Genomic DNA, 112,609 nt, shown 5'->3' on the forward strand with positions numbered 1-112,609 from the left:
TGGACGAGCCGGAACGGCTGGATACCTTTCTGGACAGCCGGATCCAGTGCGTGACCGGCGAGATCACGGAACCCTGCTTTGGCATGACCCGCGCCCGCTTCCAGGAGCTGGCAGCGGAAACCGACGGGGTCATCAATGTGGCCGCGAGCGTGGATTTCCGGGAACCGCTGGACCGGGCCCTGGCGATCAACGCTCTGAGCCTGCGCAATGTCACCGAGTTTGTGCAGGAGGCGGGGGATATCCCACTGGTGCAGGTCTCCACCTGCTACGTGAACGGCTACAACCGCGGCCACCGCCACGAGGAGCTGGTCACGCCCGCTGGTCGGGAAATTACCCGGGACCCGGATGGGACCTGCCGTGTCGAGGATCTGATCGTCACTCTCCAGGACCGTATTGCGGATCTGCGCAGCCGCTACAGCGGTCAGAAACTGCAGGAGGAGCTGGTCAATCTCGGGATCCGGGAGGCCAACCGTCTCGGCTGGAACGACACCTATACCCTGACCAAGTGGATCGGCGAACAGCTCCTGGCCCGCAACCTGCGCGGCGGCTCCCTGACCATACTGCGCCCCTCGATTGTTGAGAGCACACTGGAGGAACCGGTGCCCGGCTGGGTTGAGGGCGTGAAGGTGGCGGATGCCGTCATCATGGCCTATGCCCGGGGCAACGTCATGTTCTTCCCGGGGCGCCGCCGGGGCGTGATTGACGTCATCCCGGCGGATCTTGTGGCCAATGGCATCATCCTCTCGCTGACGGAACAGCTGCAGTCCCCGGGCAGGCAGCGCATCTACCAGTGCTGCAGTGGCTCATCCAACCCGCTGCGCCTGGATGAGTTCATCAACCATGTCATGACCGAAGCCAGGGAAAACCATCAGGCCTATGACCACCTGTTCTACCAGAAACCGAAGCTGCCTTTCCTGGCCGTGAACCGGCGTCTGTTCAATACCGTCAGCTGGGGTGCCGGCATTCCGGTGAATGCGGTTCGCCGGGGGCTTCAGTGGCTGGGCCGTGATGCCGAGCTCAAAACGGTGGAACATTTCCAGACGACCATGAAACTGGCAACCACCTTCGGCTTCTATTCCTGCCCGGACTACACCTTCCATAATGACCGGCTGCTGGAGATGGCGCAGCGGATGGGGGACGAGGACCGCCGCCTCTTTCCCGTGGATGCGCGGCGTATCAACTGGCGCCGCTACATCCGCAGTGTGCACCTGGCCGGCCTTAACGGGTATGCCCTGAAGGAACGCAAACTCTACCGGATGAAACAGCGCCGCAATCGCCGGCGCGTTGCCTGATTGAACGGCGCTGGTGGCAAGCGCCGTTCAGCTGTCATACAGTCATGGTATCCCCCACCGAAGGAGAACCGCCATGGCTGCGGACAGTGTCTATCCCATCAGTGATTCCATGAAGGACGCCCATATCAACAGGGAACAGTACGAAGCCATGTACCGGGAATCCATTGAGGATCCTGATGGTTTCTGGGGCAGGCATGGTAAGCGCATCGACTGGATGCGCCCCTACACGAAAGTCAAGAACACCAGCTTTGACCGCAACAACCTCAGCATCCGCTGGTTTGAGGACGGCACCCTCAACGCCTCGGTCAACTGCCTGGACCGCCATCTGGCGGACAGAGGCGATCAGACGGCGATCATCTTCGAGGGGGACGAGCCCGATGTCTCCCGTTATGTGAGCTACCGCGAACTGCACGAAAAGACCTGCCGCTTCGCCAATGCCCTGAAAGGCCTGGGCGTGAAGAAAGGGGACGTGGTGACCCTCTACATGCCCATGATCGTGGAAACCGCTGTGGCCATGCTGGCCTGTGCCCGCATCGGCGCCATCCATTCGGTGGTCTTCGCGGGTTTCTCTCCCGAGGCGCTCGCGGCACGCATCGGCAACGGTGGCTCCCGCTTCGTGATCACCGCGGACGAGGGCGTCCGGGGTGGCAGGCGTATTCCCCTCAAGAGCAATGTGGACCAGGCGCTGGAGGAGCCGGCGGCCAGTGTGGTCGAACGCGTCGTCGTGCTGGGCTATACCGGTGGAGCCATGCAGTGGCATGACAGCCGTGATGTGGATTTCAACGGTCTTATGGAAGAGGCGGAGCCCTGGTGCGAGCCCGAGGAAATGAACGCCGAGGATCCGCTGTTCATGCTCTACACCTCCGGTTCAACCGGGGCGCCCAAGGGTGTGCTCCACACCACCGGGGGCTACATGGTCTACACCAGCATCACCCACGAGTACGTGTTCGACTACCGCCCTGGGGATGTGTTCTGGTGCACTGCCGACGTGGGCTGGATTACCGGGCACAGTTACACGCTGTACGGCCCGCTGGCGAACGGCGCCACGACCCTGCTTTACGAGGGCATCCCCACCTACCCGGACGAATCCCGTCTCGGGCGGATCGTCGACAAGCACCAGGTGGCGACCCTCTATACCGCCCCCACGGGCATCCGTGCGCTCATGGCGGGCGGTGATCATGTGATGGATGGAACCTCCCGGACAAGCCTGAGACTGCTGGGAACCGCCGGTGAGCCCATCAACCCCCAGGCCTGGGAATGGTTCTACCGGGTGATCGGTAACGAGCAGGCACCGATCGTGGATACCTGGTGGCAGACCGAGACCGGCGGGGTGATGATCGGGCCATTGCCCGGGGCGATGGAACTCAAACCCGGCTCGGCCACCCGTCCCTTCTTCGGGGTTCAGCCCGCGCTCTTCGACAGCGAGGGTAATGAGCTGGAGGGCGCCACGGGCGGCAACCTGGTCATCAAGGACAGCTGGCCCGCCCAGATGCGCACTATCTTCGGCGACCATGAACGCTTCATCAAGACCTACTTCAGCACCTATGACGGCGTTTACTTCACCGGTGACGGCGCCAAGCGCGACGAGGATGGCGACTACTGGATCACCGGTCGTGTTGATGACGTGCTCAATGTCTCCGGCCACCGGCTGGGAACCGCGGAAGTGGAGAGTGCTCTGGTGGCCCATGACAAGGTGGCCGAGGCGGCGGTTGTGGGGTATCCCCATGACGTCAAGGGTGAGGGTATCTACGTCTACGTCACGCTCATGAAGGGGGAGGAACCTACCGATGCGCTGCGTGATGAGCTGGTGCAGTGGGTGCGCCAGCGGATCGGCCCCATTGCCACGCCGGATGTGATCCAGTGGGCGCCGGGGCTGCCCAAGACCCGCTCGGGTAAGATCATGCGCCGCATTCTGCGCAAGATCGCCTCCAACGAGACGGACAATCTGGGCGATACGTCGACCCTGGCCGACCCGGGGGTGGTGGATGAGCTCATGGAGTACCGGGCTTTCCGCTGAATGCTGGAGTCCATTCGATAAGCTGTGAGTACATTCTGTGCAGGGAGGACACTGATGCTCAAGCGGGCAGTTGCCATCCGCCATCTTGCTTTCGAGGATCTGGGGGGTCTGGAGAAGATCCTGCTGCGCAATGGCTACAAAGTCTCCTACCGTGAGGCGGGTAAGGACGATCTCGGGGCCATTGAGCAGGCGCAGCCGGATCTGCTGGTGGTCCTCGGAGCTCCCATTTCCGTTAATGACACCGACGCCTATCCGTTTGTGCAGCAGGAGCTGTCCCTGATCCAGCGCCTGTCCGAGCGCGGTACGGCCGTGCTTGGCATATGCCTGGGGGCTCAGCTGATTGCCCGCGCGCTTGGCGCTGGCGTGAAGGCCATGCCGCAGAAGGAGATCGGTTTCGCTCCGCTTGAACTGACGGAAAAGGGCAGAGAATCCGCGCTGGCGCCATTGGAAGGGATTCCGGTACTGCACTGGCACGGGGAAGCCTGTGGCCCGGTGTCAGGAGCGCCCCCGCTTGCCCGGACACAGGCCTGTGACAACCAGGCCTTCCAGCCATCTCCCCGTATTCTGGGGCTGCAGTTCCACCTGGAGGTGCCGCTGCAGGACTTTGAGTGCTGGCTGATCGGGCACTGCTCGGAACTGGCGGCGGCGGGGCTGTCGGTTCCGGATCTCAGACGGGATGCAGCGCAGTCCCTGCCGCAGCTTGAGTCCCTTGCCACGGATGTATTCCAGCGGTGGCTGGACGGCCTCTGAGGGTTATGTCTTCTGCTGTTGCAGCCAGCGGTCCAGCTGGTTGCCGAAGGCCTGCTTCTCACGCTGCCCAAGTGGGGGCGGACCACCGCTCTGGATGCCGCTGGCGCGCATGGTGTCCATGAAGTCGCGCATGTTCAGGCGGCTGCGGATGCTGTCACGGGTGTAGAGCTCGCCGCGGGGGTTCAGGGCGGTTGCGCCCTTCTCCATGGCCTCCGCCGCCAGCGGAATATCGGCGGTGATCAGCAGGTCGCCGGATTCGATAAGACGCACGATCTCATTATCCGCTTCGTCATAGCCGGAGCGCACCTGCATGTGTTCGATGCTGGGCAGTGGAGGAGCAGGAATCGGTTGGTTGGCCACCAGGACCAGCCGCATGCCCGTACGCTTCACCGCCCGGTAGAGAATCTCCCGTATGGGCACAGGGCAGGCGTCGGCATCCACCCAGATCGTCATACCGCCATCTCCTTTGCGCGTTTGACCGCTGCCGGGGCGCCGGCAGCCAGCAGGACACAGCCCGTGGAACAGGCTGCCATGACCAGCACGATCGGCACCAGCGAGCCGCCGCTGATGGCGGCTGAACCCGCACTGATGAGACCGGCAACGGTGAACTGGGAGGCGCCCAGCATTGCCGAGGCGGTGCCGCCCAGACGCGGGAAGAATTCCAGTGCATTCGCCATGTTGTTGGGCACCAGAGCGCCCATGCAGCCCGTGGCCACAATGATGCAGGCGGCTACCGCCCAGTAGGGGGCACCCGCCAGGGCACAGGCCACCAGGAGTGCAATGGCCGTGGCCTGGATGAACACATAGACCCGCAAAAGGATGACCCCCTGAAAGTGCAGCAGCAGCCGTCGATTGACCAGGCTGAAGACGGCCATGGCCCCGATGTTGGCGGCGAACAGCCCCGAGAAGAGCGTGCTGGAGAGGCCGAACCATTCCTGGTAGATGAAGGAGGCGTTGGTGATGAACACCAGCATAGCACTGAAAGCCAGGGCCTGGAGCGCGATGAAGCGCATGGTGGCGGGATGCCTGAGTACCAACAGGTAATTGGTGACCAGTGTATGCACGGGCGTACGGTCACGCTGCCTGGGTGTAAGCCGCCGGAAGAGCGCAAAGTGCAGCAGCAGTGCAAGGAGTACTGCGTAGCCCGCGAGCATGACGAAGATGGTTTGCCAGCCGCTGATCGTCAGAAGCAGGGTTCCGATGGACGGCGCCGCCGCCGGCGCAATGAACATGATGAGCCCGATGAGCCCGAACAGCCTCGCTGAATCCGCGCCTTCCGCTTGGTCCCGTACCAGTGCCGGTACGGAGACGGCGCAGAGCGCGCCCCCGACGCCCTGGCTGGCGCGCCAGGCGAGCATTTCCGTCAGGGAGCCGGCCTGGGCCACCATCAGGGCGGAGCCTGCGAATAACGCCAATCCACTGAACAGGATGCGCTGCCGGCCATACCGATCGGAGAGGGGGCCGCCGACCAGCTGGGCCAGCCCGAGAGTGGCAACGTAGGCGCTCAGGGTGAGTCCCACGTCCGCATTCTCAGTGCCGAACTCACGCGCGATGGTTGGAAACGCGGGCAGATAGGCATCCAGTGCCAGGGGGCCCAGGGCCACGGTCATCCCCAGCAGAATGGCCAGCTGCATCTGTGGCATGCAAAGGGTCTCCGGCTCAAAAACGGCCATTCTAGCACTGGTGGGAAAGCAGTGCTTAGGGAGCTAATTAGTAGAGGTACGGATGTCAGCCCAGGGCCACCGGGTTGAGCTGCCAGACGGTGTAGTTCAGGGCCACCGCCAGGCTGACCCAGAGCAGGTAGGGCAGCAGCATCAGGCCCGCCAATCGGTGGGCGCGCAGGAAGCTGATCAGGGTGGCCAGGATCAGCAGCCACAGCAGCACAACCGTGGCGAAGGACCAGGCTCCCAGGTGCCAGACAAAGAACAGCCAGCTCCAGAGCGCATTGGGGACCAGTTGGACCAGGAAAAGCGTCAGTGCTTCGGGCGCGCCGCGGAAACCCGAGCGACGCCAGACAAGCCAGGCCGCGAGCGCCATCAGGGTATAGAGTGTGGTCCAGGCCGGGCCGAACCAGGCAGCGGGCGGTGCCCAGGCGGGCTGGGTCAATGACTGATAGAACCCGCTGGCGTTGACGGACGCCACGGCGCCAAGGACCGCGACCGCCAGCATGAGGGCAACCCAGGCTGCCAGACCGGCCAGCTGTTTACGTGTTGAAATACGTGCCATTTAAGATCCCCGGCTGCTGGAAAGTGGACAGGTAGTGTGAATCCTATACGCTGGTCAGCGTTCTGACGCTCAACCGCCATAAGGAGACCCCGGATGTTCCACCATGAAATCGAACCCCGGTTCAACGAAACCGATGCGCTGGGCCACATCAGCAATACCGCCTTTCCGGTATGGTTCGAGCAGGCGCGCATGCCGGTTTTCCGGATTTTCCACTCCTCGCTGGATTTTGAGCACTGGCCGTTGATCATTGCGCGGCTGGAGGTCGATCTCAAAGCCCAGAGCTATTGGGGCACGCCCGTGACGATCCGTACCGGCATCGGGAAAATCGGCAATTCCTCCTTCCATGTTGTTCAGGAGGCCTGGCAGGGTGATGCTCAGGTGGCGAGGGGCGTTGCCGTCCTGATCCATTTCGATTATGAGACCGAAACTTCACTGGCCATCCCCGACGATATCCGGGAAAAGCTGAACCAGCATCTCGTGGACGCCTGATGGAGAATCTGCTGTCATCCCTGCCGCAGACGCTCGGCGCCGAGGCGTTTGAGTCCATTATCGAGGCGAGCCATGTCCGTATCGAGCGGATTGTCTCAAGAGGCCATACCTCACCGGACTACGGCTGGTACGATCAGGAAGAGCACGAATGGATCCTGGTGTTGGAGGGCGCTGGAACCGTACTGTTTGAGCAGGGCCCGGAGATCCACCTGAAGAAAGGCGACCACCTGACGATCCCCGCCCACGCAAGGCACCGGGTCAGCTGGACTGACCCGGAGACTGTGACGGTCTGGCTGGCGGTGTTCTACCGCTGAGGACGGCCAGGCGCGTATTTCGCCTGTCTGGTGAAGCGTCAGCTACCGGATCGAACGCTGTACGTCATCCCCGGAGCCGGCGGGCACGAGGACCAGTCGGCCGGGCTGGACGTCGATACGCAGGTTCATCATACCGAAGAGCCGGGCGCCGGTATCCTCTTCCTCAAGTCGATAGACCGGGCGCTCGTTGAGGAACTGCGAGGCGATGTCCGACAGGGTTCCGGTAATGGGCGAGAGGTCAAACGCGCTGCCGGCGGCTTCCACGTTGGTGGAGAGCACTTTCAGGTTGCGGATGTAGATGGCTTTTTCCTCCGCCTCATAGACCGGCGTACCCTCAATGCTGAAATTGAGGTCAATGGGAATACGCGGCGCCTGCAGCACGGCGCGCCCACCGAAATCCACCACGGCCACATCACGGTTTTCAGGACCAATGGTCACGTCGGCGCTGGTCAGTTCCAGCGTGACGGGCAGTCCCCGGTCACTGAGATCCCGGGAGAAGCTCGTGATCCGGTCGCTGAGATGGGTCTCGATCGTGGATTCGTCCACGCTGTAGGGGGAGAAGCTGGCGCAACCGCCGGCGAATGCCGGCAGCAGCACCAGAAGCAGGGTCCTTGCGATCCGTTTCATCGGTGTCCTTCTGTCTGTCACAGGTTCTGTTTCTTCATCCAGGGGATGATTCGTTCAAAGGCTTGCTCAATCCGCTCGCTCGTGGTGGAGAACGAGAACCGGATTGAGTTGGTGCAGTGCTCCCCGAAGGCATCGCCGGGAACGGTGCAGACACCGGTTTCCTTGAGCATGCGCAGACACAGGTCTGATGCATCCACATGATCCGGCAGATCCGGGAAGATGAAGAAACCACCATTCGGCTTGTAGCCGGTGAGATAAGGCGTCTGGTTCACCAGGTCAACAATCAGGTCCCGCCGTTCCCGGTAGATATCAATCATGTCCCGGACGCTCTGCTGGTCGCCCTCCAGGGCTGCCACGCCGGCAAACTGGGCCGGGGTGTTGGCCACCGAGGTGGTAAACATATGGTAGCGTCTCAGCTTCTTGATCGCGCCCTGGCTGGAGATGATCCAGCCCACTCGCAGCCCTGCCATGCTGTAGGTCTTGGAGAAGCTGGAGATGCACATCAGGTGGTCCAGATCCGTGCCGCAGCTGAGCACGCTGGAATACTCCTCGTCGTCCAGCACCAGGTGGTCGTAGACCTCATCACTGAAGACCTGGATGCCCCGGAAGGCGCATTCCTCGACGATCCGCTCAATGGTGGACTTGGGATAGACCGCCCCCGTGGGGTTGTTCGGGGAGTTCAGCACCACCGCGAAGGTGCGCATACTGATGTTCTTAATGATGTCATCCGGGTCCAGCTGATGGCCGTTCTCGGGCCGCGTCGGGATGAACTTCACCTCGCCGCCGTTCATCCGGATCAGCGGTGCGTACAGCAGGAAGGAGGGGTCCACGACCAGGAACTGGCGGCCGGGCGCGGCGGTTGCGGACAGTGCCAGGTACATGGCCTCGGTGGCACCACTGGTCACCAGGATGTTCTCCGTGGAGAGCTTGCGGCCATAGCGGTTGCCATAATAATCGCGCAGTGCCACCAGCAGCTCCGGCAGCCCGGCATCCATGGTATAGCCGGTCTGGCCCGCCTGGATGGAATCCACCATGGCGTCGGTCACGTGCTTGGGCGTGGGCAGGTCCGGCTGGCCGATGGAAAGATGGATGACGTCGTCCATCTCGGCGGCCATGTTGACCATGCGACGGATACCCGGAACCGGGATCGCCTGCATCGAGGGATGCCAGCGTGCCTTGGTCTTGCGATAGGTAAGCTTACGCTTGGGCGCGCTCTCGGGTACTGTCTTGCCTGCCGACGTAGCCATTAACCGCTCTCCCATACATCAATCAGTTCAAACAATCGGTCAGCATTCACAATGGCCAAGAAAGGGGCGGAAAGCAAGAACAGGTAAGGGTAATCCCGTAACCCGAGACTCTGGTGTGGCGCCTCCTGAGCATGGCATTCAGAGGGTTCAGCCTCTACCCTGAGAGAACGCCAACCAGCAGGAGAGCATCATGGCCAGCACCGAGACACGTCCCGTGATCACCGTTCTCACAGCACCGGATGAGGAACGCCCCCCGGGACTGGATCCGCTGTTCGACCGGGCCGAGGTCCGTTTCGCCTGGGATGCGGATACCCTGCGTGAGACACTGCCGGGTACCCGCATCATGATGGTGACTGATTTCCGCACCGATGCCCTGCGCGAAGCCTGGCCCTCGGCGGACAGCCTGGAGTGGATCCACGCGACCAGTGCCGGGGTGGATGCGCTGATGTTCCCGGAGCTGGTCAACAGTGAGGTCACCGTCACCAATGCCCAGGGCATCTTTGACCGCAGCATTGCCGAATACGTGCTCTGCACCATCCTGATGTTCGCCAAGGACTTTCCGCACTCGATCCGGCTGCAGATGGCGCACCAGTGGCAGCACCGGGATACCGAGCGGGCTCAGGGCTCACGTGTGCTGGTTGTGGGAGCTGGCTCGATTGGGCGCCAGATCGCCCGCCTGGTGACTGCTGTGGGAATGGAGGCGCACGGCATTGCCCGTCGGTCCCGCAGTGACGACCCGGATTTCGAGGCTGTCCACGACAATGCCGCGATTCCCGAGCAGCTGGGTCTGGCGGACTACGTCGTCATCGCCGCACCGTTAACGCCGGCAACGGAGAAGCTGTTTGATGCGAAAGCCTTCCAGGCCATGAAGCCCACCGCCCGGATGATCAATATCGGTCGCGGTCCCATCGTGGATACCCAGGCACTGGTGGAGGCACTGCAGAGCGGTGAAATCGCCGGCGCCGGCCTGGATGTGTTCGAAGAGGAGCCGCTGCCCTCCGATCACCCGCTCTGGGCCATGGAGAACGTGACCATGACCGCCCACATGGCGGGGGACTTCATCGGCTGGAAGAAAGCGCTGACCGAGCAGTTCTTCGATAATCTCGATAACTGGCTGGCCGGGCGTGACTTCTTCAATGTCGTGGACAAGGCCTCCGGGTACGTCCCCAACCGCTGAGTGTCCGGGCGGTCAGTGACCGCCCAGCTCCGCCAGGATGGCATCGCCCACCGCATCCGTCGTGCGCTCTTGGTGGCCGTGTTCCGCGAGGTCCGCGGCCACCGCCCCGTACAGCGCCTCACCAGCTCGGGCCAGCTCAGGGCGTTCCTCGCCCAGCCAGTCCAGCATGCGGGCTGTGGTGAACAGCATGGCGGTAGGGTCAGCCTTGTTGTCGCCGGCGATGTCGGGCGCACTGCCGTGTGTGGGCTCGAACATGGAGGGCTGGCTCCGGTCGTCCGGGTTGAGGTTGCACGAAGGCGCCACGCCCAGACCACCGGATATGACGGCGGCCAGGTCCGTGAGGATGTCGCCCTGAAGGTTGCTGGCAACCACCACATCGAAGGCCCAGGGGGCCTGGACGAACTTCATGCAGGCGGCATCCACCAGTTCGTGGTGGGTGGCCACGTCCGGGTAGTCCCTGGCGATCTCCGCGAAGACTTCGGTGTACATGTCGCCCCAGTGGCGGAGGGCATTGCGCTTGGTGATCAGACAGACCTGGCTTTCCAGCTCCTCTCCGTCCGGATTCTCAAAGGTCCGGGGATTACCGGCATCACGCCGTTCACCGGCGCGCTTGCGGGCGCGTTCGAAGCCGAAGCGGATGATCCGCTCGGTGGCGAAGCGGGTGAAAATTTCCGTCTGGGTGGCAATCTCACCAGGCCTGCCCTGGCGCAGGCGCCCGCCCTGGCCAACGTACTCGCCCTCGCTGTTCTCGCGGATGACCAGCATATCCGTATCCGCGGCGCGCGGGTCGGCCAGGTATTGCCGGGCGCCGCTGAGCTGGTGCGCGGGGCGCTCGCAGACCCACTGGTCAAAGCCCTTTCGCATCTGCAGCAGCGGGCTGAGCGAGACGCTGTCGGAGAGCACGTGGTGGTGCGGGTTCCTGCTGGGTCCCGGGTCACCCAGTGCCCCCAGGAGGATGGCGTCGTAGCCGGCCAGCGTTCTCATGGCATCCGCCGGCATCATCTCCTCGTGCTGGCGATGCCAGGCGGTAGAAGGCCACTCAAACACATCCCATTCCAGGGCCAGTCCGTGTGTCTGCCGGAGCGCTTCAAGAATCCGAAGGGACTGGTGGATAACCTCGGGCCCGACGCCATCCCCGGGCGTGACGGCGATGCGGATGGGGCGGCTGGTGTCGTTCATGGGATTGTCCTGAATTGAGGGCGGGTGACAATTTTTACTGTAGGCGCTCTTGTATCTGTGGCAAGTTCTATACTGCAATTGGTAATGGGTCGGCAATACACCGGCCGGATAACGAATTCCAATCTTGGTAGCGTATGGAACAGGAACTTTTCGATCAGTCGCACTGCGATCACTGCGCCTGTGGTGCGGGTCTGGACTTTGACTTCTCATTCGCATTCCAGCCGGTCGTGGATGCGCAGGCCGGGGGTGTGCTGGCTTACGAAGCGCTGGTGCGTGGGCTCAATGGTGAGGGCGCACTGCAGGTCCTGGACAGGGTCTCCCGCAAGAATATGTACCGCTTCGATCAGGCGTGCCGGGTCAAGGCGGTGAAGCTGGCAGCAGAGCTCGGTATGGATTCCCGTCTGTGCATCAACTTCATGCCCAACGCCGTTTACAAGGCCGAGACCTGTATCCAGACGACGCTGGCGGCCGCGAAGCAGTACGAATTCGATACCAGTCGGCTGATCTTTGAGTTCACCGAGGTGGAGAACCTGACGGATACGGATCACCTGATCGGCATCATCGACGCCTATGAGGAGATGGGGTTCTCCATTGCGCTGGATGACTACGGGGCGGGGTATTCCCGTATGAATCTGCTGACGGATACAACCCCCCAGTTCCTGAAACTGGATATGTCGCTGATCCGGGATGTGGAAAAGCATCCGAGGAAACAGGCGGTGATCGAGGGGATACTGTTGACCAATTACCGTCTGGGCATCGGAACCATCGCCGAGGGTATTGAAACCGAGGCGGAATACCAGTGGTGCCGTTCGGCAGGCATCCGCTATTTCCAGGGGTACCTGCTGGCTCGGCCAGGCTTCGAGACGCTTCCGGCCCCCTACATTCCGGACGAACAATAGTGTTCTATCGCGTGATTATCTTCGTCATCGGACTGGCCCTGGTAGGCCTGACTTTCGCGCTCATGTGGGCGGGCGCCGGATTCTTCCTCGACCGGATGGGTGAGAAGGAGCGTGTGTTCGAGCGTGCCCGCCTCATCGCCATCTGGACCTTCGCCGGTTTCGGGATCGGGCTGCTGTTCATGGGGCTGGGCGGCCCGGTACTCGGAACCGTGGCGTTCTACCGCAGTGCCCGGGCCACCGTACCGCACATCAGTGAAGCCCGGGTGCTGCTCTGGGGCTTTTCAGTGGTCCTGCTGAGCACCCTGGTGGCCGGTGGTCTGCTCTTCGGCGGTCTGGCTCTGGTCGCCTGAACCCCCGGGTGTCTTCAGGGCGTGGAGCCGTTCCCGGAACCAGTTGAGGGCCGGCTCACGTTCGTGCTGGCGGTGCCAGTAGAGATGCACATCCACCTCCGGCATGCCTTCGGGTGGCTCCAGAAGCGCGACATCCAGGTACTGGCCGATGATGTCCGCATAGGCCTCGGGCATGGTCACCAGAAGGTCCGTCTCAGCCGCCACCCGGCAGGCTGCGAAATAGTGCTGGCAGCGCAGTGCGATCCGGCGCCGATGCCCGCGTGCACTGAGTGCGAAGTCCTCCAGCCCCTGACCCTCGGCCCGGGATGAGACCAGCACATGGCCGGCGGCCAGGTAACGCTCAAGGGTCATGCCCTGCCGGGCGATGGCCGAACCCCGCCGCGCCACCACCACCAGCCGGTCCTCATGCAGCCGTTCATGGGCGGTCTGGTCGCTCACCGGCAGCAGCACATCCACCGCGAAATCCAGCTTGCCCGCCGCCAGCTGCTGCTCCATCTCCCGTCGGGGCACCCGTTGGCTGACCACCTCGATCCCCGGATACTGCGTCATCTCCTGCATCAGCGGCGGCAGAAAGGTCGCCTCGAGCACATCCCTGAGCGCGATGTTGAACACCCTGGGCTGCTGCTCGGGGGTGAATTCATGGAAGGCGTTCAGGGCGGAGTGAATCTCACTCAGGGCCGGGTGCACGGAGCTGGCCAGGCGCTGGGCCAGTGGCGTGGGCACCATGCGGTTGCCCTGGCGGCGGAACAGGGCATCATCGAACTGCTCGCGCAGCCGTGCCAGGGAGTGGCTGACGGCGGGCTGGGTCAGGTGCAGGATCTCACTGGCGCGGGTGAGGCTGCCTTCGCGGTAGATGGTGATGAAGACGGTGAGGAGGTTCAGGTCGAGGCGGTTACCGGGGATCATGAGGTGCGTCTCTCCGCATTAGCATTATGCATGACATGCAATGAGGATAATTCAGTAGTCTTATCCGGTACAGGTTTCTACACTCGGTTCATAAGGATCGGGCCGTGCGGCAGGAGGCGGGAGGGTCTTCCGGGAATCGCTATGAATCCATCCATGGACGCTGCGCGGTCGCCATCCCTGGCGACCGAGCTTCCCGGAAGACCCTCCCGCCTCCTGCCTCCCCAGACTGCAACCTCATGCAAAGGAGGTCCCCATGGACTTTGAACTCTCAGAAAAGGGCCAGGATTTCTACAACCGGGTCTGTCAGTTCATGAAAGACGAGATCGAACCCATCGAGGCGGATTATTTCCGCGAACTGCACAGCCTGGACAACCCCTGGGTGGTGCTGCCGGTGATCGAAGAGCTCAAGGCCAAGGCGAAGGCCCAGGGGCTGTGGAACATGTTCCTGCCCAAGAGTGACCTGGGCGCCGGGCTGAGCAACGCCGATTACGCGGTGATCGCGGAGCAGACCGGGCGCAGCTTCATCGCGCCGGAGATCTTCAACTGCAACGCGCCGGATACCGGCAACATGGAGGTGCTGTACTACTACGGCTCCGAGGAACAGCAGGAGCGCTGGCTCAAGCCGCTCCTGGCGGGCGAGATCCGTTCGGCGTTCTGCATGACGGAGCCGGACGTCGCCTCCTCGGATGCGACCAACATGGAGGCGACCGCGACCATCGAGGGCGATGAAGTGGTGCTGAACGGGCGCAAGTGGTGGAGTACCGGTATCGGCCACCCGAACTGCCAGGTGCTGATCTTCATGGGCCTGACCGATCCGGACGCCAACCGTCACCGGCGCCATTCCATGGTGGTGGTCCCGAAGGACACACCCGGCGTAAAGGTCGAGCGGATGCTGAAGGTGTTCGGGGACGAGGATGCCCCCCATGGCCACGGCGAAGTGAGCTTTGACAACGTCCGGCTGCCGAAGAGCGCCATCATCAAGGCACCGGGGGCCGGTTTCGAGATCGCCCAGGGGCGGCTCGGGCCGGGCCGCGTGCACCACTGCATGCGGGCCATCGGTGCCGCTGAGCGGGCACTGGAGAAGATGATCCGCCGGGCCAACTCGCGTGAAGCCTTCGGTAAGCCGCTGTCCAAGCTCGGCGGTAATCCGGACATCATCGCACGGGCACGCATGAACATCGAACAGGCGCGGCTGCTGACGCTCAAGACCGCCTGGCTGCTGGATACCAAGGGTGTCGGCGGCGCACTGAGCGAAGTGTCACAGATCAAGGCCGTGGTTCCGGAGATGCTGTGTACCATTGTGGATCAGGCCATCCAGATGCACGGTGGCGGTGGCGTCAGTGACGATCACGAGCTGGCGGCCATGTACGGCGCGGCGCGGTCACTGCGGCTGGCGGACGGGCCGGACGAGGTGCACCGGGCCATGGTGGCAAGGCTTGAGCTGGCCAAATACCGATAACAAAGGAAGACAACACATGAGCCAACGGGTATTCATCACCGGCGGGGCCAGTGGCCTCGGCCGGGCACTGGCACTGAACTACGCCCGCCAGGGCGCACGGGTGTGCATTGGCGACATCACGCCGGAACAGGGCGTGGAAACCGAAAGTGCCATTAACGAGGTCGGCGGCAAGGGACTTTTCCTCGAATGCGACGTGCGCCGGCTCAACAGTCTTGAAAAGGCAAAGGACGCCCTGGTGGAACGCTGGGGCGGCGTGGATGTGGTGGTCAACAACGCGGGCGTTGCCTCGGCCGGTTCCATCGAGGACACCACCATCGCGGACTGGGAATGGATACTGGACATCAACGTCATGGGCGTGGTCCGGGGCTGCAAGGTGTTCACACCGCTCCTCAAGGAGCAGGGCAGTGGCACCATCGTCAACATCGCCTCCATGGCGGGGCTGATGCTGGCGCCGCTGATGTGCAGCTACAACGTTTCCAAGGCCGGCGTCATCGCGCTTTCCGAGACCATGAACCATGAGTTCCTCGACACCGGTGTAAACGTCTGTGTGGTCTGCCCGGCGTTTTTCCAGACAAACCTGACCTCGAGCATGCGTTCGAGCATTCCGGGCATCCAGAACAACGTGAACAAGCTGATGCAGCGCTCCAGTGTCACCGCGGATGACGTGGCCGAGGACATCGCCCGTGCCGTGCGCAAGGGGAGTTTCTGGGTGCTGCCGCACAAGACCGAACGCCGCCTGTGGTACATCAAGCGCGCCAGCCCGAAAGCTTTTGACTTCCTGCTCGGAATGGAAAGCAAGCGCTGGATGAAAAAGATGCAGAAGAACTGAGCGAGGCGACCATGACCCTGATTGATCAGCCAACGGAAACCCGCGAGGGCGAGGCGCTGGACCCGGCCGCAGTGGATCGCTTCATGAAGCAGCAGCTGCCGGAGCTGGAAGGCGAGCCTGTGATCCGCCAGTACCCGGGCGGCGCTTCAAACCTGACCTACCAGATCGACTACGGCGAGCGCTCCTTCGTCCTGCGCCGCCCGCCGTTCGGGCACAAGGCCAAGTCGGCCCATGACATGCTGCGCGAGGCGCGCATCATGCGTGCGCTCAAGCCGGTTTATCCCTACGTGCCGGACATCATCGCCATCTGCGATGACCATGACGTGCTCGGTGATGAGTTCTACGTGATGGAACGCCTCAAGGGCATCATCCTGCGTCAGGATTTTCCCGAGGGTTTCGAGCTCAGTGAGCAGGACACCCGCAAGCTGTGCGGCAACGTCGTGGACAAGCTGGTGGACCTGCACCGCGTTGATTACCAGGCGGCTGGATTGGACCAGATCGGCAAGGGCGCGGGCTACGTGAAGCGCCAGATCGACGGCTGGAGCGACCGGTTCCGTAAGGCACGCACGGAGGATGTGAGTGACTTCGAGCCGGTCATGGAGTGGCTGCAGGAAAAGATGCCGGAGGACGTGGCCACCTGCGTTATCCACAATGATTTCCGTTTCGACAACGTGGTCCTGAACCCCGACAACCCGTTCGAGGTGATTGGCATCCTGGACTGGGAGATGGCGACCCTCGGCGATCCGCTGATGGACCTGGGCAACAGTCTGGCGTACTGGGTGCAGGCGGACGATGACCAGTTCTTCCATATGCTGCGGCGCCAGCCCACGCACCGGCCGGGGATGATGAGCCGGGATGAGGTCGTGGCCTATTACATGGAGCGCTCCGGCTTCCATGCGGACAACTTCGACTTCTATGAGGTGTACGGGCTGTTCCGGCTGGCCGGCATCGTTCAGCAGATCTATTATCGCTACTACCACGGTCAGACCCAGGACAAGCGCTTCGCCGGCTTCGGCCAGGCGGCGAATTACCTGGAGCAGCGCTGCAAACGCTTGATTGAGAAGAGCACCCTGTAGGAGCGGATCGATGGCAACACTGCACCTGATCCGTCATGGGCAGGCGAGTTTCGGCGCGTCGGATTACGACCGGCTTTCGCAGCGTGGCTGGGAGCAGGGTCGGGTTCTGGGGCGCTGGATTGGCCGGCATACCCAGCCCGAACGGCTGTTCGGCGGTGAGCTGCGCCGGCATCGCGAGACCATAGAGGCGATGGCGGAAGGCTTCGGGGATGGGCTGCCGGAGGCGGCGGTGCATCCGGGGCTGAATGAGTTCGACCATCGGGCGGTGCTGGAGGCGTACCGGCCGGGTTGGGGAAACCCGGAGGAGATGGCCCGGGAGCTGGCGAAGGAGGCGGATCCGCGCAAGGCGTTCCAGCATGCGTTCAGTGAGGCGATCCGGCGCTGGATCGGTGGCGAGAACGAGGGGGATTACCCGGAGTCCTGGCGGGCGTTCAGGGAGCGTGTGCTGCAGGGGCTTGATGAGGTGATCCGGGATGCCGGGGATGCGAGGCATGTATTCGTGGTGACCTCGGGTGGGCCGATCAGTGTGGTGGCCCAGTCGCTATTGGATCTGGATGACATGCGGGCGTTCCGGCTGAATGAGGTGCTGGCGAATGCGAGTGTGTCGCGGGTGCTGTTCAGTGGGGATCGGCGGTCGTTGGCGGTTTTTAACAGTTTCGGGCATCTGGAGGGGGAGGATCCCCAGCTGGTGACCTACCGCTGAGGCCTGTGCCACTCGGCCTGAAACCTCAAGACTGAGAGGTCGCTGCTGGCGGGGAATCGGGCACTGCCAATCGGGAAACGCCACGAGTACGTCCCTGTAGGCTGCTCTTCCGCCATCCATGGCTCCAGAGCTTCCCGCTTGGCAGTGCCCGATTCCCCGCTTCGGAGCGCCGCGTAGACGTGAATAAACATATAAGTTGGCAAGACGAGAAAAGGACTGAGAAATGAGTGATCTGTTTGACCTGACGGGCCGCATCGCCCTGGTAACCGGCGCGAGCCGGGGGATTGGTGAGGAAATCGCAAAGCTGCTGGCGAAGCAGGGGGCGCAGGTGATTGTGTCCAGCCGCAAGATTGATGGCTGTGAGGCGGTGGCGCAGGCGATCCGTGACGAGGGTGGCAAGGCTGAGGCTATTGCGTGCCATATCGGGGAGATGGAGCAGATTGAGGCCATCTTTGCGGATATTGAGGGGCGTTACGGGCGGCTGGATATCCTGGTGAACAACGCGGCGGCGAATCCGTATTTCGGGCCCATTGAGGATACCGATCTGGCGGCGTTCAATAAGACGGTGGATGTGAACATCCGGGGTTATTTCTTCATGACCAGCGCGGGTGTGAACCTCATGAAGAAGCACGGCGGCGGTTCCATTGTGAATGTCGCGTCGATCAATGGGGTTGTCCCGGGCCACTACCAGGGGATCTATTCCATCTCGAAGGCGGCGGTGATCCAGATGACGAAGTCGTTCGCCACCGAACTGGGTACGAAGGGCATTCGGGTGAACGCGCTGCTGCCGGGCCTGACGGATACCAAGTTCGCCAGTGCGCTGACGACCAATGATTCCATCAAGCAGCAGGCGCTGGCGCATATTCCGCAGAAGCGGATCGCGGAGCCCAGTGAGATGGCGGGGTCGGTGCTGTATCTGGTGTCGGATGCGGCCAGCTACACTACCGGCGCTTGCCTGAACGTGGATGGTGGCTACCTAACCGTATAACGCCCTCCAAAATCGCAGGAGCGCGCCTCGCGCGCGGTGCTCATCCCGGTATCGCGAGTGGAGCTTGCTCCTGCACTGCCTCTTGTCAAATCCGTTGAAATCAACCATCTTGCTCTGAGGATCCTGCCACTCAGGGAATGCCTTTGATGCAATTGTTTCCGCGTGCGGTTTCACTTTTCCTGCTGTTTTTCGGTGCCCTTCTGCTGACGGTTCAGGCACAGGAGGATGGTGCTTCCAGATCCGGGAGTGCGGCGGACGTTCGGGTCATGACGATCCAGGAGGCGATCGGGCCGGCTGTGTCGGACTGGTTCCTGCGGTCGCTGGCTGATGCGGAGGCGCAGGGAGCGGATCTTCTTGTGGTGGAACTGGATACGCCCGGTGGGCTGGATAAGTCGATGCGGGACATGATTCAGGGGATCCTGTCCTCGGAAGTCCCTGTAGCCACCTACGTCACGCCGCGCGGGGCCCGGGCGGCAAGTGCCGGGACCTACCTTCTCTATGCCTCTCATGTGGCCGCCATGGCGCCGGCCACCAATCTGGGCTCGGCGACGCCGGTGCAGATGGGGGGCGGTGGTAGTCAGGATGAGGGTGGTGGTTCGCCGTTCAGCCTCCAGACAGACGATGGGGCCGCTGAGGGAGATGGTGAGGGCGGTGCTTCCGAAGGGGCGTCGGAAGAGGGGGCTGACTCCTCGTCCGGGCAGGATGGCGATGCCGGTAACGCCAGTGCCATGGAGAAGAAGGTGATCAATGATGCTGTGGCCTACATCCGGGGCCTGGCGGAGCTTCGGGGGCGCAACGCGGACTGGGCGGAGCAGGCGGTGCGCGAAGCGGTGAACCTCTCCTCGAGTGCGGCGCTTGAGAAGAATGTGATCGATGTCCGTGCCGACAGTCTTGAGGACATGCTGGCCCAGGCGGACGGCATGGAAGTGGATGTGGATGGCGTGATGCAGACGCTGGCCCTGGCCGATCACCGCATCAGCCGTATCCAGAAGGACTGGCGCACCGAGTTCCTGACGGTGATCACGGATCCGAGTGTGGCGTACATTCTGATGCTGGTGGGTATCTACGGCCTGATCCTGGAGTTCTACAACCCGGGCATGGGGGTGCCCGGCGTCGTGGGCGCCATCTGTCTGCTGGTGGGGCTTTACGCATTGCAGATGCTGCCCATCAGCTATGTGGGGCTGGCACTGATGCTGCTGGGGATCGGGCTGATGGTGGTTGAGGCGGTCTCGCCGAGCTTCGGGATCCTGGGGGTGGGCGGGGCCGTGGCCTTTGTGATCGGCTCCGTCATGCTGATGGACACGGACCTGCCGGGCTACCAGATCGCCATGCCTGTGATAGCGGCATTTTCGGTGTCGACCTTCCTGATCATGGTGCTGGTGCTGCGAATGGCGCTGCAGTCAACGCGCAAAGCGGTGGTCAGCGGCTCCGAGGGTATGGAGGGCACGACGGCCGTGGCGATACGGGACTTTGACGGGCAGGGGCATGGCCGGGTGCGTGTGTTGGGCGAGATCTGGCAGGCGCACTCGGCGGATCCGGTCCGTGAAGGGGATGTTGTGGTTATCCAGAACGTGGAAGGACTTAAACTGACAGTCAGGTCGGAGGGCCAGTCGAATGATTGAATATTTCACCATAGCCATTGTACTGATCGTCATCAGTCTGCTGGTGAGCATGTTCCGGATCCTGCGGGAGTATGAGCGCGGCGTGATCTTCCTGCTGGGCCGGTTCCAGAAGGTGAAGGGGCCGGGCCTGATCATCGTGATCCCGTTCATCCAGCAGATGGTGAAAGTGGATCTGCGGACCATCGTGCTGGATGTGCCTTCCCAGGATGTGATCTCACGGGACAACGTCTCGGTGAAGGTGAACGCTGTGCTCTACTTCCGCGTCATGGACCCGCAGAACGCGGTCATCAACGTGGAGAACTTCTACGCGGCCACCAGTCAGCTTGCCCAGACCACACTGCGCTCGGTTCTGGGCAAGCATGAGCTTGACGACATGCTGGCGTCCCGCGATCAGCTCAACGAGGACATTCAGGAGATTCTGGATGCCCAGACCGATGCGTGGGGCATCAAGGTCTCCAACGTGGAGATCAAGCACGTGGATCTGGACGAGTCCATGATCCGTGTGATCGCCCGCCAGGCCGAGGCCGAGCGTTCGCGGCGGGCCAAGATCATTCATGCCGAGGGTGAGCACGAGGCGTCAAAACGCCTGCTGGAGGCGGCGCGGACGCTGTCCAGGCGTTCCGAGGCGTTGCAGCTGCGGTACCTGCAGACGCTTACCGAGATCTCGAATGACAAGACCAATACCATTGTCTTCCCGGTGGATCTGCTGCGGGACCTGAAGAAGAGCGTGGCCGGCATGGAGACACCGGAGCCGGATGATGGGGGTGGGGAGCCGGCTCATTCGTCTTCGGAGTTCCCGGATACCAGTGCGGTTCTCGGCGGCGAGGAAGGTGGAAAGGTATGACGGATGCACCGGAGAAACCCTTTGCGCCAGCCTGTGAGCGCAATCAGGAACCGATCCGGGAGGTTCTGGCCGAGGTCCTGACCCAGCCCGCGAAGGTGCTGGAACTGGGCAGCGGGACCGGCCAGCACGCCGTCTATATGGCGCGCCACCTGCCGCACCTGGAATGGCAGCCCACGGACATCGCCGAGAACCTTGACGGCATCCGGCAATGGCGGCGTGAGGCGAAGCTGCGCAATGTGCGTGACCCACTGGAGGTGGACGCGCTTGATGCGGGGGTCCGTCTGGGGGAGACCTTTGATGCGGTGTTCACGGCCAACACCGTGCATTTCGTGTCCTGGCGCATCGTCAACGGTCTGCTGGCGATCAGCGCCGCCCACCTGCGCCAGGGCGGTGACCTGCTGATCTACGGGCCCTTCAACGAGGACGGTGGCTACACCAGTGAGGGCAACGCGGAGCTGGATGCCTGGCTCCAGGAGCGGGATCCGGCCAGCGGCATCAAGGACCGGGCCGTCTTCAATGCGCTGGCGGCGGATTATGGTTTCGAGGCCGTGGAACGTTTCCGCATGCCGGCCAACAACCAGCTCCTGAGGTTTGTGCGCGGCGGCGCCTAGCAGCAGCTGCCGCTCGCCGCCTCCGTTCCGGACTCGGGGTCACCAAAGGGCAGCGCCGTGCCGCAGCCCTCGAAGATCCCGAAATGGGTGCTGAAATCGCCGATGAACCGGAAGTGCTCGGCAAAGCGGGTATCCGCCAGCATCATCCAGGTATTGCCGCAGACCGGGAAGACGCGGCCGCGCTCAATGTGGTGGTGTTTGTCCAGCCGGCATACCGCTTCCTCACCGGGAATCGTCCCCTGATAGATTACCGCCTGGCCGTAATCCTCGCAGTGGGGCTCCAGCTCCGGCAGCTTGAACAGGCGATAGGTGGCGGAGAAGAAGCGCGCCGGGGCGAGGCGTGCTTCAATGGCTTCGTTCTCGATGGTCAGCGGCCGGTCTTCCACCAGGCGCGGGTCGGTAAAGCCGGTCTTGCGGGCCAGGTTCTCGAAATCATTCCAGTAGAGGGCGCCGGAAAGGCACTCGCCGTAAAGGACCGGGTCCTCTTTCAGGTGTGCCGGTATGCGACGGTCGGCGTACACATCCGAGAAGTAGAATTCACCGCCGGGCTTGAGCACCCGCTGGACTTCCGACAGCACTTTCTCCTTGTCCGGGCTCAGGTTGATCACGCAGTTGGAGATGACGATGTCGAAGTAGTCGTCCTCGAGATCCAGCTCGTCCAGCTGCTCAATGTAACCCTCGAGGAAGCGCACGTTGGAGCGGGCGTGGCCGAAGGCCTCCCGGTGGTATTCCTGGTGGCGGCGGGCGATGGCCAGCTGTTCCGGGGTCATGTCCACACCCACGACCTCACCCTGTGCACCGACCAGCTTCGACAGCACGTAACAGTCCCGGCCACTGCCGCTGCCCAGATCCAGAATGCGCGCGCCTTCCAGAAGCTGGGGAGCGACCAGGCCACAGCCGTAGTAGTGGGACAGAACCTCGTCGTGCAGGCTGGCGAGGATGGGCTTGAGCCATCCCGGTGGCGCCTGGTCGCAGCAGGCGTTGGTCTGCAGATCCTGTGTGCCCTGGAGCTGGCGGCCGTAGTAATCCTGAACGTCTTCTCTCATAATTCGCGTCGCTGTTCCGTTCTGTGACTGATCATCCGGGAGACCCATTTAAGGCGCCCATGTTACACAAGGCCGCACCCTGTTGCCCGGTGTGTGAAAGCGGTACGACCGCGGCGTTCATGACGATTGGCGAGCGCGACTACTGGCGCTGCCATCAGTGCGAGGCCACCTTTCTCGAGCCTTCCCAGCGGCCCGGCCCGGCGACGGAGAAGGCCGAGTATGACCAGCATGACAACGACGAAAGGGACCAGGGCTACCGGCGTTTCCTGGCGCGGCTGTCGGACGAACTGATGCCGCGCCTGACGTGGGGAGACCGGGTGCTGGATTTCGGCTGTGGCCCCGGACCGGCGCTGGTGGCCATGCTGCGCGAGGCGGGATTCGCAGCCGACGGCTATGATCCCTTCTATGCCCCGGACGAGGCGCTGCTTGGGCATTCGTACCAGGCGATCACCTGCACCGAGGTGGTTGAGCATCTGCATGACCCGGCAGCCACCTTCCGGCTGCTGGACCGGCTGCTGATGCCAGGGGGCTGGCTGGGCGTAATGACCTGTTTCCAGACGGACGACGACCGGTTTGCCGGCTGGCACTACCGGCGGGATCCAACCCATGTGGTGTTCTACCGGGAAACCACGCTGCACCGGGTGGCGGCGCGGTTCGGCTGGCACTGTGAGGTGCCACGCAAGGACGTGGCACTGATGCGGAAACCGGTCTAGGCGCCGTCGCGCTCCAGGTACTGTTTCTTGCCCTTGACGCCATCCCACTGCTCGGCGTCTTCCGGCGGATCCTTCTTCTCTGTGATGTTCGGCCATTTGGCGGCCATATCCGCGTTGATCTCCAGGAACTCCTCCTGGTCATCCGGCAGTTCGTCCTCGGAGTAGATGGCCTCGGCCGGGCACTCCGGTTCACAGAGAGCACAGTCAATGCACTCGTCCGGGTCGATGGCGAGGAAGTTCGGCCCCTCGTAGAAACAGTCCACGGGGCAGACTTCCACGCAGTCGGTGTACTTGCACTTGATGCAGTTTTCAGTAACGACAAACGTCATGGTTACATCCTGGCGATGGTTCAGGCGGCTATTCTAGGGTCGGGCGACGGGGTCTGCAATGACCCGGCTCAATCGCCGCCAAGGCGTTCCCGCAGACGGGCCCGCAGCTCATACAGGGTGTTGAGCGCCTCACGCGGGGTCATGCCGTCCGGGTCGATCCCTAGGATATCACGTTCCTCCGGCGAGGGTTCCAGGCTGGCGAACATATCCGCCTGCATGGCCGAGGCCGGAGCCGGTTCGGCGCGTGTTGCGCCGGCGCTGCCCTCGAGTTCGTCCAGTTTGCGCCGGGCATTGTCGATGACGTCCACCGGTACCCCTGCAAGCCGCGCCACCTGCAGCCCGTAGCTGCGGCTTGCGGCGCCCTCATGGACACTGTGCAGGAAGACGATGCTGTCCTCGTGCTCCGTGGCGGTAAGGTGGACGTTACGGGCGCTGCCGGCCTGCTCCGGCAGGCTGGTGAGCTCAAAGTAGTGGGTGGCGAACAGGGTGTAGCTGCCGACATCCCGGGCCAGGCGCTCGGCCGCCGCCCAGGCCAGCGACAGGCCATCAAAAGTGCTGGTGCCGCGCCCCACTTCGTCCATCAGCACCAGGCTCTCGGGCGTGGCGTTGTGCAGGATGTTGGCGGTCTCGGTCATTTCCACCATGAAGGTGGAGCGGCCGCTGGCGATGTCGTCCGAGGCGCCCATGCGGGTGAAGATGCGGTCCACCGGGCCCAGGGTGGCGCTTTCGGCCGGTACGTGGCTGCCGCAGTAGGCGAGCAGGGTGATCAGGGCGGTCTGTCGCATATAGGTGGATTTACCGCCCATGTTGGGCCCGGTGATCACCAGCATGCGGTTGCGATCGTCCAGGTGCAGGTCGTTGGGCACGAAGGGGGCATCCTGGAGGTATTCCACCACCGGGTGACGGCCCTGACTGATGGCGATGCCGGGTTCGTCACTGAATGCCGGGGCATTGAAACGCAGGCTCTGGGCCCTTTCGGCGAAATTGGTCAGCACATCCAGCTCGCAGAGGGCACCCGCGGTTTCCTGGAGCTCCGAAAGATGTTCCCCCAGATGTTTCACAAGCTCGTCATAGAGATACTTCTCCCGCGCCAGGGCGCGGCTTTTCGCACTCAGGGCGCGGTCCTCGAACTCCTTGAGCTCGGGGGTGATGAACCGTTCGGCGTTCTTCAGTGTCTGCCGGCGGATGTATTCCGTGGGCGCATTGTGGGACTGGGTCCGGCTGATCTCGATGTAGTAGCCGTGAACCCGGTTGTAGCCCACCTTGAGGGTATTGATTCCGGTGCGCTCCCGTTCGCGCTCTTCCACCTGCATCAGGTAGTCGCCGGCGTTCTCGCTGAGGTTGGTGAGTTCGTCCAGTTCCCCGTCGTAGCCGGCACGCAGCACGCCACCGTCGCGTACAACCACGGGAGGGTTGTCCACAATCGCCCGTTCCAGCGTTTCCGCCAACACCGGGTAGGTTGCTATGCGTTCGGCGATTGACTGCAGGTGGGGCAGCTCCAGGCGCGCCATGTCCTGCTGGAGTTCGGGCAGGGTGATCAGGGCGTCGCGCAGCCGCGCCAGGTCCCGCGGCCGGGCGGAACCCAGACCCACCCGGGATAGAATCCGCTCAATATCACCGATACCGCGCAGGCGTTCATGAATGGCCTCATGCTGATGATCGGCCAGCAGGGCGCTGACGCTGTCGCGGCGCTGGCGCACGGTTTCGGCATCGCGCAGGGGACGATTGAGCCAGCGCCGCAGCAGCCGCCCGCCCATGGCGGTGGCTGTGCGGTCCATGACCGAGGCCAGGGTGTTCTGCTGGCCGCCGGCGAGGTTGGTGTCGATTTCCAGGTTGCGGCGGCTGGCCGCGTCCATGGAGACGCTCTCCTCACGCCGCTCGCGGCTGAGCCGGCGGATATGGGGGAGGTTGTTGCGCTGGGTGTCGCGGGCGTACTGCAGCAGGCAGCCGGCGGCCTGTATGGCCAGGGTCAGATCCTCGCAGCCAAAACCACGCAGGTCACGTACCTGCAGCTGGCGCGTCAGCAGCCGGTGGGCGGACTCCATCTCGAACAGCCAGGGCCCCTGGCGGCGGATACCGCTGAAGCCTTCCAGCAGTTCCGGGCTGGGGAAGTCCTCGCTGATCAGGATCTCGGCGGGCTGCAGGCGTTCCAGCTCAGCGCTCAGGGCCTCGTCCGAATCCAGCTCCTCAACCACGAACTGACCGGAGGAGATCTCCAGGGTGGCGATGCCGAAGGCCCCCTTGTGGGAATGTATCGCCATGAGCAGGTTGTCCCGGCGTTCCTCCAGCAGCGCCTCGTCGCTCAGGGTGCCCGGGGTGACGATGCGCACCACCTCGCGGTCCACCGGCCCCTTGCTGGTTTCCGGGTCGCCGGTCTGTTCGCAGATGGCGATGGCATGACCGCCACGGACCAGGCGCGCGATGTAGTTTTCCGCCGAATGGTAGGGCACACCGGCCATGGGCACCGGCTGACCGGCGGACTGACCGCGCGCGGTCAGGGTGATGTCCAGCATCTCGGCGGCGCGGCGTGCGTCCTCGTAGAACAGTTCGTAGAAGTCGCCCATGCGGTAGAAAAGCAGCTCATTCGGGTGCTGGGCCTTGAGCTGCAGGTACTGGCGCATCATCGGCGTATGGCTGTTGAGATCGGGTTCCGCTGCGGACATGCTGTTATTGAGCCTGCTGATCTGGTGGAATGCACGATTCTAGTCCCATGAACCCGCGAACGAAACGGAGAGCCGTATGGGAGAGCCATCGGACGCCACCCTGGCGCGCAAGGCCGCCTCACTGGGCGAATGCCTGCGTGGCCAGGGGCGCGTGATCGCAACCGCCGAATCCTGCACCGGCGGCTGGGTCGCCAAATGCCTGACGGATACATCGGGCAGTTCCGATTACTTTGAGACCGGGCTGGTCACCTACAGCAACGAGGCCAAGGAAAAGCTTCTGGGCGTGCCCGCGGGCATTCTTGCCGGGCATGGCGCTGTGTCCTCCGCCGTGGTCTCGGCCATGGTTTCCGGCACACTCGAGAAAACCGGGGCGGATGTGGCTTTGGCCGTCAGCGGTATTGCCGGGCCGGGCGGTGGCAGCGCGGAAAAACCCGTGGGGACCGTCTGGTTCGGCTGGGGGGTGGCGGGCAGCACCCCTGTTACCACCTGCAAACAGTTTGAAGGGGACCGTGATCAGGTCCGGCGCGAGGCGGTTGAGTTCGCCCTGAAGCGCCTCAAGCGCTGGCTGCAGGGATAACCGTTGAATCACTGATCAGGTCTGTGCATAATACTGTCCATACATACAGTTCAGGGCTCCTGGACAACGTCGTGACTACGGCAGGCACCAACCGACCAGAAGGCAGAAACAATGGATGACAACCGCAAAAAGGCACTGAATTCCGCGCTTTCCCAGATTGAACGCCAGTTCGGCAAGGGTGCGGTCATGAAGATGGGCGACCAGCCGCGGGAGGCCATGCCGGCGGTGTCCACCGGCTCCCTGGGGCTGGACGTCGCCCTGGGGATCGGTGGCCTGCCCCTGGGGCGGGTGGTCGAGATTTTCGGGCCGGAGTCCTCCGGTAAGACGACCCTGACGCTCCAGGTGATTGCGGAAGCCCAGCGCGAGGGCAAGACCTGCGCCTTTGTGGATGCCGAGCATGCCCTGGACCCGATCTATGCTGAAAAACTGGGCGTGGATATCAATGAGTTGCTGGTCTCCCAGCCGGATACAGGTGAGCAGGCGCTTGAGATCTGCGACATGCTGGTGCGCTCCGGCGCAGTCGATGCGGTTGTGGTGGACTCTGTGGCGGCTCTGACACCCAAGGCCGAAATTGAGGGCGAGATGGGCGACTCCCACGTCGGTCTGCAGGCGCGGCTGATGTCCCAGGCACTGCGTAAGCTCACCGCCAGCGTGAAGACATCAGGCACCATGCTGGTGTTCATCAACCAGATCCGGATGAAAATCGGCGTGATGTTCGGCTCGCCCGAGACCACAACGGGCGGTAACGCCCTCAAGTTCTACTCCTCGGTCCGCCTGGACATCCGGCGCACGGGATCGGTCAAGGAAGGCGAGGAAGTGGTCGGTAATGAGACCCGGGTGAAGGTCGTCAAGAACAAGGTGGCGCCTCCCTTCCGACAGGCCGAGTTCCAGATCATGTACGGCACCGGAATCAATCGCATGGCCGAAATCATTGATATGGGGGTCAAGGAAGGCCTGGTTGAGAAGTCCGGTGCCTGGTACAGCTACAAGGGCGACAAGATCGGCCAGGGTAAGGCGAATGCCAGCAAGTTCCTGGGTGATAACCCTGGGATCGCCAACGAGATCGAAACCCAGATCCGTGAGCGTCTGATGCCCAAACCGAGCGAGGCCGCTGGCAAGAAAGAAGAGGCATCCGGAGACGACGATGCGCTGGCCGAGGACACCAGTGAGGATCTGCTCTGAGGCATGGTGATCCCATCGGATCAGCTTTCAGGCGAGGCTCTCGAGGCATTGATCGAGGAGTACTGCCTCCGGGAAGCCGGGGGTGCGGATGTCGAGGATCCTCTGTCGGACTGCCGCGAGCAGGTGGCGCGGGCTGTTGCCCGTGGCCAGCTGGTCGTTCTGTATACCCCCTATAATCCCAACCAGGTAGCCACGCTGGTGCCGGCCGATCAACTGGACGACAATGAGGTTCCGGGCGAACAGCAGGGGGAATCGGCACCGTGAGTAAGTGGTCCACACTCGGGATAGAGCAGACCCATGATCCAGAGGCCATTGAGGCCGCTTTCGAGCATCAGCTGAGGTTCGTGGATCCGGATTCCACTCCGGAGCGTTATCAGACACTGGTGCAGGCCTACGAGGCGGCCATGCGGGAGGCGGGAGCAGCACCGCAGGCCCGGGATTTCGGAGTTGATGTCGGGAATGACGGGGCGGCATCGGGGAATGGCGTTGAATCTGTCCAGATGCCGGAGCCCGCGAGTCAGGAGGCCGAAATCCAGGCAGGCCGGGTGATGACGGAGCTGGAAACCGTGTTCTCAAATCCCGGCTGGCGGGACGATCTGCGCCGCTGGCGGGCCCAGCTTGAAAGCGAGCGGGCCCACAAGCCGGGTGTAACCGAGGTTCTGCGCTTCAGCCTGTTTGACTTCCTCTCCCGTCAGGCAAGGCCGGGTGAGCCACCCGTGACCGAGGAGGTCCTGGCCTATCTGGATGAGCGCCTTGGCTGGCACCAGCATCGGGCCCAGCTGGAACAGGCCTTCCCGCAGGAGCGGGTCAGGCTGCTTCTCGGTGGTGGCCCTCACAGCGCCGAGTCCCCCCTGGATATGGAAGGGCCTTTTCCCGAAGCGGGAGAGATGGAGGGTTCCGGGAACCCCATGCCGAACGGCTTCGGGGTTGCGCTGATTGGCTGGATCATTGTGATGATCGTTCTGACAATGCTGTTCAGCGGAATGCGCTGAACCGCCAATTCAGCGCCGGTAACGGGCCATCTGGCGGCGGCAGAACGCCTCGATCTGGGAGAGAGCGTTGTCGATGGCGCGGGAGTAATGGCCCCGCATTGAGCAGTAGGTGAACTGGATGCCGAGTCGGTATTGGCCATCCGCTTCCCGGACACAGCTTTTGACCCGGCCGTTCACATCCGACTGCGTGATGTACTCGCCGCGGAAATCCATACGCATGGAAGTGCCCTCCCGGAAGGCTTCCTCCGCCACAATGGCGACGCCGTAGCGGTTGATGTCCAGGCATTCAACGGGCCGGCTCTGGCGTTCCCAGTGCAGCAGGCGCCGTGCCCGCACGCGTACGCTGAGCCCGGGGGCGGCAAACCGGGGCTGGATCCGCTGCTCGCTTGCACTGCACTGACCGGACCAGGAGGTGGTCAGTGATGGCTCACCGCGACCCTGGTTAAGGCGTTTGTGCTCCCTGCGCAGTGCAAAGGGCACGTCCGCGAGATGCATTGTGATCCCGGAGGAGTCACTCTGAGTACTCATTGGCGGTTGCTGCCTCTTGGATCGGATCGGGGTTTTTACTTACTGGTAACATAGGATTGTCGCTCAATCGGGGACCGAGTCAAGGCGGGGGCCGGGTGCCGTGTGACGGAGATCACATTAAGGGGCCGGCCCGGCCATCTGGGAGGCACTCTGCAGGGGATGCTTTGTGAATCCTGTTGAGGCCTGTAAAGTGCGATCTCTGACCGTTCCCCAAAGATGACGGATTGACTGAGTTGAAGCCACTTCCCCAGAAACAGCTGTACAGGGCCTGCGTCCTGAAGGATCTGCCGTTCCGTAACACGGATGCGCTTGATCCCCTGAATGAGATCGTTGGCCAGGACCGTGCCCGGGAGGCGGTCCGGTTCGCCCTCGCCATGCCCCACAACGGCTACAACGTCTACGCGCTGGGCCGATCCGGGCTGGGTAAGCGCACCATGATGCTGCGTTACCTGGCGCATCGGGATGAGACCCACGCACCGGCCAGCGACTGGTGCTACGTGGCGAATTATGACGACCCGCGCAATCCCAGGGTCCTGAAGCTGCCGGCCGGCGTCGGTGAACGGCTGCGCCACGATGTGGACCGGCTGGTTTCGCGCTTGGTCAAGGTCATTCCCCAGGCGTTTGACAGCGATACCTTCCAGAGCCGCTATGAGGATCTCAAGCAGAGCTATGCCGCGCGCCAGGAAGAGGCACTGAATGCCCTGGCACGCGAGGCGCGTGAGCAGGGCGTGGACCTGTCCATGAGCACGCCGGGGGGATACCGGCTGACAGCACTCAACGGCAGTGAGCCGCATACCAACGAGTCCTTCAGCGCGCTTTCCGAGGAGGAGAAGCGGGCGTTCGAGGAAGTCATCCGTGAGCTTGAGAAGAAGCTGCGGCGTGTGATGCGCCAGATCGCGGAATGGGAAGAGGAACATGCCGAGCAGCAGCAGAAGCTGAACGAGGAGACGGTCGAGCATGTCGGGGCCCATCTGATTGATGAGCTGTCCGAGCGTTACAGTGACTATGAAGGGGTGCCCGACCATTTCCGGGCCATGAAGAAGGATATCGCGAACAATCTCGATATCTTCCTTGAGGACAGCGAAGATAAGGCCGCCTTTGCCTATGCCTCCATGGAGCAGCGCCTGCCCCGGCGCTATCGCATCAACCTGCTCGTATCGCGCCAGGATGAGTCCGTGCCGGTGGTCGTGGAGGACAATCCCACCTACCACAACCTGTTCGGATTCATCGAGACCGTGACCTATAAAGGCACGGTCTACACGGATTTCTCGCTGATCCGGCCGGGCAGCCTGCACCGGGCCAATGGCGGCTACCTGCTCATGGACGCCACCAAGGTGCTTGAGCACGGCTTCGTGTGGGACGCGCTCAAGCGCGCCATCCGTTCCCGGGAAATCAGCATCCACTCCCTGGAACGTGAGCTGACCCTGTCCGGAACCATTTCGCTGGAGCCGGAGGCGGTACCGCTGGACGTCAAGCTGGTGCTCTTCGGGGATCGCGAAACCTGGCTGCTGCTCCAGGAATATGATCCTGAGTTCGCGGAGCTGTTCCGGGTGACGGCGGATTTCGAGAATGAGATGCCGCGCACCACCGAGAGCCAGATGCTCTACGCCAAGTTCATAGCCAGTCTGTGCCAGGACAAGGGCCTGCTGCCGTGCAGCAAACAGGCTGTGGCACGGGTGATCGAATACAGCTCACGGCTGGCGGAGCACCAGAACCGGCTGTCGCTGCATGCTGTGGATATCGCCAATGTGCTGCGCGAGGCGGACTTCCACGCCCGGAGCGGAGGCGAGGACGGCATTGATCCCGAGCATGTGGACCAGGCCCTGGTCAGCGCGGACTACCGCAGCGGGCGTATCCGGGACGAGTTCCTGCAGGGCTTTGCCGACGGTTCCATGCTGCTGTCGTTCAGTGGCCGTGCCGTGGGACAGGTCAACGGGCTTTCCGTACTCTCCACTGGCGGCTACGAATTCGGGCTGCCCAACCGGATCAGCGGGACCTGCCAGTACGGGGACGGGGATGTCATCCACATTGAGCGGGATGTGAAGCTCAGTGGCTCCATCCATTCCAAGGGTGTGATGATCCTTTCCGCATGGCTGTCGGCGCATTTTGCCCGTGAACAGCCCATGCCGCTTACCGCGACGCTCACCTTCGAGCAGTCCTACGCTGAGATCGATGGGGACAGTGCGTCCCTCGGCGAGCTCTGCGCCATTGTTTCGGCTCTTGCCGAGCAGCCGGTACGCCAGGACATGGCGGTTACGGGCTCGGTCAACCAGCATGGGGATGTGCAGCCGGTCGGGGGGCTCAACGAGAAAGTCGAAGGCTTCCTGGATGCCTGTGTGGCTCGGGGGGATGCGCAGGACAAGGCGGTCATCCTGCCCGCTTCGAACGTGCAGAACCTGATGCTGGCCAGGCGCGTGCGGGACGCTGTGAAGACGAGCGGCTTCCGGGTTTACGCCGTGTCGCGGGTGGAGGAAGTGCTGGCGCTGATGCTGGAGCTGCCGGTCGGTGAGCCGGATCGCAATGGCCATTATCCGGCTGACAGCCTCTATGGGCGCATTGAGCAGCGTCTGGCCGATCTCAGGCGTCGACAAGACGACGAAAAGTCAGATTGATCCGCGGAGACACCGGTTTCCGGGTCTTCGGCAGGGCGTGGTGCCAGTGGGACTGGACGCCTGCCGGCATTACCAGGAGGCTGTTGTGGGGCAGGTCGATGCCCAGAGTATGGCCATGATCCTCTCGGTGCCGGAAACGGAAGCGCCGGGTGCCGCCCAGGCTGAGTGAAGCGATTACCGGGGCGGGTCCCAGTTCGGGTTCGTCGTCACTGTGCCAGCCCATGCTGTCATTGCCATCGCGATAATGGTTGGCCAGCACACTGTTGAAATGCTCTCCGGCGATGTCACCCACCTGGCGCGCGAGCGGCCTGAGCCAGTCCGGCCACTGGGCTGGCTCCAGTGTCTGGCCCGAGTAGCGGTAGGTCAGGCCGTCCTCGGCGATCCAGCACTGCTCTCTCGGGATCAGGTGTTCGCGGCCGAAAAGGGTGATGCGGTCCTGCTTCCAGGGAATGCGCTCAAGCAGCAGCGCCAGCAGTTCATCCGCCTCTTCCGGCGCCAGGAAGGGGTGATGGAAGGGCAGCTGGAAGGGGGGCAGTTCGTACACCGGCACGGCTCCGCGGTTGCAGTTGTTCATCAGGTTCGCTAACAATAACGGGCGTCTGCCTGCTCTCAAACCCGGAGGTTCCGCGTGTCGCGCCTTCTTTGGCTGTTCTGTCTTGTCTTTCTCCCCGCTGCGGGGATGGCTCTCGAGCTGGACGGGCCCAGAACCCAGGGGTCCCTGCTCAGGGGCAGCGTGGAGCCAGGCAGTGAGATTAGCCTCAATGGTGATGCCGTGGCGACCACGGAATCCGGGCGCTTCGCCATTGGCTTCGGGCGTGACGCGGAACTTAGCCATGAACTGGTGGTGATTGGCCCTGACGGTGAGCTCAACAGCCGAACCATCGAGCTGGAGAAGCGGGACTATGACATCCAGCGGGTTGAGGGGGTTCCCCAGGAGACCGTGACCCCCGACGAAGAGGCGCTGGAGCGGATCCGGGCGGAAGCGCGGCGGGTGAGCGCGGCCCGGAAGGACCAGTCACGCCGCCCGGACTTTGCCGGTTCCTGGATCTGGCCGGTGGCCGGAACCGTTACCGGGGTCTACGGCAGCCAGCGTTTCTACAACGGCGAACCCCGCCAGCCGCATTACGGTATTGATATAGCGGCGGAAACGGGAAGACCCGTAGCGGCGCCGGCAGGCGGGCGTGTGGTGCTGGTTGAGCCGGACCTGTATTTCTCGGGGGGGACCCTGATCCTGGACCATGGATACGGGGTCTCCTCCACCTTCCTGCACCTGAGCGAGATCCATGTGAGCGAGGGCGATGAGGTGGCCCAGGGCGAGACCCTGGGAGAAGTGGGGGCCTCGGGCCGCGCCACCGGCCCGCACCTGGACTGGCGCATGAACTGGCAGCAGGAACGGGTGGATCCGATGACGGTGGCGCCGCCACTGGTTGATGGGGCCACGACCATGCCCGGTGCGGGCGACAGTAATCAGTAAAGGAGTATGCCAATGGCGGAGACCGAGCAGACGGTCTACATCGTAGAGGATGACGAGGCGGTCCGGGATTCCCTGTCCATGCTGCTGCGCTCGGAAGGGCTGGCGGTTGCGGGATACGAGCGCGCCACCCGCTTTCTGGAAGACTGGCATGGCGGTATGCAGGGCTGCATTGTGCTGGATATCCGCATGCCCGAGATGGATGGCATGGAGCTGCAGGAGGAACTCATTGAGCGGGGCTCCCACCTGCCGATCATCTTCGTAACCGGCCACGGTGACGTGCCCCTGGCCGTGGAGGCGATGCGCAAGGGCGCCGTTGACTTCATCGAGAAACCCTATCGTGAGGATCAGCTCCTGGAGAAGATCCGGGGAGCCCTGGCCACGGATGCGGAGCAGCATCAGGGCCGTGAGGAGAAGCGGCTGATCGAGGAACGGCTGGAGCAGCTCACGCCCCGTGAACGCGAGATCATGGACCGTATGGTCGCGGGCCAGGCCAACAAGGTCATCGCCATCGAGCTCGACATCAGTCAGCGCACCGTCGAGATCCACCGCTCCCGGGTGATGCACAAGATGGGAACCCATTCACTCGCCCAGCTGGTGCGCATGGTCATGAGCGTGCGGGACGGGGACCCGGAATGAGCACGGTCAGCGAGACGCCCACCGACCCGGAGCAGGCCTGTGTCCTGCTGGTGGACGACAATCCCCAGAACCTCAAGGTGCTCTACGAAACCCTGAGGGATAAGGGCTACCAGCTGTTGATCGCCAACGACGGCGAAAAGGCGCTGCAGCTGGCGCGCCGGCATCACCCTGAGGTGATCCTGCTCGACATCATGATGCCGGGCATGGACGGTTTCGAGGTCTGCAAGCATCTGCGCGCGGACACTGACACGGCCCTGAGTGCCATCATCTTCCTGTCCGCTCTCAATGACATCGATGCCAAGGTCCGGGGCTTCAACATGGGCGGCGCGGATTACATCGCCAAGCCCTTCCAGGCCCAGGAAGTCATGGCCCGGGTGGATACCCAGATCCGGGTGATCCAGCTCGAGCGCGTCATGCAGGCGCGCAATCGCCAGCTTGAAAGCGAACAGGCCAGCCTGCTCAACGCCATCTTCGAGGGCATCTATGGGCTCGACCCCCAGGGTGTGATCACCTTCGCCAACCCGGCGGCGGCGGAAATCGCAGGGGCGGAGCAGGACGCGCTGGTGGGGCGCCGTATCGGGGATCTGCATTTCACCCATGACTCCGGCGAGGAGGCTTCCCACGCCGGGCGGGTGCTGTGCCGGGACGGCGCAGCGGTACTGCGGCGGGGCGTGACCATGACCCGTGCGGATGGCACCACCTTCCAGGCGGAGTACCGGGCAGCGCCCCGTTTCGAGAACGATGAACTGACCGGGAGCGTCCTGGTGTTCCGGGACATCACCGAGGAACTGGCGCAGGAGCGGGCGCTGGAGGAGACACGGGAGCTGGTTGCGGAGCAGCGCGAACAGCTGGCGCATGCCTCGCGCCTGTCCGTGATGGGTGAGATGGCGGCCGGCGTGGCCCATGAGGTGAACCAGCCGCTGACCGCCATTGCCAATTACGTCAGCCTGGTCTGTCGAATGATGGAGAAGGATACCCTGGACCAGGACGCGCTCTCGGAGGTGCTCGAAAAGATCACGGCCCAGTCCCACCGGGCCAGCGAGGTCATCCGCCGCATCCGCCAGTTCGTGCACCAGCCGGCTACCGGCAAGGAGACCGTGGATGTGGCCCGGCTGCTTGCGGAGAGCCGAGAGTTCGCCGAGGTGGATTCGCGCAACAACGCGATCGAGGTCAGTCTGTCGATCCCGGAGCACCTGCCCTATGCGGTAGCGGACCCCGTGCAGGTGCAGCAGGTGGTACTCAACCTGATCCGCAACGCGCTTGAAGCCTCACGCAACTGCAGCAGCGAGGAGCCGGTCGAGGTCAGTGCGGAGGCGCTGGAAGACGCGGTATGCGTGCGCGTGGCGGACCGCGGCTGCGGGCTGCCGGAAGACGCGGAGGAGCGCCTTTTTCAGCCGTTCTATTCCAACAAAGATGAGGGGATGGGGATCGGGCTGTCGCTGTGCCGCAGCCTGATCACCGGCCAGAACGGCGAGATCGGGTTCGAGCGGCGTGAGGGCGGGGGCACCGTGTTCTGGTTCTCCCTGCCCCTGGTGGACAGCAGCGCGCCCGATCCCGACTGACCCTCAATCCCGGCTGAGGCTGCCTTCCAGGTGGGGCGCGGAGGCGTCCTTGTTCAGAAGACGGAAGGGGGTTTCGGTGCTGTTGCGCTCCCAGGTGAGGATGCCGGTTCCGGGAATGAAGAACGGCTTCTTGAACTGGGTGTCCACCGTTACCGCCTCCAGTGGCCCCTCGGCCTTTTCCATCAGCGCCAGGCAGTGTGCCTTGCTCCACATGCCATGGGCGATATTGCGCGGGAAGCCGAAGGCCTTGGCCGACAGCGCGTGCAGGTGGATCGGGTTCATATCCCCGGAGACCCGGCCGTAGCGGTAACCAATGTTGCCAGGGGCCTGGACCGTGGCCTGGCCGGAGAGCATCTGCGGCGCCTCAGGGGGCTGCTTCTTCCCGTCTTTTCCGCTGCTCTCGGTAGGCTGCCGGTAGAGCAGGGTGCTGTATTCCTTCCAGATGACATGCCCCGAGGAGCTGGCCTCGGTCAGGATGTCGAACGCCAGGCCGCGTTCGGTGTCCATGGCGTTGGCGATCCGCGCCCGGAGCTCGAGGATCTCTCCCTGGCGTATCGCCCGCTGCTGTTCGATCCGGTTGCCGATGTGCACCAGCCCCATCAGGGGCAGGGGGAAAGCCGCATCGGTCATCAAGCGGATGTGCAGCGGAAAGGCCAGAATGTGCGGCCAGGTGACCGGGCACAGGCTGCTGGTCATGAAGCCGCAGACCTCGCGGTAGCGGCGCAGCTCAGCGGTATCGGTGCGCACGCCTTCAATATCGGCGCTGAGTTCGGGCATGTCCGCTGCGGCGTGGCGGCCGCCCTTGCTGCTGGCGAGCAGGGCCTTGCCGTACATGGGCAGCAGCGCGGGGCCACTGAAACGGTAATGGGCTGTCTGGTTCATAAGCGTCCGGTTTGTGTCTAGACTGAGAGTTGTGTCACAGGTGGATGTCATTTGGGCCAATCGGCCTGTATGATGTCCCGAAGAATGCACACGGGCTGTGACAGCGTCAATTGCGTAATCTCCGGCGCTGTACGGCACGCGGGTCAAAACAACAACAGGCCGGGAAACGACAGTATGCAGGAACAGCGGGATTCAGGGGTCCTGTTTCGTCTGGTCTACCAGGCGATGCAGCGGGCCGGAGTCGATACCGATGCCATCTTCCGTCGGCTGGGGGTGGACGAGAAATACCTCCAGCGGGAAAACCTGAGGACGCCGCACGCGGCTCAGGTACTGTTCTGGCAGGTGGTGGAGGATGTTACCGGGGATCCGGATATCGGCCTGCACCTGGGTCTGCATGTGCCCACCTACAAGGGGCAGGTCCTTGAATACCTGTTCCTTTCCAGTCCCACTTTCGGGGGTGGGCTGAGGCGGGCCAAGAACTACCAGCGCCTGCTCACCGACGCGGCGGACCTGGAACTCCATGAAGACGGGAGCGAGGAGTGCTACCTGGTGCTCAATGCCGCCGCCGAAGAGATCCGGCGGATCGGACATTTCTCGGAGTGCTTTGTCCAGGGTGTGCTGACCTTCTTCGATTCGGTCACGGACGGGGAGTTCCGGCCCACAGCGGTGCATTTCGAGCACGAGCGCACTCAGGGCCAGGACAGGGTTGCCGAGATCCTGGGCTGTCCGGTGAGCTTCGGGCAGAGTGATACCCGGCTGTACTTTCCGGCGAGCCTTCTCGAGCATCCCTCGCCGCACCACGAGCCGGGACTCCTGGCGCTGCACGAGCGCTTTGCCAGCGAGCAGGTCGCCGAGCTTGAGAAGCAGGATATTGTCGGGGATGTGGAGCGGCTGGTGGCCGAGCAGCTGGACTCCGGCGAGGTTACCCTGGACGCGGTAGCGACGCGCCTCAACATGAAGCCACGCACCCTGCGCACACGCCTGACCGAGGCCAACACCTCCTTCAACCAGGTGGTTTCCCAGTTCCGTTACCGGCTGGCGTGCCGGCTTCTTGCCGCCACGGATGAGTCCATTGACGAGATCGTCTATCTCACCGGCTTTTCCGAGCCCAGCACCTTCTACCGGGCGTTCAAGCGCTGGTCCGGCATGACGCCTATTGAGTACCGGCGGCGTTCCGCGGAACACGATGAGGAAATGGCCAGCTGATCCGCGCGCTCATGGGAGGTGTCACAATGCTGTCACCTCCCGCTGGCACGCTGACCGGGAAACTGAACGGTAACCGGGAGGTTGTTATGCGCGAATACGAAGAGGAACTGCTGGAGCTGGGCCTTCAGGACGATGACGCGGAGGACGCCGAATGCGACGACGGCATCGACCTCTGACTCAGCGCGCCATTCCATACCGGCGCCGGTACCGCCCGGGGCTGCACCCGTACCACCGCCGGAATGCTCCGTGGAAGGCACTGGGGTTTGCAAACCCGACCAGTGACGCGATATCCGAGAACGACAGCGGCGTGCCACGCACGTAGTCCTCGGCCAGTTCCCGCCGGGTACGATCGAGCAGGGAACGGTAGGTCATGCCTTCCTGCTCCAGAGCCCGCCTCAGTCCCCATTCCGTGGTCCCCAGAGCGAGTGCCACAGCGTGCATGCTGGGCGGCGTTGAGCCCATGCGCCGGGCAATGGCCTCACGCACCCTTTCGGTGGTGCTCTGCCCCCAGATCAGCCTCTGACGTTCCGTTTCGCAGTGCTGGCACAGCTCCTGGAACAGGGCATTCTGGGCCAGCCGGTTACGTTGTGCGGCTGTTTCCGGGTGCAGCTCAATACGGTTCTGTGGCGCATCAAACTGAATCGGGCATTGGAACCACTCGGCATGAGGCTCGCTGTTGGCTGGCCCGGCGTATTCAATGGTGACCGCGGAAGGCTGTGTTGCCGGCCCGCCGAGCTCCCGCAGCAGCGCCACCCAGCCGGCCAGGATCGAATCCACCACAAAGCAGTTGTAGCGGTTATAGGGGCTGATGGAGTAGAACACGGCATGGAGCCCGCCATCGGCCGTGTGCGTGGTGTGTGACTGGCCGCGGCTGTTGGTGCTCATCAGCCGCTCATAGCGCACCAGGGTTTCCAGGGCCTCTCCCAGCGAGGGCGCACTCGCGGCCGCCATGCCGGCCAGTCCCAGGTCCGTCATGCGGGTATGGCGCCCGAAGTCGATCCCCAGTGCCGGCTCCTCCGTCATCTGGATGGCGGCATGGCCCATACGCATGAACCGGGGGATGCTGATACGGGCTCCGGGGGTATTCAACAGGCGTCGGGAAACCCGGTAACGGGCCAGCCATGGTCCGGGGTCGTGGCCGCGACTGCGCAGGGTGCGGGCCATGACCGCCACATGGTTGACGCTGATATCGCCCAGCCGATTGGGGCGGCTACTGACCATAAAACCAACCTGAAAATAATCCAAACCAATGTGGCCGTATTGTAGCATCCGGGCCAGGCGGGTAATTTGACCGCATTCAGAACAAGGAGATCGCCATGACCCGCACCCCATCCGACAGCAACGCCTACCCCCATCTCATGGAGCCGCTGGATCTGGGCTTCACCCAGCTGCGCAACCGCGCGCTGATGGGCTCCATGCATACCGGTCTGGAGGAAGCGCCCAATGGCTTCGAGCGCCTGGGGGCGTTCTACGCGGAACGGGCGCGTAGTGTAGGGCTCATCGTCACCGGTGGTATCGGGCCCAACCCGGAAGGGGCGGTGATGAAGGGGGCTGCCAAGATGGATACCGATGAGGAAGCCCGTGAGCATCGCGTCGTGACTGATCACGTCCACCGGGCCGGCGGCAAGATCTGCATGCAGATTCTGCACACGGGCCGCTACGCTTACTCGCCGGACCTTGTGGCGCCCTCGGCCATCCAGGCACCGATCAACCCATTCACGCCCAGGGCACTGGAAACCGACGAGGTCGAGAAGCAGATCGACGATTACGCCAACTGCGCACGCCTCGCCCGCGAGGCCGGCTACGATGGCGTGGAGATCATGGGCTCCGAGGGCTACTTCATCAATCAGTTCATCGCCCGGCGTACCAACCACCGCACTGACAAGTGGGGCGGCTCCTTCGAGAACCGTATCCGGCTGCCTCTGGAGATTATCCGCCGTGTGCGTGAAGTCGTGGGCGAGGACTTCATCATCATCTACCGGCTCTCGATGATCGATCTGGTGGACGAGGGCAGCACCTGGGAAGAGGTGGTGCATCTGGCGAAGGAAGTTGAAAAGGCCGGTGCCAACATCATTAATTCCGGCATTGGCTGGCACGAATCGCGGGTGCCCACCATCGCGACCATGGTGCCGCGTGGCGCCTTCAGCAAGGTGACGGCGCGTCTCAAGGGCGAGGTCAGTATCCCGCTGGTGACCACCAACCGGATCAACATGCCGGACCTGGCCGAGAAAGTGATCGCCGAGGGAGATGCCGACATGGTTTCCATGGCGCGGCCCTTCCTGGCGGACGCGGACCTGATCGCCAAAGCGGCGGAGGACCGGGCGGACGAGATCAACACCTGCATCGCCTGCAACCAGGCCTGCCTGGACCACACCTTCCAGGGCAAGCTCACTTCCTGCCTGGTGAACCCGCGGGCCTGCCATGAGACGGAGCTGGTCTATGAGCCGGTCACCCAGGCAAGGCGCATCGCGGTTGTCGGCGCCGGTCCCGCGGGCCTGGCGGCTGCCACCGTGGCGGCCGAGCGCGGCCACCAGGTGGACCTGTTCGATTCCGCCAGCGAGATCGGTGGGCAGTTCAACATGGCCAAGAAGATCCCCGGCAAGGAGGAATTCCACGAGACGCTGCGCTACTACCGGCGCATGATTGAGAAGTACGGGGTAAACCTGCACCTGAACACCAGGGCGACGAAGGAAACGCTGGCCGGTCAGGGCTATGACGAGATCCTGATGGCGACGGGCGTCTATCCGCGCACGCCGGAGATTCCGGGCATCGATCATCCCTCCGTGCTGGGTTACATCGATGTGCTGAAAAAGGAAGCCCCTGTGGGGCGCCGTGTGGCGGTCATGGGCGCTGGCGGCATCGGCTTCGATGTGTCCGAGTTCCTGACCCATGAAGGGCCGTCGCCCTCGCTGGACCCGGACCACTTCATGAAGGAGTGGGGCGTTGACGTCAGCGTCGAGACCCCGGGTGGTGTGGAAGGCCTGCAGCCGAATCCGCCGCAGCCGCCGCGTGAGGTGGCGCTGCTCCAGCGCAAGACGTCCAAGCCCGGCAAGGGCCTGGGCAAGACCACGGGCTGGATCCATCGCAGCTCGCTGAAAATGCGCAACGTGCGCATGGTGCCCGGGGTGGAATACCACCACATCGATGACGAGGGGCTGCATGTGAGCATCAACGGGGAGCCACAGGTGCTGGCCGTGGACAACATCATCGTGTGCACCGGTCAGGAACCGCTGCGCGAACTGCAGGCGGATCTTGAGAACGCTGGCGAGACAGTGACCCTGATCGGCGGTGCCGATGTGGCCGCCGAGCTCGATGCCAAGCGAGCCATTGACCAGGGCAGCCGTGTGGCCGCCGCGCTGTAATCGGTGATTCCCGTGGTCGGGCGTGATCCGGTAGACTGTGGGTCTGTTACCCACGGGCTACCGGCGGATTAAGGCGGTTCATGGAGACCTTCAAGAACATCGGCGTGATCGGGCGCATGGGCAGTGTCAAGGTTGTCGAGACACTGCGCCGGCTCAAAACCTACCTCATCGAGAACGACTACCAGGTGGTGCTTGAGGCCGATACCGCCTCCATGCTGCCCGGGCACGGTCTGCAGGTGGCCAGCAAGAAGCTGATCGGTGAGATCTGTGATCTGGCCATCGTCGTGGGCGGAGACGGCAGCCTTCTGGGCGCTGTGCGGGACCTCGCCAAGTCGAGCATTCCCATCCTGGGGGTCAACCGGGGGCGTCTCGGCTTTCTCACCGATATCTCTCCGGATGAACTCGAAACCCGGCTGAATGCCGTCCTGGAAGGGGACTACATCCAGGAACGGCGCTTCATGCTCGACACCGAGATCAAGCGCAACGGTGAGCCTACCGGCTTCGGCACGGCGCTCAACGATGTGGTGCTGCATCCGGGTCGTTCCACCCGCATGATCGGCTTCGATCTCTATATCGAGGGTCAGTTCGTCTACAGTCAGCGTTCCGACGGGCTCATCGTCTCAACGCCCACGGGATCCACGGCCTACGCGCTGTCCGGAGGCGGGCCTATCATGCATCCGAAGCTGGATGCCATCGTGCTGGTGCCGATGTTCCCGCATACCCTGAGCAGCCGGCCGATCGTCGTGGATGGCAACAGCGAGATCAAGCTGATCATCGACGAGGCCAACGAGTCCTGGCCCCAGGTCAGCTGTGATGGCCAGAAGGAACTCTCCTGCGGTCCCGGTGATGCGATCTCCATCGCCAAACGCCCCTTCCGCCTGAACCTGATCCACCCCAGCGACCACAACTTCTACGCGACCTGCCGCGAGAAGCTGGGCTGGGCAAGCACCATCGCGGCAAGCTGAAAGGGGCAGTCATGAAGCGCTCGCAGGGCTACGACATCATCGGCGATATCCATGGCTGTGCGCTGACGCTGGAGCGGCTTCTGGAGCAGATGGGCTACCGCCAGCGTCAGGGCGTTTACGAGCATCCCTCGCGCATGGCGATCTTCCTGGGCGATATCATCGACCGAGGCCCGCGCATACGGGAGGCGCTGCACCTGGTGCGGGACATGGTGGATCGTGGGTCCGCACTGATCGTGATGGGGAACCATGAGTACAACGCCCTGGGTTATTGCACCCTGGCGCGTCCGGGCAGTGGTCGCCGGCACGTGCGTGAGCACAACGAGCGGCACAACCGCCTGATCCGCGCAACACTGGAACAGTTCGAGCACTACGATAACGAGTGGCATGATTTCCTGAACTGGTTCTACGAGCTGCCCCTGTTCCTGGAGCGGGACGGCTTCCGGGTGGTGCACGCCTGCTGGGATGAACACCTGATCCGCCAGTTTGAGCGGATGCACCCGGATGCCTGCATCAACGAGGATTTCCTGCATGCCTCGATGGCGCCGCATTCCTTCGCCGGCAGGGTGATGGACCGGCTGCTGCGGGGGACTGCCATGAAGCTGCCGGATGACCGTGTCATGACCGGTCGCGACGGCTTCCAGCGCCAGTTCTTCCGCACCAAGTTCTGGGCGGAGCAGGCCGAGACCTATGGCGACATCGTCTTCCAGCCCGATCCGCTGCCGGAGGACGTGGCCAATCGGCCACTGCATCCTGAAGACCGGGAACGGCTGCTCACCTACGACCGTAACGAACCGCCGGTCTTCGTGGGCCACTACTGGCTGGAGGGTGTGCCCGAACCGATCACGCCCAACGTTGCCTGCCTGGACTACAGCGCGGTGAAATACGGCCGCATGGTGGCCTACCGGCTGGATGATGAGCAGACCCTGGACCCGGACCATTTTGTCTGGGTTGAGGTGAACCGTTCGGAGCAGGGCGCATGATTCGCATCGCAGCGATTCCGGAACGGGTGGATCTGGCGCCTTTCAGCCGCTGGCTGGACTCCCAGGGGGTGACCCATGTGATCGAGCATGACGAGGGTCACCAGGTGCTGTTCATCGAGGGTGAACAGCTGCGCCAGCCGGTTACCGAGGCGCTTACGCGCTATCTCGATGATCCCCGCCACTCCGGCGCGCCCGAGGGGTTCACGCGGCCACGCACGCGCCGTGTCGTGGCAGGACATTGGCAGGCCGGCCCCAAGGATGCTCCCTTTACCTTCGCGCTGATCGTGGCCGCCGCCCTGATCGCCTGGATGACCGCCTTCGGGGCCCGGGAGCAGCTGATGGTGCTGCTGACCATCGTGAATCCCTACGAATGGCCGGTCTCCAGCTTTGAATACCGCCTGGAGGCTCTGACCCAGACGGTGGCGAGCCTGCAGCTCTGGCGGCTGGTAACGCCGGACCTGCTGCATTTCAGCCTGATGCACCTGATCTTCAACGGCGTCATGCTCTGGTTCCTTGGCAGTCAGATCGAGGCCATCGATGGCCGGGGCCACATGGTGGCACTGGTGCTCGTAACCTCACTGGGCGGCAACATCCCCCAGTTCCTGTTTTCCGGACCACTGTTTGGTGGTCTTTCCGGGGTGGTGTACGGCGTGCTCGGGTACGTCTGGCTCTGTAACCAGGGGCGTCCGCGCTTCCAGTTCCCCCCGGCACTGATGACAGTGGCAGTGGTCTGGTTACTGATCGGTTTCACACCGCTGACCGAAGCCCTTCTGGGGGCCAGCATGGCGAACGCGGCCCATCTGGGCGGACTGCTCAGCGGGCTGGCCTATGCCATGGTGCGGTCGGCCAATGACATGAGGAGAGGGCAATGACCTACGAGGAGCTGATCCGACAGCTTGATCCGCGCATCTATCAGCGCCTGCGTGAATCCCTGCAGCTGGGCAAGTGGCCGGACGGCACGCCCCTGAGCGAGGAGCAGAAGCGCATCTGCATGGAAGCCATCATCTGGTATGAGAACGAGCACGGTATTCCCCAGGAGGAACGGACCGGCACCATCGAACGGCCGGAATCCGGCAATGGCAATGGTGGCGTGCAGGTTCACGATACCCGCCACTGATCCGCGCTGCAGCGACAGAACCCACCAACAACAAGAGTGTCCGTCATGAGAGCAGAGCAACCCCAGGCCGTTCACCTGGCGGATTACCGGGTGCCCGCCTTCCTCATTGATCATGTCGATCTGCGTATCGAGCTGTTCGAGGACTGTGCCCTGGTGCATTCGCGCCTGAACATCCGCCGCAATCCGGCGGACGAATCGCAGGCGCGGGATCTGGTCCTGAACGGCGAGGAACTCGGGCTGGAATCGCTGATGCTCGACGGCCGCCCGGTTGAGAACCATCGTGTGGACGAGGGCTTCCTGACGGTGCCCAGTGTTCCGGAACATTTCCATCTGGATGTGACCACACGCATCCATCCCCGGGACAATACGCGGCTGGAAGGCCTCTATCAGTCCTCCGGGATGTTCTGCACCCAGTGCGAAGCGGAGGGATTCCGCCGTATCACGTATTTCCCGGACCGGCCGGACGTCATGGCCTGCTACCGCACCCGCATTGAGGCGGATCGGGAGGCCTATCCGGTTCTGCTCGCCAACGGCAATCCGGTTGACTGGGGGGAGCTGGAAGACGGCAGGCACCAGGTCACCTGGGAGGACCCCTATCCCAAGCCGAGCTATCTGTTCGCCATGGTGGCTGGCGACCTGGTGGAGAAACGCGACGAATTCGTGACCGGCTCCGGGCGTACCATTGATCTTCGCATGTACGTGGAGGCACGCAACGAGGCCAAGTGCGAACACGCCCTGGCGTCGCTGAAGAAGGCCATGGCCTGGGACGAGGAGGTCTATGGCCGGGAATACGACCTGGACATCTTCATGGTCGTGGCGGTCGACGACTTCAACATGGGCGCCATGGAGAACAAGGGCCTCAACATCTTCAATTCCTCCTGCGTGCTAGCCAGCCCCGAGACGGCCACCGATGCGGCCTATGACCGCATTGAGAGCATCGTTGCCCATGAGTACTTCCACAACTGGTCGGGCAACCGGGTGACCTGTCGCGACTGGTTCCAGCTGAGCCTCAAGGAAGGCTTCACCGTCTTCCGGGACAACCAGTTCTCCGCGGATATGGGGTCTCCGACGGTCCAGCGCATCGACCATGTGAACATGCTGCGCACGGCCCAGTTCGCTGAGGATGCCGGGCCCATGGCGCATCCGGTGCGGCCGGATTCCTACATTGAGATCGCCAACTTCTACACGCTGACGGTGTACGAGAAGGGTGCTGAAGTGGTGCGGATGATCCATACCCTGCTGGGGCCGGACATGTTCCGCGAGGGCAGTGATCTCTACTTTGCCCGCCATGACGGCCAGGCCGTCACCACCGATGATTTCGTCAGGGCCATGGAGGATGCCAGCAGCCGTGATCTCACCCAGTTCCGGCGCTGGTATGAACAGGCGGGGACGCCAGAGCTGCGCGTTACGGATGCGTTCGACGCTGAATCCGGAACCTACACGCTGACCATCCGCCAGTCATGCCCTGCCACGCCCGGGCAGAGCCACAAGGAACCGTTCCACATCCCGGTGCGCATGGGGCTTATCGCCAGTGACGGGGAAGCCCTGCCACTGGATGCTGAGCAGAATACGGAAACGGTGCTGGAGTTGACGGATACTGAGCACAGCTTCCAGTTCAGCGGGCTGGCAGAGCGCCCTGTGCCCTCTCTGCTGCGCGGGTTCTCGGCGCCGGTGAAGCTTGACTACTCCTGGACCCGGGATCAGCTCATGTTCCTGATGAGCCGGGATCCGGACGGATTCAATCGCTGGGATGCCGGGCAGAAGCTGGCGGTGGATGTGATCCTGTCCATCCAGCAGGGGCGTGATACGGAAGTGGATCCGCGACTGGTCGAGGCCTACCGGACACTGCTGACCACGCCGGGGCTGGATCGCGCCATGGTGGCCCGTATGCTGGCGCTGCCTTCAACGGCCTGGCTCATTGAGCTGACCGACGAGGCGGATGTGGCGGCCATTGATGGGGCCCGCCACCAGGTGGAGCAGACCGTTGCCAGGGCACTGCGGGATGAGCTCCTGCAGGTGCGGGCGGACCATCATCCTGGCGGGGACTATGCGTTTGAACCCGGGCAGGTGGCCGCCCGCTCACTGAGCAACAGCGCGCTGGCCCTTCTGACCCGTATCGGGGATGACCAGGGCCGGGATCAGGCGTTGGCCCAGTTTGATCAGGCGACCAACATGACGGACCGCCTGGCGGCCCTCAAGGCGCTGGTGGACTCGCCCTTCAGCCAGGAGCGCGAGGACGCGCTTGCACGGTTCCATGCGGACTGGCAGCACGATCCCCAGGTGGTCGAGCAGTGGTTTGCGGCCCAGTCCGGAAGCCCCTGGATTGGAAATGTGAATCGTGTCACAGAACTGCTGGCGCATCCCGCCTTCGATTGGAAAAACCCCAACAAGGTTCGTATGGTTATCGGCGTCTTCGCGGGCCGCAATCTGACGCACTTCCACAGCCCGGATGGCAGTGGGCACCGCTTCCTGGGTGAGCAGATCCGCAGGCTGGACGCCTTCAATCCACAGATCTCGGCACAGCTGGCTCAACCGCTGACACGGTGGCGCCAGTACGCACCGCACCTGCGTGATTCCATGGCAGGCGTCCTGCGGGAACTGCGGGATCTTCCGGATCTCTCCCGGGATCTCTACGAGGTTGTCACCAAGAGCCTGGGCGAATCCGACTGATGCGCCGCTGGATGGACAAAGCGGTGCAATCGTCTACGCTTTCGTAGAGTCGTGTCTGCAACCAGCGCCGTTTCCACGGTCGGGTGCACAACAACAACAGGACCCCAACGATGCGAATGAAAGCACCACGTCTGAACATTATGCTGATTGCCGGTGTTACCGGTGGTTTGATGCTGGGCTCTGGCAGCCTGACAGCGGAAGTCTCCCAGGCTGAGGCGCAGCGACTGGGCGGCGGAGAGATCACCCGCTTCGGTGCCCTGCGCGCGGGCAGCGATGATGGCGTGATTCCCGCCTATGACGGCGGGCTGCCGGAGCCGCCGGACAATGTGGACTACGGTGAATCGGGGGACTTCCACCCCAACCCCTTTCCGGACGATGAGATCCGCCACACGGTCACGGCGGACAACATGGAGCAGTATGAGGAGTACCTGACCAAGGGTACTCAAGCGCTCCTGCAGACCTATCCGGACACCTACGAGATCAATGTCTACCCCTCACGCCGGACCATGGCCTGGCCGGAGTGGATCCTGGGCAACATCGAGGACAACGCCACGGGCGCGGAGCTTGTGGGGGATGGCAACGGGATTGACGGCGCCTACGGCGGCATTCCGTTCCCGATTCTGCATGGCAGTAACGAGGAACAGGCAAAGCAGGCCATGTGGAACCACCTCACGAGCTGGCGTGGCGTCTTCGTCAATCGCCGCTCTGGTGAGGTGGCGGTTGAAACCGATGGCGACTACAGCCTGACCATGTCCGAGCAGGAAGTGTTCTTCAACTTCTACAACCCGGAAGGGGATGAGAGCACCCTCGACAACACGCTGTTCTACTACCTCTCCCAGACCACATCCCCGGCCCGTCTCGCCGGTGGTGCCGTGCTCATCCACGAAACCCTGAACCAGGTGAAGGAGCCGCGTCGGGCCTGGGGTTACAATGCTGGCCAGCGGCGGGTACGCCGGGCACCGAATCTGGCCTATGACTCGCCCATCGCGGCGGCGGACAACCTGCGCACCGCGGATGAAACGGACCTGTTCAATGGGGCGCTTGACAAATACAACTGGGAATACAGAGGTGTCCAACAGTTTTACATTCCGTATAACAATTATGACATCGCCCAGCGTGGACTCGAGTACGATAGGATCCTTGATACCAAGCACCTCAATCCGGATCTGCAGCGCTGGGAGCGCCACCGGGTGCATGTGGTTGAAGCCAATCTCAAGGAGGATGAACGCCACATCTTCTCGCGCCGGGTCTTCTACATTGATGCGGACAGCTGGAAGGTGGTGAGCGTGGACCAGTACGACGGCCGGGGCGAACTCTGGCGTGTGAGCCAGGCCATGGAGAAGAGCTACTACGAGGTGCCCACGGTCTGGACGGCGATCGATGTGTTCCACGATCTCCAGTCCAAGCGGTACCACGTACAGGGCCTTGATACCGAGGAAGGGCAGACCCGGGTATTCTCGGAGCGGGTGCCCAACCGACGGTATTTCTCGCCTCAGGCGCTGAGGCGTCGCGGGCGTCGCTGAGACCAGAGGCAGACCCGGCACAGGCCGGGTCTGCTGGTGTCTGGGCGGACAGAAAACCATTCCATTCAACCGTTAGGGCAGTTTGAATGATCAGTCGATCTGTAAAGTGGGCGGCGGGCGCAGGCCTTGCGCTGGCCGGTCTCGCGGGAGGCGCGGGAACCGCGTATGGGGTCGGGGATGTGCTTGAGATTCCCGCCCTGGAAACCGACCTGGCGGCGGAGTCGCTGCTGCTGGACGTTGAGCACATCGGTGATCGTCTGGTGGCCGTGGGTGAGCGCGGCCATATTGTCTATTCCGATGACGGGGGCCGGAACTGGACCCAGGCTGACGTGCCGGTATCCACAACCCTCACCGGCGTGGACTTCCCCGAGGGCAACAGTCAGCACGGCTGGGCCGTGGGGCACAGTGGTGTGATCCTGCACACCAGCGATGGCGGCGAGACCTGGAACCATCAGTATGATGGGCGTGAGGGAATCCCGGCGCTGGTGTCCCACTATGAGAAGCGGATTGAGTCCAAGGAGGCGGAGATTGAGGCCGCCGAGGACGAGGACCGGGTCGCGGATCTGGAGTGGGAGCTGGAGGACCTGGTCTATACCCGAGACATTCTCCAGGAGGACCTGGACAGCTTCGGTCCCTGGCAGCCGATGCTGGACGTCTGGTTCCGGGACGCCGAGTATGGCATCGCCATTGGCGCCTATAACCTCATCTATCGGACCCAGAACGGTGGTGAGACCTGGCAGCCCATTTCCGGGCGTATTGATAACCCAAACCGTTTCCACCTCAACGAGATCACACAGGTTGAGGGCGGAGACCTCTATATCGCCGGCGAATCCGGTTTTATCTATCGTTCCACCGATGATGGCAGCAGCTGGGAATCCATTGAACCCGGTTATCCCGGTTCCTTCTTTGGTGTGGTCGGTACTGGTGACGGTGGGGTGCTTGCTTATGGCCTTCGTGGCAACATCTACCGTTCCGGGAATGGTGAGGAATGGACGGCCGTGGATTCGGGCAGTGACCGCACCCTCAACGCAGGTGATGTGAATGACAGCGGCGAAGTGGTCATTGTGGCCAACGACGGCGCGGTGGTTTACAGCGATGACGGTGGGCAGAGCTTTTCGGAGTACGTCCGCCCGGCCCGGCATTCGTATGTGGGCGTGACACTGATTCCCGACGACAGCCTGGTGCTGGTGGGTGAGCGCGGCGCGGTCCGTACGGATCGCCGCGGCAAGGGTCAGGAAGCGGACGCGCCGACGGCCGAGCTCGAGTGAACCGCAGCAGTACCCCAGCAAAACGGTTTGAGGATTTACTGAATGTCTAACTGGAACTCCGACGGCGAGCGACGCGCCCCGTCCGCGGGCGCTGAGCCCATGATCGAGCGGCTGATCTTCAATAACAGGCCGATCATCCTGATTGTCTTTCTCGCGCTGACCCTGTTCCTGGGCTACAACGCGGTGAAGATCAAGCCCGATGCCAGCTTCGAGCGGCTCATACCGCTGGAGCACCCCTACATCGTCAATATGATGGAGCACCGGGAGGATCTGTCGAACCTCGGCAACTTCGTGCGGATCGCCGTTGAGAACGAGGACGGCACCATCTTCGAGGAAGAGTACATGGACACTCTTGAGAAGATCACGGATGAGGTCTTCTATCTCAGTGGCGTCGACCGTTCCGGCCTGAAATCCCTCTGGACGCCGAACGTCCGGTGGCAGGAGGTGACTGAAGAAGGGTTTCAGGGCGGTACCGTCATTCCGGACGACTACAACGGCTCCGAGGCGTCCCTGAATCAGCTGCGTGACAATGTCCTGCGCTCCAGCACCATCGGGTCACTGGTGGCGGATGATTTCGAGTCCTCGATCATCTACGCGCCACTGCTTGAGCGCAACCCGGAAACGGGCGAACCCATCGATTACCGGAATTTCTCACGCCAGCTGGAGGAGAAGATCCGCCAGCAGTTTGAGGAACAGAACCCCAGTGTCGACATCCACATTGTCGGCTTCGCCAAACTGGTTGGCGACCTGATTGAGGGGATCGAGTCCGTCGCCCTGTTCGCGCTGATCACCATTGTGCTGACGACGGTGTTCCTGTTCTGGTATTCGCGCTGTATCGCCGGAACCGTGGTGCCGGTGATTGTCTCGATAATCGCGGTTTTCTGGCAGATGGGCATCCTGCGCCTGCTCGGCTATGGCCTGGATCCCTATTCGGTCCTGGTGCCATTCCTGGTGTTTGCCATCGGGATCAGTCACGGGGTGCAGGTGGTCAATGCCATGGCGCTGGAGGCGGCCAAGGGCTTTGACCCGCTGACCAGTGCCCGCCTGGCATTCCGGTCCCTCTATATCCCGGGCATCGTGGCACTGGTGAGTGACGCCTTCGGCTTCCTGACGCTGCTGTTCATCGAGATTGACGTGATCCGGGATCTGGCGGTGGCAGCCGGCATCGGGGTGGCGGTTATCATCATCACCAACCTGGTCCTGCATCCGGTGATCATGTCCTACATCGGGATCACCAGGGGTGGCGTTAAGCATGTGCAGAACCACGAGGGTGGGGCGGACCGCAAGTGGCGCCTCATGTCCTACTTCGCCCATCCGGGCGTGGCGCCGGTTTCACTGTTGATCGCAGTGGTTGGCTTTGGCGTCGCCATGTACTACAAGCAGGATCTCAAGGTCGGGGACCTTGACCAGGGGGCTCCCGAACTGCGGCCTGACAGTCAGTACAATCAGGACAACCGCTTCATTGTGGACAACTACAGCCAGTCCGCGGACGTGCTGGTTGTCATGGTTGAGACACCAACCGAGACCTGTACCGAGTATCCGGTGCTGCGTTCCCTGGACAGGCTCCAGTGGCGGCTGGCGAACACCGAAGGGGTGGAGTCGACCGGCTCGCTGGCGGATGTTTCCAAGATCGTTACCCGGGCGCTCAATGAGGGCAACTGGAACTGGTACGAGATATCCCGGAACCAGACCATCATCAATGCCTCCATCCGGCAGGCGCCGAGTGGCATGATCAACACCGACTGCAGCCTGACGCCGCTGGTGGCCTATCTTGACGATCACAAGGCGGAGACCCTGCGCCGCGTGACCGACGAGGTTGAGGATTTCGCGGATGAGTACAACAACGACACACACCGCTTCCTGCTGGGTGCGGGTAATGCCGGTGTTGAGGCTGCCACCAATGAGGTGATTGCCAGTGCCAAGAACAAGATGCTGCTGGCCGTCTACGGTGTGGTCTCGCTGCTGTGCCTGATCAGCTTCCGGTCCGTGCGGGCGGTGCTCTGCGTCATCCTGCCGCTGGGGCTGACCTCGATCATCGCCGAGGCGCTCATGGCCCAGGCCGGCATTGGCATCAAGGTCGCCACGCTGCCGGTCATCGCGCTGGGCGTGGGCATTGGTGTGGACTACGGCATCTACATGTTCAGCAAGCTGGAGCGCTTCCTGAAAGCAGGCTATCCGCTTCAGGAGGCCTACTTCGAGACGCTGCGCAGTACCGGCAAGGCCGTGGCCTTCACAGGCATCACACTGGCGCTGGGTGTGTTCACCTGGATGCTGTCGCCGATCAAGTTCCAGGCGGACATGGGGCTGCTGCTGACCTTCATGTTCCTCTGGAATATGGTCGGTGCCATCTGGCTGATGCCGGCGCTGGCGCGTTTCCTGCTCAAGCCCGAGAAGATTGCAGCCAAGGCGGGCAACGGCCCGGAGTAACCGGCTGCAGACTGTGAGAGCCGCACGCGCCACCGGATTCCGGGGAATCCGGATGGCCGTGCGGCTTTTCCGTTGTTAGAATTCTCCGCTTACCAACATTCACGTGATCTTTCGTGGGGATCACCACTGACAGGAGCCTGTTTATGCCCGTGATTACCCTGCCGGACGGCAGTCAGCGCACTTTCGACCACCCCGTTACCGTCGAGGAAGTGGCCCGCAGCATCGGTACTGGTCTGGCCAAAGCCGCCGTGGTAGGCAAGGTTGATGGCCGGCTGGTGGATACCGGCTATACCATCGACGATGATGCGGAAGTGGCGATTGTGACGGACCGTGACCAGGAGGGCATTGAGGTGATCCGCCACTCCACGGCTCACCTGATGGCGCAGGCGGTTAAGGAACTCTTCCCGGACGCCCAGGTAACCATCGGTCCCGTGGTGGAAAACGGCTTCTACTACGACTTCAGGTATGACCGCCCCTTCACGCCGGACGATCTCGAAAAGATCGAAAAGCGGATGGAGGAGCTCGCGAAGCAGGACTTCCCCATTGAGCTGTCGTTCATGGACCGGGAAAGCGCGAAGGAGCTCTTTGACCGCATGGGGGAGGAGTACAAGGTCCGGATCATCGACGACATTCCGGGCGAGGAGCAGCTCTCCTTCTACAAGCAGGGCGAGTTCATCGACCTGTGCCGTGGCCCGCATGTGCCCAGCACAGGCCGTCTCGGAGCGTTCAAGCTGACCCGGGTTGCCGGGGCCTATTGGCGGGGCGATACCGACAACGAGCAGTTGCAGCGGATCTACGGCACCGCCTGGCCGGACAAGAAGCAGCTCAAGGCCTACCTCAAGCGTGTGGAGGAAGCGGAAAAGCGCGATCACCGCAAGGTGGGCAAGAAGCTATCCCTCTTCCACATGCAGGAAGAGGCACCTGGTATGGTGTTCTGGCACCCCAAGGGGTGGACGGTCTATCAGCAGATTGAGCAGTACCTCCGGGTCAAGCTGCGGAAACACGGTTACCAGGAAATCCGTACGCCGCAGATCGTATCGCGCACGCTCTGGGAGCAGTCCGGTCACTGGGAGAAGTTCCAGGACGACATGTTCACCACCGAGTCCGAGAAGTACGACTACGCGATCAAGCCCATGAACTGCCCCTGCCATGTGCAGGTGTTCAATCAGGGCCTGAAGAGCTACAAGGACCTGCCGCTGAGGCTGTCCGAGTTTGGCTCCTGTCACCGGAACGAGGCATCCGGCGCGCTTCATGGTCTGATGCGGGTGCGTGGTTTTACCCAGGATGACGCCCACATCTTCTGTGAGGAATCCCAGATCCAGAGTGAAGTGGCGGCGTTCATGGACCTGCTGCACGAGGTCTATCAGGACTTCGGTTTCCAGAAGATTCAGTATAAGCTCTCCACCCGCCCGGAAAAGCGGGTCGGTTCGGATGAAATCTGGGACAAGTCCGAGAAAGCGCTGGAGGAAGCGCTCAACAACGAAGGCGTTGAGTGGGAGCTGCTCCCCGGCGAGGGCGCCTTCTACGGGCCCAAGATCGAATTCTCACTGAAGGACTGTCTGGAGCGCGTCTGGCAGTGCGGCACCATTCAGGTGGACTTTGCCATGCCGGGCCGTCTGGGTGCCGAGTACGTGCCCAGGGACCAGGAGCAGGGGCGTCAGACGCCGGTGATGCTCCATCGAGCCATCCTCGGGTCGTTCGAGCGTTTCATCGGGATCCTGATCGAGGAATATGAGGGGGCATTCCCGCTCTGGCTGGCTCCGCTGCAGGTGGCGGTTCTGAATATCACGGACAATCAGGCCGATTACGCCAGCAATCTGGCGCTGAAGCTTGAGGAATCGGGCTTTCGCGCCCATGCTGACTTGAGAAACGAGAAAATCGGCTTTAAAATTCGCGAGCACACGATTGACAAGGTACCCTACCTGGTCGTGGTTGGCGATCAGGAAGTCGAGAAAGGCGAGGTGGCTGTCCGGACCCGCACTGGCGAGGATCTGGGTACCATGACTCTGGAGGAGCTCCAGGGCCGTCTGGAGACGGAATCCAAACGCAAGGGCAGAGTCGAAACGGAGACCTAACTATCAAAAAGTCGAACCCGCGTGGTGGGCGCAACCAGCGTCCACCGATCAACGAGAACATCGATGCATCCGAAGTTCGCCTGATCGATTCAGAAGGCAATCAAGTGGGTATCGTGCCTCTTGAAGAGGCGCTCGAAAAAGCCGCGGAGGTGGAGCTGGATCTGGTCCAGATGGCCTCAGACGCGGACCCCGTGGTCTGCAGGATCATGGATTATGGCAAGAAGCTGTTCGAGGAGAAGAAAGCCCGGGCAGCCGCCAAGAAGAAGCAGAAACAGATCCAGATCAAGGAAGTCAAATTCCGGCCTGGAACTGAAGAAGGGGATTATCAGGTCAAACTGCGCAACCTGATACGTTTCCTTGAGCAGGGGGACAAAGGCAAGGTCACCATCCGCTTCCGCGGACGTGAGATGGCCCACCAGGAAATCGGCATGCAGCTTATGCAGCGTGTGGAATCCGACATCGAGGAGCTGGCTCAGGTTGAGCAGCGGCCCAAGATGGAAGGTCGTCAGATGACCATGGTGGTTGCCCCCCGGAAGAAGAAATGACGGCCTCTCTGCGAGCCGTCATCCATCATTATCTGATACCGAATGCGGAGTAGTTGAAATGCCCAAGATGAAAACCAACAGCGGGGCGGCCAAGCGCTTCAAGAAGACGGCCAACGGCTTCAAGCGCAAGCAGTCGCATACCAGTCATATCCTGACCAAGAAGAGTCCCAAGCGGAAGCGTCAGCTTCGTGGTACGACTCAGGTGAACAAGAGCGACGAGGTTCATATCCGTCGCATGCTTCGTCAGTAAACCGTTTCAGGTCAGTAGATAAAAGGATTGGATTATGCCTCGCGTTAAACGTGGTGTGGTGGCGCGCCGTCGTCACAAAAAGGTTATGAAGCAGGCTAAGGGCTACTACGGTGCCCGGAGCCGTGTCTATCGTGTTGCGAAACAGGCGGTCATCAAGGCGAAGCAGTACGCCTATCGCGACCGCAAGCAGCGCAAGCGTCAGTTCCGTGCGCTGTGGATCGCCCGTATCAATGCCGGCGCGCGCGCCAACGGTCTGTCCTACAGCCGCCTGATCGCGGGCCTCAAGAAGGCCAACGTCGAGATTGATCGCAAGGTTCTGGCGGATCTGGCGATGAATGAAAAGCAGGCGTTTTCGGCAGTGGTGGAAAAGGCCAAGACCGCACTGGCGGCCTGAGCTCTTCATCGTCCGCTGAAAACCGGCCCGTCAGGGCCCAACCTGGATCAGTAGGGGAAGAGCACGCTCTTCCCCTATTTTTTTGGAGTCCGTTGCATGGAGAACCTGGAATCCCTGCTCAAGCAGGGGCTGAACGCGGTTGAGGCGAGTACGGACCTGAAGCAGCTTGAACAGGTCCGCGTTGACTACCTGGGCAAGAAGGGGCATCTCACGGCCCTGCTCAAGACACTGGGCCAGCTCAGCGCCGAGGAGCGCCCGGCGGCGGGTCAGCGCATCAACCAGGCCAAGGAGCAGGTCCAGAACGCTATTGCCGAAAAGAAGGAACGGCTCGAAGCGGAGGCCATGGAGGCCCGGCTTGCTTCCGAATCCATCGACGTGACCCTGCCGGGGCGCGGGCGTGATGCGGGTGGTCTGCATCCGGTGACGCGCACGCTGCGCCGTATAGAGGCCATTTTCGGTGGTGCCGGTTATGAGGTGGCGGAAGGTCCTGAGATCGAGGACGACCACCATAACTTCGAGGCTCTGAACATTCCCGAGCACCACCCGGCCAGAGCCATGCACGACACCTTCTACTTCAATCCGGGCACGGTGCTGAGAACCCATACGTCGCCGGTACAGATCCGTACCATGGAGAATGGCGAGCCGCCGTTCCGTATGATCTGCCCGGGGCGTGTCTACCGCTGTGACTCGGATCTCACCCACACGCCCATGTTCCATCAGGTGGAAGGGCTTCTGGTGGATCGCCACGCCAGTTTCGCGGATCTCAAGAGCACCATCGAGGCGTTCCTGCGGGCGTTCTTTGAAGAGGACCTGGCGGTGCGTTTCCGTCCCTCCTATTTCCCCTTCACGGAACCTTCCGCCGAGGTGGACATTGAATGGGGCCGGGAAGCGGACGGCAGCACCAAGTGGCTGGAGGTCATGGGCTGCGGTGTGGTGCATCCCAGGGTATTCGAGAACTGTGGCGTGGACCCGGAACAGTGGGCCGGATTTGCCTTTGGCCTGGGCGTGGAGCGCCTGGCGATGCTGCGCTATGGCGTGACCGATCTGCGCCAGTTCTTTGAGAACGATCTGCGCTTCCTGCGCCAGTTCCGTTGAAGCCCGATTGGAATAAACAGGATTCAGACCGATGAAGTTCAGCGAACAGTGGTTGCGGGAATGGGTCAATCCCCGCATGAGCAGCAACGAACTGGTTCAGGCCATCACCATGGCCGGCCTGGAAGTGGATGAGGTTGAGCCGGTTGCCGGCGCCTTCGAGGGGGTCGTTGTCGGGGAAGTGACGGCGGTTGAACCCCATCCAGAGGCGGACAAGCTGAGCCTCTGCCGGGTCTGGGATGGCCGGGAAACCCTGGATGTGGTCTGCGGGGCGCCCAACGTCCGGGGCGGCCTCAGGGTGCCGCTGGCGCGGCCAGGTGCCAGCCTGCCCGGGGGCATGTCGATCCAGCGTACCGAGGTGCGCGGGCAGACGTCCAACGGCATGCTCTGCGCCGAATCGGAGCTGGCGCTGTCTGATGCAGCAGAGGGCCTGATGGAGCTGCCCTCTGAAGCCGAACCCGGTGCGGATCTTCGCCAATGGCTGCAGTTGGACGATCAGAGCCTGGATGTGGATCTTACCCCGAACCGCAGCGACTGCCTTTCCATTCGTGGTGTGGCACGGGATCTCGGGGCATTGACCGAAGAGCCCTTTGAGGATCTGGTGCCCGACCCGGTTCCGGCCACGCATTCCGAGATTCCCTCCATCCGGGTGGACGCCGCCGCGGCCTGCCCGCGTTATGTCGGGCGCATCATCCGCAACGTGAATGTTGCCGTGGAAACGCCGGTCTGGATGAAGGAACGCCTGCGCCGCTCGGGGATCCGCAGCATCGACCCGGTGGTGGATGTCACCAATTACGTGATGCTTGAGCTGGGCCAGCCCATGCACGCCTTCGACCGCGCTCATGTACAGGGCGGCATCGTCGTTCGCATGGCCTCGGAAGGGGAGAAGCTGACCCTTCTGGACGGGCAGGAGTTGACCCTGCGCACGGACAACCTGGTCATCGCGGACCACAGCAGGCCCGTGGCACTGGCCGGCATCATGGGCGGTGAAGGCTCCGGTGTCTCGGAAAAGACCCGGGATATTGTGCTCGAGAGCGCCTTCTTCGATCCGGTCGGGCTTGCGGGCAAGGCGCGTGCCCATGGCCTACACACGGATTCCTCGCATCGCTTTGAGCGTGGCGTGGACTGGCGCCTGCAGCGGGCCGCCACCGAAAGGGCCACAGCGCTGCTGCTTTCCATCGTCGGTGGTGAACCGGGAGAAGTCATTGAGGTGGTGAGCGAGCAGCACCTGCCTGCCCAGCAGACCGTCCATCTGCGGGAAGAGCGGGTCAACGCGGTGCTGGGCATGACCATCGACCGCACCACCGCCGAGGAAATCCTGGCCCGGCTGGGGCTGCGGGTGGTGCATCTTTACCGCGATGGCTGGGAGGTGGAAGTCCCCAGCTTCCGTTTCGATATTGCTCTGGAAGTGGACCTGATCGAGGAGATCGGGCGCATCTATGGCTACAACCGCATGCCGGTCACCGAGCCCGAAGGACGCCTGCGTCTGCGCGCTGAGCCGGAATCCCGCCGGCCACTGGACCGGGTCCGTGATCATCTGGTGGCCCTGGGGTATCAGGAGGCCATTACCTACAGCTTCATCTCGCCGGAGCGGCAGAAGCAGGTTACCCCGAACGCGGAAGGCATTGAGCTGGCCAACCCCATTTCCGCCGACATGGCGGTCATGCGCTCCAGCCTCTGGCCCGGGCTGCTGGAGACTCTGGCGTACAACCAGAAACGCCAGCAGCACCGGGTGCGGCTGTTTGAGACCGGGCTCCGGTTTGAGCGCCAGGGGCAGGCCATTGAACAGGAGGGGATGCTGAGCGCATTGCTCAGCGGGCCAGTCGCCAGTGAGAACTGGGTCAACGGCAACCGGGAAGTGGACTTCTATGATGCCAAGGGTGATCTGGAATCCCTGGGGGCGATGCTGGGGCAGAACTTCCGTTTCGCCCGTGAGCGCCATCCAGCGCTGCATCCGGGCCAGTCGGCGCGGGTCTACAGCGAGGGTCAGCCGGTGGGCTGGATCGGCACACTGCATCCGGGAATCCAGAAATCATTGGATCTGAATGGCAACGTCTGTCTTTATGAACTAAGCTTGGAAACAGTTCTCAACGGGCATGTCCCTCATTTCAAAGCTTTTTCAAAATTTCCTGAAGTTCGCCGTGATTTGGCTATGCTTGTGGATGAGGAAACGGAATGGGCCGCCGTTGAGAATGTAGCCCGGGAAGCGGCCGGGGAGCTGCTGACCGGGCTCAGGGTGTTCGACGTTTATCAGGGCGAACACGTGAAGGAGGGCTGCCGGAGCCTGGCACTGAGCCTGTTCTGGCAGCATCCGGAACGCACCCTGGGTGACGCTGAAGTCCAGGAACTGCTGGATGGCGTGACCAACGCACTGAGCACAAGGCTGGGCGCGCAGTTGAGGAGTTAGCGAATGGCAGCACTGACCAAGGCCGACATGGCAGAACGGCTCTATGAAGAGCTGGGACTGAATAAGCGTGAAGCCAAGGAAATGGTGGAGGCGTTCTTCGGCGAAATCAGCGAGGCGCTGGGCCATAATGAGCAGGTCAAGCTCAGTGGCTTTGGCAACTTTGATTTACGGGACAAGCGTCAGCGCCCCGGCCGGAACCCCAAGACCGGGGAAGAGATCCCGATCAGCGCCCGGCGTGTCGTGACCTTCCGGCCCGGCCAGAAGCTCAAGCAGAAAGTGGAAGCTTATGCTGGAACCCAGCCACAATAACGAACTGCCGGCCATCCCGGGCAAACGCTACTTCACCATTGGTGAAGTGGCGGAGCTGTGCTATGTGAAACCGCATGTGCTGCGCTACTGGGAACAGGAGTTCCCGCAGCTCAATCCGGTCAAACGGCGGGGCAATCGGCGCTATTACCAGCGTGCGGACGTCCTGCTCATCCGCCAGATCCGGAGTCTGCTGTACGATCAGGGCTTCACCATCGGTGGCGCTAAGCAGAAGCTGAGCAGCGAAGATACCAAGGAAGAGGATACCCAGTACAAGCAGCTCATCCGCCAGATGATCACCGAGCTGGAAGACGTACTGAACGTTCTCAATACCTGAACCCTTCTCTGACTTGAATCAGCCTTCCGTTGCCTCTATTATGATTCATAATAAATGAATCTTATGGTGACTTATCCATGGAACGTCTTCTTCTCATCGCCAACAGTGCCCTGGCATTCTGTCTTTTAGCCATTGGCGTTTGCGTTCTCGTTGCCTATCCCTTTGCTGACCACATCAGCATGGTGGGCCAGATCGCCGCCCACGTATCCATGCTCATCTTCGCGCTGGGTGTGAAGGTCTCCTATATCGCGCGGCTTGTGGCGCTGAAGGAATTGGGCAGAGCCCTGAACTGACCCCTTTCATTTAACTGCCCCATCCGTTATTATTTGCGCCGCTGTTAACGCAGCACCCTTCGGTCGGGGCGTGGCGCAGCTTGGTAGCGCGCTGCTCTGGGGGAGCAGAGGCCGCAGGTTCAAATCCTGCCGCCCCGACCAATTCCTTTCGAGTTATTTCAGTGTCTTGACGCTGCCTCCAGTAGGTTCCAGCACACTCAGGCCGTACGGCCCTGACAATCTCGCGCCGATCTCCCTGCTGATCGATCCATTTTGAGTAAACCCTGAGCGTCACCGAGTGTCCTAGCTGTTTGGCCACGAACTGTGGGTTCATGAACAGGCAAGGCTCACGTTGGCCCCGGTAGCTAGTCTGGTGCTACGTGCACCTCGGAGCGCGTGATAAAGCGCTTGCCCTCTGGCGCCTCCAGTGAAAAACCGGCACCGCGTCCCTCAACAACATCGATGATGAGGTTGGTGTGCGCCCAGAGTTTGTACTGCTCACCGCCAATGTAGAAAGGCTCGCCAGCAATGTTGCCGAGGTAAACGTCGTGAACGCCGACGCGGAACTCTTCGCGCGGGTAGCACATCGGGGCGCTACCGTCACAGCAGCCGCCCGACTGGTGGAAGATAAGTGGACCATGCCGGCTGTGCAGCTCGTGAATAAGGGCCTCAGTTTCAAGGGTAGCCGTGACCCCGATCGTCGCTTCAGTCATGACTGTTCTCCATTGGTGGGCGGCCAGCGCAAGGCTGGCCGCAATGGCTACAGAGTCAGCACCCCATGTCGAGTACCATACGCCCCTCGATCTGGCCTTGGCGCATCTCATCGAAGATTGTGTTGATCTCATCAATGCTGCGCTTGGTCACCGTGGGCATGACTAGACCTTCACCGGCAAACTCCAGTGACTCCTGCAGATCCAGCCGTGTTCCGACAATGGAGCCACGTATGGTGATGCCGTTGAGCACCAGGTCGAAGATGGGCAGGGGGAAGTCCCCCGGAGGCAGGCCGTTGAGTGCCACCGTGCCACCCCGCCGGACCATACCGAGAGCCTGGCTGAACGCTATATTCGATACGGCGGTGACCAGTACGCCATGAACACCCCCTATTTCCGACTTGAGGCGCTGCCCTGGATCCTCTTCTTTTGCGTTGATTGTGATCTCGGCGCCAAGCTGGCGGGCGAGCTCCAGCTTCTCGGGTGCTACATCGACCGCGGCAACGTGCATTCCCATGGCTTTTGCATACTGCACCGCAACGTGGCCGAGACCACCGATACCCGAAATGGCGACCCATTGCCCGGGCCGGGTATCGGTCACCTTAAGGCCCTTATAGGTGGTAACCCCTGCGCACAGGATGGGCGCCGCCTCAAGGAAGCCGAGCTTGTCTGGAATGTGGCCCACGTACTCGGCATCTGCAATTACATAGTCAGCGTAGCCGCCCTGAACCGAGTAACCGGTGTTGTTCTGTGACTCACACAGAGTTTCCCAGCCTCCGAGGCAGTGCTCGCAGTGACCGCAGGCATCGTAAAGCCAAGGTACGCCGACCCGATCACCTTCACGCACATGATTGACACCGCCGCCAATCGCGGCGACATGACCGACGGCCTCATGGCCTGGAATCAGTGGCAGTATCGGTTTCACGGGCCAGTCGCCTTCGACGGCGTGCAGGTCAGTGTGGCAGACACCGGAGGCGGCCACCTTCACCAGCACCTCACCGGGCCCGGGACGTGGTACAGGCGTTTCGTCAATCTCGAGGGGCTGACCGAAATCGCGTACGAATGCGGCCTTCATCATCTCTGTCATTGTTTTTTCCTCATTTCGTATAAGACGTGGAAGGCGGTACCAACGCCGCCTGGAGTGAGATCAGAATAACCCCATAGGGGTTTGGCTGTAGCTCACGAGCAGGTTCTTTGTCTGCTGGTAGTGAGCCAGCATCATCTGATGGTTTTCGCGACCGATGCCTGATTGCTTGTAGCCACCGAAGGCCGCATGCGCGGGGTATAGGTGGTAGCAGTTGGTCCAGACCCGGCCCGCCTGGATGCCGCGCCCCATCCGGTAGGTGGTATGGGCACTGCGCGACCAGAGACCAGCGCCCAACCCGTAAAGCGTGTCATTGGCAATATCGAGAGCGTTATCCATGTCGGTGAAATCTGTGACCGAAACAACGGGACCAAAGATCTCCTCCTGGAATATCCGCATGCTGTTTCTGCCTTCAAACACTGTTGGCTGGATGTAGAAGCCGCCGGCAAGATCGCCTTCTGGCTGTAGTTGTTCACCACCGGTAAGTACCTTGGCACCCTCTTGGCGACCAATATCAAGGTAGGCGAGGATTTTCTCGAGCTGATCGCGCGAGGCCTGAGCGCCGACCATGGTCTCGGTGTCGAGCGGATTGCCGGTTTTGATCCGTCCGACTCGCTCCAGGGCAGCATCCATAAAGTCGCCATAGAACGACTTCTGGACAAGCGCACGTGACGGGCAGGTGCAGACCTCGCCCTGGTTGAGGGCGAACATGGAGAAGCCCTCAAGAGATTTCTCGCGGAATCCATCGTCTTCGGCAAAGCAGTCCTCGAAAAAGACATTGGGAGACTTGCCGCCAAGCTCCAGGGTAACCGGGATGATATTCTCCGAGGCGTACTGCATGATCAGCCGCCCAGTCGTCGTCTCACCCGTGAAGGCGATCTTGGCGATACGAGGGCTGGACGCAAGCGCCTTGCCGGCCTCGGCGCCAAAGCCGTTGACCACGTTGAGAACGCCGGCTGGCAGCAGATCCGCGATCATCTCGAGCAACACCAGAATGCTCGCCGGTGTCTGTTCAGCAGGCTTGAGCACGATGCAGTTACCCGCCGCAAGTGCCGGCGCGATCTTCCAGGTGGCCATCAAGATCGGGAAATTCCACGGAATAATCTGACCAACGACCCCAAGGGGTTCATGAAAGTGGTAGGCCACCGTGTCGTTGTCGAGCTCACCGATGGTCCCCTCTTGCGCACGGATGACTCCAGCGAAGTAGCGGAAATGATCAATCGCCAGCGGGATATCTGCAGCCAGCGTCTCTCGCACTGGCTTGCCGTTGTCCCAGCTTTCCGCAACGGCGATCTTTTCCAGGTTTTGCTCCATGCAGTCGGCGATGCGGTTGAGTATTACGGCGCGATCAGCGACTGGCCTCGAGCCCCAGGTTTCCTTGGCGGCATGGGCTGCGTCCAGAGCCAGCTCGATGTCGGCGGCTTTGGAGCGAGGAATGCGACAGAACGTCTGCCCTGTCACTGGTGTAGGGTTATCAAAATACTCGCCATCGACGGGAGCCTTCCAGTCGCCCCCAATGAAGTTCTCGTACTGATCTTTATAGCTGATGATCGCATCGGAGCTGCCAGGTGCGGCATAGATCATGATTTGTCCTCCTGCTTTTTTGTTGGTTATGCAGTACGTCGTACTGCACACCAGTCGGGGCAAGAATCGGACCAGAACCCACCTTTATTTTCAGGTAACTGATTTTGTAGGGTTTATAGGGTGGAAGGTTTTAACGACGAAAAGTCGCATTGGGAGGTTGCAATGTGGCAAACTGCGACAGTACGCTGCAACGTGCAACACAGGAAGACTGCGATGGGTCGCCGTGGTTATATGGATCAGTGGAGCTTCGATCAGTTGCGAACCCGTTTGCTTGAGGGCGCTGATCCGCCGGCCGGTGTCGCCGACGGCGTGGGGCGCTCGTGGCAGCGCTGTCGCACGCTCGGGCTGAAGCCCGGGCGCTCTGGCACAGATGCGATGCTTGAGCAATCTGCGCTTGAGCGCATCCGACAGCGCAACGAGCGGCTGATCGCCTTCGCGCAGCCAGAACTTGCTAACTTGCACCAGCAGATCGCCGGCACCAACAGTGCCGTTTTGCTCACCGATGCCGAGGGCATCATCCTGCAACGCCAAGGTGATCCGGCCTTCAACCGCCGAAGCCAGCGCGTCGCTCTGCAACCAGGCGCCTGCTGGGGCGAGGCCGCCCGCGGAACCAACGCCATCGGTGTCGCGCTTGCCGAAGGGCGCGCCAGCTCTGTTCACGGGGCCGAGCATTTTCTCGAAAGCAACACCTTCCTCACCTGTGCGGCAACGCCGATTCGCGATGCTACTGGCAAGATCATTGGGTTACTCGACGTTTCGGGCGACCAGCCCGCGCGTCAGCTCCATGGACTGGGGCTGGTTCGGATGGGCGCACGGATGATCGAAAACCGGATTCTTGAGGCTGAATACCCGGAAGCGGTATACCTCTATTTCCATGCGCGGCCCGAGTTGATCGGCACCCTGGGTGAGGGCATCCTTGCGCTTGATGAGAATGGCCGGGCACTCGCTGCGAATGAGGTCGCAAAGGCTCATTTTCCCCAGCTAGTACCCGGTTATGCTTTTGAGTCGCTCTTTGATGCAACATTGGATCGCATCACCACGTTCAACAATGACAGAGTCGTACTGCACACCTTCCAAGGCATCAATGTGACCGCCATCATCCGCTGGCCCGGGCCTGCGACCCGAATATCCGGAGCAGTTGCAAGGCAAGCCAGCAACCCGTCCTCGGATGACCCGTGCCCAACACTGCATGCGGGGGATCCAGATTTTGTTGCTCGCATGCAGCGGGCAAGCCGTGTCTTTAACAATGGGATCCCGGTGCTGCTCAAAGGCGAAACCGGCACAGGCAAAGAGCAGGTGGCACGGATGCTTCACGAGCGCAGCGACCGTAGCGATGGGCCTCTGGTGAGCGTCAACTGTGCTGCTATTCCCGAGTCACTAGCGGAAGCGGAATTGTTTGGCTACCGCCCGGGAGCATTCACCGGGGCCAGTCCAGAAGGGGCTTCGGGCTATGTGTTGAACGCCGATGGCGGAACGCTGTTTCTCGACGAAATCGGCGACATGCCGTTCGCTCTACAGAGTCGGCTGCTGCGTGTGCTCCAGGATCGTTGTGTCGTTCCCGTGGGCAGTACCAACCCCATCCCGGTGGACTTTGCGTTGGTGAGCGCCACCCACCAGGATCTACGGGGCGAGATGGCGGAGGGGCTGTTCCGGGCTGATCTTTACTATCGCCTATGCGGGCTGGAGGTGGTGCTGCCGGCGCTTCGCGAACGCGCTGACCTTGAAGGGCTTATTGATCGGTTCATTACGAGCACAGATCCAACAGCGGCTCTTTCGCGGACCGCCAAGGAATGCCTGCTTGCCCATGACTGGCCTGGCAATCTTCGCGAATTGCACAATGTGTTGCGCACAGCAATAGCGCTGCGAGAGCCAGGTAGGCCGATCAATGCAGGTGATCTTCCGGCAACCCTACATTCTGAGGCAAGTACGAATACCGAAACGCCGAATTCAACGAAAGGCGAGCTGCGCGAAACAGAAGAGCGCTGTATGATCGAGGCTATCGAGGCCCATCAGGGCAACTACGCCGCTGCAGCCCGGGCTCTTGGAGTTAGTCGCAGCACGCTCTATCGGCGTCTTCATAAGCGCTGTCAGGGCTGATGCCGGTCATCTTGGGCCTGGGTTGGGCATAACTGTCGGGTTTGAACCAGAACACATCGGAGCGGAAGCCGATCCCGAGGCGGCAGCAAACATTGTGTCCTGCTCCCTTGTAGCTTTACCGCGCGCGGCTTCTGTAAGGGACTGATTTGCATGCTTCTGGATACCCACTGATACGCACCGTACAGGTACAAATCCCGCCGCCCCGACCAATTCCTCCCTGAATCGTTAACTCCCTTACTCAGAACATCAGAACAGATGGGGCTTCCCGTCTTCCTCCACGAATGGATTGTTGAAGGACGATGTCTCTCTCTGGAGACGCGCTTCCGGATGCCTCTGGGCCATGAGTTCCTTCATGCGCTGCTCATCCTTTTTCCGGACATCGACCATGACCAGGTGCTCGCCATTCTCGATGGCGTCGTGAAACCGGCGGATCCGGTAATTCTCCGCGCCGATGCCGCCGAAACCCGCAAGAAAGGCGCCTGCGGCCACCATGAACAGAAACAGGGCAATCCAGGCGACGGTGGGCATGGCGAATGCCTGGGTCCACTGTGCGGTTGCTATGAAAGCCAGGGCGAACAGGCCGCCGGCTAAGGCGCCACGTTCGGTATAACGGGGCAGATCGGTACGGTCAAACAGGCTTGCGCTGTGCAGCTTCCGGGTAAACAGGCCTGCTTCGTCCCGGCTGAGGATATGGAAGCGCCAGTCCGTTATGCCTTCCTGGTGCAGATCCTCGGAAATGGCTTCCACGCTGTCCATCCGGTCGACGAGATAGAATAGACGTTTCATAGGTCACCTCCTGCTCATTCAGGGTTGAACAGGCTCCGAGACCGCTGTGCTTCGGGGTCTGTTATTACAAGGTACGACCTGATCAGAAAGTGTTCAAGCAGCATGATTGTATGCTGTGCCAGAATAACCCCATGACGATGACCTCACCTGTCCCCGTGAACACGCCACCCGAACAGTACCGCATCGCCGGGCATGCGGTCCGGCTTCTGCTGTGCGTCGCCGCGTTGTGGCTGTTCATGCTGGAGGGGCGGCTACTGACAACCGGCTGGGTGGTGCTGATCTGGACGGTGGTGACACTGGTGATGCTCCGTGGTCTGTTCGGGCGGGCGCGGATCAGGCGCAGGGCTTGGCGCAACGCCTACCTCTACCCGGAAAGTCCATGGAACCGGCGTCTGCGTGGCGGCATGTGCCTGTTCATCATTCAGCTGGGTAAAGCCAGCGTGCTCGCCGCGGTTCTGCTGCTGACTGTCGTCCGGATAGGGGATGAACCCGAGGTCTGGCGGTTGATGCTGGTAGCGGTATTGCTGTTTGCGCTGGCAAGAGCCTGCGCGGATCGGGTGTTCTGGCGCGATGTCTCACCGGTTTACCGCCCGGAGCTGGTTGCGCGGGTAGGGCAGTGGAGTGCGGGTATTGTCCTGGTCCTGTGCCTGCTTCTGTTGGCGCTGGTTCAGCCACAGCCGGATTTCCGGGAGGCGACCCTGGAGCAGGCGCTCTGGCACGTTACCGACCGTGAAGCGGCCGCGAGCGTGGTCGTGGAGAAAGGCACGCAGTGGGTTGCGGCCTGGCAGGGCGCGGAGCAGTGGCTGGCGCAGCAGGTTACGGCCCTGGATCAGCCGTACTGGTTCAGGGCAGGGGTATGGGTTTCCGTGCTGGTACGCCAGAGCCTGTTCGTAATGGCCCTGCTGGTGTTGTTCAACGGTGTCCTGGCGGAGAGGCTGCGCGATGGCGGGGCGTGAGCGCTTGAAAGGGTTGGGGCTGGTTCTGGTCGGTGCGTTGCTGGTGGCCGGCTGGTACGGCGCCGGCGCATTCCATCAGGGGGAAGCGCCCAGGGAGGCACGTCTGCATCTGGTGCTTGATGGCAGCCACTATCGGGTGCCGCAATCCCGCCTGCCGGCACTTCAGGCCCGTTCGGGGATCTGGTTCCGCCTGGGGGGTGCCCTCGCAAGGGAGGGGCTGGAGGAGCGTCTCGAACGGGGTATGGTCCGGCTCTTCGAACCTGTCGAGAAGCAGGTCCCGGCGTTTCTGGACTGGTACTACAGCCTCGGGGGTGAATACACCCGCCTGAGTGGATGGGCGCTGGAGAAAATGGGCTTTGAAGGCAGGGCACTGGTGGTCGGCAGAACCGAGGAACTGTTGTTTGAGGAGACGGATTTCCGTTCGCGTCTGGTGGTGCTGGAGCGTGGGCTTGCAACGGATGCGGGCCGCTATGCGGAGCGGACCCGGACGGGGTGGCGCCGTATGATGAAGGCCGCCCTGTCGGACTATGAGGTGCCCCCGCCCCTCAACCACGCCAGGGAGAATGATCCCCGTGCACTGGATCTGGATGGGCTGTCGTCAGGGGGCATGGCGGATGAGCGCAGCAGGCTGGAGAACCGCCTGGCCCTGAGCGGTGCAGGGGGGATTGCGACGGGGGCGCTGGTGTGGCGGGCGGCAACACGCGCGGCGGTGGCCTCCGGAGGCCGCGCTGCAGCAGCCCGGGGTGCGGGCAGGGTCGCCTCAAGGGCCGGAGCAGCGGCGCTGGCGGGACTGGGTAGCTGCGGAGCGACCGGGCCGCTGGCGGTAGGCTGTGGCCTTGTTGCGGGTACCGCTGCATGGATCAGTATCGATTGGGCCATGATCGAGGCGGATGAGTGGGCGAATCGGGACAGGCTGGAACAGCGTTTAAGGGAAGGGCTTAATGGCGTGCGTGATGATCTGAGGCGCCAGCTCTCCCGGGCGCTGTCTGAACGGTTGGAGCAGCTGAATGGCCGCCACAGGCTCCGTATCCGCAGGACGCTGACCCCACTGGATACCATAAAAAAGGCCGCCACACAGGGTGGCGGCCAAACGGAGCACGGATGATGATCCGCAGGATAACGGGTCCGGATCAGAACCCGAGCTTGGCGGTGAACTGCAGCCTGTGCAGCTCACCGTTGCTGCCACTTTCCATCTCCTTGTCCCCCCAGATTACTTCGCCACCGAGATCCAGGTTGGAGATTGGCGAATAGATGAGGTTGGCATGTGCGCTGCTGGCGCTCTTCATCACGTTGCCCATCTCATCATCGTTATCCGAGGAAACGTGTGAAACTGTAAAATTGGAGCGCCACTGGGAGGTCCAGATGTGACGATAGGAGACAAAGCCGCCCATCTGGTTGATAAGCTCGATATCACCGTTGCTTTCGACATAGCCAGGGTTAAAGGCGCCAAGAGCGATGTAGCGTCCAAGGTTGCCAGCGTTAAGCTGGGCCCGGATATCGCTGCCTTGATCACCTACTGGCATTTTGCCAGAGAGGGAAACACCATACCCATAAGCTTTTTCGCGGGTATCCTGATCCGTGGCGAAGTCACCTTCATAGGAGACTTCACGTCCCAGAACAGCGACACTCGCATGTCCTGAATCCATGGGAACGTTGTAACGGGCGACCAGGTCTGGAACGCTTGAGTTGTCAAAGTTAGTTGCTACGCCCACGTCGTCCTGAAGGTTGGATTGAGGGTTTTCGATTGCGAAATCCCAGTTACCCGGGCTGTAACGGATCTGAGCCTGACGATTGAAAATGGTGCCTACCGGGCCGACGAAATCCAGATTCTCCGGCAGAACGCTTACGTCGTGAAAGGTGGACCAGGTCTGACCAATGGTGAAGTCCTGAAACGTCATGAAGGCATGACGGAGGCGGGTCCCATAGCTGTTTGAGACATTCTCATTACCGCCAGCACCGCGGAAGTCCACTTCAATATAGGTACCTACTTCACCGATATCAGTGTCTGTTGTTGTCTTGAAGAAGATCCTGCTTTGCTTTGCGTTTGTGTTGTAGTTTGTGCTGCTGTTATCGCCCCCTGTGGGAATTGCGGAAGGAACGAGGAATTCCTCGGACGCCGAGGAGTCGCCATCTGTCGCCTGGGTAAGGTGGGAATCCAGCTTGATAAACCCACCAACATCAAAATTCGTATTCGCCAGCGGCGTGTTCTCCAGTGCGGAAACCCGCTCCTCGAGATCCTGAGCCTGGACACCGCTGGAGGCGGCACCGATGGCAATCGCGAGGGCAGTCACTGAGAGTTTTTTGTTCATTGTGATTTCTCCTTTTAGACAGAGCTTGAGCACGGCTCATTCCGGAACGACTGCTGTCTTCCGTTAAGAATGAGCCTGCGTGGCGTACGGGATTGCCGCAATTAGACGTTGGTCGAAATCCATTGATCCGTGGCCGCACGCCCTGCGTAGTGAATCGGTACACCCGTCTCAACGCAGGAAGCACGCATGATTACACTGCATCACCTCAACAACTCGAGGTCCCAGCGCATTCTATGGATGCTGGAGGAGCTGGGGATGGACTACCGCATCCAGCATCACCAGCGGGACCCGAAATCCAACCTTGCGCCGGAGAGCCTCAAGCGGGTCCATTCCCTTGGAAAATCCCCGGTCATTGAGGATGAAGGGCGGGTGATTGCCGAATCCGGCGCCATCGTGGATTACCTTGCCCGCAAGGATTCCCAGCGGCGTCTGCTGGTGGAAGAAGGGGGTGAGGGCTTTCTGGACTGGACCTTCTGGATGCATTACGCGGAAGGGTCACTCATGCCGCCACTGGTCATGCGGCTGGTGTTCGAGAAGGTCCGCACCGGGCCCATGCCGTTCTTCGCGCGGCCCGTAGCCAAAGGCATTGCCGACAAGACCCATAAGATGTTCCTGGGTCCGCTCATCGCCTCCCACCTGGATTTTGTGGAGGACCATCTGGCGCGCCAGGACTGGTTTGTGGATGGGCGTCTTACAGCGGCGGACATCCAGATGAGCTTCCCGCTGGAAGCGGTGGTGGCTTCCGGGATGGCGGGGCGGCGTTACCCCAACATTGCCCGTTACGTGCAGAACTACCAGCAGCGCCCGGCCTACCGGCGCGCCCTGGAGGCCGGCGGCGAGTACGCCTACGCCTCCTGAACCGGCCTGCCGCCCTGTTTCAGATCCCGGGCCATGTACAGGGCGGCGATCACCCGGGCCTCGTTCATGTCCTCCCGGGCCACCAGCTCGTCCAGTTGTGAGAGCTTCCAGGTGAAGACCTCCAGCGGTTCCGGTTCGTCGCCCGGGAGGCGGGACTCGCTCAGCCCCTCGGCGAGGATCACCCGGATGTGATGGCCCATGTAGCCCGGTGACAGGGTCATGTCCTTCATCCAGGCAAGGTGTTCCGCCCGGTATCCGGCTTCCTCCTGGAGCTCCCGGTTGGCGGTCTCGCGCCAGTCCTCGCCATGTTCGGTACCGCCCTTGGGCAGGGTGATGTGGTATTCCTCGGTTCCCACTCCGTATTCACGGATCAGCACCACGGTGTCGTCGTCCAGAAGCGGTACGCACATGATGCCGGCGATCGGCGGGGTGCGCAGGCGTTCGAACTCGCATTCGGTGCCGTTGGTGAAACGCAGATGCACTTCCTCGATCCCGAACAGTCGGCTGCGGGCGACCAGTCGTGTGTCCAGTATCTCGGGCTTGTTTTCCATGGTTTCAGGGCCTGTTCTGTGAGACGGTAAGGCCAACAGTCTGGCTGGAATGGCAGCAGGGCGCAAAACCATGAATGGCAACCGGTATACTCCAGAGTGGTACCTGTTCAGCGACAGGGAAGCTCAGGCCCAGGCGCTGGCGGGTCATGTGGCCAGTGCCCTGCGCCGGGTACTGGCCCGGAGCGAGGCGGTCACCCTCCTGGTCTCTGGAGGGCGTTCACCGGTCCAGTTCTTTGAATGCCTGGCTGACTGTGCCCTGGATTGGGAGCGGGTGTGGGTGATGCCGGTGGACGAACGGGCCAGTCCGCCGGAGCCGGAATCCCGCAATGAATGGCTGATCCGCCGAAGTCTCCTGACCGGCCAGGCCGCCGGTGCCCGCTTTGTGCCCCTGGATCAGCCCCTGGAGGTCCGGGCCCTGATGGACCGTGTGCCATGGCCACCGGTTGTGGCGGTTCTGGGCATGGGCGAGGATGGGCACAGTGCCTCCTGGTTCCCAGGGGATGCGGCATCACTTGAGGCCCTCCGGAACACGGCCGGGCCCGCGGTGGTGGCGACCCATGCCGCGAGCGGGCCGCTTGAACGGCTCACCCTGAACTGGCCGGCCCTGGCACAGGCCACGGAGCGGATGCTGCTGATTTCCGGGGATGCCAAGCGGGCGCTGCTGGAACGGATTGAGGCAAGCGACCTGGATTGGCAGGCATACCCTGTGGCCCGTCTGCTTTCGGCCCCTCTGAGCGTTTACTGGAGCCCCTGATATGCACAGCGACTTTGGCTGCCATCACCAGCACGATCTTGAGCACTGGCTGCGCCGTGCCCGGGTGGTGCCAATACTGACCCTGGACGAGGAAACCGACGCGGAACCGGTAGCCGACGCGCTGATCAGCGGTGGCATCCGCGTTCTGGAAGTCACACTTCGGACATCCGCCGGCCTGCCGGCGCTCCAGCGCCTGCGCAGGCGCTTCCCGAAACTGGTGCTGGCGGCTGGGACGGTGCGCTCCATCGAGGATTATCACAGCGCCATTGATGCGGGGGCCGATTTTGCCGTCTCCCCCGGAGCCTCGCACACCCTCCTGCGGTATGGTGTTACGGCCAGCATTCCGTTGCTGCCGGGTGTCGCAACCCCGACGGAACTGCTGAAAGGGTTTGAGTTCGGCTATCGCGGGTTCAAGTTCTTTCCGGCGGCGGCCAGTGGTGGTCTACCCATGGTGCGCTCCCTTCTGGGGCCTTTTGCTGAGGCCTGGCTGGTGCCAACCGGCGGTATCAGCGGGGAGGATGCCGGGACCTGGTTGCGGGAGCCGAATGTGGCCGCGGTTGGCGGTACCTGGCTGGTGCCGGAGGAACGGATCAGGGCCCGGGACTGGCCCGGGCTCGAACAGCTTGCGGCGGATACCCTCAGGGATCTGGACTGATCACCAGGTACCGGTGTTCTCCATCGAGGCCCAGGGTTCCTGGGGCTCCAGTGCGTCCCCTTTCTGCAGCAGCTCAATGGAGATGCCGTCCGGCGAGCGCACGAATGCCATGCGACCATCCCGGGGTGGGCGGTTGATGGTGACACCGTTGTCCTGCAGGTACTGGCACAGCTCGTAGATGTTTTCCACGCGGTAGGCCAGATGCCCGAAGTTGCGGCCGCCAGTGTATTCTTCCGGATCCCAGTTCCAGGTCAGCTCCAGCATGGGCGATTTATTGGCGTGTGCGGAATCACGGTCGCCCGGTGCGCACAGGAACACCAGTGTGAACCGGCCTTTCTCGCTGTCCCGGCGGCTGACCTCTTCCATGCCGAGCAGGTTGCAGTAGAAGTGCAGGGACTGCTCAAGGTCACTGACTCGGACCATGGTGTGCAGGTATTCCATGGGGTGCCTCCTGTTGTGGAACGTGACAGGCGGGGTCAGTCGGAACCGTCCCCGTTGCGGTTGGGATTGTGGATGTAATGGGAGGCGTCGACAATGCCGCCGCTGCGCAGATACTCCTGCACGGCCGGGGAGCAGTTCAGGTAGAACAGCAGCAGCTCGCGCTGGATGTCCTGGTCCTGGACCCGGGAGGCGAAATGGATCATGTCCCGGATACTGTCGTCACTGTTCCAGGGGAACTTGCGCTGGTAGCGCAGCTCCAGCAGCTTGCTCAGGCGTTCCAGATGGTAGTCACCGGTGTAGGTCAGATGATCACGCAGCCGGAACCCGTTGTTGCCGGATTTTTCCGATTGCCGTCTGCTTCGTCGCCAGAGAGATCTGAGCAGCACCCTGTATTGCCTCCCCTATGCCTGTCGGCCTGAGCGGTTAGGATCAACCGGCATTATGCCTTTGCAGCCGCAGCATCCAATACATCGTGTTACGTCTGTTTACAAACTCTAGATCATTTTGTGCCCGCCGTGTGAGGGGGCGCACGCATTTGCCTTAAAGGACTGTGCACTCAATCAAGGTCGCTGGTCGCAGTGGTGGTGCAGTGGCTTGTGCAGCAGGGTGCGCATCAGGGTAACGCCTTCGCGGGCACGGATTGGCTCCCGCCTTACCGGTTCAAAGCCGAGGCTGCGGAAAAGGGGCAGGGAGACATCGCTTGCCCGCGTTGTCAGGGTGGCGATACCGCTCTGGCGGGCAACGGTCTCCAGCTGGATCACAAGCGCCTTTCCTATTCCCTGCCTCTGCCAGCTGTCATCCACATACAACATGTTCACCAGGTGCGCCGGGCAGAGCTGGGCGAACCCCACGGGGCTGCCATCGGCCAGCGCCATCACGGTCAACCCCTGCCGCAGCTGTGCATCCGCACCGGCCGCGTCCGCCGCCCATTGGGTCCAGGCATGGCGCTGGGCCGCTGAATAGAAGCCGTCATCCACCGAGGCGATGCTGCGTCTGTAGAGGCTCAGAAGCGGGGTGCTGTCCGCTTCCGGAAGCAGGCGCTGGTAGTGGATCGCGTTCATGGGGATGACCTCGGAGCTGTCTCCGGAAACGTACCAAAACGCATCTGGATTAAACACACTTTTACAAAGTTCGCCGGTAGTCTTGGCACTGAAATGTCAACAAACCGGTGCAAAAAGATGTCATATTCCGCCAGAAAATCGTCGATCCACGTAGCCATTATTCTGATCGCGGCTCTGGTACTGGCTGGTTGCCAGGGAGGTGGCGGTTCCGATTCCAGCAGCGGCGTTACCGATCTGCCCGGTGATGATGGTGGTCAGGATAACAGCCAGGAGACTGCCTCGCTCGCCTCGGACAGTGCTGTACTGAGCTGGGAAGCGCCGGGGTACCGGGTGAATGGAGATACATTGAAGGACGGGCATATTTCCCACTATGTGGTCTCCTGGGGACAGGATCCGGAAAACCTCAGCAGGAGCACAGAGGTGACCTGCCAGGACTGTCAGGCCATGGAGCATAAGGTGGAGGAGCTTGACGAGGGCACCTGGTATTTCACTGTCCAGACCGTCGATCAGGACGGGTTGACCAGTCCGGAGGCGGATCTGGCGACCAAGAAGATCTGATTCCGGTCAGGGCTCGAGCGGCAGGTACAGACGGAAGGTGGCCCCACGCCCCTCGGTGCTGACCAGATCCACGGTGCCGCCATGGCGCTCGGCTACTGTCTGAACAAAGGCCAGACCCAGGCCCGCCCCGTGCGGGGCGCCCATCTCCTGGTTCTGCTGTCGGCGGAACCGCTGGAACACTAGGGGCTGGTCCTCGGGGGCAATGCCTGGCCCCTGATCCGCTACCGCCACAATGCCATAGCCTCCGGCTTTCTCTACTGTAACCGCCACTTCCGTGGATTCAGGGCTGTACTGCAGGGCATTGGTCAGCAGGTTGATCACGGCCCGCTCCAGCAGTTCCGCATTGCCCTGCAGCCATAGATCCTCTTCTCCCTCCAGCTCGATCCGGATCTCCCGACTTTGGGCCTGCTGCTGCACGGCGTCCACGGCATTCTCGGCAATGGTCAGCAGTTCGCATTCATAGAAGCGTTTCTCAGTGAGGTCCTCGGCGCGAGCCAGCTGGACAAACTCCTCCGCGAGTTCATAGCTGCGCCGGGCCAGGCGGGCGATCTGGCCCAGTGTCTCCGGGGCGGCGTGACGGTTCTCGCGCTGGAGCTGATCGAGCAATGCCAGCTGCGAGACCAGGGGGGACCGCATGTCGTGGGAGATGAAATCAATCGCCTCGCGATACTGGCGCTGGCGCTCACGCAGATCGGTGATGTCCGAGAAGTTGGCAATCAGGCCGGGTTGGCGCCAGGGGCTGCGGCCGAACGGCGTCAGGTGGAACAGCAGGGTCCGCTGCCCGAGTGACAGTTCCGCGGTGAGAGGCGTGCCCCCGGTGAGTACCGACAGGACGGCGTCGCGCCAGTTCCGGGTTCCGGATGGCGGGGTCGTATGGGGCACGGACCCCGCCAGAAGACGGGGCAGTGGCATGCCCTGAAGGCTCTCGCGGGGGGTACCGAACCAGTCGGCAACGCGCCCGTTGACGAACTCGATCACGCCCAGGGCGTCGGTGACAATGACCCCGTCCGGCATGCGCTCAAAGCCCGTACCGATGAAGCGGCGCATGCCGGCGAGGTTGAGCGCGGCGGCATGGACGCGCTGGATACGGCGTGACAGTCGTTCACGGCTGGTTTTAATGACAGCGTGTGCGCTCCCGGCATGCAGGGGCAGGCGGTCCAGGTAGGCGCGCCGTGCATCGTCCGTACCGCTTGCGGGCCAGACCAGTCCCAGTTCATGCCAGGCCCCATTGCGGTGGAAGCGGACACGGCTGGTGGTGGCCTCGTGCTGCCATTTACCGGGTTGCTGGAACTGGTGGGTGGTCACCGGAGACTGCCCACGTACCGCTTGCCCCTCGGTAACAAGCCAGCCATCCCGTGCGCCCAGCAGTTCCTTCAGGTGTTCCAGAAGGCGAGCGGGGGCGGTATCCGCAAGCTCGCTGGTGGGTACGTTGCGCTCATGGCCGAGCGCGTCCAGCTGGCGGTTGAGGAAATGGGTGAGCAGCGCCAGGCGTTCCGCCGTCCAGAGGGGAAAGGCCAGTGCCGCCACCACTGCTGGCGCCGAAGGGGGCATCCACAGCTGGAGCCAGCGCATGGTAAGGGCGCTGAGCAGCAGGGGCAGGGCGGTCAGCCCGACGCTGAGCAGCAGTGTGCGCGTCGGCCGCATGCGCGGGAATGCCAGTGTGATCAGCAGGATGATGCCGATGCCGGTAGCGGCCACAGGCCACAGTGATACCGGCTGGATCAGCCGATTCCGGGCCATGGCGGCATAGGTGTTGGCGTGGAACTCCACCCCGGTCAGGGGGTTGCCGCGCCCGGACAGGGGCGTGGGCAGGACATCGCCAAAGCCGGCGGCGGTGTGGCCCACAAAGAGCGTGCGGCCGGCAAGGCGGGAATCCGGTACCCGGCCTTTCAATACGTCAATATAGGAAAAGCGCGGAATCGCACCGGTCGGGGTGAAGGGAACATGGACACGGTGGCTGCGTACGTTCACATAGGGCGCCGCCTGTTCCGTCGCCGCGGGTGCCTGGCGCTGGATTCCGGCCTGCATGGCCACGGCATCGGCGAGGCTGGGCCAGGTGGCTTCTCCCAGGCCCTGGCGCCGGAAAAGCGTGCGGGCGATGCCATCGTCGTCCAGTTCCGCGTGCACATGGCCCAGGGCCGCGGCGGCCCGGGTCAGCCGGGCCGTTGGCAGGAATTCCCGCAGCGGCATGTCACTGTCTCCCGGGAATATATGCAGGGGCAGGATCACGTTGCCATGGCGCTCCATGGCCTCGGCAAGAAGCCGGTCGTCGTGACCGTTTTCCGAGGGCTCGGTAAACAGGATATCCAGTGCGATGGGCCCGGCGCCGGCCTCATCCAGGCGGTCGATCAGGCTGGCATGGCGGTGGCGCGGCCAGGGCCAGCGCCCCAGGGCTTCGAGGCTCTTCTCATCAATGGCGACAATGGCCAGGTCGTCCGGTGGCGTGACCGGCATCAGGCGGATGAAGGTGTCGTGCAGCCAGAAGTCCAGCCGCTGGGTGGCGGAGGTACTGAGCAGAAGAACCAGCACCGCGAGCAGGGGCAGGGCGAGATGCCAGCGTGCCAGACGGCGGGAGGGCAGCAGCTCGGCGGTTTCCATAGTATGGAAGATCCCTTCCGGTTCGTGGTTCATTCCACGGCGATTTCGCGAACCTCTCCCCAGTCACTGTGCATGGGTGGTGGAGCCAGGCCCTTAACGCGCACATGATAGCGCTCTCCGGGGGCCAGGCGCATCCGGGTTTCGGGTTCACTGACCTCCTGGTCCTGAACGATGCGCTCAAAATCACGGTCTTCGGCGATCTGAATGCGGTAGCCATCGGCATTGTCGACGCTCTGCCAGTACAGGTTGACGCGGTCGTCGATGGTATTGGCGCTGATGACACGGGTAGCGTCCAGGCTGCCGGCAAGCCTGAAACAGTTCACCGGGCTGGTCGCCGTGCTATCGCCGCCGGCGCGTGTTGCCACCCGCCAGCAATACTGGCCCGGCTCCAGTGGTTCATTCACGCGTGCGCTGTCACCGGTTTCCCAGGTACTGGTGGCGATGGTTTCCTCGAATGCGGCCGAGCGTGCCACTTCGACACGGGCCTGCTCGGAGTCGCCCTGGAGAGACCACTCGAATTCCGGTTGCCCCTGTTTCACGGTGGCGTCCTGGGCGGGGGTCTGCAGCGTTGCCGGCCGAGCCTGCAGGGGGACCTCGGATTCAAGGCCGTCCGCGTTCGAGGCGAGCTGTGATGTGGGTGGCAGGGGCCGGATCACCGGCTCTGAGCCGGGTCCGGGCGAAAGGAAGGCGGAATAGCCTTCGCGGATCGGTTGCATGTCCTGGCGGGTGCCGAACCAGACTTCGCCCTCCCGCACTTCCAGGAGGGTGCCGTCCTCGCGGGCTTCGAGGCCGAAACGGGTGCCACGCACGGCGGCCACGGCGGAAGGCGTATGGATCTCGAACCGCGAACCGTTCTCTTCCGTGGGTTCCACATGTGTTTCGATGCGGCCCTGCTTCAGGTTCATGCGGGTATCGGCCATGGCACCACGGCCATACTGGGTCAGGCGGTTGAACTGCAGGCGGGAGTCCGGCTCGATGGCCAGCGTGGAGCCGTCCGCCAGCCTGATGCGGGCATAGCCATCACTGGCGGTGCGTACGCCATCACCGACGTTCAGGCGGTCGCCTTCGTCCAGCAGATCCCGGGTGCCTTCCGGGTGACTGGTCCGCCAGGCCTGGCCACGCACCGCAATTGCCCTGGCCGGTCTGGGGCGGCGTTCCAGCCACTGAACGGGCACCTGGAGCGTGTTGCCGGGCTCCAGCGCTGCATCCCGTGCCCGGCCGTTGTAACCCATGAGCTGGCCGGCATTGCGGTTTTCAGAGAGGAGGCGGTCGGCGATGGCGGCTGGGGTGTCATCGGGTTTGATGGTGTAGGTCCAGTCGCCATCGGAATCCGCGGGGGCCGGTGCCAGGGTCAGCTCCGCGTTGGCGGAACCGCGCGCAACATCGCCGCTGGCGGGCATGGCGCAGAGTACCATTGCGGCCATCACGAAGGGCCACAGACGGATTGGTCCGCGTGCTGCTGAACTGGTTGCGACTGCCTGCTGCCCCATGGAACTCCAACCTGCCTTCAGGCGCTCTCGGCCTCCTGGTCCACCGCTTCCAGCCGATAACCGCGCTGGTAGATCGTCTTGATGCGGTAGCCGTTCTCCGGCTTGATGCCCAGCCGCCGTCTCAGGCGGCTCATGTGTGTGTCCACGGTCCGTGTGTTGATGTCACTGGATACGCCCCAGACCCGCTCAAGGAGCATTTCTCGGGTGAGCAGCCGGCCCTGGTTCTGGAACAGGAACAGGGTCAGGTCGAAATCCTTGTCCGTCAGTTCGATCAGTTCACCGTGGCAATGGATGGTGCGCCTGGTGGTATCGATAACGAAGGGCCCGAAGACCAGCTCTTCCTTTTCCACTTCCGGATGAACCCGACGCAGCAGCGCCCGAACCCGTGCCAGCAGCTCGCCCGGGCGCAGCGGTTTGGCCAGGTAGTCATCGGCACCGGCGTCCAGGGCCTGGATGATGTCCTGTTCGCTGTCGCGCTGGGTCACGAACAGTACCGGTATGGGCCAATCCAGGTTGAGCCGGACCTGGCGCAGAACCTCGATCCCATCGATGTCAGGAATCTGCCAGTCGAGAATCAGCAGGTCATAGCTTTTGTGGGTGACAGCACTGAGAAACGCCTGCCCGGTCGGGAAACAGTCGCACTGTTTCCCGTCCTTCTCCAGCAGCTCCGCGATGCGGTCCGCCTGTTCCTGCTCGTCCTCCAGCAGTGCAATGCGCATAGGCCCCCCAGGTTCCTTCAATCATCGTTCCACAGGCCAATCTCGTGGTGCAGTTGTTGAAATGTTGTAAAGGGTAACATGGAACACGGTCACCGCTTTCTCAAGGTGTTGGCACGTTTTTCTGAAATCCTGTCAAACGGCACGGGTGTCGGGTCTCCCGTCACGGTCCGGTACCGTGGTGCGGCAGCCAGGGTATCGGCTGCAGCCCCAGAAGGGGCCGTTACGTCCATTGCGGCGGACCAGTGGCGCATAGCAATAGGGGCAGGGCACCGGCGCCTGGTCCATGCCATCCGATGTCCCCTCAGCCTGCGCCTGCGGTTCATCCTGGGGGTCCGGCTGCTCTGTGATGCGGCGCGTTCCCTTGCATCCGGGAAAGCGCGAACAGGACCAGAATTCCCCATAAGGGCCACTGCGCCGGCGCATCGGGGCTCGGCAGCGTGGGCAGTGGACACCGGTCTGTTCCGGTTCCGGTGGGGCGAAGGCGCTGCGGGCGGGTTCGATCAGGGTGCGGATGTCGCTGGCGAGCTGGGTCAGGAAGGCGTCTGTGTCCGCCTCGCCCTGGCGGATGGCTTCCAGCCGGGATTCCCAGATGGCGGTGCGGTCCGGGGTGGTCGCGTCTTCCGGCAGGCCATCGATCAGGGCACGACCCTTGCCTGTGGCATGGATGGAGCGGCCTTCACGGTACAGGAAGTCCCGGTTGAAAAGAGTCTGGATAATGGCCGCACGGGTGGCTTCCGTGCCCAGGCCGTCGGTCTCGCGAAGGGTGCGGCGCAGGGCCTCGTCTTTTACAAAGCGGGCGATGCCGGTCATGGCCGAGAGCAGTGAGGCGTCCGTGAACGGCAGAGGGGGCCGGGTGGTTTTCTCCAGGCAGCGGGCCTCGTGGCAATGGACTGGTGTGCCGGGATCCAGCCGCGGCAGGGGGGCTTTGGGCGTTTCCGCTTCCTGGCGGCGCTGAACGGGTTCCAGCCGTTTCCAGCCCGCGTACAGCAGGCCGGTCTCCCGAGCCCGGAAATGCTCGCCGGCAATGGTCGCGCTCAGGTGCCCCTCGCGGTGGATGGCGTCGTGCTCGAACTGCATCAGGTAGAAACGGGCCACCAGGTCGTAGACGGCCCGCTCGTTGGTGCTGAGCTTCTGCAGGTCCATTACCCGGCGGGTTGGGACGATGGCGTGGTGAGCGCCGACCTTGCCGTCGTCCCAGGCCCGGCTGCGGCGGCTGGGATTTTCCGGCACGCCCTCGGGGGCCAGATCCGGGAGGTTGCGCTGGATGGCTTCGAGCAGTTCCTGGCGGTCCTCCCAGTGCGCTTCGGGCAGGTAGCGGCAGTCCGAGCGCGGGTAGGTGATGAGGCGGTGTTTCTCGTAGAGGGACTGGGCGGCGCTGAGCACCTGCTCGGCACCCAGCCCGTAGCGCTTGGCGGCCGTGATCTGGAGCACGGAGAGTGAGAGCGGCAGCGGTGGTGCCTCGTTGCGTTCGCGGAAGCGGGCGTCCGTGATCTCGCCATCCTGCCCGGTGACCTTCGCTTTCACGTCCTCGGCGGGTCTGCGCCGGAGCAGGCGGCCTTCCTCGTCGATATGGGTGGAATGCGCCTCACCGGGCTGCCAGCGGGCCCGGAACAGGGCGTCCGGCGTGTCCGGCGGGGCCAGGGCGGCATCCAGCTGGAACCAGGGCGTGGGCTCGAAGTCCTCAATGGCCCGGTCCCGTGCGACCACCAGCCCGAGAACAGGCGTCTGGACCCGGCCCACTGAGAAGACTCCCTCCTTGCCCTGCTGCTGGTGGTGAAGGGTGTAGGCGCGGCTCAGGTTGATGCCGTAGAGCCAGTCCGCGCGCTGGCGCGCTTCCGCTGAGGCCTTGAGCGGGGCGAAGCGCTGGTTGCTGCTCTCCTCCTCGAGGGCGCGGCGTACTGCGGGCGGGTTGAGGTCGTTGATGAGCACTCGCCGGACCGGGCCGGACACGCCACACCATTCCAGTACCTCATCCACCAGCAGCTGGCCTTCCCGATCCGGGTCGCCGGCGTGGATGACCTCCTGCGCTTGAGCGGTCAGCCGCTCAAGCACCGTCAGCTGGTCGCGGACGTCCTCTTTGGGCCGGCGCTGCCAGTCTTCCGGGATCATGGGCAGCAGGTCCATGCGCCAGCGCCGCCATTCCGGGCGGTAATCCCCGGGTTCAATGGGCTCCAGCAGGTGACCCACGCACCAGCTCACGTATACCCCGCCGCCACAGTCCAGGTAGCCCTGCCGGCGCTGGGGGCTGTTGGTGATGGCGGTGGCAATGGCGCGGGCGAGCGAGGGCTTTTCCGCAATATAGAGGCGCATTCGGGCTCCTGCCGGACGCTGTGCTAGACTCGACGGCGCATTGTAACGAATCCGCGGACGCCGGAGGTGGCATGTCGCTGCATTCCCAGATCGAGTCCCTCCTGACGGAGCATTTCAGTCCCGAAGTGCTCTCTGTGGAGAATGAAAGCCACCAGCACGCGGTGCCGCCCAACTCCGAGACCCACTTCAAGGTGGTGATGGTGGCGGAGGCGTTTGAGGGCAAACGCCGTGTGGGGCGCCATCAGGCGGTCTATGGCGCGCTGGATGAGCCGCTGAAGCAGGGCGTCCACGCGCTCACGCTGCATCTCTACACTCCGGACGAATGGCAGTCCCGCGAGAGTGGGGCGCCTGACTCCCCGCCCTGCATGGGCGGATCCCAGGCCGGCTGAGGAGGCGCAAATGAGCCAGTTCTTCGAGATCCACCCGGAAACCCCGCAGCCCCGGCTGGTGCGCCAGGCCGTGGAGATCCTGAAAAAGGGCGGCGTGATCGCCTACCCCACGGATTCCGCCTACGCGTTCGGCTGTGCGCTGGGCGAGAAAAAAGCGGCTGAACGCATCAAGTGGCTGCGCAACCTGGACGACAAGCACAATTTCACCCTGGTGTGTAAGGACCTGTCGGACATCGGCCCCTACGCCAAAGTGGACAACGTCCAGTTCCGGCTCCTCAAGTCCCACACACCGGGGCCCTATACCTGGATTATGGACGCCACCAGTGAGGTACCGCGCCGGCTGCTGCATCCCAAACGCCGCCAGATCGGCATCCGCGTGCCGGATAACCGCATTGTGGAGGCGCTGGTGGCGGAGATGGGCGAACCCATCATGAGCTCAACCCTGCTGATGCCGGGTGACGAGTGGCCCATGAGTGATGCCGAGGAGATCCGTGACCGCCTGGAGCACCATGTGGATCTGGTGATTGAGGGCGGTTACTGCGGGCGCGAGCCGACCACGGTTGTGGACCTGTGTGGTGACGTACCCGTGCTGCTGCGTGAGGGCAAGGGCGACGTTACGCCGTTCCAGTAGGAATGAAGCCGGTCAGGCCGGCTGGTTGAAGCGGATCTCGAAGCCGGCCGCCGGATCCTGACCCTGGCCGGATTCATCGGTCATGACCTGCTTGCGCAGTTCCTGGTAGCGGTGGGCAATGTCCTGGAGGCGGTTGTTCTCCGGGCTTTCGCTTACAAGACTCTCCAGCATCGAATTGCCTTCCCCGTAGGCCTGGGAGATGCGTGAGACGTTCTCCAGATACTCCACCGTGGGCTGGTTGGTGCTCAGGCGGTTGAAAGCGGCCTTGAAGGCCCGGTTCTGGTTGAGGTCGTTCTCGATGCGGTCCCGGGTCTCCTGGGGAATCTGGGCTTCCATCTCGATGTCCCCCAGATTGTTGCGCCGCACCGCCATCCGAGTGCCAAGATCCACCTCCAGCTCCTGAAGCTTGGTGCCGATGGTTTCCTTCACAAAACCACTGTCCCGCGCCACAGCATTCTTGAACTCCTGCATGGGCAGATCCGCCAGGCTGACATTGCTGCCACCACGGTCTTGCAGCGTCACGCGTTCGTCGGCAATGGAGGTCGCCGTCTTGGCCGGCGCGGGCTCGCTCCCAGGGGCCTGCTGCGGTGCTTTCTGCTGCGCCCCGCTGGTCTCAGTGCCCTGAATGGCCCGGGCCCCGAAGTTCAGTGCCGCATCCAGAATACCCATGATCGGTTCACTCCTGGCAGAGGTTTGCCGGTTTTCCGTCGTTCACGGGCAGGGGTATGCAGGATTCAGGCCAGAATATGGTGCCCCCGGCAGGATTCGAACCTGCGACCTACGCCTTAGGAGGGCGTCGCTCTATCCGGCTGAGCTACAGGGGCGGGGAGAGGTGCGTATGGTAGCGGGCTCTGCATCCGGCATCAAATCATGTTGTTGCCGGCGGTGACTGGGCCGGCCTAGACTGCCCCTCTTTCCATGTTTCCCGGGGGTAGGCTTGCGGGGTTCCATCATCATGCCGGTGCTCAATGAAGCTGCGGCCATAGGCGCCACACTGGAAACGCTGCAGCCGCTCCGGGCTGCCGGGTGGGAGGTGATCCTGGCGGATGGGGGCAGTAGCGATGGCACCCACGACGCCGCTGACGGCCTGTTTGACCGGTGGATTGAAGCCCATCCCGGGCGTGCCCGGCAGATGAACGCCGGTGCGGCAGCGGCAAGCGGGGAGATTCTGTTGTTCCTGCATGCGGATACCCGCTTTCCCGTCGATGCGTTGGATTGGCTGGAACGGTTTGCGGCCAGTGACCGGCTCTGGGGGCGCTTTGATGTGCGCCTTTCCGGGAACCGGCCCCTGTTCCGGGTGATCGCCTGGTTCATGAACCAGCGTTCCCGGCTGACCGGCGTGGCCACGGGGGATCAGGCCATTGTCGTGCGCCGCAGCCTGTTTGAGCGGGTAGGCGGCTACGAGCCGATTCCGCTGATGGAAGACGTGGCGTTGTGTAAAGCACTGCGGTGCCACTCCCGCCCCTACTGCATTCGGGCTTCGGTAATCACGGACAGCCGTCGCTGGGAGGTGAACGGTCCCTGGCGTACCATCGTACTCATGTGGCGTCTGCGCTGGGCCTACTGGCGGGGAGTGGACCCGAAGGAGCTGGCCCGGCGCTATCGCAGCTGACATGGAACGGAACAGGGAACAATAATAATGCAGCACCCACCTGCGTTGATGCAGTTCGCCAAATGGCCCCAGAAGGGCCAGGTCAAAACCCGCCTTGCCGCCGAGCTGGGGGAGCGCAAGGCACTGGAAGCCCACATTGTTCTGACCGATACGGTCCTGAAGAGCCTGATGGACAGCGGCTACCCGCTGACGTTCTGGTGGGACCGGGATATGACGGAGACCCCGATTGAAGCGGAAGGCATTCTCCTGCGCCTGCGCAAGGGCGGGATTCCGCAACGTGTCCAGCAGGGCACGGATCTCGGGGAGCGCATGGCCAACGCGCTGGATGAGGCGATTGCCCATGCCGGCGCGGGCATGATTGTGGGCAGTGACTGCCCGGCGGTGACACCGGATTACGTGCGAAGGGCGGCGCAGACACTGGAAACGGCGGATGTGGTGATTGGCCCCTCGAACGACGGCGGCTTTGTCCTGATCGGCGCGAAACGATCCGTGCCGGGCATGCTGGACGGGCCCGCCTGGGGCAGCGCACAGGCGCTGGAACAGACCCATTCGGTTCTCCACGAAAAAGGGCTCCGGGTGGAATGCCTGGAGCCCCTCTGGGATGTGGACGAGCCCGAAGACTGGGCGCGCTTTCAGCGCCTGCGCTGAAAGTACAGGCTCAGGCCCTGGCCGACCAGGCTCTGGGTGCCGGTGCCGAAGGCCTGGGCCTGGAGCTGGCGCACCACGGGCGCGGTGGCCAGATTGGCACCGTCCGTATCCCGGGCGCGCAGCAGTTTCCAGTCCACCTCACTGCTGAGGTTGTCCATCAGCGCGTGCAGCTGATTGCCGTCCTCCGGGAAGAACCATCGCTTGCGGCACCCGGCCGTGGCGTAGAAATCCGGCTCGTTCAGCAGTTCCTGGTAGGCTTCATGCTGCGGGTTGTTGAGGATCATCCGGCGCAGGCGCCGCAGTGTCTCGGTGGTCGGCTGCAGGCGGTGGCGCTCCATCATCCGGCGCAGTGCCACATCCACGCGGCTGGCGCCGTGCTCACCGGTGTGGATGTGCAGCAGCCCGCCGCTGCCCAGCGCCTGCTGGGCGAGCGTCTTGATGGGCGTGCCGTCATGGCCCTCTGACGGAAGCTGGCGGATTTCCACCATCTGCACCTGGTTGCCGTCCTGGATGAAACGCGTGGCCAGTGAATAGGGCCAGAAGACGATATTGCTGAGGCCCTTTTCCTGCGCCAGACGGTTGCCGTGGGCCAGCCCCGCCAGGTTCTCATCCACCGCGACCACCTCCACATCGGTGAAGTAGTGGGCCAGCTCCATGGCGTGCTGGCCGGAACCGGCGCCGATCACCAGGATGCGGACGGTCTCCGGCCAGCTGCTGGTGTCGATGCCCAGACTCTGTGCCAGTTCCTGCTTCAGCGGCTGCTCATGGTGGATCCGCAGGTTGTGCCAGCAGGGCCAGGCATGGGGAAGGTCCGCGCGGGCCAGGGCCAGCTCATCCTGCTTCTCCTCGAACTGCTGCTTGTAGGCCTCTTCGTCAGCCTTGTGGTAATAGGTCTCCGCCATCAGCGGCTGCATGCCCTCCGGCCAGTCCGCCAGGGCGAGACGCCCGATGTGCTGGGCATAGCTCTGATGGAAAAGGGCGCCGTAAAGACTGCGCACGATCAGGCCGGCGGCCACATCCTCCGGCTGGAAGGTCTCGCGCAGCTCCACCTTGAGGTTGGCGTCCAGTTCCTGGATGAAGGTTTCTTCCTCTTCCGTCACCACCTGCGCGTAGCCGGTACGCGTGGCGTAGCGGCTCAGGGCCATGGCCAGGCGCTGGCGGGATTCATACAGCTCGCCGGTATCGCGGATCTCGAGAAGGAGGGCGCGGCGGGTGCGGGTGACAAGCTTCTCCAGTTCCGCATCCACCAGCAGCGTTTTTTCCAGCGCGAGCAGCAGGAGCTCGTCGGAGCAGACCGCATCCAGAAGCCAGTCGCCGGGCGCCACGTCTTCCGCGTACTGCTGGCGCAGGATCCGGGTGACGAAGCGGCTCAGCTCCTGGTGTGGCAGGCCGGGGTGGGCGAGAAGGCGGATGGCATCCTGTGCCAGAGCCTGGTCCGCCTGGTGGACTTCGAGATGCTGGGTGCATTCGAGCATGCCGGCGTAGACGGAGTCCCACGCCAGGCCGTGATCGAGAAGGGCACGGTAATGCAGGAACGCCTGGTCGAACCGCTGCTGCTGGCGTAGGGCATAGGCTTTGCCGGCAAAGGCGGGGGCGGACTGGCGGTCCTGGGCCAACGCCTCGTCAAACCACTGTTCCGCCCGTTCCGGCTCGCCGTTCATCAACGCCAGGTAACCCAGGTTAGCCAGCGTTTGGGCCGAACCGGAATCGGCCCGGTAAGCACGCTCCAGCAGGGAGGCCGCCTCGTCCAGTTCGCCATCATCCATGGCCACACGGCCCATGAGGCTGAGTGCCTGGGCATGATCCGGCTGATGGGAAAGCACCACATTGAGCGCCTCCCGGGCCTGTTGCCGCGCGTGCACCCGCATGCCGTTGCCGGTATCGGGGCTGTTCGCGTAGCGGTAAAGCTCGTTCGCCTGCAGCAGACGGCGCGCAATGGCCGCTTCCTGCTCGCGGGTGACCTGGTCCAGTTGGGAATGCGCCTGCATGTTGCCCCCTTAGTGGTTCTGGTTGTTCCGGTTTAACCCTGCAGCAGCTGCAGGACCTGCTGCGGCTGCTCGTTGGCCTGTGAAAGAACGGAAAGACCTGCCTGCTGGAGGATCTGCCCTTTCGAGAGATTCGCGCTTTCCTCGGCGAAGTCCGCGTCTTCAATCCGCGAGTTTGCCTCCTGGAGATTGGCGCTGGCATCGCGTTGGTTGCTGATGGTGGACTCGAAGCGGTTCTGTACGGCACCCAGCTGCGCCCGTTGGCTGTTGACCTGGGTGAGGGCGTTGTCCACGGCCACAATGGCCTCGTTGGCGCCCTCTGTGGTGGAAATGTCCACGTAGCGCATCAGCTGGCTTTCTTCGTCATTGCCGTAGGTGCCAGTCTGGAAGCCGGCGTTGCCCGGGTTGCCGTTGGTGTCGATTTCAATGCTGCCTGCGGATTCGAGATTGACCGAGGCACGCTGGATCTGCTGTTCCCCGTTGCCTTCATTCGCGTCATTCAAAAATCCGAAATCCTCAGCGCTATAAGATGCAGGGGGCGCGTTGTTGTCTGTGAAATCATTGATGACAACATTGCGTCCATCTTCCGCTACAAGCTGGAAGGTCTGTTCCCCATCGGCATCGGTCAGCGTTTCCGCACGTACCCCCGTGGTCCCGGAACGGGCGTTGATGGCGCCTGCGATGGCGTTCTGACGCTGTTCCACCGAGGCCTCGCCGTCAAACTCAACGTCAATACTCGTACCATTTATCTGGAAACTGACATCGGCAGGATTATTGTTACCTGAGGGCCCGGAAGGGCCTGTGACTTCGTCACCCCGGATGATGGTTGGGGTTGCACTGGCAGTAACGCCGGTTTCTTCAAAGTCGGCATTGATGGCGGCGGCCTTCGCAATGGCGCTGGTTTCCGGTTCCGGTGACGCGCCGTCATCCTCGGCCTTACTGGCCCGGATACTTACTCCATTTATGACCAGCTCATCATTCTCCAGCTTACTATCCGATACCGGGGCACCGACGGCTCCGCTGTTGCTGCCGCTGAAAGTACCTTGCTGGAAGCCGGCACGATTGATTTCACCCTGCGAGGATAGGTTGATCTCACTACCGTTTTCGGAAATCAGGCTGTAGGTGCCCCGGAAGGTCTCTGTTTCATTGCCATTGGTATCTTTAAGCCCAAACGCAGCGGCCAGGTTTTCGTTCGGAATGGTGTTGCCGCCGTTATTCTGGATATTGTTGTTGTTACTGAAATCCAGCGTTATGTTGCGGCCATCGCTCGCAATAAGATCGACCCCGTCCGCCGGGTCATCCTCGAAAACCGCTTCTACAGAGTCATCGGTCTGGTTGTTGATGGCCTCTGAAACTGTGGTCAGGAAATCGTCAGGGTTTTCGGTGGTGCGTTCCGGTAGGTTGACCGTTTGCCCATTCAGTTTCAGCTGGGTCGCGTCTGCAGGCAGGGGATCAGTGTCGGTGGCGTCAATTGATGAGCCCTCCAGTGTGGTTTTGTTGGGTTCGGCCCGAACACCAGTGAAGGTGGTTTTGTCGTTGACCGCCGCTGCCCTAGCAATTGCACTCTGTGCCTGTTCGTCGACAGAGGCATTGTCATTCCGCTCCGTTGGAGCGTCGATGCTGACGCCATTGATGACCAGGTCGCCATCCTCCATGTCATTGTCGGCGGTGCCGGTGGCAAAAGAGGTCAGACCGTCGTCCGGCGCGCTGCCCATGTTATCCAGTGTGGAGCCGACCAACCCCATATCGATGGTTTCGCTGCTGTTTGCGCCGATCTGGAAGAATGCGTTCTCAAAGGAGCCATCAAGGAGGTTAGCGCCGTTGAAGTTGGTTTCGTCAGAGACCCGGTTCAGTTCCTTTTTGAGCTCCTGAACCTCCTGGTTCAGCGCCTCGCGATCCTGCGCCGTATTGGTGGCGTTGGCGGACTGGAGCGCCAGTTCGCGGATGCGCTGCAGGCTGTCCGTCATGCTGCCCAGCGCGCCCTCGGCGGTCTGGGCGAGAGATACGCCGTCATTAGCGTTACGGATGGCCTGGTCGAGCCCCGTTACCTGGGACTGGAACCGGGTGGAAACGGCGATACCCGACGGGTCATCCCCGGCGCCGTTGATGCGCAGCCCTGAGGAAAGCCGCTCCAGCGCCTGCTCATACTGCCCCTGGCTCTGCGTCAGATTACGCTGCGCGTTCAGGGACGGTATATTGGAGTTGATCATCTGAACCATGGCTCATCCGCTCCGCTTGCTCAGCCCGTTACCCCTGAATCAGCTGCAGCACTTGCTGCGGCCGCTGATTGGCCTGGGAAAGTACCGAGAGACCGGCTTGCTGCAGAGTCTGGGTGCGCGAGAGTTCGGCGGATTCTTGCGCGAAATCAGCATCCTGGATGCGTGAGCGAGCCGCGTTCAGGTTCTCGGAGCCGGATTCCAGATTGGCGATGGTGCTTTCGAAGCGGTTCTGGACGGCGCCCAGGTCTGCGCGGATGCCGTTGATATTGGTCAGCGCGGCGTCGACCGCAAGGATGGCCTCGTTAGCGCCCTCGACGGAGGAGATATCGATGGTTTCGACGTTCTTTTCTTCATCCACTTCAATGAGATTGTTGGAGAAGCCAAGGAGGTCAGCGCCGTCGTCATTCAGAGTGATGTTTTCGGCGGACTGCAGGGTGATATCGCCCCGGTAAGTGTAGGTGTTTTCAGCGCTCGCTGTATTAGTTGCTGTATCCTCAGAAAATTCTCCATTTCCGATGAAAGCAGAATCCAGCGTTAGAGCTTCCCCGCTGTCATTGTTGATCTCCATATCTTCATTGATTTCAATATTGCGACCGTCTTCTGCGGTGAAAACCAGCTCATCGTCAGCATTGACGCGGGCGCGGACCCCTGTTTGGTCCGTGGATGCATTGATGCGATCAGCCGCCTCGGTCAATGAAAGTTCAGTGTTGTTCTCATTGAAATTCTCTTCCAGAACTCGCTGATCATTTATTGTTAGACTGTATTTACCAGTGTCGTTTTCATTATCAGCTCCACCAAAGACTGCGAGTGCTGAACCTTCATTGGCGGTATTTCCTGGGTCAATACCGGGAACTGCTTTGCTTGTTTCCGCGAGGGCTTCTACGCCATCAATTGAGCTGCCATTAATCGCTGCAGCTTTTGCATAGGCACTGTCTGCTTCATCCTGTCCTGGAAGGGTTCCAGTAAAACGCTCCGAAGGTTCGACCACTTCGCCGTTTATTTCTAGGCCATTGTTTGAGTCGATTTCAGTAGTACTGACGCCCGTATAGGTTTCAATTCCGCCTCGAGTGGTGGTGATATCGTTTCCACCATCAACCGCATCAGTCTGTTCAACATCACTCGCTTGATTCACAACCGAGCCCATCTGATTCGGCTGTGCCGTATCAATTGAAACCCCGATCGTCTGGTTGGCGTTGGCCCCGATCTGGTACTGCTCGTCGGTGTAGCTGCCATCCAGTACTTTCAGGCCATTGAATTCCGTCTCATCCGCGATACGGCCAATCTCTTCTTTAAGCTGTGAGACCTCGGCCTGCAATGCATCCCGGTCAGACTGGGAGTTGGTTGCGTTGGCTGACTGAATGGCCAGCTCACGGATCCGCTGCAGTGAGTTGGCAGACTCGCCGAGCGCACCTTCCGCTACCTGCGCCAGTGAAGTACCATCGTTCGCATTCCGCACCGCCTGATCCAGCCCGTTGATCTGCGCTGTGAACCGCTCGGAGATCGCCAGCCCCGCCGCGTCATCCTTGGCGGAGTTGATGCGCAGGCCGGAGGACAGGCGCTCCAATGCGGTATCACCTTCGCCCTGGGTGTTGTTCAGATTACGCTGCGCGTTGATGGACGCGATGTTGGTGTTGATGACCTGAGGCATGGTTTTCCCCTCCGTCCTGGTCCGATCAAAGATTGTTCGCCTGAGGCCGTATAAGCGAAGGGTGTGCCAATCTGTTCTTTTTATCTCCAGTTGTCTGTTTATAAAAAGAAAAACCGATTTTTGGGGTGATGGAGTGAGACCGGTTTGCCGCCCATGTGCCGACTTTCTGGCAGGCTTTTGCCGCTTTTTCAGGGTCGCGGCGGGCGGCTTTTATGCGCTAGACTTCAGGCCGTTATCCGGGAACGATTAACAAGGATTCAGTTTTGATGAGCCAACCCGTTCAGGTGGCACCGGACCTTCTGGAGGTGGGGCGCCCGCTTCTGTGGCCGTTGTACAATGCCTCACATCGTCAGCTGGCGCCCCAGGGGCATGTGATCCAGACGGAAGGCGAATGCGAGCGGCTGCGGGCGCAGGGGTATTACCACCCGCCGGAGCGGCTGGAGGAGGTGTTCATCTCCGAGGCGGCGGCATTGGATTCGCTCAACCCGATCAACCCCTTCACCGAGTATGGCTTTCTGCTGGTGGCGCTTGAACGGACGCTCGATGCCCTGGCGCGCGGCCAGAATGACGCCCGCCAGCGCCTCATGGACCTGGTGCAGCGGGTGCGGCTGGCCGGTATGAGCAATCCTGAAGCCTGCCTGGCGCTGATCCATGTGTATGCCGCCAGCCCGAGTGTCCATGAGCAAACCCTGTTCTACGCGCTGTTGTGCTGGTTTGTGGGGACTGAGCTTGGTTATGACGAGGAGAGCCTGCAGCATCTGCTGGCGGCCGCGCTGAGTGCCAATATCGCCCTCATGCCGTTCCAGGATCGGCTGAACGCCTCACGCAACACCCTTTCCGAGCAGCAGCGGGCCATCATACGCCGTCACCCGGAGCGCAGTGCCGAGGTCCTGGCGTCGGCCGGGGTGGCGGATGAGCCCATCATCAGTGCCATCCGCCAGCACCATGAAGAGTATGACGGCTCGGGCTACCCCCACGGCTTGCGCGCAAAGGCCATCAGTCAGCCGGCACGCATCCTGGCCATGGCGGAACGCTATGTGGCGCTCATCACCCGCCGTGCCTACCGGGAGCGCTACCGCACGGACGATGCCCTGCGCTACCTGCTGGATGTGGCCCGGCGGGACCCGAACAAGGCCCATTACCGGGCGCTCTACAACACGTTGACGATCCACCCGCCCGGTGCGCTGGTTCAGCTCAAGAGTGGTGAGATGGCGGTGGTGGCCAAGCGTGCCCTGGGGGAGCGCCCGTTGGAGATGCTGTGTGTGGCCAACCCACAGGGGCATTTCTATCTGGATCCCTTCCTGCGGCGGGATGACGGCACCCACAGCCTTGTTGAACAGACGGTTGTGGTGGAGCCCAGGCCGTCACTGGATCTGTCGCGGCTGTTGCGGTGAGCGCGGCCTGACACTATGTGCCGCCCAGGACCTCTCCGTCTCGGACATCGAACAGTGCCGCGAACCGCTTGCCACTGAACACCCCCTCACCGGGCACAGCAACAACGGCGACCGGCAGAAGGCCATCGCCACAGCACACCCACAGGTCATCGCCCACCTGCAACTGGCCGGGAGTGCTGTCAGGAGATAGGGCCGCGGCCTGCTCGCCGAGCTCATGAATGGCCAGGGTATTGCCCCGGAATCGGGTCTGGGCCGCGTGGTAGGGGGTGCAGGCGCGCACAAGGTTACGGACCGATTCAGAGGGTTCGCTGAAATCAACCCACAGATCCGCCGCCTGCAGTGATGGGTAGGTCTGGCCCGGGCCCTGCGGCTCCCCCTCAGGCAGGCTGTTCTCGCTCAGCATGTGATCCAGTTGCTGCATGACCTTGGGTGCCAGCGTGTTCAGCCGCCGGGTGAGCGTGCCCTGGGTTTCGGCTGGGTGCAGCCGGAATGGGAAGCGCAGTATCACTGGGCCCGCGTCCAGAGTTGGGGTTAGGTGATGGATGCACACTTCCGACCGGGTCAGCCCCAGCCGCAGGGGCCAGAACCAGACAGCGGCGGTGCGCACCGACGGCAGGGGCGCGGGGTGTACGTTCAGGGCGCCCAGGCTGGCCTGTTGGGTGATGGACTCCGGGATGCGGTGATTGAAGATCACGGTCAGGATCAGTTCGGGCGCCTGGGCCTCCAGTGTCTGCGCAAGGGCTGGGTCTGCCATTCCCTCAAACCACACCACTGGCAGCCCGACGCTGGCCATTCCGGCCTGTTCGAAAAAGTTCTGGTCACCGCGCGGGCAGTACAGGGTCAGGTCATGCCCCAGACTCTTAAGCGCCTCGGCACAGTTGCGGGTGAAGTGGGAATAGCCGAAAAGCGCGATGTGCATAGTGAGTGCCGCGTAAAATTGCTTATATTCTATCCATTCATTATCCGTCAGTGCTGTGTAGCTGTCGATGAAATCAAAGTATTTGCGCGTTGAGAGGAAGCCCATTCATGAGGGCCAGTGCGTGGCGGAAATCCGTGTTCAGCTCCTAGAGGATGATGCCGGTTGGTCACCTTATCTGAGCGTCGATGAGGCCTATGTTCTGGATGGCGTCAGGGAAGCCCTTCGCCAAGGTGATTTGGAAACGGCGGCCTGGTATGGTCGCATTTATGAAATGCGCCCTATTGCGGGTGCTTGAGTCGGCGCTGGATGTGCGCCAAGTAGAGCCGGGCACCTGAACTCAGGCAGCGTTAAAGTGTGACACTGGCAAGTGGTTAACCACCAGCTGGGCGATATCGGTGGTATGGCTGGCATGCTGGATGTCGATGCCGACCAGGCTGCCATCCTCGGCATAATCCAGAACGATACCTTCCTTGACCTCATCAGAATCAACGGCCAGTGCTTCCGAGAGGTGGATGTAAAGGGAGTCCGTTTCCTTGTCGTAATTCAGTTTCATTGCTTGAACCTCCTATCCGGGAAGGCGTTATGGATGGTGATGCCATCTTCCAGAGTAACAACGCGCAGGTAACGGTTCAGCTGCGGCACCCATGTCCAGTAACGCACCCGGTCATCGTCAGATTGTATCTCCCAGTACACCGGATTGTTGACAGCCGCCAGACACCACTCGAATTTAAGGTAGCTGCGTTTCTGAAGCACGTTCCGTTTAAAGTACCCTGTGACCGGATGCCCGTCCATCTCCTGAGTCTGGGATTGGTCCATGCTTAAAGTCCCTTTCCATTATCGGCCCTATTTCATGTCACCTTAGTTCATTATCAACCAGCGCTGCGTCGTTGTCGATGAAACCACTGTAGTGCCATGACATGGTCCAGCTCGCGAGCTACGTTGGAGAAGCAATGACTAAATCATGGGAGAGTCTGAATGCTGGAAATAGTGATGGCATTGGGTGGTGGCGTTATTGGTTGGGCCTTGAAGCATTACTGGGACAGTAAGCACTACCAGCTTGCGGTTCGGCAGAACGTGGAGAACTGGACAGTACGCGTCCAGGAATGGAGTGAAGAAGCTATAAGCTGCCTCAACCGGGCTCATCACGTACTGAATTGGACGAAAGACGATCCATACTCGGTGGAACAGCGCGAGTTGCGCGAAGAGCTGGCTCTTGAGCTATCCACGTTAGTGGAGCAGGGAAGACTGTACTTCCCCAACGAAAACCGGTCTGCCTATGGGCATGGGAGACAATCCGCGCGTAAGGGGTACCGAAGCGCCGTTCTGGACCCTCTGGTTGCCGCAGGGCAGCTTCTTCATGATGGCAGCCAGCTCGGCTTTGACTTGCCTGATCCGAAGGAAAAATACGGACGGAATAAATACGCAAAAGCGATTCGGCTCTACTCGAATGCGTTCCTGTCCTTTATCGAGATAATTCTTTCAGTTCGGGAGGGCAATCGGCGACGTATTGATCTTGTCCGAAAAGCCGGGGCTGAAACGGAAGCGATGCAACTTGATCGTCTCTTGTTTCCCAGTGACGAAGTACCGCCACCCGGGCACCGGTACTGGCTGGGCTGCGAGATGGAGCCAAAAAGTCCGAGCGTAGAAGAGGTGTTGGGCGGGCAATGGCAATAATGGTCTGGCTGTAACATCCCTTTACAAACTCCTCATTAAATTCCCTAAAGGTTCCGGGCTGGTCGCCGTTAAGCAACCCAGAAGGCGACAGTACCGGTTCTGCCGGTGCCTGAGCCTCTGACCACAACCAAGAGTGAACAGGCAGGAGAATGGGTTATGGCACTCGGTATTAACACAAACGTTGCTTCGATCAACGCTCAGAACCAGCTGAGCAAATCTCAGGGCCAGAACGACCAGGCGCTGGAGCGGCTTTCTTCCGGTCTGCGGATCAACTCCGCGAAAGATGATGCAGCAGGTCTTGCGATCTCTACCCGGTTTGAGTCTCAGATCGGTGGTTTGAATGTGGCAAGCAGGAACGCAAATGATGGCATTTCTTTGTCTCAAACCGCTGAGGGTGCATTGGATGAGATCACCAACAACCTCCAGCGGATTCGTGATCTCTCGGTCCAAGCTGCGAACGCGACCAATAGCGAATCGGATCGGCAGGCTCTGAACGATGAGGTAACTCAGCGCATCGAAGAGATCGACCGAATTTCTTCAGAAACCAGCTTCAACGGTCTCAATGTTCTTGATGGTTCGCTTGAAACCCAAGATTTCCAAGTTGGAGCTAATGTCGGTGAGACTATTGGCGTAGATCTCTCTCAAGGCACGAAGGCAGATCAGGTAGGTTCGATTGCCAGTGATTCTCTTACAGTGGGAGCGGCTATCGATGACACTAGCAGTCAAAGCCTTGAAATTAATGGCGTTAACATCCAGAACTCATCAAACTTTGAAGACGGAGCTCAAAAGGGAGCTGATAGCGCATTCGCTGTAGGCGCAGCGATTGAGGCCGCTGATATTGAGGGGTTAAATGTTCAAACTTCTACTGAAAAGACGGGAACTCTGGATTTAACTGGTACCGATGCATTTAACACCAATAACGAATTGACCGTCAATGGAACCACAGTTCTTACAAGTAGCGACGGTAATGAGACAACTGGGGATGTGGTCGATGCCATCAACAGCGCTTCGGGTACAACTGGAGTTACAGCCTCTTTGGCTGAGGGGAACAATGGAACCACCCAAAGTGGGGATATCACCCTGGCAGCAGAAGATGGACGAGATATCCAGCTGGGAGGTGATGACAATGGGGGTACGGCACTAGATATCACTTTTGATAGTGACACTATTAATACCAGTACAGACCAAACTTACAAAGGTGATGTATCGCTCTCTTCAGAGGAAGCCGTTGACCTGAAGAGTTCTGATGGTGCCGTAAATACAATCTTCACAGATGCTGGTTCGTCGACGACAACTCTTGGTACTGATACTGGTGAAGTGGCGGTTAACGACAACGAAGCTCTTGAAGATGCTGACATCAGTAGCGTTACCGGGGCCAATGACGCAATTTTCCGGGCAGACGCAGCTCTAAACTCTGTAAACGAGCTTCGAAGTGAGCTTGGCGCAGTCCAAAACCGATTCGAGTCCACCATCTCGAACCTGGACAGCAACATCGAGAACCTTGAGGCCTCCAACAGCCGCATCAAAGACGCGGACTTCGCGGCCGAATCGGCCAAGCTGTCCCAGTCCCAGGTGCTGCAGCAGGCCGGTATCTCGGTCCTGTCCCAGGCCAACCAGCGGCCCCAGCAGGTCCTGTCCCTCCTGCAGTAAGCAGGGCGTAAGGGCGGCCGTCACCCTCCGGGGTGACGGCTTAGCCGCGTAACCGGACAGGCGAGGTGTGATATGAGTGACGTAAACCTGAACAGCCCGGACCCGGCCCGGCGCCCCGCTGGGGAGCAGGGTTCGGCTCGGGCGTCTTCTTCATCACAGCCCGCTGAGAACAAGGCCAGCCGTGAGGATTCTGTTGTTCCCCTGCGCACCGACAATAGTGAGGTGAGCAAGGCGGAGAAAACGGAGAAGCAGAACGAGGCCATGCGAGAGGAACTGGATAAGGCGGTTTCCCAGCTTAATGACTTCGTTCAGTCAGTGCAGCGCGATCTGGAATTCGAGGTGAACGATGAAACCGGTCAGACGGTGGTCCGCGTGATCGACCAGCAGACCGAGGAAGTGGTTCGCCAGATTCCGGACGAGCTGGCGGTAAAGCTGGCCGAGAACCTCCAGCAGGAGGAGCCTCTGTCGCTCTTGAATATCAGGGTGTAGCAGGGTGTAGGAGGCAGGCTGGACAGTGTGTTCAAGGGAGAGCCGTCACTTCAAAGGAGTGGCGGCTTTTTTTGATTCTGGACATGGCAGGGAGCCTGCTTGCAGGCGATTGTTGGTGTGGATCGCCTGCAAGCAGGCTCCTACAGTGTGGGTGGCATGGGGTATGCAGTGGCGTGTCTGGAAAGAGTTATAAAGCGGCAAACCTGGGCTATACTTACAATCAGTAACAGATTTGCGGCAAAACAGGGGCAAAGTTTTGCCGGGTTGTGCCGTTAAATAGGGGTAGCCGCAATGAACAGGCGTGAGGGTCATCATGGGTAGCGTGTCATCACTGGGAATCGGGTCGGGTATCCTGACCAATGATCTGCTGGACGACATTGTCTCCGCCCAGCGTGAGCCGGCCGTTGAGCGCTTGGATGCTGAGCAGAAGGAGACGGAGGCCAAACTTTCGGCTTTCGGGCAGTTCCGCAGTGCGGTGAGCAACCTTGAAGGGCCGGCAGACGCGCTTACGGATCCAACCACTCTGCGTAGCTTTAAGGGCGAGTCTTCCAATGAGGCGATCAGTGTCGAAGTGGACGATTCGGTTGCGCAGAAGGGCAGCTACTCGGTGAATGTGAACCAGGTGGCTCAAGCCCAGGCGCTGGCCTCTGAGACCTATGCGGACCGGGATTCCACTGAGATCGGCGCTGGGGATCTCACCTTCAACGTGGGCGACCAGAGCACAACCATCACCCTGGATGAGAGCAACAATACCCTTAACGGTCTGGCGAGTGAGATTAACGAGTCAGATATGGGCGTGAATGCCTCTATCCTGAACACCGGCGATGGCTACCGCATGGTGCTTAACGCGGATCAGACCGGAACCGCGAATGCCATGGAGATCACCACGAATGATGGCTCCCTGGATGCGTTCACAACTGCCAACCTTGAAGAAACCCGCGCCGCGAAGGATGCCAAGGTAAACATCAGTGGCGTGGAGGTCACCCGCAGCACCAACACCATTGAGGGTGTGATCGACGGGGTGACCCTGAACATCAGTGGTGAGACGGATCTGCCAGCGGACGTGAATGTCTCGCAGGATCTTGAGGAGCCCACAGCCAAGGTTCAGGAACTGGTGGATGCCTTCAATCAGGTGAAGGGAACCGCGAACGAGCTGACCAGCTTTGACAGTGAAGCGGGCGAGGGCAGCATCCTGACCGGGGATTCCACCATTCGCAGTACCATGAATCAGCTCAGTCGTGAGTTCAGCCAGATCGTACCCGGGCTGGAAAACGCCAGCGTGCGCTCACTGGCGGATGTGGGCATCACCACGGATTTCAATACCGGCCAGCTGCAGTTTGACTCCGCCAAATTCCAGGAAAAGCTCCAGTCCAATCCCGATGACGTGACGGCCCTGTTCGCGAACCAGGGGCGGGCCTCTGACGGGCAGGTTGAGTTCGTTCGCAGCACCAGCAGCACTCAGCCGGGTGAATACGATGTGAATGTGGATTCCATTGCAACGCGTGGCAGCTTTACTGCGGGCCAGGCGTTGCCGGACACACTGGAGGTTGATGGCACCAACAATACCTTCAGTCTTCGCCTGAACGGTGGCGAGGAAGCCCAGATCACGCTCACCCAGGGCACCTACAGCACCCAGGATGAGCTGCTGACTGAGATCCAGAACCAGGTGGCGGATAACACGACTATCCAGGCTGGGGGTGATTCGCTTCAGGTGGGTCTGGGGCCAGATAATAACAAGCTGCAGTTTACCTCCAGTGAGTACGGCAGTGACTCCGAGGTCGAAATCACACAGGGTAATGATGCCCTTGGCATCACTACGACAGGGACTGGCACCGCCGGCACCGATGTACAGGGCACCATCGACGGCCAGCAGGCCGAGGGCGATGGCCAGGTGCTGTTCCTGGGCCGGGATCAGGGTGATGCCTCCGGCATTCAGGTTCGTGTCCGCGGTGGTGAAACCGGCGCCCGGGGCTCGGTCAACTACATTGAAGGCGTTGGCAACAGCATTGCGGAGCGTATCAGTCAGCTGGGGAGCAGCAACGGTGCCCTGAGCTCCCGTGAGGAATCCTTCCAGAACGATCTGGAAGGGATCCAGGAGGATCGCCAGGATCTGAACGAGCGGTTTACGTCTCTGCGGGAACGGCTCAGCAGCCAGTTCGCTTCTGCGGACCAGCGCATCAGCCAGTTCCAGCAGACCGGCAATTATCTTGAACAGCAGTTGGCCGGCCTGACAGGCGGCAACTGATTCTCACAACACGACGCATACAGTCAGACGCAGTCAACAGGGGTAAAACGCCATGAACGCACTGCAGGCCTACCAGCAGGTGAACACCCAGACCAGTATCACGGACGCGGATCCGCACAAGCTGATTCAGCTTCTGCTGAACGGCGCGCTGGAACGCATCAATATGGCCAAGGGCAAGATCCAGGCGAAAGACTACGCGGCCAAGGGCAACCTGATCGGCAAGACCATGGAGATCATTTCCGCCCTGCGCAGCTCCCTGGATTTTGAACAGGGTGGCGAGCTGGCGGGTAATCTGGAAGCCCTTTACGACTACATGGAGCGCGGCCTTCTGGAAGCCAGCGTCCGCAACGACGTTGAAAAGCTGGACGAGATCGCCGGCCTGCTGCGCACCGTGAAAGAGGGCTGGGACGGCATCCGCGAAGAGGCTCTGGACTTCCTGCGTCAACGCGACGCCGGCTGAGAGGTGACGGATTTCAGTCCCTGTGCTTTAATTCAGGGCGAGCCTGAGGACTGGAGTCATCCATGCTGCGTACCCTGTTGTACGGTGCCTTTGTAGTACTGGCCTCGCTGGGCTCTGTTGCCCTGCAGGCCACCCCCACCTCTTCGGAACCCGTCACGTTCAGTCTCCCGGCCATTGAGCCCTGGGCTGAGCGCACCCCGGAAGGCGAGCGCCGTGGCCTGCTTGTGGATCTGGTGGAAGCCATCCGCAGCCGCACCGATATCCCCATCCGTTACCAGATCCGCCCCCACAGCCGTGCCATCCTGGAAATGGAGGAGGGGCACGCTGATTTCGTTCCCACGTTCGTGGCGCCGGGCATCCCTGAGATCGCAGAGCCCGTGGCTGACCTGGTGGAAGTACAGGTGCTGGTTCTGGGGCGTGCCGACGATGAGCCCATTGAGTCGCTGGACGGACTGGAGGGCGAGAATGTGGGCTATCTCAGCGGCACCTGGTACGGCCAAGCCTTTGCCGCCAATGAGGCCATTCGCAAGGTGCCCGTCAACAATGTGGCCCATGGCCTGAGGCTGCTGAAGCGTGGCAGGTTGCGGGCGGTGGTGGCCTCGGAGGTGGCCATTCCGGCCGGCTTTGATCCCGAGGGCTCCGGGGCGCCGGTGCGCACGCTGATGCGGCTGGAGACGCTGGAGGGCAAGATCTTCATGTCCCGTTCCTCACCCCGGGAAGACGCGGCGGAGGCCATTGCCGGCGCCGTTGAGCGCATGCACGAGGATGGCACCATGGCCAGCTTGTTCAGCAACCGCTATGAGGCGGACATTGCCCGCGAGTGATCAGCTGGCCGCAAGAAGCCCGCGGATGTGCGCCTCAACGCCCTCGGTGAGCGACTGCAGGTGATAGCCTCCTTCCAGCATCGAGATGACCCGTCCCCGGCAGAGTTCCCCGGCCAGGCGGGTGATTTGCTCCGTGATCCAGGAGTAGTCCTCGGTTTCCAGATTCACATCCGCCAGCGGGTCCAGCCGGTGCGCGTCAAACCCTGCTGAAACCAGGATCAGCTGGGGCTTGAACGCCGCCAGCTCCTCGAACCAGCCATCCGTGATCGCCTGGCGGTAGGTGGCGCTGTCCGTGCCCGGGTCCAGCGGGACGTTGAGGATGTGGCCGGGCATGCCGTGGCTGTGCTTGAAAGGGTAGAAGGGGTGCTGGAAGCTGGAGCACAGCAGCACGCGCGGGTCGTGGTGGAAGATGTCCACGGTGCCGTTGCCCTGGTGGACGTCGAAGTCGAGGATCGCGACCCGTTCCAGATGGTGGAAAGTGAGCGCGTGCAGCGCAGCAATGGCGATGTTATTGAAAAAGCTGAACCCCATGGTACGGCTGCGTTCAGCATGGTGGCCCGGCGGCCGGATGGCGCAGAAGGCGTTGCGCGCCTGGTTGGTGAGCACCTGGTTCACCGCTTGGATGCCGGAGCCCGCCGCGAGCTTGGCGGAGCGGAACGTGTGCGGGTTCATGGCCGTGTCCGGGTCCGCCATGATGCGCCCCTGGCTGGGCGTCATCTGTTCCAGCTGGCTGATGTAGCTGTCCGGGTGGGCGCGGCGCAGTTCATCGTGGGAGGCCTCTTCCGCCTCGTTGATGGCCAGCTGCTCCCACAGGCCGGTCTGTTGCAGGTGTTCACGGATGGCGCTCAGGCGCCGGGGGCTTTCCGGGTGGTCATCCCCCATGTCGTGTTTCTCACAGTCCGGATGGTGGAAGTAGGCTGTTGCCATCGTCGCGCCTCGCCATGCAGGTTACACTTCTGACAGGGATTGTGAGCCGCGCGGATCGATGTGGCAAGGCAATCCGGCGTCTGGAAAGGGTCAGAAAGAGGGGCTGTATGTCCACCCGGCATCTCAATGCGCTGTTCAATCCGCGTTCCATTGCCGTCATCGGGGCATCCGAGCGGGCCACAAGCCTGGGCGGCATGGTGCTGCGCAACCTCATGGCCGGGGATTACCCGGGCCAGCTGCTGGTGGTGAACCGCCAGGGGTACGACAAGGTGCACGGCATCCGCTGTGAGCGCCGCATCAAGCAGATGCCCTGGGCGCCGGATCTGGCGATCATCTGTACCCCGCCGGAAACGGTGCCCAAACTGGTACGCCAGCTGGGCGAATGCGGGGTGCGGACCGCCATGGTGATGACCGGCGGTATGTCCCGTTCCTACAGCCGCAATGGCGAACCGCTGATGTACGCGGTGCGGGATGCTGCCAAGAAGGCCGGCGTGCGGATTCTGGGGCCCAATACCATCGGCATCATGTCGCCGGACACGCAGCTGAACGCCACCTATGCCCACATGGGAGTGCTGCCCGGAAAGATCGGGTTCGTGGGGCAGTCCGGTACCGTGGCCAGCGCGGTCATCGACTGGGCCTTTGCCCGGGGCGTGGGGTTCTCTCGCCTGCTGACCCTGGGTGATGGCGTGGACATCGCCCATGACGATCTCATCGACTACCTGGCAGAGGACCCGGGGACCCGGGCGATCCTGCTACACATTGAGCACATCCCGAACCCGCGCCGGTTCATCTCCTCGGTACGGGCCGCTTCGCGTTCCAAGCCGGTGATCGCGGTAAAAAGTGGCCGCTTCCCGGAATCCGAGTATCTGCCCCACACACTCCCGGATGGCATTACCCAGACGGACCCCATCTACGATGCCGCGCTCCAACGCGCTGGTGTGCTGAGGGTGAACGGCCTGGACGAGATGTTCGACGCGCTGGAGAGCCTCTCACGCATGCGCCGGGTGCGCCGGGAGGAGCTGGTGGTACTGTGCAATGGCGTGGGCCCCGGGGTTCTGGCGGTGGACCGGCTGCTCTATCAGGGCGGCGAGCTGGCGCAGTTCTCCGAGGAAACGGTGGCGAAACTGGAGCAGCGTCTGCCCGGTTACCTGAGCGTGCGCAACCCGCTGGACCTGGGGTATGACGCCTCGCCCCAGCTCTACGCGGATGTTCTGCAGATCCTGGGTCAGGACCCGGGCATTGCGAATGTGCTGGTGATGTACACGCCCACGCTGCTGGAAGACACCCTGCACATTGCGGATTCGGTGATGCAGGTCGCCCGGCGCCAGCGCCTTAACGTGTTCACCTGCTGGCTGGGCCAGAGCACGGTTCTGGACGCCCGGGATGCTTTCTACGAGGCCGGGGTGCCCACCTTCTTCTCGCCGGAGAAGGCGATCCGTGCCTTCATGCACTTTGTGAAGCACCAGCGTGGTCAGCGGTTGCTGGCGGAGACACCGGAATCCTGGGTGGAGCCGGAGGTGAACCGTCAGGAAGCCCGGGAGATGGTCCAGAAGGTGATCCGCAGCCGCCGCAACCACCTGACCAACCGCGAGGCCCGCCAGCTGGTGGCCGCCTACGGTATCCAGACCCTGGAGACGGCTTACTGCGACGATGAAGAGGAGGCCGTGGAGGCCTTCCGTGAGTGGGGCGGGCCAGTGAACATCACGCTGCTGCATGAGCGCGGTTGCCACCCGTACCTGGAGGAGACCTCGGGGCGTGGGCGTTACCGCTACACCATCCGCCGGCTCAATGATGAGGCGGCCATCTCCAACGCCTGCCAGACGCTCATGGAGCAGTACCGCAAGCACTTCCCCAACAGCGGCTTCCTGGGGTTTGCCATGCATCAGACCAATGCCGGGCTGGAGGGGATTGGTTTCAGTCTCGGCCTGACCCGGGACGCGGTCTTCGGGCCCCTGATCGTGTGTGGTTCCGCCGGCGCGCGGGTGAACATCATGAGCGACCGGCGTGTGGCATTGCCGCCGCTGAACATGAACCTGGCCAATGAGCTGCTGGCGCGCAGTAATGCCTACCGCCTGCTGCGCGAGTACAGCCCAAAACCGGAGGAGGACATCCGGGCCGTGTGCCAGACACTGGTAACGCTCTCCCAGATCAACAGCGACATTCCCGAGATCCGGGGGCTGGAGATCCTGCCGCTGCTGTTTGGTGAGGATGGGGCCGTGGCCTGCGATGTGGCCATTGATCTGGGCGAGCCGGTCCGGCCGGTGATCAAGCCCTATCCCCGGGAGCTGGAAGAGTGGGTCAGCCTCAAATCCGGCCGCGAGGTTCTGGTGCGCCCGATCCGCGCCGAGGATGAGCCGGGTCACCTGGAATTCCACCAGAGCCAGTCTCCGGAGACGATCCGCTACCGGTTCTTCCAGTACCGCAACAGCTTCACCCATGACGACATCGCCCGGATGGTCCAGATCGACTACGACCGGGAGATGGTGTTCATCGCCACCGAGTGGCTGGAAGACGGTACCGAGAGGACCCTGGGCACGGTGCGCGTGTGGACGGATGCGGACAACATCCAGTGCGAGTTCGCCGTTATGGTGCGCGATGACCTGCGCGGCGAGGGTCTGGGCCGAATCCTTATGGAGAAGATGATCCGCTACTGCAAGGCCCGCGGCACCCTCGAGATGGTGGGCCACGTTCTCCCCGGCAATGAAGCCATGGCCGGCCTGGCCAGGGCGCTCGGGTTCTCGGTGACCTACGATCAGGAAGAGGACGTGGTGGCGTTGAAGCTGCCACTGAACAAGCCTACCGAGGACTGGCACCTGGATCGGCTGGATGGGGAGATGCCGCCGATCTGAAAGAGATCTGTGGTTTGTCGCGTATGTGGCGTGATTTTTTCGGGCATAGCTTTACTTTTTATGGAATGGTAAATTTATCGTGCATTGCCATCCACGTCTTTAGGAAAAACCATGACAAGGCTCAGTTCCAAGCGCCAGGTCACGCTTCCCAAATCCCTGTGTGACAGGGCTGGTTTGAGCAGTGGTGATGAGTTCAAGGTTCTGGAGCATGATGGGCATATCACCCTGATCAAACAGACACCAGGAGCCAGTGAAGGCTTTCTGGGGGATATCCAGCCGGATGAGCGTTTCAGTGAAGAGGAGTCAAGGGATGACGGAATCCAGCGGTCCAGCGATGGTGGCCATTGATACCAACGTACTGCTTCGCCACCTGCTGAGCGATGATCCGGAGCAGGCGCAGCGTGCCAGAGCTTGCCTGAAAGCCAGTGCGCCGGTTCTGATCACGGATATTGTACTCTGCGAGACGCTCTGGACGCTCGCCGGCAAACGCTACCGGTTGTCACGGGAGCAGCTGGCCCGGGTTGTACTCGCTCTTCTGGAGGAACCGTGCTTCTGCTTTGAGGATGAGCAGGCGATATGGGCTGCCTACTGCGATTTTGTGGACCAGACTGGCTTTGGCTTGCCGGATGCGTTGATCGCTCATAAGGCCCGGTCCATGGGGGCTCAGCCGCTGTACAGTTTTGACCGTGCCGCGTTGCGCATTGCGGGAGTGGAGGCCCCCTGAGGACGGTGCACTACCCTTGGCAAATGGGGGCCTTAATAGTTCTATCGGGTACAGGGTACATGCCTGCAGGAGCGATACCTGATCGCAATGGGTATTCTATCCGCGCGTAAATACCCAGTTATCCCCGTTGGAGAGTTCCTCGTTAAACCGGTAGCCGTCCGTATCGAAGCCTTTCACGTCTTCGGGGTTGGTCAACCGGTTGCGGATGATGTAGGCGGCCATCATGCCCCGGGCCTTCTTGGCGTAGAAGCTGATCATCTTGTACTGGCCGTTCTTCCAGTCCTTGAACTGGGGGGTGATGATGCGGGCACCCAGTTTTTTGTGATCCACCGCCTTGAAGTATTCGTTGGAGGCGAGGTTGATCAGGACGCCGTCGTCGTTATCCAGCTCGTTCTTCAGGTGGTCGGTGATGGTGTCCTTCCAGAAGGCATAGAGGTCTTTGCCCCGGGCGTTCTGGAACTTGGTGCCCATTTCCAGTCGGTAGGGCTGCATCAGGTCCAGCGGGCGCAGCACGCCGTAGAGGCCGGAGAGGATGCGCAGGTGATGCTGGGCGAAGTCGAAGTCGTTCTCGGTGAACCGTTCCGGCGCCATGCCTTCATAGACGTCGCCCTTGAACGCAAGCACCGAGGGGCGGGCGTTGTCGGGCGTGAAGGGGGTGTGCCATTCCTGGTATCGCTGGGCATTGAGTTCACCGAGCTGCTGGCTGATGCCCATAAGGTTGCTGACCTGGTGGGGTTCCAGTTGCTTGAGGTCGTCGATCAGTTCCCGGCTGTGTTCGAGGAACTGGGGTTGGGAGTAGCTGCTCGTGGGGAGCTTGCTTTCGTAGTCGAGTTTTTTGGCGGGTGAGACGACCATTAACATTTTCTATCCTCCCAGGGTTTCTGTTAGCTGGATTCTAACATAATTGCCAGGCAGTAAGCGGGGGAGCCCTTCACGGGAATCGCCACGAGTACGTCCATGTAGGCTGCTCTTCCGCCCGTCACGCTGCGCGATCCTGCTCCGCGTGACGGTCCTGGGTTACCATCCATGGCAACCCGTCAGGCCCCGCGGCCTGACCCATGGCTCCAGAGCTTCCCGTGAAGGGCTCCCCCGCTCACTGCCTCAGATCGTGTCGTGGTTTTGGGGTCAGTGGTTTCCCAGAAACGCGATCACATCCTCCGCCGTAAACGGCCAGTCCAGTTCCTTCCCTTCGGGCTCCATGCGCAGAACCGGGATGCGTTCGCCGTATTGGTGCACCAGCGCCTCGGATTCGCTGATGTCGACGACGTCCACCGGGATGGGAGTCTCGAGTGGGGTGCGGACGAGGATCTGTTCGGCCTGTTCGCAGAGTTCGCAGTTTTCAGTGATGTAGAAATAGAGGCTGGTGCCTGTGGACATGGTGCTGGCTTCCCCCGGATAATCCCGGCCCTGTTTGGTCAATGCCGGGGATCTGGTTCATGTGGTTTCGTAACGCGCGTCTCTATCGTATCACCAAAGCCTTCGAGTGGTCCGCCGAGGCCCTGGAGGAGGCGCTGGCAAAGCGGGCGTTCCAGCCCTGCGGGCCCCAGGACACCGAGCGTATGGGCTGGGTGTCGCCGCTTGGGCGTGATGGCGATCAGCTGGTGTTTACGTCCGGCGAGTGCCATCTGGTTTGCCTGCGCCGCGAGGAGAAGGTGCTGCCGCCGGCGGTGATCCGCGAGGAGGTGGATGAGCGCGTTGCCGCGGCCGAGGAGGAGCAGGGTCGGCCTCTGCGGCGCAAGGAGAAGACGGAGATCAAGGAGCAGGTCACGCTGGAGTTGTTGCCGCGAGCCTTTACCAAGTCCCGTTTCATCCACGCCTACATTGCACCCTCCCAGGAACTGGTTGTGGTGGACTCCGCTTCCAGTAATGCGGCCGAGACACTGCTTTCGGAGCTGCGTGAGACGCTGGGGTCGATGCCGGTGCGCCCGCCGGCGGTACAGCAATCACCAGCGTTCACGATGACCCAATGGCTGCGCGGTGAAGCGCATCCGCCAGCGGGGCTGGTGCCTGCGGATGAGTGTGAGCTGCGGGATGATGAGGAGCAGGGTGGTGTGGTCCGTATCAAGGGTGTCGGCCTTGATGGTGACGAGGTGCGCGCGCATCTGGACAACGCCATGAGCGTGACGCGGCTGGCACTGGACTGGGAGGATCAGCTGTCGTTCATGCTGGACGATGAACTGACGATCCGCCGTCTGCGTTTCGGGGATGACCTGAAAGAGAAGCTGGACGACGATGCCGGGGATGACCGCGTCGCCCGCTTTGATGCCGCCTTCAGCCTGATGACACTGGAACTGTCACGCCTGGTGCCAGCGCTGCTGGAGGCCTTTGGCGGCGAGGACCGTTCCGCGCTCAGCGCTTGATCTGAGCGTCGAACTGCTGGCCGGTTACGCCTTTTGAATCCGGGCCCATCAGGTACAGGTAGGCGCCCATGATGGCGTCCGGCTCCGGGTTGCTGGCCGGATCCTCGGCCGGGTAGGCGAGGTGGCGCATGTAGGTGCGGGTGGCGCCGGGGTTGAGGCTGTTCACCCGCACGGCGGTGCGCGCATCGTCCAGTTCATCGGCGAGGGTTTCCATCAGGCCTTCGGTGGCGAACTTGGAGATGGCGTAGGCGCCCCAGTTGGCGCGTCCCTTACGGCCGACGCTGGAGGAGGTGAAGATCACCGAGGCGTCCGGCGCGGCGCGCAGCAGCGGGATCATGGCCTGGCTGAGCAGGAAGGCACCGGTCACATTGGTGCGCATCACCCGTTCCCATTCTTCCGGATTGTAGTACTCCAGCGGCGTGCGGTCGCCGAGACGGCTGGCGTTGTGCAGCAGGCCGTCCAGCCGGCCGAAGTCTTCCTCGATGCGTTCCACCACCTGGTCATAGTCCGCCGCGCCAGCGCCTTCGATATCCAGTGGCAGGATCAACGGTTCCGGGTGGCCAGCGGCGTCGATCTCGTCATAGACCTTTTCCAGCTTTTTGATGGTGCGCCCCAGAAGGATAACGGTGGCGCCGTGGGCGGCGTAGGTTTTCGCTGCGGCCCGGCCGATGCCGTCACCGGCGCCGGTGACCATGATGATGCGGTCCTTCAACAGGTCCGCTGTGGGCTGGTAGTTCTCGACGGTCTGTGCGCTCATGCGGAATCCGTTTCGGGTCGGTGGGTGTCGATCAGGTGGAACAGTTCGCGGCCGTGGTCGATGATGTGGTGGGCGTTCCAGTCCGCCACGTTCTCGTCCGCGCCGAGGTAACCGTAGCGTGCGGCCACGGTGGTCATGCCGGCGGCCAGGCCGGATTCAATATCGCGCCGGTGGTCACCGGCGTAGAGACAGGTTTCAGGCGCCACACCGATCTGCTCAGCCGCCAGCAGAACCGGTTCCGGGTCCGGTTTGGTGTTGGCCACATGATCCGGGCAGACGACGCTGGCACAGCGCTTGAGGAGGTCCATGTCCTCGAGCAGCTTTAGCGTGTACTGGCTGGCCTTGTTGGTGACGATGCCCCAGGGGACCTGTTTCGCCTCCAGGTGCGCCAGAACCTCGGCCAGCCCCGGGAAAAGCCGGGTGTGGACGGCGATATGGCTGATGTACAGTTCCAGGAGTTCGGCATGGCGGTCATCGTAGCCACGATCCCCGGGGCGCAGCCCGAAACCGAGCTGAACCAGCCCGCGGGCCCCGTTGGAGACCACGCGCCGGATACTGTGTTCGTCCAGCTGGGGCAGGCTGTGGCGTGCACGCTGGGTGTTCAGGCACCAGATGAAGTCCGGTGCGGTATCCAGCAGGGTGCCGTCCAGGTCGAAGAGGATGGCGCTGAAGCGGCTCACGCGTCGGCCTCCGGCTTGATGCCGTGCATGAAATAATTCACGTCGATGTCCCGCCCTAAGCGGTACTGGCCGGTGACCGGGTTGTAGGTCAGGCCCGTGGTGTCGCGGGTCTCGATGCCCGCGTGCCGGAAGTGGCGGTCCATTTCGGAAGGCCGGATAAAGCGTTTCCACTCATGCGTGCCACGGGGCAGGAGGTTGAGCACGTATTCGGCGCCAACCTTGGCGAATAGCCAGGACTTGGCGTTGCGGTTGATGGTCGACACCACCAGGCTGCCGCCGGGCTTGAGCAGGCGGGCACAGGCTGCGACCGTGGCGGCCGGATCCGGTACGTGCTCCAGGACTTCCAGGCAGGTGACGGTGTCGTAGCGGCCCGCTTCCTGTTCCACCAGCGCCTCCACGTCCTCCACGCGGTAATCCACGGTGACCTCGGCCTCCAGCGCGTGCAGGTCAGCGACGCCCACGGCTTCCCGGCTCAGGTCGATGCCGGTCACCGTCGCCCCCCGGCGGGCCATGGCTTCGCTGAGCAGACCGCCGCCGCAGCCCACGTCCAGAACGGTCTGGCCGTTGAGGCTGCCGGTGTGTTGCTCGATGTAGCCCAGGCGCAGCGGGTTGATTTCATGCAGGGGTTTGCATTCGCCTTCCGGGTCCCACCAGCGCTGGGCCATGGCATCGAATTTGGCGATTTCGTTCTGGTCGACGTTCGGGGTCATGGCGCTGTCCTCAGTGCTGGTCGGCTGCGGCGATGTGGCGCTGCCACTGGTTGACCCGCTCGCGCAGGCCGTGAAGATCCATACGCTGGAGCTCGCCCTCGATCAGCCGGGGTTCGCCGGCCACCCAGGTATGGGTAACCTGGCGGCCGTTGGTGTTGTAGACAAGATGCGGGATCGGGTCGTAGACCGGCTGCGCCAGGATATCGCCCAGGTCCACGGCGATCATGTCCGCCTGTTTGCCGGGTTCAAGCGTCCCCACCCGGTCGTCGATGCCCAGAGCCTGCGCGCCGTTGATGGTGGCCATGCGCAGGACGCTGTAGGCGTCCGTGGCGCCTGCATCAAGGGTGCTGAGTTTGCCGAGCAGGGCGGCGCTCTGCATCTCGCCGAACATGTCCAGGTTGTTGTTGCTGGCGGCGCCGTCCGTGCCCAGGCCTACATTCACGCCGGCATCCAGCAGGCGCTGCACTGGGCAGGCGCCGCTGGCGAGCTTCATGTTGGCTTCCGGGCAGTGCAGCACGTGGGCGCCGCTTTCCTGCAGCAGCTTCAGGTCGTGATCGTCCACCTGGGTCATGTGCACGCACTGGGTGCGCGGCGAGATCAGGCCCAGTTCCGCCAGTCGGCGGGTGGGGCGCAGGCCGTGGTTCTGGATGCTGTCATCCACTTCCCCGGCGGTCTCGTGCAGGTGGATCTGAACGGGCAGATCGACTTCCTCGGCCAGGGTGGCGATGCGCCGCAGTGGCTCGTCAGAAATGGTGTAGGGGGCGTGCGGGCCGAAGGCGATGGTGGCCAGGTTGCTGTTGCGTACGCGGTCGTGCAGGGCCAGCCCCTTCTGGATGTATTCTTCCGGGCCGCTGCCCCACTGGGTTGGCATGTCCAGTACCGGGAAGGTGGACTGGATGCGCATGCCGTGCTGCTGGGCGGTTTCCACAATGGTCTCGGGGAAGAAGTACATGTCCGAGAAGCAGGTGGTGCCGGTGCGCAGCATTTCGGCGATGGCCAGCTGGGTGCCGTCTGCCACAAAGGCTTCGTCCACGAAGCGGCCTTCGGCGGGCCAGATGTGGTCCTGGAGCCATTCCATCAGGGGCAGGTCGTTGCCGAGGCCGCGCAGCAGGGTCATGGGGGCGTGGCCGTGGGCGTTGATGAGCCCGGGCATCAGCAGCTGGTCGCCGAGGTCGCGGTGCTGGTTGGGCTGGTAGCGTTCCAGGGCGGTGTTCGTGGGGCAGATATCGAGGATCTGGTTGCCCTGGATGGCGACACTGTGGTGTTCAAGGACCTGCCGGTCGGTCATGGGCAGGAGCCAGCGGGCGCTGATGAGTTGGTCGATGGCTTGGGTCATGGGTCTCTGGGTTCTGGTTATGGCCGTGGGTTTCCGGCACTTGTGGGCTGCGGCCTGTGACTTCAGACTTGAAAGTATAACGGATGGTGGCTTTGGGGCCCATGGCAGGCGTTGGACAGTTCACTCTTTAAGGATTGTTTTGAATGACACAGGATCAGGTAACCCCCCTCAGATGGCACGGTGAGGTGCTGGAGGTGTTGGATCAACGGTTGTTGCCGGCTGAGGAGGTCTGGCACGCGTATTCGGATGCCGAGGGGGTGTACCGGGCGATCCATGAGATGCAGGTGCGCGGGGCGCCGGCGATCGGGATTGCGGCGGCCTATGGGGTGGTTCTGGCCGCCCGGGGGTATGCGGAGGCGCCTGATTGGTATTCGCGGCTGGGGGCGACCATGGATTGGTTGGCGCAGGCGCGGCCGACGGCGGTGAATCTGGTCTGGGCGCTGGAGCGGATGCGTGGCTGTCTCGGGCAGGTGGCGGATTCGGCGGACCTTGTGGCGATGCTTGAGGCGGAAGCGCTGGCCATTCACCGGGAGGATGCGGAGGCGAACCGGGCCATGGGTGTGCTCGGGGCGGATCGGATTCTGGCTGAGCGTGAAGGGCCGGCGCAGGTGCTGACCCATTGCAATACCGGGGCGCTGGCTACCGGTGGTCAGGGTACGGCTCTGGGCGTGGTGCGGGAGCTGTTCCGGCGGGGGTCGCTGGCTTGTGTGCATATGGATGAGACCCGGCCCTGGTTGCAGGGGGCGCGTTTGACGGCCTGGGAGTGTGAGCGCGAGGGGATGCCCTGTTCGCTCAATGTGGACGGCGCGGCGGCGACGCTGATGGCGCAGGGGAAGGTGGACTGGGTCGTGGTCGGGGCGGACCGGATTACGGCGAACGGGGATGTGGCGAATAAAATCGGAACTCTGCCGCTGGCGATCCTGGCCCGGCACTATGGTGTGGGGATGATGGTCGTGGCGCCATCGTCAACCCTGGATACGGAGACACCCAGTGGTGACCGGATCGAGATCGAGGAGCGGGATGGTACGGAACTGCGGCGTTCCGGCCGGCGCTGGCTGGCGCCGAACTCAGTGGCGGTGTTCAACCCGGTGTTCGATGTGACGCCGGCCTCGCTGGTGGATGTGATTGTGACGGAGAAGGGAATCTGTGAGGCGCCGGGGAATCAGGTGACGCCGCTGGATTCACTCACCTGACTGACGGCCGCTTCCGCCGGTCTTTTTCCGGGACTGGCTGGTCGTCGTTTTGCTGCTTTGCTTCTGCTTACTCTTTCCGGATTGGTTCCCGGCGGTCTTGGTCTTGGAAGTGGCGCTGTCCTCGGTTTTCTTCTGCGACTGACCGCGATGGCGCCGTTCGCGCTTGGGCGTGGCCGGTTCCCGGCCTTCCTGCCTGGCGGCCTCGCGCTCGGCTTCCAGGTCATCCAGAGCTTCGTTGAGACGCTCCTCTTCCTCGGCCACGAAGTGCAGGGACATCTCGAATGACTGGCGGGTGAACTCCAGTACGCGCTTGAAGCCTTCGTCCGACAGTTCCCGGGCTTCGTCGCGGCCCCGGTAGATATTGATGAATTCGCGCTCGCGCTCGAAGTGCAGTGGCAGGCGGCCCACGCCCCAGTCGTTGAGCACCCGCCAGGTATCCGGGCTGTAGGCGCGGGTGTACCTGAGGATGAACGGAACCGGGTCGTTGCGTGCCAGTACGGCCGCCAGGCGCAGGATGAGTTCAAAGGGGAGGGCGGCGGTGCCATCCTCGGCGGCTTCCAGCAGGCTTTTGTCCCGGAGGTTGAGGGACTCGGCGAGGTCGTTGACGGTGAGGCCAGCCACCTCGCGCAGGTCGCGCAGGGATTCGCCGGCGGCGAGCATCATGCGCAGCTGATCCTGGCTGCCCATGAGCTTCCGGCCCACCTTGAGCGAGGTGCCAGTGGTGCGCCGGGCAATCTTGTAGGCGGAGCCGGTATAACCGGCCAGACG

Annotated in this window: 110 protein-coding genes and 2 tRNA genes (2 of these 112 running past the window's edge); 69 read left to right on the forward strand and 43 right to left on the reverse strand. The window is 62.2% G+C overall.

The genetic code is table 11. The features are described from left to right. From CK501_RS10690 to CK501_RS10700, 3 genes are all read left to right on the forward strand, one after another. On the forward strand, positions 1–1,292 hold the 3' portion of the coding sequence (locus CK501_RS10690; protein ID WP_095617726.1) for a fatty acyl-CoA reductase. It extends 247 nt beyond the left edge of the window; only the last 1,292 of its 1,539 coding nucleotides appear in the window; its start codon lies off the left edge, out of view; its stop codon occupies positions 1,290–1,292. A gap of 73 nt (positions 1,293–1,365) precedes the next feature. Then, positions 1,366–3,309 (forward strand): acetate--CoA ligase, encoded by a 1,944-nt coding sequence (gene acs, locus CK501_RS10695; protein ID WP_095617727.1) that lies wholly within the window; start codon positions 1,366–1,368, stop codon positions 3,307–3,309. Positions 3,310–3,363: 54 nt separating this feature from the next. Further along, positions 3,364–4,059, forward strand: coding sequence for a glutamine amidotransferase (locus CK501_RS10700; protein WP_095617728.1), 696 nt, complete (start codon positions 3,364–3,366; stop codon positions 4,057–4,059). 3 nt (positions 4,060–4,062) lie between these two features. Here CK501_RS10700 and CK501_RS10705 read toward each other — a convergent pair whose 3' ends face one another. From CK501_RS10705 to CK501_RS10715, 3 genes are all read right to left on the reverse strand, one after another. Continuing rightward, positions 4,063–4,512, reverse strand: coding sequence for a YaiI/YqxD family protein (locus CK501_RS10705; RefSeq protein WP_095617729.1), 450 nt, complete (start codon positions 4,510–4,512; stop codon positions 4,063–4,065). Further along, positions 4,509–5,702, reverse strand: coding sequence for a multidrug effflux MFS transporter (locus CK501_RS10710; protein ID WP_095617730.1), 1,194 nt, complete (start codon positions 5,700–5,702; stop codon positions 4,509–4,511). The genes CK501_RS10705 and CK501_RS10710 overlap by 4 nt, the downstream gene beginning before the upstream one ends. Before the next feature lie 85 nt (positions 5,703–5,787). Continuing rightward, complete coding sequence (locus CK501_RS10715) at positions 5,788–6,285, reverse strand: TspO/MBR family protein (RefSeq protein WP_095617731.1); 498 nt, start codon at positions 6,283–6,285, stop codon at positions 5,788–5,790. Positions 6,286–6,378: 93 nt separating this feature from the next. Between CK501_RS10715 and CK501_RS10720 the strand changes: the two genes are divergently transcribed. After that, the gene (locus CK501_RS10720) at positions 6,379–6,774 is read left to right on the forward strand and encodes an acyl-CoA thioesterase (RefSeq protein WP_095617732.1); all 396 of its coding nucleotides are present in this window, start codon (positions 6,379–6,381) and stop codon (positions 6,772–6,774) included. After that, entirely contained in the window at positions 6,774–7,088 is a 315-nt protein-coding gene (locus CK501_RS10725) for a cupin domain-containing protein (RefSeq protein WP_095617733.1), read from the forward strand. The genes CK501_RS10720 and CK501_RS10725 overlap by 1 nt, the downstream gene beginning before the upstream one ends. 42 nt (positions 7,089–7,130) lie before the next feature. Here CK501_RS10725 and CK501_RS10730 read toward each other — a convergent pair whose 3' ends face one another. Together CK501_RS10730 and CK501_RS10735 are read right to left on the reverse strand one after the other, a co-directional pair. Then, entirely contained in the window at positions 7,131–7,715 is a 585-nt protein-coding gene (locus CK501_RS10730; protein WP_095617734.1) for a DUF1439 domain-containing protein, read from the reverse strand. 17 nt (positions 7,716–7,732) lie between these two features. Beyond that, positions 7,733–8,962 (reverse strand): pyridoxal phosphate-dependent aminotransferase, encoded by a 1,230-nt coding sequence (locus CK501_RS10735; protein ID WP_095617735.1) that lies wholly within the window; start codon positions 8,960–8,962, stop codon positions 7,733–7,735. Positions 8,963–9,152: 190 nt separating this feature from the next. Between CK501_RS10735 and CK501_RS10740 the strand changes: the two genes are divergently transcribed. Next, positions 9,153–10,139, forward strand: a complete 987-nt coding sequence (locus CK501_RS10740; RefSeq protein WP_095617736.1) for a D-2-hydroxyacid dehydrogenase — start codon at positions 9,153–9,155, stop codon at positions 10,137–10,139. Positions 10,140–10,151: 12 nt separating this feature from the next. Here the strand turns inward: CK501_RS10740 and CK501_RS10745 are convergent, their stop codons facing one another. Further along, positions 10,152–11,318, reverse strand: coding sequence for an isocitrate/isopropylmalate dehydrogenase family protein (locus tag CK501_RS10745; protein ID WP_095617737.1), 1,167 nt, complete (start codon positions 11,316–11,318; stop codon positions 10,152–10,154). 134 nt (positions 11,319–11,452) lie between these two features. On the opposite strand from CK501_RS10745, the gene CK501_RS10750 reads away from it, so the two are divergent. Further along, positions 11,453–12,217 carry an EAL domain-containing protein gene (locus CK501_RS10750; protein ID WP_198949485.1) on the forward strand — a complete coding sequence of 255 codons (765 nt, stop codon included), beginning with the start codon at positions 11,453–11,455 and terminating at the stop codon, positions 12,215–12,217. Further along, positions 12,217–12,567, forward strand: a complete 351-nt coding sequence (locus CK501_RS10755; RefSeq protein ID WP_095617738.1) for a hypothetical protein — start codon at positions 12,217–12,219, stop codon at positions 12,565–12,567. Before CK501_RS10750 ends, CK501_RS10755 begins: the two co-directional genes overlap by 1 nt. On the opposite strand, the gene CK501_RS10760 is transcribed toward CK501_RS10755, so the two are convergent. After that, positions 12,499–13,473, reverse strand: a complete 975-nt coding sequence (locus tag CK501_RS10760) for a LysR family transcriptional regulator (RefSeq protein ID WP_233128891.1) — start codon at positions 13,471–13,473, stop codon at positions 12,499–12,501. The genes CK501_RS10755 and CK501_RS10760 overlap by 69 nt on opposite strands. A gap of 253 nt (positions 13,474–13,726) precedes the next feature. Between CK501_RS10760 and CK501_RS10765 the strand changes: the two genes are divergently transcribed. The 8 genes from CK501_RS10765 to CK501_RS10800 all read left to right on the forward strand — a co-directional run bounded on the left by CK501_RS10765 (position 13,727) and on the right by CK501_RS10800 (position 21,605). Further along, a complete protein-coding gene (locus CK501_RS10765; protein ID WP_095617739.1) occupies positions 13,727–14,932 on the forward strand; it encodes an acyl-CoA dehydrogenase family protein in 1,206 nt (401 codons plus the stop codon). Positions 14,933–14,948: 16 nt separating this feature from the next. Then, complete coding sequence (locus tag CK501_RS10770; RefSeq protein ID WP_095617740.1) at positions 14,949–15,761, forward strand: SDR family oxidoreductase; 813 nt, start codon at positions 14,949–14,951, stop codon at positions 15,759–15,761. Positions 15,762–15,772: 11 nt separating this feature from the next. Then, entirely contained in the window at positions 15,773–16,837 is a 1,065-nt protein-coding gene (locus CK501_RS10775; protein WP_095617741.1) for a phosphotransferase family protein, read from the forward strand. Positions 16,838–16,847: 10 nt separating this feature from the next. Continuing rightward, a complete protein-coding gene (locus CK501_RS10780) occupies positions 16,848–17,540 on the forward strand; it encodes a histidine phosphatase family protein (RefSeq protein ID WP_095617742.1) in 693 nt (230 codons plus the stop codon). 223 nt (positions 17,541–17,763) lie between these two features. After that, positions 17,764–18,528 (forward strand): SDR family oxidoreductase, encoded by a 765-nt coding sequence (locus tag CK501_RS10785; protein WP_095617743.1) that lies wholly within the window; start codon positions 17,764–17,766, stop codon positions 18,526–18,528. Between the two features lie 146 nt (positions 18,529–18,674). Continuing rightward, positions 18,675–20,150 carry an NfeD family protein gene (locus CK501_RS10790; RefSeq protein ID WP_095617744.1) on the forward strand — a complete coding sequence of 492 codons (1,476 nt, stop codon included), beginning with the start codon at positions 18,675–18,677 and terminating at the stop codon, positions 20,148–20,150. After that, complete coding sequence (locus tag CK501_RS10795) at positions 20,143–20,994, forward strand: slipin family protein (protein ID WP_095617745.1); 852 nt, start codon at positions 20,143–20,145, stop codon at positions 20,992–20,994. Before CK501_RS10790 ends, CK501_RS10795 begins: the two co-directional genes overlap by 8 nt. Further along, positions 20,991–21,605 carry a DUF938 domain-containing protein gene (locus CK501_RS10800; protein WP_095617746.1) on the forward strand — a complete coding sequence of 205 codons (615 nt, stop codon included), beginning with the start codon at positions 20,991–20,993 and terminating at the stop codon, positions 21,603–21,605. Before CK501_RS10795 ends, CK501_RS10800 begins: the two co-directional genes overlap by 4 nt. Here CK501_RS10800 and CK501_RS10805 read toward each other — a convergent pair. Further along, positions 21,602–22,651, reverse strand: a complete 1,050-nt coding sequence (locus CK501_RS10805) for a methyltransferase domain-containing protein (RefSeq protein ID WP_095617747.1) — start codon at positions 22,649–22,651, stop codon at positions 21,602–21,604. The two genes, CK501_RS10800 and CK501_RS10805, sit on opposite strands and share 4 nt — an antisense overlap. A gap of 119 nt (positions 22,652–22,770) precedes the next feature. Between CK501_RS10805 and CK501_RS10810 the strand changes: the two genes are divergently transcribed. Further along, positions 22,771–23,364 carry a class I SAM-dependent methyltransferase gene (locus CK501_RS10810; protein WP_095617748.1) on the forward strand — a complete coding sequence of 198 codons (594 nt, stop codon included), beginning with the start codon at positions 22,771–22,773 and terminating at the stop codon, positions 23,362–23,364. Here CK501_RS10810 and fdxA read toward each other — a convergent pair. Further along, entirely contained in the window at positions 23,361–23,693 is a 333-nt protein-coding gene (fdxA, locus tag CK501_RS10815) for a ferredoxin FdxA (RefSeq protein WP_095617749.1), read from the reverse strand. The genes CK501_RS10810 and fdxA overlap by 4 nt on opposite strands. A gap of 68 nt (positions 23,694–23,761) precedes the next feature. Beyond that, positions 23,762–26,356, reverse strand: coding sequence for a DNA mismatch repair protein MutS (gene mutS, locus CK501_RS10820; protein ID WP_095617750.1), 2,595 nt, complete (start codon positions 26,354–26,356; stop codon positions 23,762–23,764). Between the two features lie 76 nt (positions 26,357–26,432). On the opposite strand from mutS, the gene CK501_RS10825 reads away from it, so the two are divergent. The 4 genes from CK501_RS10825 to CK501_RS10840 all read left to right on the forward strand — a co-directional run bounded on the left by CK501_RS10825 (position 26,433) and on the right by CK501_RS10840 (position 29,107). After that, positions 26,433–26,933, forward strand: coding sequence for a CinA family protein (locus CK501_RS10825; protein ID WP_095617751.1), 501 nt, complete (start codon positions 26,433–26,435; stop codon positions 26,931–26,933). Between the two features lie 111 nt (positions 26,934–27,044). Further along, complete coding sequence (recA, locus tag CK501_RS10830) at positions 27,045–28,115, forward strand: recombinase RecA (RefSeq protein WP_095617752.1); 1,071 nt, start codon at positions 27,045–27,047, stop codon at positions 28,113–28,115. Positions 28,116–28,118: 3 nt separating this feature from the next. Next, complete coding sequence (locus tag CK501_RS10835; protein WP_095617753.1) at positions 28,119–28,379, forward strand: YheU family protein; 261 nt, start codon at positions 28,119–28,121, stop codon at positions 28,377–28,379. Beyond that, positions 28,376–29,107 (forward strand): hypothetical protein, encoded by a 732-nt coding sequence (locus CK501_RS10840; RefSeq protein ID WP_095617754.1) that lies wholly within the window; start codon positions 28,376–28,378, stop codon positions 29,105–29,107. Before CK501_RS10835 ends, CK501_RS10840 begins: the two co-directional genes overlap by 4 nt. A 9-nt stretch (positions 29,108–29,116) precedes the next feature. Here the strand turns inward: CK501_RS10840 and CK501_RS10845 are convergent, their stop codons facing one another. Continuing rightward, a complete protein-coding gene (locus tag CK501_RS10845; protein ID WP_143421420.1) occupies positions 29,117–29,635 on the reverse strand; it encodes a PilZ domain-containing protein in 519 nt (172 codons plus the stop codon). 233 nt (positions 29,636–29,868) lie between these two features. Between CK501_RS10845 and CK501_RS10850 the strand changes: the two genes are divergently transcribed. Next, positions 29,869–32,247, forward strand: a complete 2,379-nt coding sequence (locus tag CK501_RS10850; RefSeq protein ID WP_095617756.1) for a Lon protease family protein — start codon at positions 29,869–29,871, stop codon at positions 32,245–32,247. Here CK501_RS10850 and CK501_RS10855 read toward each other — a convergent pair. Next, complete coding sequence (locus tag CK501_RS10855; RefSeq protein WP_225741788.1) at positions 32,213–32,791, reverse strand: alpha-ketoglutarate-dependent dioxygenase AlkB family protein; 579 nt, start codon at positions 32,789–32,791, stop codon at positions 32,213–32,215. The two genes, CK501_RS10850 and CK501_RS10855, sit on opposite strands and share 35 nt — an antisense overlap. An 84-nt stretch (positions 32,792–32,875) precedes the next feature. Between CK501_RS10855 and CK501_RS10860 the strand changes: the two genes are divergently transcribed. From CK501_RS10860 to CK501_RS10870, 3 genes are read left to right on the forward strand one after another with little or no spacing between them, the layout of a single operon-like run. After that, on the forward strand, positions 32,876–33,721 hold the full coding sequence (locus CK501_RS10860) for a M23 family metallopeptidase (RefSeq protein ID WP_233128892.1): 846 nt from the start codon (positions 32,876–32,878) through the stop codon (positions 33,719–33,721). Between the two features lie 12 nt (positions 33,722–33,733). Continuing rightward, on the forward strand, positions 33,734–34,357 hold the full coding sequence (gene fixJ / locus CK501_RS10865) for a response regulator FixJ (protein ID WP_095617758.1): 624 nt from the start codon (positions 33,734–33,736) through the stop codon (positions 34,355–34,357). Continuing rightward, positions 34,354–35,919 (forward strand): ATP-binding response regulator, encoded by a 1,566-nt coding sequence (locus CK501_RS10870; protein ID WP_095617759.1) that lies wholly within the window; start codon positions 34,354–34,356, stop codon positions 35,917–35,919. The genes fixJ and CK501_RS10870 overlap by 4 nt, the downstream gene beginning before the upstream one ends. A gap of 3 nt (positions 35,920–35,922) precedes the next feature. Here the strand turns inward: CK501_RS10870 and CK501_RS10875 are convergent, their stop codons facing one another. Next, positions 35,923–36,801 (reverse strand): MaoC family dehydratase, encoded by an 879-nt coding sequence (locus tag CK501_RS10875; protein ID WP_095617760.1) that lies wholly within the window; start codon positions 36,799–36,801, stop codon positions 35,923–35,925. A 174-nt stretch (positions 36,802–36,975) separates the two neighbouring features. On the opposite strand from CK501_RS10875, the gene CK501_RS10880 reads away from it, so the two are divergent. After that, entirely contained in the window at positions 36,976–38,007 is a 1,032-nt protein-coding gene (locus CK501_RS10880; RefSeq protein WP_095617761.1) for an AraC family transcriptional regulator, read from the forward strand. Between the two features lie 177 nt (positions 38,008–38,184). On the opposite strand, the gene CK501_RS10885 is transcribed toward CK501_RS10880, so the two are convergent. Further along, positions 38,185–39,228, reverse strand: a complete 1,044-nt coding sequence (locus tag CK501_RS10885) for an AraC family transcriptional regulator (protein WP_158223099.1) — start codon at positions 39,226–39,228, stop codon at positions 38,185–38,187. Positions 39,229–39,323: 95 nt separating this feature from the next. On the opposite strand from CK501_RS10885, the gene CK501_RS10890 reads away from it, so the two are divergent. The 19 genes from CK501_RS10890 to CK501_RS10980 all read left to right on the forward strand — a co-directional run bounded on the left by CK501_RS10890 (position 39,324) and on the right by CK501_RS10980 (position 60,159). Next, positions 39,324–41,369, forward strand: a complete 2,046-nt coding sequence (locus CK501_RS10890) for an NADPH-dependent 2,4-dienoyl-CoA reductase (protein ID WP_095617763.1) — start codon at positions 39,324–39,326, stop codon at positions 41,367–41,369. Positions 41,370–41,449: 80 nt separating this feature from the next. Then, a complete protein-coding gene (locus CK501_RS10895) occupies positions 41,450–42,334 on the forward strand; it encodes an NAD(+) kinase (RefSeq protein WP_095617764.1) in 885 nt (294 codons plus the stop codon). Positions 42,335–42,345: 11 nt separating this feature from the next. Then, on the forward strand, positions 42,346–43,314 hold the full coding sequence (locus tag CK501_RS10900) for a metallophosphoesterase (protein WP_095617765.1): 969 nt from the start codon (positions 42,346–42,348) through the stop codon (positions 43,312–43,314). Further along, positions 43,311–44,186, forward strand: coding sequence for a rhomboid family intramembrane serine protease (locus tag CK501_RS10905; protein WP_095617766.1), 876 nt, complete (start codon positions 43,311–43,313; stop codon positions 44,184–44,186). The genes CK501_RS10900 and CK501_RS10905 overlap by 4 nt, the downstream gene beginning before the upstream one ends. Next, positions 44,183–44,431 (forward strand): DUF1315 family protein, encoded by a 249-nt coding sequence (locus tag CK501_RS10910; protein WP_095617767.1) that lies wholly within the window; start codon positions 44,183–44,185, stop codon positions 44,429–44,431. Before CK501_RS10905 ends, CK501_RS10910 begins: the two co-directional genes overlap by 4 nt. Positions 44,432–44,476: 45 nt before the next feature. Continuing rightward, positions 44,477–47,101 (forward strand): aminopeptidase N, encoded by a 2,625-nt coding sequence (pepN, locus tag CK501_RS10915; RefSeq protein ID WP_095617768.1) that lies wholly within the window; start codon positions 44,477–44,479, stop codon positions 47,099–47,101. A gap of 116 nt (positions 47,102–47,217) precedes the next feature. Continuing rightward, complete coding sequence (locus CK501_RS10920; protein ID WP_233128893.1) at positions 47,218–48,624, forward strand: DUF1329 domain-containing protein; 1,407 nt, start codon at positions 47,218–47,220, stop codon at positions 48,622–48,624. An 86-nt stretch (positions 48,625–48,710) separates the two neighbouring features. Then, complete coding sequence (locus CK501_RS10925) at positions 48,711–49,892, forward strand: WD40/YVTN/BNR-like repeat-containing protein (RefSeq protein ID WP_095617769.1); 1,182 nt, start codon at positions 48,711–48,713, stop codon at positions 49,890–49,892. 42 nt (positions 49,893–49,934) lie between these two features. Further along, the gene (locus CK501_RS10930) at positions 49,935–52,319 is read left to right on the forward strand and encodes an efflux RND transporter permease subunit (protein WP_095617770.1); all 2,385 of its coding nucleotides are present in this window, start codon (positions 49,935–49,937) and stop codon (positions 52,317–52,319) included. Between the two features lie 143 nt (positions 52,320–52,462). Next, positions 52,463–54,394, forward strand: coding sequence for a threonine--tRNA ligase (gene thrS, locus CK501_RS10935; RefSeq protein WP_095617771.1), 1,932 nt, complete (start codon positions 52,463–52,465; stop codon positions 54,392–54,394). A gap of 2 nt (positions 54,395–54,396) precedes the next feature. After that, positions 54,397–54,939: a translation initiation factor IF-3 gene (gene infC / locus CK501_RS10940; protein ID WP_077528960.1), complete on the forward strand. Its 543-nt coding sequence runs from the start codon at positions 54,397–54,399 to the stop codon at positions 54,937–54,939. Between the two features lie 58 nt (positions 54,940–54,997). Next, positions 54,998–55,189 (forward strand): 50S ribosomal protein L35, encoded by a 192-nt coding sequence (gene rpmI, locus CK501_RS10945; RefSeq protein WP_095617772.1) that lies wholly within the window; start codon positions 54,998–55,000, stop codon positions 55,187–55,189. Positions 55,190–55,223: 34 nt separating this feature from the next. Then, positions 55,224–55,583 carry a 50S ribosomal protein L20 gene (rplT, locus tag CK501_RS10950; RefSeq protein ID WP_077528962.1) on the forward strand — a complete coding sequence of 120 codons (360 nt, stop codon included), beginning with the start codon at positions 55,224–55,226 and terminating at the stop codon, positions 55,581–55,583. A gap of 96 nt (positions 55,584–55,679) precedes the next feature. Continuing rightward, on the forward strand, positions 55,680–56,678 hold the full coding sequence (gene pheS / locus CK501_RS10955) for a phenylalanine--tRNA ligase subunit alpha (RefSeq protein WP_095617773.1): 999 nt from the start codon (positions 55,680–55,682) through the stop codon (positions 56,676–56,678). Between the two features lie 31 nt (positions 56,679–56,709). Next, on the forward strand, positions 56,710–59,082 hold the full coding sequence (gene pheT / locus CK501_RS10960) for a phenylalanine--tRNA ligase subunit beta (protein ID WP_095617774.1): 2,373 nt from the start codon (positions 56,710–56,712) through the stop codon (positions 59,080–59,082). A gap of 3 nt (positions 59,083–59,085) precedes the next feature. Beyond that, positions 59,086–59,391 carry an integration host factor subunit alpha gene (ihfA, locus tag CK501_RS10965; RefSeq protein WP_077528965.1) on the forward strand — a complete coding sequence of 102 codons (306 nt, stop codon included), beginning with the start codon at positions 59,086–59,088 and terminating at the stop codon, positions 59,389–59,391. Beyond that, complete coding sequence (locus CK501_RS10970; RefSeq protein WP_095617775.1) at positions 59,369–59,725, forward strand: MerR family transcriptional regulator; 357 nt, start codon at positions 59,369–59,371, stop codon at positions 59,723–59,725. Before ihfA ends, CK501_RS10970 begins: the two co-directional genes overlap by 23 nt. A 77-nt stretch (positions 59,726–59,802) precedes the next feature. Further along, entirely contained in the window at positions 59,803–60,018 is a 216-nt protein-coding gene (locus CK501_RS10975; RefSeq protein ID WP_095617776.1) for a hypothetical protein, read from the forward strand. A 64-nt stretch (positions 60,019–60,082) separates the two neighbouring features. Continuing rightward, positions 60,083–60,159 (forward strand) — tRNA-Pro (locus CK501_RS10980). A 203-nt stretch (positions 60,160–60,362) separates the two neighbouring features. On the opposite strand, the gene CK501_RS10985 is transcribed toward CK501_RS10980, so the two are convergent. From CK501_RS10985 to exaC, 3 genes are read right to left on the reverse strand one after another with little or no spacing between them, the layout of a single operon-like run. Beyond that, positions 60,363–60,710: a DUF779 domain-containing protein gene (locus CK501_RS10985; protein WP_095617777.1), complete on the reverse strand. Its 348-nt coding sequence runs from the start codon at positions 60,708–60,710 to the stop codon at positions 60,363–60,365. Positions 60,711–60,765: 55 nt separating this feature from the next. Next, positions 60,766–61,794, reverse strand: coding sequence for an alcohol dehydrogenase AdhP (gene adhP, locus CK501_RS10990; protein WP_095617778.1), 1,029 nt, complete (start codon positions 61,792–61,794; stop codon positions 60,766–60,768). A 60-nt stretch (positions 61,795–61,854) separates the two neighbouring features. Further along, positions 61,855–63,375 carry an acetaldehyde dehydrogenase ExaC gene (gene exaC, locus CK501_RS10995; RefSeq protein WP_095617779.1) on the reverse strand — a complete coding sequence of 507 codons (1,521 nt, stop codon included), beginning with the start codon at positions 63,373–63,375 and terminating at the stop codon, positions 61,855–61,857. A 213-nt stretch (positions 63,376–63,588) separates the two neighbouring features. Between exaC and CK501_RS11000 the strand changes: the two genes are divergently transcribed. Beyond that, on the forward strand, positions 63,589–65,472 hold the full coding sequence (locus CK501_RS11000) for a sigma-54-dependent Fis family transcriptional regulator (protein WP_158223100.1): 1,884 nt from the start codon (positions 63,589–63,591) through the stop codon (positions 65,470–65,472). A gap of 246 nt (positions 65,473–65,718) precedes the next feature. On the opposite strand, the gene CK501_RS11005 is transcribed toward CK501_RS11000, so the two are convergent. Then, positions 65,719–66,258 carry a hypothetical protein gene (locus tag CK501_RS11005; protein ID WP_095617781.1) on the reverse strand — a complete coding sequence of 180 codons (540 nt, stop codon included), beginning with the start codon at positions 66,256–66,258 and terminating at the stop codon, positions 65,719–65,721. 131 nt (positions 66,259–66,389) lie between these two features. On the opposite strand from CK501_RS11005, the gene CK501_RS11010 reads away from it, so the two are divergent. Both CK501_RS11010 and CK501_RS11015 read left to right on the forward strand, forming a co-directional pair. Beyond that, positions 66,390–67,214: a hypothetical protein gene (locus tag CK501_RS11010; protein ID WP_143421421.1), complete on the forward strand. Its 825-nt coding sequence runs from the start codon at positions 66,390–66,392 to the stop codon at positions 67,212–67,214. Then, positions 67,201–68,319 carry a hypothetical protein gene (locus CK501_RS11015; protein WP_095617783.1) on the forward strand — a complete coding sequence of 373 codons (1,119 nt, stop codon included), beginning with the start codon at positions 67,201–67,203 and terminating at the stop codon, positions 68,317–68,319. The genes CK501_RS11010 and CK501_RS11015 overlap by 14 nt, the downstream gene beginning before the upstream one ends. Before the next feature lie 25 nt (positions 68,320–68,344). Here CK501_RS11015 and CK501_RS11020 read toward each other — a convergent pair whose 3' ends face one another. Then, positions 68,345–69,523 carry a DcaP family trimeric outer membrane transporter gene (locus CK501_RS11020; protein WP_143421422.1) on the reverse strand — a complete coding sequence of 393 codons (1,179 nt, stop codon included), beginning with the start codon at positions 69,521–69,523 and terminating at the stop codon, positions 68,345–68,347. 186 nt (positions 69,524–69,709) lie between these two features. Between CK501_RS11020 and CK501_RS11025 the strand changes: the two genes are divergently transcribed. Beyond that, positions 69,710–70,381, forward strand: a complete 672-nt coding sequence (locus tag CK501_RS11025; RefSeq protein ID WP_095617784.1) for a glutathione S-transferase — start codon at positions 69,710–69,712, stop codon at positions 70,379–70,381. Here CK501_RS11025 and nudE read toward each other — a convergent pair. Next, positions 70,369–70,932: an ADP compounds hydrolase NudE gene (gene nudE, locus CK501_RS11030; protein WP_095617785.1), complete on the reverse strand. Its 564-nt coding sequence runs from the start codon at positions 70,930–70,932 to the stop codon at positions 70,369–70,371. The two genes, CK501_RS11025 and nudE, sit on opposite strands and share 13 nt — an antisense overlap. A 70-nt stretch (positions 70,933–71,002) precedes the next feature. Between nudE and CK501_RS11035 the strand changes: the two genes are divergently transcribed. Beyond that, positions 71,003–71,686 (forward strand): 6-phosphogluconolactonase, encoded by a 684-nt coding sequence (locus CK501_RS11035; RefSeq protein ID WP_158223101.1) that lies wholly within the window; start codon positions 71,003–71,005, stop codon positions 71,684–71,686. A 1-nt stretch (position 71,687) separates the two neighbouring features. Continuing rightward, positions 71,688–72,341 (forward strand): bifunctional 4-hydroxy-2-oxoglutarate aldolase/2-dehydro-3-deoxy-phosphogluconate aldolase, encoded by a 654-nt coding sequence (gene eda / locus CK501_RS11040; RefSeq protein WP_095617787.1) that lies wholly within the window; start codon positions 71,688–71,690, stop codon positions 72,339–72,341. Here the strand turns inward: eda and CK501_RS11045 are convergent, their stop codons facing one another. The 3 genes from CK501_RS11045 to CK501_RS11055 all read right to left on the reverse strand — a co-directional run bounded on the left by CK501_RS11045 (position 72,342) and on the right by CK501_RS11055 (position 73,843). Next, entirely contained in the window at positions 72,342–72,782 is a 441-nt protein-coding gene (locus tag CK501_RS11045) for a VOC family protein (protein WP_095617788.1), read from the reverse strand. 35 nt (positions 72,783–72,817) lie between these two features. Beyond that, positions 72,818–73,168: a hypothetical protein gene (locus CK501_RS11050; protein ID WP_095617789.1), complete on the reverse strand. Its 351-nt coding sequence runs from the start codon at positions 73,166–73,168 to the stop codon at positions 72,818–72,820. A gap of 174 nt (positions 73,169–73,342) precedes the next feature. Then, complete coding sequence (locus CK501_RS11055; protein ID WP_095617790.1) at positions 73,343–73,843, reverse strand: GNAT family N-acetyltransferase; 501 nt, start codon at positions 73,841–73,843, stop codon at positions 73,343–73,345. 117 nt (positions 73,844–73,960) lie between these two features. Between CK501_RS11055 and CK501_RS11060 the strand changes: the two genes are divergently transcribed. Further along, positions 73,961–74,401, forward strand: a complete 441-nt coding sequence (locus CK501_RS11060; protein WP_095617791.1) for a fibronectin type III domain-containing protein — start codon at positions 73,961–73,963, stop codon at positions 74,399–74,401. Positions 74,402–74,407: 6 nt separating this feature from the next. Here the strand turns inward: CK501_RS11060 and CK501_RS11065 are convergent, their stop codons facing one another. From CK501_RS11065 to CK501_RS11080, 4 genes are all read right to left on the reverse strand, one after another. After that, a complete protein-coding gene (locus CK501_RS11065) occupies positions 74,408–76,999 on the reverse strand; it encodes a CHASE2 domain-containing protein (RefSeq protein WP_095617848.1) in 2,592 nt (863 codons plus the stop codon). Between the two features lie 29 nt (positions 77,000–77,028). Next, complete coding sequence (locus CK501_RS11070) at positions 77,029–78,489, reverse strand: FecR domain-containing protein (RefSeq protein WP_095617792.1); 1,461 nt, start codon at positions 78,487–78,489, stop codon at positions 77,029–77,031. A 17-nt stretch (positions 78,490–78,506) separates the two neighbouring features. Then, a complete protein-coding gene (locus CK501_RS11075; RefSeq protein ID WP_095617793.1) occupies positions 78,507–79,208 on the reverse strand; it encodes a response regulator transcription factor in 702 nt (233 codons plus the stop codon). 132 nt (positions 79,209–79,340) lie between these two features. Next, the gene (locus CK501_RS11080) at positions 79,341–81,518 is read right to left on the reverse strand and encodes a DNA topoisomerase III (RefSeq protein WP_095617794.1); all 2,178 of its coding nucleotides are present in this window, start codon (positions 81,516–81,518) and stop codon (positions 79,341–79,343) included. A 71-nt stretch (positions 81,519–81,589) separates the two neighbouring features. On the opposite strand from CK501_RS11080, the gene CK501_RS11085 reads away from it, so the two are divergent. Further along, positions 81,590–81,907, forward strand: coding sequence for a BolA family protein (locus tag CK501_RS11085; RefSeq protein WP_095617795.1), 318 nt, complete (start codon positions 81,590–81,592; stop codon positions 81,905–81,907). 10 nt (positions 81,908–81,917) lie between these two features. Further along, complete coding sequence (locus CK501_RS11090; protein WP_095617796.1) at positions 81,918–82,538, forward strand: L-threonylcarbamoyladenylate synthase; 621 nt, start codon at positions 81,918–81,920, stop codon at positions 82,536–82,538. A 12-nt stretch (positions 82,539–82,550) separates the two neighbouring features. Here the strand turns inward: CK501_RS11090 and CK501_RS11095 are convergent, their stop codons facing one another. Continuing rightward, positions 82,551–83,207 carry a hypothetical protein gene (locus tag CK501_RS11095; protein WP_095617797.1) on the reverse strand — a complete coding sequence of 219 codons (657 nt, stop codon included), beginning with the start codon at positions 83,205–83,207 and terminating at the stop codon, positions 82,551–82,553. Between the two features lie 78 nt (positions 83,208–83,285). Next, positions 83,286–83,362, reverse strand: a tRNA-Arg gene (locus CK501_RS11100). A 113-nt stretch (positions 83,363–83,475) separates the two neighbouring features. Here CK501_RS11100 and CK501_RS11105 point away from each other — a divergent pair. Continuing rightward, a complete protein-coding gene (locus CK501_RS11105; protein ID WP_233128894.1) occupies positions 83,476–84,150 on the forward strand; it encodes a TIGR04283 family arsenosugar biosynthesis glycosyltransferase in 675 nt (224 codons plus the stop codon). A gap of 27 nt (positions 84,151–84,177) precedes the next feature. Beyond that, a complete protein-coding gene (locus CK501_RS11110; protein ID WP_198949487.1) occupies positions 84,178–84,798 on the forward strand; it encodes a TIGR04282 family arsenosugar biosynthesis glycosyltransferase in 621 nt (206 codons plus the stop codon). On the opposite strand, the gene CK501_RS11115 is transcribed toward CK501_RS11110, so the two are convergent. The 3 genes from CK501_RS11115 to CK501_RS17090 are packed head-to-tail and all read right to left on the reverse strand — an operon-like array spanning position 84,783 to position 90,650. Continuing rightward, a complete protein-coding gene (locus tag CK501_RS11115; RefSeq protein ID WP_095617799.1) occupies positions 84,783–86,786 on the reverse strand; it encodes a class I SAM-dependent methyltransferase in 2,004 nt (667 codons plus the stop codon). The two genes, CK501_RS11110 and CK501_RS11115, sit on opposite strands and share 16 nt — an antisense overlap. Positions 86,787–86,818: 32 nt before the next feature. Continuing rightward, entirely contained in the window at positions 86,819–89,002 is a 2,184-nt protein-coding gene (locus tag CK501_RS17085; RefSeq protein WP_095617800.1) for a flagellin N-terminal helical domain-containing protein, read from the reverse strand. A gap of 28 nt (positions 89,003–89,030) precedes the next feature. Next, a complete protein-coding gene (locus CK501_RS17090; protein WP_095617801.1) occupies positions 89,031–90,650 on the reverse strand; it encodes a flagellin N-terminal helical domain-containing protein in 1,620 nt (539 codons plus the stop codon). Positions 90,651–90,916: 266 nt separating this feature from the next. Here CK501_RS17090 and CK501_RS11130 point away from each other — a divergent pair, with 266 nt between their 5' ends. Further along, positions 90,917–92,044, forward strand: a complete 1,128-nt coding sequence (locus CK501_RS11130; protein WP_095617802.1) for an HD-GYP domain-containing protein — start codon at positions 90,917–90,919, stop codon at positions 92,042–92,044. Positions 92,045–92,057: 13 nt separating this feature from the next. Here CK501_RS11130 and CK501_RS11135 read toward each other — a convergent pair whose 3' ends face one another. Then, positions 92,058–92,963, reverse strand: coding sequence for a methionyl-tRNA formyltransferase (locus CK501_RS11135; protein WP_158223102.1), 906 nt, complete (start codon positions 92,961–92,963; stop codon positions 92,058–92,060). 121 nt (positions 92,964–93,084) lie between these two features. On the opposite strand from CK501_RS11135, the gene CK501_RS11140 reads away from it, so the two are divergent. Further along, positions 93,085–93,258, forward strand: a complete 174-nt coding sequence (locus tag CK501_RS11140; protein WP_198949488.1) for a hypothetical protein — start codon at positions 93,085–93,087, stop codon at positions 93,256–93,258. Between the two features lie 42 nt (positions 93,259–93,300). On the opposite strand, the gene CK501_RS11145 is transcribed toward CK501_RS11140, so the two are convergent. Both CK501_RS11145 and CK501_RS11150 read right to left on the reverse strand, forming a co-directional pair. Beyond that, positions 93,301–93,516 (reverse strand): DUF2283 domain-containing protein, encoded by a 216-nt coding sequence (locus CK501_RS11145; RefSeq protein WP_095617804.1) that lies wholly within the window; start codon positions 93,514–93,516, stop codon positions 93,301–93,303. Further along, positions 93,513–93,779 carry a hypothetical protein gene (locus tag CK501_RS11150; RefSeq protein ID WP_198949489.1) on the reverse strand — a complete coding sequence of 89 codons (267 nt, stop codon included), beginning with the start codon at positions 93,777–93,779 and terminating at the stop codon, positions 93,513–93,515. The genes CK501_RS11145 and CK501_RS11150 overlap by 4 nt, the downstream gene beginning before the upstream one ends. Positions 93,780–93,938: 159 nt before the next feature. Between CK501_RS11150 and CK501_RS11155 the strand changes: the two genes are divergently transcribed. From CK501_RS11155 to CK501_RS11180, 6 genes are all read left to right on the forward strand, one after another. After that, positions 93,939–94,637 (forward strand): hypothetical protein, encoded by a 699-nt coding sequence (locus CK501_RS11155; RefSeq protein ID WP_143421423.1) that lies wholly within the window; start codon positions 93,939–93,941, stop codon positions 94,635–94,637. A gap of 156 nt (positions 94,638–94,793) precedes the next feature. After that, on the forward strand, positions 94,794–96,287 hold the full coding sequence (locus CK501_RS11160) for a flagellin N-terminal helical domain-containing protein (RefSeq protein WP_095617806.1): 1,494 nt from the start codon (positions 94,794–94,796) through the stop codon (positions 96,285–96,287). Between the two features lie 72 nt (positions 96,288–96,359). Continuing rightward, complete coding sequence (locus CK501_RS11165; protein ID WP_095617807.1) at positions 96,360–96,776, forward strand: flagellar protein FlaG; 417 nt, start codon at positions 96,360–96,362, stop codon at positions 96,774–96,776. 313 nt (positions 96,777–97,089) lie between these two features. Further along, positions 97,090–99,021 (forward strand): flagellar filament capping protein FliD, encoded by a 1,932-nt coding sequence (fliD, locus tag CK501_RS11170; protein WP_095617808.1) that lies wholly within the window; start codon positions 97,090–97,092, stop codon positions 99,019–99,021. Positions 99,022–99,073: 52 nt separating this feature from the next. After that, positions 99,074–99,481, forward strand: a complete 408-nt coding sequence (fliS, locus tag CK501_RS11175; protein WP_095617809.1) for a flagellar export chaperone FliS — start codon at positions 99,074–99,076, stop codon at positions 99,479–99,481. Between the two features lie 62 nt (positions 99,482–99,543). Beyond that, positions 99,544–100,305 (forward strand): substrate-binding periplasmic protein, encoded by a 762-nt coding sequence (locus CK501_RS11180; RefSeq protein WP_095617810.1) that lies wholly within the window; start codon positions 99,544–99,546, stop codon positions 100,303–100,305. Here CK501_RS11180 and CK501_RS11185 read toward each other — a convergent pair whose 3' ends face one another. Then, complete coding sequence (locus CK501_RS11185) at positions 100,306–101,232, reverse strand: histone deacetylase family protein (protein WP_095617811.1); 927 nt, start codon at positions 101,230–101,232, stop codon at positions 100,306–100,308. Between the two features lie 107 nt (positions 101,233–101,339). Here CK501_RS11185 and CK501_RS11190 point away from each other — a divergent pair, with 107 nt between their 5' ends. The 3 genes from CK501_RS11190 (at position 101,340) to CK501_RS11200 (ending at position 104,805) form a co-directional block, all read left to right on the forward strand. Continuing rightward, complete coding sequence (locus CK501_RS11190) at positions 101,340–104,081, forward strand: bifunctional acetate--CoA ligase family protein/GNAT family N-acetyltransferase (RefSeq protein WP_095617812.1); 2,742 nt, start codon at positions 101,340–101,342, stop codon at positions 104,079–104,081. A gap of 111 nt (positions 104,082–104,192) precedes the next feature. Next, positions 104,193–104,429 (forward strand): AbrB/MazE/SpoVT family DNA-binding domain-containing protein, encoded by a 237-nt coding sequence (locus CK501_RS11195; RefSeq protein ID WP_095617813.1) that lies wholly within the window; start codon positions 104,193–104,195, stop codon positions 104,427–104,429. Beyond that, positions 104,392–104,805, forward strand: a complete 414-nt coding sequence (locus CK501_RS11200) for a PIN domain-containing protein (protein WP_198949490.1) — start codon at positions 104,392–104,394, stop codon at positions 104,803–104,805. Before CK501_RS11195 ends, CK501_RS11200 begins: the two co-directional genes overlap by 38 nt. A 96-nt stretch (positions 104,806–104,901) precedes the next feature. On the opposite strand, the gene yaaA is transcribed toward CK501_RS11200, so the two are convergent. Continuing rightward, the gene (gene yaaA, locus CK501_RS11205) at positions 104,902–105,666 is read right to left on the reverse strand and encodes a peroxide stress protein YaaA (RefSeq protein WP_095617815.1); all 765 of its coding nucleotides are present in this window, start codon (positions 105,664–105,666) and stop codon (positions 104,902–104,904) included. Between the two features lie 264 nt (positions 105,667–105,930). Further along, on the reverse strand, positions 105,931–106,182 hold the full coding sequence (locus CK501_RS11210; RefSeq protein ID WP_095617852.1) for a glutaredoxin family protein: 252 nt from the start codon (positions 106,180–106,182) through the stop codon (positions 105,931–105,933). Positions 106,183–106,241: 59 nt separating this feature from the next. On the opposite strand from CK501_RS11210, the gene rdgC reads away from it, so the two are divergent. Next, positions 106,242–107,165 (forward strand): recombination-associated protein RdgC, encoded by a 924-nt coding sequence (gene rdgC, locus CK501_RS11215; RefSeq protein WP_095617853.1) that lies wholly within the window; start codon positions 106,242–106,244, stop codon positions 107,163–107,165. On the opposite strand, the gene CK501_RS11220 is transcribed toward rdgC, so the two are convergent. From CK501_RS11220 to CK501_RS11235, 4 genes are read right to left on the reverse strand one after another with little or no spacing between them, the layout of a single operon-like run. Continuing rightward, on the reverse strand, positions 107,155–107,922 hold the full coding sequence (locus CK501_RS11220) for a YciK family oxidoreductase (RefSeq protein ID WP_095617816.1): 768 nt from the start codon (positions 107,920–107,922) through the stop codon (positions 107,155–107,157). The two genes, rdgC and CK501_RS11220, sit on opposite strands and share 11 nt — an antisense overlap. Further along, the gene (locus tag CK501_RS11225; RefSeq protein WP_095617817.1) at positions 107,919–108,602 is read right to left on the reverse strand and encodes an HAD-IA family hydrolase; all 684 of its coding nucleotides are present in this window, start codon (positions 108,600–108,602) and stop codon (positions 107,919–107,921) included. The genes CK501_RS11220 and CK501_RS11225 overlap by 4 nt, the downstream gene beginning before the upstream one ends. Next, entirely contained in the window at positions 108,599–109,312 is a 714-nt protein-coding gene (ubiG, locus tag CK501_RS11230) for a bifunctional 2-polyprenyl-6-hydroxyphenol methylase/3-demethylubiquinol 3-O-methyltransferase UbiG (RefSeq protein ID WP_095617818.1), read from the reverse strand. The genes CK501_RS11225 and ubiG overlap by 4 nt, the downstream gene beginning before the upstream one ends. A gap of 10 nt (positions 109,313–109,322) precedes the next feature. Continuing rightward, positions 109,323–110,648: a TRZ/ATZ family hydrolase gene (locus CK501_RS11235; protein ID WP_095617819.1), complete on the reverse strand. Its 1,326-nt coding sequence runs from the start codon at positions 110,646–110,648 to the stop codon at positions 109,323–109,325. A 143-nt stretch (positions 110,649–110,791) separates the two neighbouring features. On the opposite strand from CK501_RS11235, the gene mtnA reads away from it, so the two are divergent. Further along, complete coding sequence (gene mtnA, locus CK501_RS11240) at positions 110,792–111,841, forward strand: S-methyl-5-thioribose-1-phosphate isomerase (RefSeq protein WP_095617820.1); 1,050 nt, start codon at positions 110,792–110,794, stop codon at positions 111,839–111,841. Here mtnA and CK501_RS11245 read toward each other — a convergent pair. Next, positions 111,830–112,609: the 3' portion of a helix-turn-helix domain-containing protein gene (locus CK501_RS11245; RefSeq protein WP_095617821.1), read on the reverse strand. 189 nt of this gene lie beyond the right edge of the window; the window shows 780 of its 969 coding nt (coding positions 190–969); its start codon lies beyond the right edge, outside the window; its stop codon occupies positions 111,830–111,832. The genes mtnA and CK501_RS11245 overlap by 12 nt on opposite strands.

Source organism: Halovibrio salipaludis (assembly GCF_002286965.1).
In the GTDB taxonomy this organism is placed as follows: Bacteria; Pseudomonadota; Gammaproteobacteria; order Pseudomonadales; family Oleiphilaceae; genus Halospina; species Halospina salipaludis.

Bases quoted from the DNA above. Each gene is read 5' to 3' on its own strand.
- rpmI (WP_095617772.1), top strand. From the start codon at position 54,998: ATGCCCAAGATGAAAACCAACAGCGGGGCGGCCAAGCGCTTCAAGAAG.
- CK501_RS10725 (WP_095617733.1), top strand. From the start codon at position 6,774: ATGGAGAATCTGCTGTCATCCCTGCCGCAGACGCTCGGCGCCGAGGCG.
- CK501_RS11060 (WP_095617791.1), top strand. From the start codon at position 73,961: ATGTCATATTCCGCCAGAAAATCGTCGATCCACGTAGCCATTATTCTG.
- CK501_RS11055 (WP_095617790.1), bottom strand. From the start codon at position 73,843: ATGAACGCGATCCACTACCAGCGCCTGCTTCCGGAAGCGGACAGCACC.
- CK501_RS10905 (WP_095617766.1), top strand. From the start codon at position 43,311: ATGATTCGCATCGCAGCGATTCCGGAACGGGTGGATCTGGCGCCTTTC.
- CK501_RS11025 (WP_095617784.1), top strand. From the start codon at position 69,710: ATGATTACACTGCATCACCTCAACAACTCGAGGTCCCAGCGCATTCTA.
- CK501_RS10890 (WP_095617763.1), top strand. From the start codon at position 39,324: ATGACCCGCACCCCATCCGACAGCAACGCCTACCCCCATCTCATGGAG.
- CK501_RS11015 (WP_095617783.1), top strand. From the start codon at position 67,201: ATGGCGGGGCGTGAGCGCTTGAAAGGGTTGGGGCTGGTTCTGGTCGGT.
- CK501_RS11210 (WP_095617852.1), bottom strand. From the start codon at position 106,182: ATGTCCACAGGCACCAGCCTCTATTTCTACATCACTGAAAACTGCGAA.
- CK501_RS10720 (WP_095617732.1), top strand. From the start codon at position 6,379: ATGTTCCACCATGAAATCGAACCCCGGTTCAACGAAACCGATGCGCTG.
- CK501_RS10970 (WP_095617775.1), top strand. From the start codon at position 59,369: ATGCTGGAACCCAGCCACAATAACGAACTGCCGGCCATCCCGGGCAAA.
- CK501_RS10880 (WP_095617761.1), top strand. From the start codon at position 36,976: ATGCAGGAACAGCGGGATTCAGGGGTCCTGTTTCGTCTGGTCTACCAG.
- CK501_RS11130 (WP_095617802.1), top strand. From the start codon at position 90,917: ATGAGCCAACCCGTTCAGGTGGCACCGGACCTTCTGGAGGTGGGGCGC.
- exaC (WP_095617779.1), bottom strand. From the start codon at position 63,375: ATGATCTATGCCGCACCTGGCAGCTCCGATGCGATCATCAGCTATAAA.
- CK501_RS10765 (WP_095617739.1), top strand. From the start codon at position 13,727: ATGGACTTTGAACTCTCAGAAAAGGGCCAGGATTTCTACAACCGGGTC.
- CK501_RS17085 (WP_095617800.1), bottom strand. From the start codon at position 89,002: ATGGTTCAGATGATCAACTCCAATATACCGTCCCTGAACGCGCAGCGT.
- CK501_RS10730 (WP_095617734.1), bottom strand. From the start codon at position 7,715: ATGAAACGGATCGCAAGGACCCTGCTTCTGGTGCTGCTGCCGGCATTC.
- CK501_RS10885 (WP_158223099.1), bottom strand. From the start codon at position 39,228: ATGGTCAGTAGCCGCCCCAATCGGCTGGGCGATATCAGCGTCAACCAT.
- CK501_RS11165 (WP_095617807.1), top strand. From the start codon at position 96,360: ATGAGTGACGTAAACCTGAACAGCCCGGACCCGGCCCGGCGCCCCGCT.
- CK501_RS10760 (WP_233128891.1), bottom strand. From the start codon at position 13,473: ATGATCCCCGGTAACCGCCTCGACCTGAACCTCCTCACCGTCTTCATC.
- acs (WP_095617727.1), top strand. From the start codon at position 1,366: ATGGCTGCGGACAGTGTCTATCCCATCAGTGATTCCATGAAGGACGCC.
- CK501_RS10825 (WP_095617751.1), top strand. From the start codon at position 26,433: ATGGGAGAGCCATCGGACGCCACCCTGGCGCGCAAGGCCGCCTCACTG.
- fixJ (WP_095617758.1), top strand. From the start codon at position 33,734: ATGGCGGAGACCGAGCAGACGGTCTACATCGTAGAGGATGACGAGGCG.
- CK501_RS10750 (WP_198949485.1), top strand. From the start codon at position 11,453: ATGGAACAGGAACTTTTCGATCAGTCGCACTGCGATCACTGCGCCTGT.
- CK501_RS11085 (WP_095617795.1), top strand. From the start codon at position 81,590: ATGTCGCTGCATTCCCAGATCGAGTCCCTCCTGACGGAGCATTTCAGT.
- mtnA (WP_095617820.1), top strand. From the start codon at position 110,792: ATGACACAGGATCAGGTAACCCCCCTCAGATGGCACGGTGAGGTGCTG.
- pheT (WP_095617774.1), top strand. From the start codon at position 56,710: ATGAAGTTCAGCGAACAGTGGTTGCGGGAATGGGTCAATCCCCGCATG.
- CK501_RS11185 (WP_095617811.1), bottom strand. From the start codon at position 101,232: ATGGCAACAGCCTACTTCCACCATCCGGACTGTGAGAAACACGACATG.
- mutS (WP_095617750.1), bottom strand. From the start codon at position 26,356: ATGTCCGCAGCGGAACCCGATCTCAACAGCCATACGCCGATGATGCGC.
- CK501_RS11135 (WP_158223102.1), bottom strand. From the start codon at position 92,963: ATGCACATCGCGCTTTTCGGCTATTCCCACTTCACCCGCAACTGTGCC.
- nudE (WP_095617785.1), bottom strand. From the start codon at position 70,932: ATGGAAAACAAGCCCGAGATACTGGACACACGACTGGTCGCCCGCAGC.
- CK501_RS11150 (WP_198949489.1), bottom strand. From the start codon at position 93,779: ATGGACCAATCCCAGACTCAGGAGATGGACGGGCATCCGGTCACAGGG.
- CK501_RS11065 (WP_095617848.1), bottom strand. From the start codon at position 76,999: ATGGAAACCGCCGAGCTGCTGCCCTCCCGCCGTCTGGCACGCTGGCAT.
- CK501_RS11095 (WP_095617797.1), bottom strand. From the start codon at position 83,207: ATGGGTATTCTGGATGCGGCACTGAACTTCGGGGCCCGGGCCATTCAG.
- CK501_RS11010 (WP_143421421.1), top strand. From the start codon at position 66,390: ATGACGATGACCTCACCTGTCCCCGTGAACACGCCACCCGAACAGTAC.
- CK501_RS11045 (WP_095617788.1), bottom strand. From the start codon at position 72,782: ATGGAATACCTGCACACCATGGTCCGAGTCAGTGACCTTGAGCAGTCC.
- thrS (WP_095617771.1), top strand. From the start codon at position 52,463: ATGCCCGTGATTACCCTGCCGGACGGCAGTCAGCGCACTTTCGACCAC.
- CK501_RS11180 (WP_095617810.1), top strand. From the start codon at position 99,544: ATGCTGCGTACCCTGTTGTACGGTGCCTTTGTAGTACTGGCCTCGCTG.
- CK501_RS11070 (WP_095617792.1), bottom strand. From the start codon at position 78,489: ATGGGGCAGCAGGCAGTCGCAACCAGTTCAGCAGCACGCGGACCAATC.
- CK501_RS11075 (WP_095617793.1), bottom strand. From the start codon at position 79,208: ATGCGCATTGCACTGCTGGAGGACGAGCAGGAACAGGCGGACCGCATC.
- fdxA (WP_095617749.1), bottom strand. From the start codon at position 23,693: ATGACGTTTGTCGTTACTGAAAACTGCATCAAGTGCAAGTACACCGAC.
- CK501_RS10985 (WP_095617777.1), bottom strand. From the start codon at position 60,710: ATGACTGAAGCGACGATCGGGGTCACGGCTACCCTTGAAACTGAGGCC.
- CK501_RS11200 (WP_198949490.1), top strand. From the start codon at position 104,392: ATGACGGAATCCAGCGGTCCAGCGATGGTGGCCATTGATACCAACGTA.
- CK501_RS10790 (WP_095617744.1), top strand. From the start codon at position 18,675: ATGCAATTGTTTCCGCGTGCGGTTTCACTTTTCCTGCTGTTTTTCGGT.
- rplT (WP_077528962.1), top strand. From the start codon at position 55,224: ATGCCTCGCGTTAAACGTGGTGTGGTGGCGCGCCGTCGTCACAAAAAG.
- CK501_RS10930 (WP_095617770.1), top strand. From the start codon at position 49,935: ATGTCTAACTGGAACTCCGACGGCGAGCGACGCGCCCCGTCCGCGGGC.
- CK501_RS10900 (WP_095617765.1), top strand. From the start codon at position 42,346: ATGAAGCGCTCGCAGGGCTACGACATCATCGGCGATATCCATGGCTGT.
- CK501_RS10805 (WP_095617747.1), bottom strand. From the start codon at position 22,651: ATGAGAGAAGACGTTCAGGATTACTACGGCCGCCAGCTCCAGGGCACA.
- CK501_RS11080 (WP_095617794.1), bottom strand. From the start codon at position 81,518: ATGCGCCTCTATATTGCGGAAAAGCCCTCGCTCGCCCGCGCCATTGCC.
- CK501_RS11145 (WP_095617804.1), bottom strand. From the start codon at position 93,516: ATGAAACTGAATTACGACAAGGAAACGGACTCCCTTTACATCCACCTC.
- yaaA (WP_095617815.1), bottom strand. From the start codon at position 105,666: ATGTTAATGGTCGTCTCACCCGCCAAAAAACTCGACTACGAAAGCAAG.
- CK501_RS10920 (WP_233128893.1), top strand. From the start codon at position 47,218: ATGAAAGCACCACGTCTGAACATTATGCTGATTGCCGGTGTTACCGGT.
- CK501_RS11160 (WP_095617806.1), top strand. From the start codon at position 94,794: ATGGCACTCGGTATTAACACAAACGTTGCTTCGATCAACGCTCAGAAC.
- ihfA (WP_077528965.1), top strand. From the start codon at position 59,086: ATGGCAGCACTGACCAAGGCCGACATGGCAGAACGGCTCTATGAAGAG.
- pepN (WP_095617768.1), top strand. From the start codon at position 44,477: ATGAGAGCAGAGCAACCCCAGGCCGTTCACCTGGCGGATTACCGGGTG.
- CK501_RS11005 (WP_095617781.1), bottom strand. From the start codon at position 66,258: ATGAAACGTCTATTCTATCTCGTCGACCGGATGGACAGCGTGGAAGCC.
- CK501_RS10735 (WP_095617735.1), bottom strand. From the start codon at position 8,962: ATGGCTACGTCGGCAGGCAAGACAGTACCCGAGAGCGCGCCCAAGCGT.
- CK501_RS11115 (WP_095617799.1), bottom strand. From the start codon at position 86,786: ATGCAGGCGCATTCCCAACTGGACCAGGTCACCCGCGAGCAGGAAGCG.
- pheS (WP_095617773.1), top strand. From the start codon at position 55,680: ATGGAGAACCTGGAATCCCTGCTCAAGCAGGGGCTGAACGCGGTTGAG.
- CK501_RS10705 (WP_095617729.1), bottom strand. From the start codon at position 4,512: ATGACGATCTGGGTGGATGCCGACGCCTGCCCTGTGCCCATACGGGAG.
- CK501_RS10845 (WP_143421420.1), bottom strand. From the start codon at position 29,635: ATGAGTACTCAGAGTGACTCCTCCGGGATCACAATGCATCTCGCGGAC.
- adhP (WP_095617778.1), bottom strand. From the start codon at position 61,794: ATGACAGAGATGATGAAGGCCGCATTCGTACGCGATTTCGGTCAGCCC.
- CK501_RS10910 (WP_095617767.1), top strand. From the start codon at position 44,183: ATGACCTACGAGGAGCTGATCCGACAGCTTGATCCGCGCATCTATCAG.
- CK501_RS11020 (WP_143421422.1), bottom strand. From the start codon at position 69,523: ATGAACAAAAAACTCTCAGTGACTGCCCTCGCGATTGCCATCGGTGCC.
- CK501_RS11110 (WP_198949487.1), top strand. From the start codon at position 84,178: ATGCAGCACCCACCTGCGTTGATGCAGTTCGCCAAATGGCCCCAGAAG.
- CK501_RS10835 (WP_095617753.1), top strand. From the start codon at position 28,119: ATGGTGATCCCATCGGATCAGCTTTCAGGCGAGGCTCTCGAGGCATTG.
- CK501_RS11195 (WP_095617813.1), top strand. From the start codon at position 104,193: ATGACAAGGCTCAGTTCCAAGCGCCAGGTCACGCTTCCCAAATCCCTG.
- CK501_RS10770 (WP_095617740.1), top strand. From the start codon at position 14,949: ATGAGCCAACGGGTATTCATCACCGGCGGGGCCAGTGGCCTCGGCCGG.
- CK501_RS10810 (WP_095617748.1), top strand. From the start codon at position 22,771: ATGACGATTGGCGAGCGCGACTACTGGCGCTGCCATCAGTGCGAGGCC.
- CK501_RS10895 (WP_095617764.1), top strand. From the start codon at position 41,450: ATGGAGACCTTCAAGAACATCGGCGTGATCGGGCGCATGGGCAGTGTC.
- fliD (WP_095617808.1), top strand. From the start codon at position 97,090: ATGGGTAGCGTGTCATCACTGGGAATCGGGTCGGGTATCCTGACCAAT.
- CK501_RS10795 (WP_095617745.1), top strand. From the start codon at position 20,143: ATGATTGAATATTTCACCATAGCCATTGTACTGATCGTCATCAGTCTG.
- CK501_RS10800 (WP_095617746.1), top strand. From the start codon at position 20,991: ATGACGGATGCACCGGAGAAACCCTTTGCGCCAGCCTGTGAGCGCAAT.
- fliS (WP_095617809.1), top strand. From the start codon at position 99,074: ATGAACGCACTGCAGGCCTACCAGCAGGTGAACACCCAGACCAGTATC.
- CK501_RS10975 (WP_095617776.1), top strand. From the start codon at position 59,803: ATGGAACGTCTTCTTCTCATCGCCAACAGTGCCCTGGCATTCTGTCTT.
- rdgC (WP_095617853.1), top strand. From the start codon at position 106,242: ATGTGGTTTCGTAACGCGCGTCTCTATCGTATCACCAAAGCCTTCGAG.
- CK501_RS10925 (WP_095617769.1), top strand. From the start codon at position 48,711: ATGATCAGTCGATCTGTAAAGTGGGCGGCGGGCGCAGGCCTTGCGCTG.
- CK501_RS11190 (WP_095617812.1), top strand. From the start codon at position 101,340: ATGTCCACCCGGCATCTCAATGCGCTGTTCAATCCGCGTTCCATTGCC.
- CK501_RS11035 (WP_158223101.1), top strand. From the start codon at position 71,003: ATGAATGGCAACCGGTATACTCCAGAGTGGTACCTGTTCAGCGACAGG.
- CK501_RS10780 (WP_095617742.1), top strand. From the start codon at position 16,848: ATGGCAACACTGCACCTGATCCGTCATGGGCAGGCGAGTTTCGGCGCG.
- CK501_RS11155 (WP_143421423.1), top strand. From the start codon at position 93,939: ATGCTGGAAATAGTGATGGCATTGGGTGGTGGCGTTATTGGTTGGGCC.
- CK501_RS10870 (WP_095617759.1), top strand. From the start codon at position 34,354: ATGAGCACGGTCAGCGAGACGCCCACCGACCCGGAGCAGGCCTGTGTC.
- recA (WP_095617752.1), top strand. From the start codon at position 27,045: ATGGATGACAACCGCAAAAAGGCACTGAATTCCGCGCTTTCCCAGATT.
- CK501_RS10785 (WP_095617743.1), top strand. From the start codon at position 17,764: ATGAGTGATCTGTTTGACCTGACGGGCCGCATCGCCCTGGTAACCGGC.
- CK501_RS10740 (WP_095617736.1), top strand. From the start codon at position 9,153: ATGGCCAGCACCGAGACACGTCCCGTGATCACCGTTCTCACAGCACCG.
- CK501_RS11000 (WP_158223100.1), top strand. From the start codon at position 63,589: ATGGGTCGCCGTGGTTATATGGATCAGTGGAGCTTCGATCAGTTGCGA.
- eda (WP_095617787.1), top strand. From the start codon at position 71,688: ATGCACAGCGACTTTGGCTGCCATCACCAGCACGATCTTGAGCACTGG.
- CK501_RS17090 (WP_095617801.1), bottom strand. From the start codon at position 90,650: ATGCCTCAGGTCATCAACACCAACATCGCGTCCATCAACGCGCAGCGT.
- CK501_RS11235 (WP_095617819.1), bottom strand. From the start codon at position 110,648: ATGACCCAAGCCATCGACCAACTCATCAGCGCCCGCTGGCTCCTGCCC.
- CK501_RS10710 (WP_095617730.1), bottom strand. From the start codon at position 5,702: ATGCCACAGATGCAGCTGGCCATTCTGCTGGGGATGACCGTGGCCCTG.
- CK501_RS10715 (WP_095617731.1), bottom strand. From the start codon at position 6,285: ATGGCACGTATTTCAACACGTAAACAGCTGGCCGGTCTGGCAGCCTGG.
- CK501_RS10775 (WP_095617741.1), top strand. From the start codon at position 15,773: ATGACCCTGATTGATCAGCCAACGGAAACCCGCGAGGGCGAGGCGCTG.
- CK501_RS10700 (WP_095617728.1), top strand. From the start codon at position 3,364: ATGCTCAAGCGGGCAGTTGCCATCCGCCATCTTGCTTTCGAGGATCTG.
- ubiG (WP_095617818.1), bottom strand. From the start codon at position 109,312: ATGACCCCGAACGTCGACCAGAACGAAATCGCCAAATTCGATGCCATG.
- CK501_RS10875 (WP_095617760.1), bottom strand. From the start codon at position 36,801: ATGAACCAGACAGCCCATTACCGTTTCAGTGGCCCCGCGCTGCTGCCC.
- CK501_RS11090 (WP_095617796.1), top strand. From the start codon at position 81,918: ATGAGCCAGTTCTTCGAGATCCACCCGGAAACCCCGCAGCCCCGGCTG.
- CK501_RS10745 (WP_095617737.1), bottom strand. From the start codon at position 11,318: ATGAACGACACCAGCCGCCCCATCCGCATCGCCGTCACGCCCGGGGAT.
- CK501_RS11220 (WP_095617816.1), bottom strand. From the start codon at position 107,922: ATGAGCGCACAGACCGTCGAGAACTACCAGCCCACAGCGGACCTGTTG.